Annotated in this window: 116 protein-coding genes and 2 tRNA genes (2 of these 118 cut by a window edge); 45 read left to right on the top strand and 73 right to left on the bottom strand. The window is 32.2% G+C overall.

Annotation, left to right across the window (positions count from 1 at the left end; translation table 11 throughout):
* A protein-coding gene (locus DMA14_RS12755) for an MFS transporter (protein WP_111425019.1) crosses the window boundary here: on the top strand, positions 1 to 1,135 show its 3' portion. 191 nt of this gene lie to the left of the window's left edge; 1,135 of the gene's 1,326 nt are visible here — the last part of the coding sequence; its start codon lies off the left edge, out of view; it ends in the stop codon at positions 1,133 to 1,135.
* Between the two features lie 91 nt (positions 1,136 to 1,226).
* Here DMA14_RS12755 and DMA14_RS12750 read toward each other — a convergent pair whose 3' ends face one another.
* The 4 genes from DMA14_RS12750 to DMA14_RS12735 are packed head-to-tail and all read right to left on the bottom strand — an operon-like array spanning position 1,227 to position 4,110.
* Positions 1,227 to 1,946 carry a head GIN domain-containing protein gene (locus tag DMA14_RS12750; RefSeq protein ID WP_111425018.1) on the bottom strand — a complete coding sequence of 240 codons (720 nt, stop codon included), beginning with the start codon at positions 1,944 to 1,946 and terminating at the stop codon, positions 1,227 to 1,229.
* A 19-nt stretch (positions 1,947 to 1,965) separates the two neighbouring features.
* A complete protein-coding gene (locus DMA14_RS12745; protein ID WP_111425017.1) occupies positions 1,966 to 3,024 on the bottom strand; it encodes a hypothetical protein in 1,059 nt (352 codons plus the stop codon).
* Positions 3,008 to 3,541, bottom strand: coding sequence for an anti-sigma factor (locus DMA14_RS12740; protein WP_111425016.1), 534 nt, complete (start codon positions 3,539 to 3,541; stop codon positions 3,008 to 3,010). The genes DMA14_RS12745 and DMA14_RS12740 overlap by 17 nt, the downstream gene beginning before the upstream one ends.
* Before the next feature lie 14 nt (positions 3,542 to 3,555).
* Positions 3,556 to 4,110, bottom strand: coding sequence for an RNA polymerase sigma factor (locus tag DMA14_RS12735; protein ID WP_111425015.1), 555 nt, complete (start codon positions 4,108 to 4,110; stop codon positions 3,556 to 3,558).
* Positions 4,111 to 4,384: 274 nt separating this feature from the next.
* Here DMA14_RS12735 and lon point away from each other — a divergent pair, with 274 nt between their 5' ends.
* From lon to DMA14_RS12700, 7 genes are all read left to right on the top strand, one after another.
* Positions 4,385 to 6,838 (top strand): endopeptidase La, encoded by a 2,454-nt coding sequence (gene lon / locus DMA14_RS12730; RefSeq protein WP_111425014.1) that lies wholly within the window; start codon positions 4,385 to 4,387, stop codon positions 6,836 to 6,838.
* Between the two features lie 142 nt (positions 6,839 to 6,980).
* The gene (porQ, locus tag DMA14_RS12725) at positions 6,981 to 8,000 is read left to right on the top strand and encodes a type IX secretion system protein PorQ (protein ID WP_111425049.1); all 1,020 of its coding nucleotides are present in this window, start codon (positions 6,981 to 6,983) and stop codon (positions 7,998 to 8,000) included.
* 106 nt (positions 8,001 to 8,106) lie between these two features.
* Positions 8,107 to 8,712 (top strand): murein L,D-transpeptidase catalytic domain-containing protein, encoded by a 606-nt coding sequence (locus DMA14_RS12720; RefSeq protein WP_111425013.1) that lies wholly within the window; start codon positions 8,107 to 8,109, stop codon positions 8,710 to 8,712.
* Positions 8,713 to 8,754: 42 nt separating this feature from the next.
* Entirely contained in the window at positions 8,755 to 9,447 is a 693-nt protein-coding gene (gene cmk, locus DMA14_RS12715; protein ID WP_111425012.1) for a (d)CMP kinase, read from the top strand.
* Between the two features lie 70 nt (positions 9,448 to 9,517).
* Complete coding sequence (locus DMA14_RS12710; RefSeq protein ID WP_111425011.1) at positions 9,518 to 10,894, top strand: nucleoside permease; 1,377 nt, start codon at positions 9,518 to 9,520, stop codon at positions 10,892 to 10,894.
* A gap of 417 nt (positions 10,895 to 11,311) precedes the next feature.
* Entirely contained in the window at positions 11,312 to 13,087 is a 1,776-nt protein-coding gene (gene rpsA, locus DMA14_RS12705) for a 30S ribosomal protein S1 (protein ID WP_109193527.1), read from the top strand.
* 125 nt (positions 13,088 to 13,212) lie between these two features.
* A complete protein-coding gene (locus tag DMA14_RS12700) occupies positions 13,213 to 16,032 on the top strand; it encodes a T9SS type A sorting domain-containing protein (protein ID WP_111425010.1) in 2,820 nt (939 codons plus the stop codon).
* A 95-nt stretch (positions 16,033 to 16,127) separates the two neighbouring features.
* Here DMA14_RS12700 and DMA14_RS12695 read toward each other — a convergent pair whose 3' ends face one another.
* The 3 genes from DMA14_RS12695 to DMA14_RS12685 are packed head-to-tail and all read right to left on the bottom strand — an operon-like array spanning position 16,128 to position 17,761.
* The gene (locus DMA14_RS12695) at positions 16,128 to 16,655 is read right to left on the bottom strand and encodes an ExbD/TolR family protein (protein ID WP_111425009.1); all 528 of its coding nucleotides are present in this window, start codon (positions 16,653 to 16,655) and stop codon (positions 16,128 to 16,130) included.
* Positions 16,656 to 16,666: 11 nt separating this feature from the next.
* A complete protein-coding gene (locus tag DMA14_RS12690; RefSeq protein ID WP_111425008.1) occupies positions 16,667 to 17,203 on the bottom strand; it encodes an ExbD/TolR family protein in 537 nt (178 codons plus the stop codon).
* Positions 17,204 to 17,236: 33 nt separating this feature from the next.
* Positions 17,237 to 17,761, bottom strand: coding sequence for an ExbD/TolR family protein (locus tag DMA14_RS12685; RefSeq protein WP_111425007.1), 525 nt, complete (start codon positions 17,759 to 17,761; stop codon positions 17,237 to 17,239).
* Positions 17,762 to 17,976: 215 nt separating this feature from the next.
* Here DMA14_RS12685 and DMA14_RS12680 point away from each other — a divergent pair, with 215 nt between their 5' ends.
* On the top strand, positions 17,977 to 18,531 hold the full coding sequence (locus DMA14_RS12680; protein WP_111425006.1) for a fasciclin domain-containing protein: 555 nt from the start codon (positions 17,977 to 17,979) through the stop codon (positions 18,529 to 18,531).
* Between the two features lie 79 nt (positions 18,532 to 18,610).
* On the opposite strand, the gene DMA14_RS12675 is transcribed toward DMA14_RS12680, so the two are convergent.
* The 7 genes from DMA14_RS12675 to DMA14_RS12645 all read right to left on the bottom strand — a co-directional run bounded on the left by DMA14_RS12675 (position 18,611) and on the right by DMA14_RS12645 (position 25,427).
* Entirely contained in the window at positions 18,611 to 19,456 is an 846-nt protein-coding gene (locus DMA14_RS12675; RefSeq protein ID WP_111425005.1) for an EamA family transporter, read from the bottom strand.
* Between the two features lie 63 nt (positions 19,457 to 19,519).
* Complete coding sequence (locus DMA14_RS12670; protein ID WP_111368963.1) at positions 19,520 to 19,663, bottom strand: SsrA-binding protein; 144 nt, start codon at positions 19,661 to 19,663, stop codon at positions 19,520 to 19,522.
* Positions 19,664 to 19,806: 143 nt separating this feature from the next.
* Entirely contained in the window at positions 19,807 to 21,657 is a 1,851-nt protein-coding gene (locus DMA14_RS12665) for a M56 family metallopeptidase (RefSeq protein WP_111425004.1), read from the bottom strand.
* 10 nt (positions 21,658 to 21,667) lie between these two features.
* Positions 21,668 to 22,036 (bottom strand): BlaI/MecI/CopY family transcriptional regulator, encoded by a 369-nt coding sequence (locus tag DMA14_RS12660; protein WP_111425003.1) that lies wholly within the window; start codon positions 22,034 to 22,036, stop codon positions 21,668 to 21,670.
* Between the two features lie 28 nt (positions 22,037 to 22,064).
* The gene (locus DMA14_RS12655) at positions 22,065 to 23,666 is read right to left on the bottom strand and encodes a M56 family metallopeptidase (protein WP_111425002.1); all 1,602 of its coding nucleotides are present in this window, start codon (positions 23,664 to 23,666) and stop codon (positions 22,065 to 22,067) included.
* An 8-nt stretch (positions 23,667 to 23,674) separates the two neighbouring features.
* Positions 23,675 to 24,043: a BlaI/MecI/CopY family transcriptional regulator gene (locus tag DMA14_RS12650; RefSeq protein ID WP_066034576.1), complete on the bottom strand. Its 369-nt coding sequence runs from the start codon at positions 24,041 to 24,043 to the stop codon at positions 23,675 to 23,677.
* A 166-nt stretch (positions 24,044 to 24,209) separates the two neighbouring features.
* Positions 24,210 to 25,427, bottom strand: a complete 1,218-nt coding sequence (locus tag DMA14_RS12645; RefSeq protein ID WP_111425001.1) for an MDR family MFS transporter — start codon at positions 25,425 to 25,427, stop codon at positions 24,210 to 24,212.
* A 99-nt stretch (positions 25,428 to 25,526) separates the two neighbouring features.
* On the opposite strand from DMA14_RS12645, the gene DMA14_RS12640 reads away from it, so the two are divergent.
* The 7 genes from DMA14_RS12640 to DMA14_RS12610 all read left to right on the top strand — a co-directional run bounded on the left by DMA14_RS12640 (position 25,527) and on the right by DMA14_RS12610 (position 30,418).
* Positions 25,527 to 26,126 (top strand): DUF1684 domain-containing protein, encoded by a 600-nt coding sequence (locus DMA14_RS12640; protein WP_111425000.1) that lies wholly within the window; start codon positions 25,527 to 25,529, stop codon positions 26,124 to 26,126.
* Positions 26,126 to 26,773: a TatD family hydrolase gene (locus DMA14_RS12635; RefSeq protein ID WP_111424999.1), complete on the top strand. Its 648-nt coding sequence runs from the start codon at positions 26,126 to 26,128 to the stop codon at positions 26,771 to 26,773. The genes DMA14_RS12640 and DMA14_RS12635 overlap by 1 nt, the downstream gene beginning before the upstream one ends.
* An 84-nt stretch (positions 26,774 to 26,857) precedes the next feature.
* Positions 26,858 to 27,571 (top strand): tRNA threonylcarbamoyladenosine dehydratase, encoded by a 714-nt coding sequence (locus DMA14_RS12630; protein ID WP_111424998.1) that lies wholly within the window; start codon positions 26,858 to 26,860, stop codon positions 27,569 to 27,571.
* 179 nt (positions 27,572 to 27,750) lie between these two features.
* Positions 27,751 to 28,413, top strand: coding sequence for an HAD family hydrolase (locus tag DMA14_RS12625; protein ID WP_111424997.1), 663 nt, complete (start codon positions 27,751 to 27,753; stop codon positions 28,411 to 28,413).
* Between the two features lie 69 nt (positions 28,414 to 28,482).
* Positions 28,483 to 29,325 carry a DUF2911 domain-containing protein gene (locus DMA14_RS12620; protein WP_111424996.1) on the top strand — a complete coding sequence of 281 codons (843 nt, stop codon included), beginning with the start codon at positions 28,483 to 28,485 and terminating at the stop codon, positions 29,323 to 29,325.
* 152 nt (positions 29,326 to 29,477) lie between these two features.
* On the top strand, positions 29,478 to 29,999 hold the full coding sequence (locus DMA14_RS12615; RefSeq protein ID WP_111424995.1) for a TetR/AcrR family transcriptional regulator: 522 nt from the start codon (positions 29,478 to 29,480) through the stop codon (positions 29,997 to 29,999).
* A gap of 5 nt (positions 30,000 to 30,004) precedes the next feature.
* The gene (locus DMA14_RS12610; RefSeq protein ID WP_111424994.1) at positions 30,005 to 30,418 is read left to right on the top strand and encodes a nuclear transport factor 2 family protein; all 414 of its coding nucleotides are present in this window, start codon (positions 30,005 to 30,007) and stop codon (positions 30,416 to 30,418) included.
* 10 nt (positions 30,419 to 30,428) lie between these two features.
* Here DMA14_RS12610 and DMA14_RS12605 read toward each other — a convergent pair whose 3' ends face one another.
* The 14 genes from DMA14_RS12605 to DMA14_RS12540 all read right to left on the bottom strand — a co-directional run bounded on the left by DMA14_RS12605 (position 30,429) and on the right by DMA14_RS12540 (position 46,006).
* Entirely contained in the window at positions 30,429 to 31,058 is a 630-nt protein-coding gene (locus DMA14_RS12605) for an MCP four helix bundle domain-containing protein (RefSeq protein WP_111424993.1), read from the bottom strand.
* Positions 31,059 to 31,095: 37 nt separating this feature from the next.
* Positions 31,096 to 31,698 (bottom strand): hypothetical protein, encoded by a 603-nt coding sequence (locus DMA14_RS12600; RefSeq protein WP_111424992.1) that lies wholly within the window; start codon positions 31,696 to 31,698, stop codon positions 31,096 to 31,098.
* A 213-nt stretch (positions 31,699 to 31,911) separates the two neighbouring features.
* Positions 31,912 to 32,352, bottom strand: a complete 441-nt coding sequence (locus tag DMA14_RS12595; RefSeq protein ID WP_111424991.1) for a hypothetical protein — start codon at positions 32,350 to 32,352, stop codon at positions 31,912 to 31,914.
* A 51-nt stretch (positions 32,353 to 32,403) separates the two neighbouring features.
* On the bottom strand, positions 32,404 to 34,128 hold the full coding sequence (locus DMA14_RS12590; RefSeq protein WP_111424990.1) for a sodium:solute symporter: 1,725 nt from the start codon (positions 34,126 to 34,128) through the stop codon (positions 32,404 to 32,406).
* Positions 34,129 to 34,243: 115 nt separating this feature from the next.
* Positions 34,244 to 36,775, bottom strand: coding sequence for a PIG-L family deacetylase (locus DMA14_RS12585; protein WP_111424989.1), 2,532 nt, complete (start codon positions 36,773 to 36,775; stop codon positions 34,244 to 34,246).
* A 170-nt stretch (positions 36,776 to 36,945) separates the two neighbouring features.
* The gene (locus tag DMA14_RS12580) at positions 36,946 to 38,571 is read right to left on the bottom strand and encodes an LVIVD repeat-containing protein (protein ID WP_111424988.1); all 1,626 of its coding nucleotides are present in this window, start codon (positions 38,569 to 38,571) and stop codon (positions 36,946 to 36,948) included.
* A gap of 207 nt (positions 38,572 to 38,778) precedes the next feature.
* The gene (locus tag DMA14_RS12575; protein WP_111424987.1) at positions 38,779 to 39,297 is read right to left on the bottom strand and encodes a hypothetical protein; all 519 of its coding nucleotides are present in this window, start codon (positions 39,295 to 39,297) and stop codon (positions 38,779 to 38,781) included.
* A gap of 189 nt (positions 39,298 to 39,486) precedes the next feature.
* Positions 39,487 to 41,319: a BamA/TamA family outer membrane protein gene (locus DMA14_RS12570; RefSeq protein WP_111424986.1), complete on the bottom strand. Its 1,833-nt coding sequence runs from the start codon at positions 41,317 to 41,319 to the stop codon at positions 39,487 to 39,489.
* An 80-nt stretch (positions 41,320 to 41,399) separates the two neighbouring features.
* Positions 41,400 to 42,500, bottom strand: a complete 1,101-nt coding sequence (locus DMA14_RS12565; protein ID WP_111424985.1) for an AI-2E family transporter — start codon at positions 42,498 to 42,500, stop codon at positions 41,400 to 41,402.
* Between the two features lie 102 nt (positions 42,501 to 42,602).
* A complete protein-coding gene (locus tag DMA14_RS12560; protein ID WP_111424984.1) occupies positions 42,603 to 43,133 on the bottom strand; it encodes a mechanosensitive ion channel domain-containing protein in 531 nt (176 codons plus the stop codon).
* 10 nt (positions 43,134 to 43,143) lie between these two features.
* A complete protein-coding gene (locus DMA14_RS12555) occupies positions 43,144 to 43,728 on the bottom strand; it encodes a Maf-like protein (RefSeq protein ID WP_111424983.1) in 585 nt (194 codons plus the stop codon).
* A complete protein-coding gene (locus DMA14_RS12550; RefSeq protein WP_111424982.1) occupies positions 43,721 to 44,647 on the bottom strand; it encodes a geranylgeranylglycerol-phosphate geranylgeranyltransferase in 927 nt (308 codons plus the stop codon). Before DMA14_RS12550 ends, DMA14_RS12555 begins: the two co-directional genes overlap by 8 nt.
* 86 nt (positions 44,648 to 44,733) lie before the next feature.
* A complete protein-coding gene (locus DMA14_RS12545) occupies positions 44,734 to 45,261 on the bottom strand; it encodes a KdsC family phosphatase (RefSeq protein ID WP_111424981.1) in 528 nt (175 codons plus the stop codon).
* A complete protein-coding gene (locus DMA14_RS12540) occupies positions 45,245 to 46,006 on the bottom strand; it encodes a Rossmann-like and DUF2520 domain-containing protein (RefSeq protein WP_111424980.1) in 762 nt (253 codons plus the stop codon). The genes DMA14_RS12545 and DMA14_RS12540 overlap by 17 nt, the downstream gene beginning before the upstream one ends.
* Positions 46,007 to 46,294: 288 nt before the next feature.
* On the opposite strand from DMA14_RS12540, the gene ccsA reads away from it, so the two are divergent.
* Entirely contained in the window at positions 46,295 to 49,513 is a 3,219-nt protein-coding gene (ccsA, locus tag DMA14_RS12535) for a cytochrome c biogenesis protein CcsA (RefSeq protein ID WP_111424979.1), read from the top strand.
* A gap of 67 nt (positions 49,514 to 49,580) precedes the next feature.
* Here ccsA and DMA14_RS12530 read toward each other — a convergent pair whose 3' ends face one another.
* From DMA14_RS12530 to DMA14_RS12515, 4 genes are all read right to left on the bottom strand, one after another.
* Complete coding sequence (locus DMA14_RS12530) at positions 49,581 to 50,309, bottom strand: DUF3667 domain-containing protein (RefSeq protein ID WP_111424978.1); 729 nt, start codon at positions 50,307 to 50,309, stop codon at positions 49,581 to 49,583.
* Positions 50,310 to 50,333: 24 nt separating this feature from the next.
* Positions 50,334 to 50,720, bottom strand: a complete 387-nt coding sequence (locus DMA14_RS12525) for a DoxX family protein (RefSeq protein WP_111425048.1) — start codon at positions 50,718 to 50,720, stop codon at positions 50,334 to 50,336.
* A gap of 85 nt (positions 50,721 to 50,805) precedes the next feature.
* Complete coding sequence (locus DMA14_RS12520) at positions 50,806 to 51,594, bottom strand: anti-sigma factor (RefSeq protein WP_111424977.1); 789 nt, start codon at positions 51,592 to 51,594, stop codon at positions 50,806 to 50,808.
* Complete coding sequence (locus tag DMA14_RS12515; RefSeq protein ID WP_111424976.1) at positions 51,594 to 52,124, bottom strand: RNA polymerase sigma factor; 531 nt, start codon at positions 52,122 to 52,124, stop codon at positions 51,594 to 51,596. Before DMA14_RS12515 ends, DMA14_RS12520 begins: the two co-directional genes overlap by 1 nt.
* A gap of 793 nt (positions 52,125 to 52,917) precedes the next feature.
* On the opposite strand from DMA14_RS12515, the gene DMA14_RS12510 reads away from it, so the two are divergent.
* Positions 52,918 to 53,505: a glutathione peroxidase gene (locus tag DMA14_RS12510; protein ID WP_111424975.1), complete on the top strand. Its 588-nt coding sequence runs from the start codon at positions 52,918 to 52,920 to the stop codon at positions 53,503 to 53,505.
* 111 nt (positions 53,506 to 53,616) lie between these two features.
* On the opposite strand, the gene DMA14_RS12505 is transcribed toward DMA14_RS12510, so the two are convergent.
* Together DMA14_RS12505 and DMA14_RS12500 are read right to left on the bottom strand one after the other, a co-directional pair.
* Positions 53,617 to 54,114, bottom strand: coding sequence for a GNAT family N-acetyltransferase (locus DMA14_RS12505; protein ID WP_111424974.1), 498 nt, complete (start codon positions 54,112 to 54,114; stop codon positions 53,617 to 53,619).
* Positions 54,115 to 54,130: 16 nt separating this feature from the next.
* Positions 54,131 to 55,306, bottom strand: coding sequence for a thioredoxin family protein (locus DMA14_RS12500; RefSeq protein ID WP_111424973.1), 1,176 nt, complete (start codon positions 55,304 to 55,306; stop codon positions 54,131 to 54,133).
* Positions 55,307 to 55,483: 177 nt separating this feature from the next.
* Here DMA14_RS12500 and menD point away from each other — a divergent pair, with 177 nt between their 5' ends.
* The 8 genes from menD to DMA14_RS12460 all read left to right on the top strand — a co-directional run bounded on the left by menD (position 55,484) and on the right by DMA14_RS12460 (position 64,520).
* Complete coding sequence (menD, locus tag DMA14_RS12495; RefSeq protein ID WP_111424972.1) at positions 55,484 to 57,145, top strand: 2-succinyl-5-enolpyruvyl-6-hydroxy-3-cyclohexene-1-carboxylic-acid synthase; 1,662 nt, start codon at positions 55,484 to 55,486, stop codon at positions 57,143 to 57,145.
* Positions 57,146 to 57,236: 91 nt separating this feature from the next.
* Positions 57,237 to 57,578: a DUF2853 family protein gene (locus DMA14_RS12490; protein ID WP_111424971.1), complete on the top strand. Its 342-nt coding sequence runs from the start codon at positions 57,237 to 57,239 to the stop codon at positions 57,576 to 57,578.
* 173 nt (positions 57,579 to 57,751) lie between these two features.
* Positions 57,752 to 58,606, top strand: a complete 855-nt coding sequence (locus DMA14_RS12485) for a CvfB family protein (RefSeq protein ID WP_111424970.1) — start codon at positions 57,752 to 57,754, stop codon at positions 58,604 to 58,606.
* 810 nt (positions 58,607 to 59,416) lie between these two features.
* Positions 59,417 to 60,250: a 1,4-dihydroxy-2-naphthoyl-CoA synthase gene (locus tag DMA14_RS12480; RefSeq protein ID WP_012024845.1), complete on the top strand. Its 834-nt coding sequence runs from the start codon at positions 59,417 to 59,419 to the stop codon at positions 60,248 to 60,250.
* Between the two features lie 85 nt (positions 60,251 to 60,335).
* On the top strand, positions 60,336 to 61,298 hold the full coding sequence (locus DMA14_RS12475) for a 1,4-dihydroxy-2-naphthoate polyprenyltransferase (protein WP_111424969.1): 963 nt from the start codon (positions 60,336 to 60,338) through the stop codon (positions 61,296 to 61,298).
* A gap of 30 nt (positions 61,299 to 61,328) precedes the next feature.
* Positions 61,329 to 62,006, top strand: a complete 678-nt coding sequence (locus DMA14_RS12470) for a metal-dependent hydrolase (RefSeq protein ID WP_111424968.1) — start codon at positions 61,329 to 61,331, stop codon at positions 62,004 to 62,006.
* Between the two features lie 160 nt (positions 62,007 to 62,166).
* Positions 62,167 to 63,405 carry a tetratricopeptide repeat protein gene (locus tag DMA14_RS12465; RefSeq protein ID WP_111424967.1) on the top strand — a complete coding sequence of 413 codons (1,239 nt, stop codon included), beginning with the start codon at positions 62,167 to 62,169 and terminating at the stop codon, positions 63,403 to 63,405.
* A gap of 77 nt (positions 63,406 to 63,482) precedes the next feature.
* Entirely contained in the window at positions 63,483 to 64,520 is a 1,038-nt protein-coding gene (locus DMA14_RS12460; RefSeq protein ID WP_111424966.1) for an o-succinylbenzoate synthase, read from the top strand.
* Between the two features lie 130 nt (positions 64,521 to 64,650).
* Here DMA14_RS12460 and DMA14_RS12455 read toward each other — a convergent pair whose 3' ends face one another.
* Positions 64,651 to 65,196 (bottom strand): hypothetical protein, encoded by a 546-nt coding sequence (locus DMA14_RS12455; RefSeq protein WP_111424965.1) that lies wholly within the window; start codon positions 65,194 to 65,196, stop codon positions 64,651 to 64,653.
* A gap of 16 nt (positions 65,197 to 65,212) precedes the next feature.
* Positions 65,213 to 66,001, bottom strand: coding sequence for an OmpA family protein (locus tag DMA14_RS12450; protein ID WP_238989967.1), 789 nt, complete (start codon positions 65,999 to 66,001; stop codon positions 65,213 to 65,215).
* A gap of 318 nt (positions 66,002 to 66,319) precedes the next feature.
* Between DMA14_RS12450 and DMA14_RS12445 the strand changes: the two genes are divergently transcribed.
* Both DMA14_RS12445 and DMA14_RS12440 read left to right on the top strand, forming a co-directional pair.
* The gene (locus DMA14_RS12445) at positions 66,320 to 66,793 is read left to right on the top strand and encodes a CYTH domain-containing protein (protein ID WP_111424963.1); all 474 of its coding nucleotides are present in this window, start codon (positions 66,320 to 66,322) and stop codon (positions 66,791 to 66,793) included.
* A 1-nt stretch (position 66,794) separates the two neighbouring features.
* Positions 66,795 to 67,763 (top strand): YpdA family putative bacillithiol disulfide reductase, encoded by a 969-nt coding sequence (locus DMA14_RS12440; protein ID WP_111424962.1) that lies wholly within the window; start codon positions 66,795 to 66,797, stop codon positions 67,761 to 67,763.
* A gap of 72 nt (positions 67,764 to 67,835) precedes the next feature.
* Here the strand turns inward: DMA14_RS12440 and DMA14_RS12435 are convergent, their stop codons facing one another.
* Together DMA14_RS12435 and msrA are read right to left on the bottom strand one after the other, a co-directional pair.
* Positions 67,836 to 69,404: a protein adenylyltransferase SelO gene (locus DMA14_RS12435; RefSeq protein ID WP_111424961.1), complete on the bottom strand. Its 1,569-nt coding sequence runs from the start codon at positions 69,402 to 69,404 to the stop codon at positions 67,836 to 67,838.
* 176 nt (positions 69,405 to 69,580) lie between these two features.
* Positions 69,581 to 70,114 carry a peptide-methionine (S)-S-oxide reductase MsrA gene (msrA, locus tag DMA14_RS12430; protein WP_111424960.1) on the bottom strand — a complete coding sequence of 178 codons (534 nt, stop codon included), beginning with the start codon at positions 70,112 to 70,114 and terminating at the stop codon, positions 69,581 to 69,583.
* 184 nt (positions 70,115 to 70,298) lie between these two features.
* Here msrA and DMA14_RS12425 point away from each other — a divergent pair, with 184 nt between their 5' ends.
* Complete coding sequence (locus tag DMA14_RS12425) at positions 70,299 to 71,786, top strand: aminotransferase class V-fold PLP-dependent enzyme (protein ID WP_111424959.1); 1,488 nt, start codon at positions 70,299 to 70,301, stop codon at positions 71,784 to 71,786.
* 352 nt (positions 71,787 to 72,138) lie between these two features.
* On the opposite strand, the gene DMA14_RS12420 is transcribed toward DMA14_RS12425, so the two are convergent.
* The 6 genes from DMA14_RS12420 to DMA14_RS12395 all read right to left on the bottom strand — a co-directional run bounded on the left by DMA14_RS12420 (position 72,139) and on the right by DMA14_RS12395 (position 76,878).
* Entirely contained in the window at positions 72,139 to 73,881 is a 1,743-nt protein-coding gene (locus DMA14_RS12420) for an APC family permease (RefSeq protein WP_111424958.1), read from the bottom strand.
* Positions 73,882 to 73,992: 111 nt separating this feature from the next.
* A complete protein-coding gene (locus DMA14_RS12415; protein WP_111424957.1) occupies positions 73,993 to 74,463 on the bottom strand; it encodes a nuclear transport factor 2 family protein in 471 nt (156 codons plus the stop codon).
* Positions 74,464 to 74,510: 47 nt separating this feature from the next.
* Entirely contained in the window at positions 74,511 to 75,035 is a 525-nt protein-coding gene (locus tag DMA14_RS12410) for a hypothetical protein (protein WP_111424956.1), read from the bottom strand.
* A 12-nt stretch (positions 75,036 to 75,047) separates the two neighbouring features.
* Entirely contained in the window at positions 75,048 to 75,524 is a 477-nt protein-coding gene (locus DMA14_RS12405; RefSeq protein WP_111424955.1) for a hypothetical protein, read from the bottom strand.
* 6 nt (positions 75,525 to 75,530) lie between these two features.
* Positions 75,531 to 76,208 (bottom strand): peptidoglycan DD-metalloendopeptidase family protein, encoded by a 678-nt coding sequence (locus DMA14_RS12400; RefSeq protein WP_111424954.1) that lies wholly within the window; start codon positions 76,206 to 76,208, stop codon positions 75,531 to 75,533.
* 4 nt (positions 76,209 to 76,212) lie between these two features.
* The gene (locus DMA14_RS12395) at positions 76,213 to 76,878 is read right to left on the bottom strand and encodes a spermidine synthase (protein ID WP_111424953.1); all 666 of its coding nucleotides are present in this window, start codon (positions 76,876 to 76,878) and stop codon (positions 76,213 to 76,215) included.
* A gap of 64 nt (positions 76,879 to 76,942) precedes the next feature.
* Here DMA14_RS12395 and DMA14_RS12390 point away from each other — a divergent pair, with 64 nt between their 5' ends.
* The gene (locus tag DMA14_RS12390; RefSeq protein WP_111424952.1) at positions 76,943 to 77,494 is read left to right on the top strand and encodes a 1-acyl-sn-glycerol-3-phosphate acyltransferase; all 552 of its coding nucleotides are present in this window, start codon (positions 76,943 to 76,945) and stop codon (positions 77,492 to 77,494) included.
* Positions 77,495 to 77,578: 84 nt separating this feature from the next.
* Here the strand turns inward: DMA14_RS12390 and DMA14_RS12385 are convergent, their stop codons facing one another.
* Positions 77,579 to 78,034 carry a helix-turn-helix domain-containing protein gene (locus DMA14_RS12385; protein ID WP_111424951.1) on the bottom strand — a complete coding sequence of 152 codons (456 nt, stop codon included), beginning with the start codon at positions 78,032 to 78,034 and terminating at the stop codon, positions 77,579 to 77,581.
* Positions 78,035 to 78,346: 312 nt separating this feature from the next.
* Here DMA14_RS12385 and DMA14_RS12380 point away from each other — a divergent pair, with 312 nt between their 5' ends.
* The 4 genes from DMA14_RS12380 (at position 78,347) to DMA14_RS12365 (ending at position 83,261) form a co-directional block, all read left to right on the top strand.
* The gene (locus tag DMA14_RS12380; RefSeq protein WP_111424950.1) at positions 78,347 to 79,501 is read left to right on the top strand and encodes a M14 family metallopeptidase; all 1,155 of its coding nucleotides are present in this window, start codon (positions 78,347 to 78,349) and stop codon (positions 79,499 to 79,501) included.
* 77 nt (positions 79,502 to 79,578) lie between these two features.
* The gene (locus DMA14_RS12375; protein WP_008468989.1) at positions 79,579 to 80,058 is read left to right on the top strand and encodes an Lrp/AsnC family transcriptional regulator; all 480 of its coding nucleotides are present in this window, start codon (positions 79,579 to 79,581) and stop codon (positions 80,056 to 80,058) included.
* 92 nt (positions 80,059 to 80,150) lie between these two features.
* Positions 80,151 to 82,736 carry a phosphoenolpyruvate carboxylase gene (locus tag DMA14_RS12370; RefSeq protein ID WP_111424949.1) on the top strand — a complete coding sequence of 862 codons (2,586 nt, stop codon included), beginning with the start codon at positions 80,151 to 80,153 and terminating at the stop codon, positions 82,734 to 82,736.
* Positions 82,737 to 82,745: 9 nt separating this feature from the next.
* Positions 82,746 to 83,261 (top strand): DinB family protein, encoded by a 516-nt coding sequence (locus tag DMA14_RS12365; protein ID WP_111424948.1) that lies wholly within the window; start codon positions 82,746 to 82,748, stop codon positions 83,259 to 83,261.
* A 210-nt stretch (positions 83,262 to 83,471) separates the two neighbouring features.
* Here the strand turns inward: DMA14_RS12365 and recQ are convergent, their stop codons facing one another.
* From recQ to aroB, 5 genes are all read right to left on the bottom strand, one after another.
* Positions 83,472 to 85,586 carry a DNA helicase RecQ gene (recQ, locus tag DMA14_RS12360; RefSeq protein WP_111425047.1) on the bottom strand — a complete coding sequence of 705 codons (2,115 nt, stop codon included), beginning with the start codon at positions 85,584 to 85,586 and terminating at the stop codon, positions 83,472 to 83,474.
* A gap of 140 nt (positions 85,587 to 85,726) precedes the next feature.
* Positions 85,727 to 86,137 carry a DNA primase gene (locus DMA14_RS12355; protein ID WP_111424947.1) on the bottom strand — a complete coding sequence of 137 codons (411 nt, stop codon included), beginning with the start codon at positions 86,135 to 86,137 and terminating at the stop codon, positions 85,727 to 85,729.
* An 8-nt stretch (positions 86,138 to 86,145) separates the two neighbouring features.
* A complete protein-coding gene (locus tag DMA14_RS12350; protein ID WP_057117936.1) occupies positions 86,146 to 87,114 on the bottom strand; it encodes a deoxyhypusine synthase family protein in 969 nt (322 codons plus the stop codon).
* 102 nt (positions 87,115 to 87,216) lie between these two features.
* Positions 87,217 to 88,620, bottom strand: coding sequence for a type III PLP-dependent enzyme domain-containing protein (locus DMA14_RS12345; RefSeq protein WP_111424946.1), 1,404 nt, complete (start codon positions 88,618 to 88,620; stop codon positions 87,217 to 87,219).
* Positions 88,621 to 88,924: 304 nt separating this feature from the next.
* Entirely contained in the window at positions 88,925 to 89,992 is a 1,068-nt protein-coding gene (gene aroB / locus DMA14_RS12340) for a 3-dehydroquinate synthase (RefSeq protein ID WP_111424945.1), read from the bottom strand.
* 247 nt (positions 89,993 to 90,239) lie between these two features.
* On the opposite strand from aroB, the gene DMA14_RS12335 reads away from it, so the two are divergent.
* Positions 90,240 to 91,409 (top strand): proline dehydrogenase family protein, encoded by a 1,170-nt coding sequence (locus DMA14_RS12335; protein ID WP_111424944.1) that lies wholly within the window; start codon positions 90,240 to 90,242, stop codon positions 91,407 to 91,409.
* 229 nt (positions 91,410 to 91,638) lie between these two features.
* On the opposite strand, the gene DMA14_RS12330 is transcribed toward DMA14_RS12335, so the two are convergent.
* Positions 91,639 to 93,423, bottom strand: a complete 1,785-nt coding sequence (locus DMA14_RS12330) for an ABC transporter ATP-binding protein (protein ID WP_111424943.1) — start codon at positions 93,421 to 93,423, stop codon at positions 91,639 to 91,641.
* Between the two features lie 450 nt (positions 93,424 to 93,873).
* On the opposite strand from DMA14_RS12330, the gene DMA14_RS22740 reads away from it, so the two are divergent.
* From DMA14_RS22740 to DMA14_RS12305, 4 genes are all read left to right on the top strand, one after another.
* On the top strand, positions 93,874 to 94,824 hold the full coding sequence (locus tag DMA14_RS22740) for a PD40 domain-containing protein (RefSeq protein ID WP_157957705.1): 951 nt from the start codon (positions 93,874 to 93,876) through the stop codon (positions 94,822 to 94,824).
* 231 nt (positions 94,825 to 95,055) lie between these two features.
* Positions 95,056 to 95,130: transfer RNA gene (locus DMA14_RS12315), tRNA-Val, on the top strand.
* Positions 95,131 to 95,207: 77 nt separating this feature from the next.
* Positions 95,208 to 95,288 (top strand) — tRNA-Tyr (locus tag DMA14_RS12310).
* A 176-nt stretch (positions 95,289 to 95,464) separates the two neighbouring features.
* Positions 95,465 to 95,872, top strand: coding sequence for a helix-turn-helix domain-containing protein (locus tag DMA14_RS12305; RefSeq protein WP_111424942.1), 408 nt, complete (start codon positions 95,465 to 95,467; stop codon positions 95,870 to 95,872).
* A gap of 103 nt (positions 95,873 to 95,975) precedes the next feature.
* On the opposite strand, the gene DMA14_RS12300 is transcribed toward DMA14_RS12305, so the two are convergent.
* Together DMA14_RS12300 and DMA14_RS12295 are read right to left on the bottom strand one after the other, a co-directional pair.
* Entirely contained in the window at positions 95,976 to 96,776 is an 801-nt protein-coding gene (locus DMA14_RS12300; RefSeq protein WP_111424941.1) for an MBL fold metallo-hydrolase, read from the bottom strand.
* A 73-nt stretch (positions 96,777 to 96,849) separates the two neighbouring features.
* A complete protein-coding gene (locus tag DMA14_RS12295) occupies positions 96,850 to 97,413 on the bottom strand; it encodes a Crp/Fnr family transcriptional regulator (protein WP_111424940.1) in 564 nt (187 codons plus the stop codon).
* Between the two features lie 138 nt (positions 97,414 to 97,551).
* On the opposite strand from DMA14_RS12295, the gene DMA14_RS12290 reads away from it, so the two are divergent.
* Both DMA14_RS12290 and DMA14_RS12285 read left to right on the top strand, forming a co-directional pair.
* A complete protein-coding gene (locus DMA14_RS12290) occupies positions 97,552 to 98,133 on the top strand; it encodes an HD domain-containing protein (RefSeq protein WP_111424939.1) in 582 nt (193 codons plus the stop codon).
* 184 nt (positions 98,134 to 98,317) lie between these two features.
* Positions 98,318 to 98,902: an RNA polymerase sigma factor gene (locus tag DMA14_RS12285; RefSeq protein WP_111424938.1), complete on the top strand. Its 585-nt coding sequence runs from the start codon at positions 98,318 to 98,320 to the stop codon at positions 98,900 to 98,902.
* Here the strand turns inward: DMA14_RS12285 and DMA14_RS12280 are convergent.
* Positions 98,899 to 99,402 (bottom strand): endonuclease V, encoded by a 504-nt coding sequence (locus DMA14_RS12280; RefSeq protein ID WP_111425045.1) that lies wholly within the window; start codon positions 99,400 to 99,402, stop codon positions 98,899 to 98,901. The genes DMA14_RS12285 and DMA14_RS12280 overlap by 4 nt on opposite strands.
* Positions 99,403 to 99,618: 216 nt before the next feature.
* Here DMA14_RS12280 and DMA14_RS12275 point away from each other — a divergent pair, with 216 nt between their 5' ends.
* The 3 genes from DMA14_RS12275 to DMA14_RS12265 all read left to right on the top strand — a co-directional run bounded on the left by DMA14_RS12275 (position 99,619) and on the right by DMA14_RS12265 (position 101,515).
* Positions 99,619 to 100,461, top strand: coding sequence for a chromate resistance protein ChrB domain-containing protein (locus DMA14_RS12275; RefSeq protein ID WP_111424937.1), 843 nt, complete (start codon positions 99,619 to 99,621; stop codon positions 100,459 to 100,461).
* Positions 100,462 to 100,544: 83 nt separating this feature from the next.
* A complete protein-coding gene (locus DMA14_RS12270; RefSeq protein ID WP_111424936.1) occupies positions 100,545 to 101,042 on the top strand; it encodes a hypothetical protein in 498 nt (165 codons plus the stop codon).
* Positions 101,043 to 101,119: 77 nt separating this feature from the next.
* The gene (locus tag DMA14_RS12265; protein ID WP_111424935.1) at positions 101,120 to 101,515 is read left to right on the top strand and encodes a VOC family protein; all 396 of its coding nucleotides are present in this window, start codon (positions 101,120 to 101,122) and stop codon (positions 101,513 to 101,515) included.
* A gap of 10 nt (positions 101,516 to 101,525) precedes the next feature.
* Here DMA14_RS12265 and DMA14_RS12260 read toward each other — a convergent pair whose 3' ends face one another.
* From DMA14_RS12260 to DMA14_RS12250, 3 genes are all read right to left on the bottom strand, one after another.
* Complete coding sequence (locus tag DMA14_RS12260; RefSeq protein WP_111424934.1) at positions 101,526 to 102,113, bottom strand: hypothetical protein; 588 nt, start codon at positions 102,111 to 102,113, stop codon at positions 101,526 to 101,528.
* A gap of 132 nt (positions 102,114 to 102,245) precedes the next feature.
* On the bottom strand, positions 102,246 to 102,656 hold the full coding sequence (locus tag DMA14_RS12255; RefSeq protein WP_238989966.1) for an LbetaH domain-containing protein: 411 nt from the start codon (positions 102,654 to 102,656) through the stop codon (positions 102,246 to 102,248).
* Between the two features lie 169 nt (positions 102,657 to 102,825).
* The gene (locus DMA14_RS12250; protein WP_111424932.1) at positions 102,826 to 103,224 is read right to left on the bottom strand and encodes a VOC family protein; all 399 of its coding nucleotides are present in this window, start codon (positions 103,222 to 103,224) and stop codon (positions 102,826 to 102,828) included.
* A gap of 121 nt (positions 103,225 to 103,345) precedes the next feature.
* Between DMA14_RS12250 and DMA14_RS12245 the strand changes: the two genes are divergently transcribed.
* Positions 103,346 to 103,696: a DUF2200 domain-containing protein gene (locus DMA14_RS12245; RefSeq protein ID WP_111424931.1), complete on the top strand. Its 351-nt coding sequence runs from the start codon at positions 103,346 to 103,348 to the stop codon at positions 103,694 to 103,696.
* Between the two features lie 332 nt (positions 103,697 to 104,028).
* On the opposite strand, the gene DMA14_RS12240 is transcribed toward DMA14_RS12245, so the two are convergent.
* The 16 genes from DMA14_RS12240 to DMA14_RS12165 form a co-directional block, all read right to left on the bottom strand.
* Positions 104,029 to 104,586 carry a DUF4256 domain-containing protein gene (locus tag DMA14_RS12240; protein WP_111424930.1) on the bottom strand — a complete coding sequence of 186 codons (558 nt, stop codon included), beginning with the start codon at positions 104,584 to 104,586 and terminating at the stop codon, positions 104,029 to 104,031.
* A gap of 12 nt (positions 104,587 to 104,598) precedes the next feature.
* On the bottom strand, positions 104,599 to 104,976 hold the full coding sequence (locus DMA14_RS12235) for a DoxX family protein (RefSeq protein ID WP_111424929.1): 378 nt from the start codon (positions 104,974 to 104,976) through the stop codon (positions 104,599 to 104,601).
* A 5-nt stretch (positions 104,977 to 104,981) separates the two neighbouring features.
* A complete protein-coding gene (locus DMA14_RS12230; RefSeq protein WP_111424928.1) occupies positions 104,982 to 105,449 on the bottom strand; it encodes an SRPBCC domain-containing protein in 468 nt (155 codons plus the stop codon).
* Between the two features lie 3 nt (positions 105,450 to 105,452).
* A complete protein-coding gene (locus DMA14_RS12225) occupies positions 105,453 to 105,770 on the bottom strand; it encodes an ArsR/SmtB family transcription factor (protein WP_111369098.1) in 318 nt (105 codons plus the stop codon).
* Positions 105,771 to 105,908: 138 nt separating this feature from the next.
* A complete protein-coding gene (locus DMA14_RS12220; protein ID WP_111425044.1) occupies positions 105,909 to 106,961 on the bottom strand; it encodes a linear amide C-N hydrolase in 1,053 nt (350 codons plus the stop codon).
* A 229-nt stretch (positions 106,962 to 107,190) separates the two neighbouring features.
* Positions 107,191 to 108,777: a ribosomal protection-like ABC-F family protein gene (gene abc-f / locus DMA14_RS12215; RefSeq protein WP_111424927.1), complete on the bottom strand. Its 1,587-nt coding sequence runs from the start codon at positions 108,775 to 108,777 to the stop codon at positions 107,191 to 107,193.
* Between the two features lie 207 nt (positions 108,778 to 108,984).
* Positions 108,985 to 109,350, bottom strand: coding sequence for a hypothetical protein (locus tag DMA14_RS12210; protein WP_238989965.1), 366 nt, complete (start codon positions 109,348 to 109,350; stop codon positions 108,985 to 108,987).
* A 216-nt stretch (positions 109,351 to 109,566) separates the two neighbouring features.
* Complete coding sequence (locus DMA14_RS12205) at positions 109,567 to 110,499, bottom strand: transglutaminase (protein WP_111424925.1); 933 nt, start codon at positions 110,497 to 110,499, stop codon at positions 109,567 to 109,569.
* 19 nt (positions 110,500 to 110,518) lie between these two features.
* Positions 110,519 to 111,370 carry a substrate-binding domain-containing protein gene (locus DMA14_RS12200; protein ID WP_111424924.1) on the bottom strand — a complete coding sequence of 284 codons (852 nt, stop codon included), beginning with the start codon at positions 111,368 to 111,370 and terminating at the stop codon, positions 110,519 to 110,521.
* Between the two features lie 67 nt (positions 111,371 to 111,437).
* Positions 111,438 to 111,914 carry a DUF4265 domain-containing protein gene (locus tag DMA14_RS12195; protein ID WP_111369106.1) on the bottom strand — a complete coding sequence of 159 codons (477 nt, stop codon included), beginning with the start codon at positions 111,912 to 111,914 and terminating at the stop codon, positions 111,438 to 111,440.
* Entirely contained in the window at positions 111,914 to 112,306 is a 393-nt protein-coding gene (locus DMA14_RS12190) for a VOC family protein (protein WP_111424923.1), read from the bottom strand. Before DMA14_RS12190 ends, DMA14_RS12195 begins: the two co-directional genes overlap by 1 nt.
* A gap of 3 nt (positions 112,307 to 112,309) precedes the next feature.
* Positions 112,310 to 112,750, bottom strand: a complete 441-nt coding sequence (locus DMA14_RS12185) for a DinB family protein (protein WP_111424922.1) — start codon at positions 112,748 to 112,750, stop codon at positions 112,310 to 112,312.
* A 17-nt stretch (positions 112,751 to 112,767) separates the two neighbouring features.
* Positions 112,768 to 113,019 (bottom strand): hypothetical protein, encoded by a 252-nt coding sequence (locus tag DMA14_RS12180; protein ID WP_111424921.1) that lies wholly within the window; start codon positions 113,017 to 113,019, stop codon positions 112,768 to 112,770.
* Complete coding sequence (locus tag DMA14_RS12175; protein WP_111424920.1) at positions 113,016 to 113,888, bottom strand: nucleoside phosphorylase; 873 nt, start codon at positions 113,886 to 113,888, stop codon at positions 113,016 to 113,018. The genes DMA14_RS12180 and DMA14_RS12175 overlap by 4 nt, the downstream gene beginning before the upstream one ends.
* Before the next feature lie 105 nt (positions 113,889 to 113,993).
* Entirely contained in the window at positions 113,994 to 114,326 is a 333-nt protein-coding gene (locus tag DMA14_RS12170; RefSeq protein WP_008464140.1) for a translation initiation factor, read from the bottom strand.
* A 113-nt stretch (positions 114,327 to 114,439) separates the two neighbouring features.
* Positions 114,440 to 115,343 carry the 3' portion of an isopenicillin N synthase family dioxygenase gene (locus DMA14_RS12165; protein WP_111424919.1) on the bottom strand. 47 nt of this gene lie beyond the right edge of the window, so the window shows 904 of its 951 coding nt (coding positions 48-951); its start codon lies off the right edge, out of view — the gene reads right to left on this strand; its stop codon occupies positions 114,440 to 114,442.

Below are 115,343 nucleotides of genomic sequence, written 5' to 3'. Positions count from 1 at the left end.
TATCACAGCGGCTGCCTTTTTGGTTGTTTCATTCATTTCTCCTTTGTTATCTGGAATTGCAGATTATGTAGGTAATAAAAAATCCTTCATGAAATTTTTCTGTTACATGGGAGCTTTGTCATGTATGGGTTTATATTGGTTTAATCTTGAGAATATATATGTCGGATTAGCATTTTATTTCCTTGGATTATTAGGATACTGGGGAAGTTTAGTTTTCTATAATTCTTATTTACCTGATATTGCTTTTGAAGAACAGCAAGATAGAATTAGTGCTAAAGGATATTCTTTAGGATATATAGGAAGTGTTATTTTGTTAATCATCAACTTAGGAATGATAATGAAGCCAAAAATCTTTGGAATATCAGGAACTGATGGAGAAGCAGCTATGAAAGCAATGCGTTATTCTTTTGTAATGGTTGGAGTTTGGTGGATTTTATTCAGTCAATATACGTATTACTATTTGCCAAAAGGAAGCAAAGAAACAGGGCAGAAGCTAACAAAATCTGTAATATTTAATGGATTTAAAGAACTAAAAAAGGTTTGGGGTTTATTACAGAATAATATCCCTTTGCGACGTTATTTAGGAGGTTTTTTTGTTTCTAGTATGGCTGTTCAGACTGTAATGCTTGTGGCAACTTATTTTGGAGCTCAGGAAATTCAATGGGAAACTAAAGAGCAAAGCACAATTGGTTTAATCATTTGTATTTTAATTATTCAATTAGTAGCTGTTGTGGGTGCAGTTTTAACTTCAAGAGCATCTGAAAAATTTGGTAACGTTCCAACTTTGATTTTTATAAATGCAATTTGGGCAGTATTTTGTGCTTTGGCTTATTTTATAATCTTACCAATGCATTTTTATGTAATGGCCACAGTAGCAGGATTTGTAATGGGAGGAATTCAAGCTTTATCACGATCTACATATTCAAAACTATTGCCAGAAACAGAAGATACTGCATCATTCTTTAGTTTTTATGATGTAGCAGAAAAGATTGGAATCGTAATCGGAATGTGTGTTTACGGAATTATTGACCAGATTACAGGAAGTCCGCGTGCGGCGATTGTGATTCTGGCGATATTCTTTGTAACTTCAATTTTCCTTTTAAGAAGAGTACATAAAAAAGACGTTTCAAATTAATTGAAACGTCTTCTGTAATAAATAATATCACGAATTGCAAGGATTGTTTGATTGATGATTTCTTTTGTAATTCGTGATATTTTTTAGAAAATTAACCTTTTGTAATAGTTCCAGATCCAGAAACTTTTACATCTCTTTTCTCAGGATTTCCTATATATTTTATATTCCCCGAACCAGCAACTCTTGCAGTTATGCTTTCGGCACAAGTTACTTTGCTATTTCCCGATCCAGAAACATTTGCTTCTACAACTTTAGATTTTAAGCTTGAAGCATCAATGTCACCAGAACCAGAAAGTTTGGTTGTAAGTTTATCTGCAGTTCCTTTTAAATTAATATTTCCAGATCCGCTTACGTGTAACTCTAAATTATTTGTGTCAACTGGCAGATTAAAATTTCCTGAACCAGATAATTTTACTGCAAGGTTATCATTTTTAATTACGTCTTTTGACTGTATGTCTCCTGAACCAGCTAAACTTAATTCTGAAATTTTCTCAAATGGAACGGTAACCTGAATTTTACCATTACTTGTACGTATTTGAGTTCCTTTTTCTACATAAATTTTTAGCGAATTATCTTCAACTTCAACTTTGATCACAGCTAGTAAATTTTCTTCTCCTTTAAGGGTGATTTTTCCCTCTTTTCCAGACACTAAGTCCACATCAAAAGAACCTGCTATTTTAATACCGTCGTAATCTCCAGTAGATCTTGTTTCAGTAACTATCTTTCCGTTACCTTGTACTTTGTTTTGCGCATTTACTACACTATTTGTAAAAAACGCAGTTAATGCTAATAGTAAAATTGATTTTTTCATTGTTTTGATTTTTAGATGATTATTTTTTTGTCAGTGAAATATTTCCGTAGTTTGAATTGATATTGATTTTGTTTTGGCCTTTTTTCTTGTAAAAGCCCGCAATTCTTTTGCTATTACTTTTGACTTCAGAAACTGAAACTTCTAGAGAACTATCATGTTTGATATTCGAATATCTCGCCGAAATGTCAAAGTCAAAAGCGTAGTTTGGGACGTAACCAATTGTAATGTCTGTATATCCTGAGTTTATACTAATATTTCCAGCTTTTTCAGTCACTGTTCCAATACTTATTTTACTGTAATTCGTATCGTAACTAAAGTTACTTGACATTTCTCCAATAATAAAAGTTAAATAATTTCCTGAACCGCTTAAAGAATTGATTTTTTGAAATTTAAATGTGCCATAACTACAATCAGCTTTAATGTTTTGACCGTCATTTAGATTGATATCTGTATAGTTTGCATTAATATTTAGGTTTCCAGAATCATTAATTTTAAGATTTGAATATCTAGCATCAATATTTCCTGCTTTTATATACTCTATACTTGAATTTTGGCAATATTGAATGGAAATCTGATTACTAGACCCGTTTAATTTTCCCAACACAACTTTTCCATATTTGCATTCAATATCTGTAGAAGATTCTGCATTTGGAATCGAAATATTTCCATATTTATTGGCAAGTTTAATTGTCCCATTTTTAGGAATTTTAATAATATAGTTGATTTCAAAACTGTTATTACTTCCTTTACTTTTAACATTAGAACTTCCTAACGATGTTACAGCAGTAACCATGTTTTTAAGAGCTGTGATATCCACATCAATGCTGTTTAAACGTTCATTAACCCAATTTTCGTTTGGTCCATTTACTTTTATGGTAATGTCAAGATCAATTTTATCTTCGTCCCAAGTCGTTACAGTAATGCTTCCGTATTTGTTATCAACATCGATTCCTGCGTTTGAGTTCACGATATACGTTTTTTTAATGTTTTTTTGTTTTGTTATAAAAGAGTCATCGTTTGAAAATCCTAAAAAAGGAATCAAAAGAAGTAAGATGAGTAAATTATAGTGTTTTTTCATTAGAGGTGTTTTTTAGTTTTTCGTTGTCTTCAATTCTTTTTAAAACGGTTTGTAAAAAAGAAATACGTGTTTGTAGATTACTTATCATTGCATAAATAATCTGTTTATTCTCGCCATTTTTCTGCAATTCGTTTATGATTTTTTGATAATCAGCATCGAAAGTTTTCATCTGCTTCATTGCATCATTAATAATCTGCTGATTTTCTGGCGAATTTTTCTCTTTCAACTTAACCAGTTCGTTATCAATTAGAATATTGAAAATAGAATCGGTACGTTTAGTTTCCTTAGAAGCAAATTTGAATTCTTTTGGTTTTTCATTTTTATAAAAAAGAGAGACTCCAAGCATCAATACAATGGAAGCGGCAATAGCTGTCACGTACCAATATCTTTTTTTAGGCTCTTTTTTGTTTAGTTTTTGAAGAAAATCCATCTGATGATCTGGATTTAACTCCTGAATATCCCATTGATTTTCAAATCTGTTGAATAATTCGTCTAAGTTGTCTTTTTCATTTTTCATAATTCCAATTCATTTTATATCTCTTCCAATTTTTTTCTCAAACTATCCTTGGCTCTGCTCAAAGTTGTTCTGCAATTTGCGTATGTGATGTTTAAAATTTCGCAGATTTCTTCTTGATCATAACCTTCTATATAAAAAAGCGTCAGTACCATTCTGTAATTGTCTTTCAGCTGCAGAATAGTATCTAAAACTTGTTTTACTTTTAAAGAGTTTAAGTCAATGTTTTCAGAAATAATTCCGTCGTTTTCTTCAATTTTATAAAGCTGTTTCGTTAAATCTTCTACGTGAAAAGAGTTGTTTTTCTTGTAAAAATCGATGCTATAATTGATGATTATTCTTTTTAACCATGCTCCAAAAGCCACTTCTTGTTTATAGTCATTGATTTTTGTAAAAGCTTTTAAGAAACCTTCCTGCATGACGTCTTGTGCAAAATGTTCGTCTTTTACAATACGAAAAGCCACATTATACATCGCTTTACAATAGCGATTGTATATTTCAAATTGCGCTTTCTGATTATTGTTTTTACAAAGCGCAATCAGTTCTTCGATATTTTGGTTGTTTATATTCAAGTAGTGGCTTTTGGTTTTTATTAATGACTTTACTTTTTTTTGTTTGTTACACTTTTATAAAATTAATTTTATTTTTTTTCAATTTCATTAGACCGAAAGTGAAAATATAATTTTTAGAACTGACTTCTTTTGCTTTTGGCATAATGATTGTCTATTTTTATGCCCTATCTTGTAATTGAAAGACGAAACTCGTTTTCAGTAAAAACTTCAATAAGGAATACTCCTTTTACAGGTAGCATAACAATTTTAATGACAAAACGACTTATATTTTATTATGTCAAACCATAAAATACTTACTATTGACAATCTGTCACTTCAAGAATTTGACTCAGAGGCAGAATTAATTCCATTATTGACGCCAGAAGACGAGGAGGAAATGAATAATGAGGAACTTCCTGTTTCGCTTCCAATTCTACCTTTACGTAATACTGTATTGTTTCCGGGAGTTGTTATTCCGATTTCTGCTGGAAGAGATAAATCTATTAAATTGATTAATGATGCAAATGCTGGTGGAAAAATCATAGGTGTTGTATCTCAAATTAATGAAGAAGACGAAGATCCGTCAAAAGATGATATTCATAAAGTAGGAACTGTAGCGCGTATTTTACGTGTGCTTAAAATGCCTGATGGAAATGTTACGGTTATTCTTCAGGGTAAAAAACGCTTTGAAATTGACGAAGTTGTTGCTGAAGAACCATATATGACAGCAACAATCAAAGAAGTTGCTGAAGAGCGTCCAGACGAAAATGATACTGAATTTACAGCCATTTTAGATTCTGTAAAAGAATTAGCGATTCAAATTATTAAAGAAAGTCCAAATATTCCTTCGGAAGCTACTTTTGCGATTAAAAACATTGAAAGCCAATCATTTTTAATCAATTTCGTATCTTCTAACATGAATTTATCAGTAAAAGAAAAACAAGGTCTTTTATCGATAAATGGATTAAAAGAGCGCGCTTTAGAGACTTTACGTTATATGAATGTTGAACTTCAAAAATTAGAATTGAAGAATGACATTCAATCAAAAGTTCGTTTTGATTTAGATCAGCAGCAAAGAGAATATTTCCTTCACCAGCAAATGAAAACCATTCAAGAAGAATTGGGCGGTGTTTCTCAGGAAGAGGAAATGGACGAAATGGGGCAGAAGGCGAAAACTAAAAAATGGGATGAGAAAACGCAGAAACATTTCGAAAAGGAATTGTCTAAAATGCGTCGTATGAATCCGCAATCTCCTGATTTCGGAATTCAACGTAATTATTTAGAGTTGTTTTTAGAATTGCCTTGGGGCGAATATTCTAAAGATAAATTCGATTTGAAACATGCTCAGAAGATATTAGATAAAGATCATTTCGGTCTTGACGAAGTAAAGAAGAGAATGATTGAGCATTTGGCAGTTTTAAAATTGCGAAATGACATGAAATCGCCAATTATATGCTTGACAGGGCCTCCAGGAGTTGGTAAAACTTCTATTGGTCGTTCTGTAGCAGAAGCTTTAGGTCGTGAATATGTTCGTATTTCTTTAGGAGGTTTACGAGATGAAGCAGAAATTCGCGGTCATAGAAAGACCTATATCGGAGCAATGCCAGGACGTATTATTCAGAGCTTGAAAAAAGCAGGAACATCAAATCCTGTATTTATTTTAGACGAGATTGATAAACTATCAAACGGAAATAGTGGTGATCCATCTTCTGCTTTATTAGAGGTTTTAGATCCAGAGCAAAACAATGCTTTCTACGATAATTTCCTAGAAATGGGATATGATTTGTCTAAAGTGATGTTTATTGCAACTTCTAATAATATGGCGGCTATTCAGCCTGCTTTGCGTGACAGAATGGAAGTAATCAAAATGTCAGGTTATACAATTGAAGAAAAAGTAGAAATTGCCAAAAGACATTTATTTCCAAAACAATTAGAAGCTCACGGATTAACTGCAAAAGATTTGACTATTGGCAAAAAGCAATTAGAAAAAATCATTGAAGGCTACACAAGAGAATCTGGTGTCCGTAACTTAGAAACTAAAATAGCTCAAGTTATTAGAAATGCAGCAAAATCTGTTGCAATGGAAGAAGAATACAACAAAAAAGTTACAGATGAAGATGTTGTAGCAATTTTAGGAGTACCAAGATTAGAGCGCGATAAATACGAAAATAATGATGTTGCTGGTGTTGTAACTGGTTTAGCTTGGACAAGTGTTGGAGGAGATATCCTTTTTATTGAATCTTTAATTTCTGAGGGAAAAGGATCATTGACTATTACAGGAAATCTTGGAACTGTAATGAAAGAATCTGCTACAATTGCTTTAGAGTATATTAAAGCAAATGCTAAGAAATTAGGTATTAGTACAGAACTGTTTCAGAAATATAACATTCATTTACACGTTCCAGAAGGAGCAACTCCAAAGGATGGACCAAGTGCTGGTATTGCAATGCTTACTTCATTAGTTTCTCTTTTAACTCAGAGAAAAGTGAAGAAAAGTCTGGCGATGACTGGAGAAATCACTTTAAGAGGAAAAGTACTTCCAGTTGGCGGAATCAAAGAAAAAATCTTAGCTGCCAAAAGAGCGGGAATTAAAGAAATTATTCTTTGCTACGAAAATAAAAGTGATATTGATGAAATTAAAGCGGAGTATTTAGAAGGTCTTTCTTTTCATTATGTAAAAGAAATGAGTGAAGTTCTAGCAATTGCTTTGACTGATCAAAAAGTTAAAAATGCTAAAGATTTGAAATAATAATTTTAAATCACAATATATAAAATCCAAATTCCAATTTTAATGATTGGAGTTTGGATTTTTTTTATTTCACATTATTTTAAGAGTTATATAATTTTATATTTGCAGTTGCGTTATTCACATATAGGTGCGCCAAAAACAAATGCTTAAAAAAGTTGTTTTATTTTTTATAATCTTAATTTGTTCGTATTCTTTCGGACAAGTTGGAGGGCGCTACACTTATCAATTTTTAAGTCTTACTACTTCACCAAGACAGGCCGCATTAGGAGGAAATGTTATTACAATATATGATGAAGACGTCAATCAAGCCATGTCAAACCCCGCTTTAATAAACGCAGACATGGACAATCATTTGGCATTAAATTACGGAAGTTATTACGGTGAGGCCTCATATGGTACAGCATCGTACGCATATACCTATGATAGGCATGTTCAGACTTTTTATGCAGGAGTTACTTATGTAAATTATGGCACTTTTGAAGGTTATGACGAAAATGGACAGGCTACTTCTAATTTTACAGGAAGTGAAGGCGCTTTATCATTTGGATACGCATACAATGTTCCGTACACAGATTTTTATATAGGAGCAACCGCTAAATTGATAACATCGTCTCTTGAAAGTTATAATTCAATTGGTGGCGCTGTTGACTTGGGTTTCTTGTATGTAAATGAAATGAATGATTTGAACTTCGCTCTTGTGTTTAGAAATATGGGAACACAGTTTACAACTTATTCAGGAATTAAAGAAAATCTTCCGTTTGAAATTGTAGCTGGTATTTCACAAGAATTGGAGCATGTGCCAATTCGCTGGCATCTTTCATTAGAAAACCTTCAGCAATGGAATATCTCTTTTTCTAATCCCAATCGTGGAGAAACCAATATTGATGGATCTACAAGTCCGGAAAAGGTTTCTTTTGTAAATAACGCTTTAAGACACGTTGCTTTTGGTGTGGAACTTTTTCCTAAAAAAGCATTCAATTTTCGTGTAGGATATAATTTTAGAAGAGGAGAGGAGTTACGAGTGGAGGAACAGCGTAATTTTTCGGGTGTCTCATTAGGTTTCGGTTTAAGAATGAATAAGTTAAAATTTAATTATTCATATTCTAGATATACATTGGCGGCTAATACAAGTCTTTTTGGTTTGACCTTGAATTTTCAGTAATTACATAAAACTATTCTATTTGGTCTTATTTATGGCGGTAAGTTTTTTTACAGAATAAAAACTTTCTTTTAAGTAAGAGGAAAATATTTCTATTAATGATCATTTAATGAAAAAAGTAATTATCATATGTCTTTTTGCTCTCGTGATTTTGGTTGGGTATTTTATAATTTTCGATAAAAATAATATTGATTTATCATCTTCTGAGTATAAAAGAATTGAAACTCATGTTACTGATATTAAAGAGCTAATTCGTAAGAATCCAAAATACAATGATAAAATTGCTTTTTTTATAGATATGAAGATTCCTTCGGGAAAGAATCGCTTTTTTGTTTATGATTTAAAAACAAATAAAATTATAGACAAAGGTTTGGTTGCGCATGGATCTGGTTCTGAAACCGGGAAAGGAGGAAAACTTCGCTTTAGCAATGTTCCAAATTCATTAAGCACTTCATTAGGAAGGTATTCTATCGGAAATCATTATTATGGAAAGTTTGGAAAGGCTTATAGATTGTATGGGTTAGATGAGACAAATAATAATGCTTTCAAACGGGATATTGTTTTTCATTATTATTATGATGTTCCATATGAAGAGAAAGATGGCTACATTTGCAATAGTTATGGCTGTCCTATGGTTAATAAAAAATACTTTGAAAGAATAGCACGATTAATTGATGATTCTAAATCAGATATTTTAATGAGTATTTATTATTAAAAACATAAAGCTTTAAAAGAATAAAAATTTAAAAATAAAAAATTGAAAAAAATTACCATTGCTATCGACGGATTTTCATCTACTGGAAAAAGTACTCTTGCAAAACAGTTAGCAAAAAAGCTAGAATATGTTTACGTAGATACAGGAGCGATGTATCGTGCGGTTGCGTATTTTGCTATGCAGCATAATTTGATTGGAGTTGATTTTTTTAAGAAAGAAGCCTTGATTGAAGCATTAGCTGATATTAAACTTGAATTCAAATTTAATGCTGATTTAGGTTTTGCGGAAATGTATTTAAATGGTGAAAACGTAGAGAAACAAATTAGAACTATTGAAGTTTCTAATTTCGTTAGCAAAGTGGCAGCGGTTTCTGAGGTTCGTGCCAAGTTAGTAGAGCAGCAGCAGGAAATGGGAACGAATAAAGCTATTGTTATGGATGGCCGTGACATTGGGACTGTAGTTTTTCCTAATGCTGAACTTAAAATCTTTATGACTGCAAGTGCTGAAACGCGTGCACAAAGACGTTTTGATGAGCTACAGCAAAAAGGTGATAATGTTTCTTATGAAGAAGTTTTGAAAAATGTTGTGGATAGAGATTATATGGACACACACCGTGAAGATTCTCCTTTGGTAATTGCTGATGATGCGATAGAGATTGATAATTCTTACTTAAATAAAGAGGAACAATTTGCAGCTGTTTTAGAATTAGTGAATGATGTTGTTAAAACAATATAATTTTTTGTAGATATTATTTTTAATGGTAGTTTTACCGCTTCATTTTTTACTTTAAAGACAATTTCACTATATGGGAATTAAAAACAGGTTAATCTTTATGAGCTTTCTTCAATTTTTTGTTTGGGGAGCTTGGCTTATAACAATTGGAAATTATTGGTTTGGAACCAAAATTTGGGAAGGAACACAATTTGGTTTAGTATTTGGAACCATGGGAATCGCTTCTTTATTTATGCCTACATTAACCGGAATTATTGCCGACAGATGGGTAAACGCTGAGAAATTGTATGGGATTCTTCATATTTTGTACGCAGCTGTTTTATTTGGAATTGCACAAGTTACAACGCCAGATACTTTTATTATAGTTATGCTTTTAGCAATGTGCTGTTATATGCCAACTATCGCTTTGAGTAATTCTATTTCTTATACTTCGCTTAAATTAAACAATAAAAACATTGTAAAAGATTTTCCGCCAATTCGTGTTTGGGGAACAATCGGTTTTATTGTAGCGATGTGGATTACTAATCTAAGCGGAAGTAAAGCAACCGAATATCAGTTTTATATTGCTGGAATAGGAGCTTTAATTCTTGGGATTTATGCATTTACGTTGCCAAAATGTGAACCACAGCGTTTGATTAAAGAAAATGCTACTTGGATTGAAACTTTTGGTTTAGAGTCTTTTAAATTATTTGCAAATTATAAAATGGCTTTGTTTTTTGTTTTTTCTATGTTTTTAGGAGGAGCATTGCAATTGACAAATGCTTATGGAGATGTGTTTTTAGATGAATTTAAACACTTTCCAAAATATGCTGATTCTTTTGTAATTAAATATTCGACTATTATTATGTCGATTTCTCAAGTTTCTGAGACATTATTTATTTTGGCAATTCCGTTTTTCTTAAGACGTTTCGGAATCAAACAAGTTATGTTGATTAGTATGTTGGCTTGGGTTTTACGTTTCGGATTGTTTGCTTTTGGAGATCCAGTTAATGGTTTGTGGATGATTATCCTTTCTTGTATTGTTTACGGAATGGCATTTGATTTCTTTAATATTTCAGGTTCGTTATTCGTAGAAAGTAATACAGATTCTAAAATTCGTTCTTCTGCACAAGGTTTATTTATGATGATGACCAATGGAGTAGGAGCAGTTTTAGGAAGTTTGACTTCAGGATGGGCAATTGATCGTTTTTTTACAAAATCATTTACTAATACAACAGAATTAGCTGGATTTTTACAAACGGATGCTTCAAATGAAAAGATGGTAGAATTTGTAAAAAGCCAAGGGAATTCAATTTCTGCGGATGGCATTTTTACAAATCCAGTTTTAATGAAGGACTGGCATACGATCTGGTTGTCTTTTGCGGCTTATGCATTGGTTATTGCAATTGCATTTGCTGTTTTGTTTAAACATAAACATGATCCGAAGGAAATAGAGAATTTGAGTCATTAAGATTGAAAATAATCTTTGATAAAATTTTGAATTTTGGCAAAGATAGTTACACATAGTAAACCCGACAGGTTTTTAAAACCTGTCGGGTTTCGTTTTTCAAGGTTCTTATGAAAACGAGACTTCCTAACCTAGCCCCGATAGGAGTGGAAATCCTTTTATGGCGGGGTTCGACATAAAAGATTGTAGCGGATAGCGGGACTAAACGTGATGAAAAAGCTAAAATGTTCTGCTTCATAAACAATTGGCTGATAATCATTTCGGTTTTGTTTTGTTAATTCAGAAAAATGTATTAATTTTGCAGTCCTTTTGGCAGAGAAGAGTTTCCATTAGGAATCAACCATTTATGTAAAACAACTTCTGTATTTTCTATCGCATAGAGAAACTCGAGAAAAACAGAATACAAATTTTTTTATCAGCATGTCTGAACAAACAAAATCACAAGAAGAGTTTTTAGCAAATTTTAACTGGCACAACTTCCAAGAAGGAATCGATGCAGTAGATGAAAAAAACTTACAAGAGTTTGAGGAACTAGTATCAAAAACTTTCATCGCTACAGACCAAGAAGAAGTAGTTGAAGGAGTTGTAGTTAGAATTACAGATAGAGACGTTATCGTTGATATCAATGCTAAATCTGAAGGTGTTATTTCTTTAAACGAATTTCGTTACAACCCAAATTTAAAAGTAGGTGACAAAGTAGAAGTATTAATCGACATCCGTGAGGATAAAACAGGTCAATTAGTATTATCTCACAGAAAAGCACGTACTATCAAATCTTGGGATAGAGTTATTGCAGCTAATGAAACTGGAGAAATCGTTAACGGTTTTGTTAAATGTAGAACTAAAGGAGGTATGATTGTTGACGTTTTCGGAATCGAAGCGTTCTTACCTGGATCTCAAATTGACGTTAAGCCAATTAGAGACTACGATGTATATGTAAACAAAATGATGGAATTCAAAGTGGTAAAAATCAACCACGAATTCAAAAACGTTGTTGTATCTCATAAAGCGCTTATCGAGGCTGATATTGAAGTACAGAAAAAAGAAATCATCGGTCAATTACAAAAAGGACAAGTATTAGAAGGTGTTGTTAAAAACATTACTTCTTATGGTGTGTTCATTGACTTAGGTGGTGTTGACGGATTAATTCACATTACTGACCTTTCTTGGAGTAGAATCAACCACCCAAGTGAAGTTCTTGAATTAGACCAAAAATTAAACGTTGTAATCCTTGATTTCGATGATGAGAAAACAAGAATTCAATTAGGATTGAAACAATTAAACGCTCACCCATGGGATGCTTTAGATGCTAACTTAACTGTTGGTGATAAAGTTAAAGGTAAAGTAGTTGTAATCGCTGATTACGGTGCATTTATCGAAGTTGCTGAAGGTGTTGAAGGTTTAATCCACGTTTCTGAAATGTCATGGTCAACTCACTTACGTTCTGCTCAGGACTTCGTGAAAGTTGGAGATGTTGTTGAAGCAGTTATCTTAACTCTTGACAGAGACGATCGTAAGATGTCATTAGGTATCAAACAATTGACTCAAGATCCATGGACTGACATTACTTCTAAATACCCAGTAGGTTCTAAACATACAGGTATCGTTAGAAACTTTACAAACTTTGGTATTTTCGTAGAATTAGAAGAAGGAATTGATGGATTAATCTACATCTCTGACTTATCTTGGACTAAGAAAATTAAACACCCATCTGAGTTTGTAAACGTTGGAGAAAAACTTGATGTTGTTGTATTAGAGTTAGATGTTGAAGGACGTAAATTATCTTTAGGTCACAAACAAACTACTGCTAATCCTTGGGATCAATACGAAGATTCTTTCGCTGTAGGAACTATCCACAACGGTGAGATTTCTGAAATCGTTGACAAAGGAGCTACTGTAGAATTCGGAGATGATATCGTTGCTTTCATTCCTACTCGTCACCTTGAAAAAGAAGACGGAAAGAAATTGAAAAAAGGTGATACAGCTGATTTCAAAGTAATTGAATTCAACAAAGAATTCAAAAGAGTAGTTGCTTCTCACACTGCTATCTTCAGAGAAGAAGAAGAGAAAAACGTGAAAGCTGCTGCTGAAACTACTACATCTGCATCTACAAACGCACCAGCTGCGACTTTAGGTGATAACAATGATGTATTAGCTGCTTTAAAAGCTAAAATGGAAAAAACTGAGAAAAAATAATTCTTAGCTTTTTTATAAATAGAAAGTCCCACAGCAATGTGGGACTTTTTTTTTGTTTTATGCTTTTTATTTTAAGAAGTTTTAACAAATAAAGTTGTGTTATTGTCTTAAAAAGTTATTTTTGTATGAAAATACCACATATGAAGAAACTCTACTTTTTAATTTTATTTTTTTGCTTTTTTAATTTAAATGCTCAGATAATTACAATTTCTGATGTTACCTTCAAACAGACTTTACTTAAAGCAGATACTGCTAATGCAATTGCTCAAGATAGTAATGGAAATTCTATCAAAATTGATTTGAATAACAATAAAGAAATTGAAGTTAGTGAAGCATTAAATGTATACAAACTTAATGTGTATATGCCTGTAAGAGAAGGGATTATTTTAAGTTTGTCAGGAATTGAAAATTTTATAAATTTGATAGATCTGAATTGTTCGGGTTTCTATAACCAAACGCTTGATCTTACTTTACTCAAAAATTTGGAGAAATTAACTTGTTCTGGAACGCATCAAATGAAAGAGTTAAAAATTTCCGGACTAACAAAGTTAAAATACCTCGATACAAATAACTGCGTCAACCTTACTTCCTTGGATGTTTCTGGATTAACAAATTTAGAGTATTTGGATTGCAGTCGATTAGGAATATCTTCTCTTAATTTATCGGGTTTAACAAAACTTATCGATTTAAGATGTTTTTCTACTGTTATAGCAAATTTAGACTTGACGGGATTAGTAAGCTTAAAAAAAGTTTATTGTAATGAGAGCCGTTTAACAGCTTTAACCCTCGGTACTTTAGATAATTTGGATTTTTTAGATTGTAGCAGCAACGGATTAAAAGCATTGAACTTATCAGGTTTGAAAAATTTAACTTATCTAAGATGCAGTTCTAATCTAATTACAAATCTTGATTTTTCACCATTAACAAAGTTAAAAACTCTTCTTGTTCAAATTAATTCGCTAACTAATTTAGATGTTCAAAAATGTTTAGATTTAGAATATTTGGACTGTTCGAGTAATTCTTTTACAAGTTTAAACATTTCTAATTTGCCAAAACTTATTACACTAATTTGTAAAGGTGATACGTTTAGACCTAAATTAAATAGTTTGACTGTTTCTCAATGCAATAGTTTAGCTTCTATAGATTGTAGTCAAAACAAATTGGAAAGTTTGAATCTCGGGGTTATACCTACCTTAAAAACATTTAGCTGTACTTATAATTCTTCAATGACTACTCTTGATACGTCGGGCTTCGAAAATTTAGAGTCATTAAATTATGAAGGCAGTGCATTACTAGCTTTAGATGTATCAAAGAGTGTTCATCTTAAATCTATTTATGGAGCTTCTGCTAAAATAGAGTTCTTAGATTTCTCTTCATTAAAGGAACTTGAGACCTTATATCTTTCTTACAATGATTCCTTACTTTATTTATTGTTAAAAAATGGAAAAACCTCTAGTAGTTATATTATAGGTGCTCCAAAGCTAAAATATTTATGCGTTGATGATGAAAATATAAAGTATTACCAGCAGTTATTAGGAAATCCGAAAAACTGTGAAATAAACACCTATTGTAATTTTGTTTCGGGTAAAGAGTATTATGTTATCAGCGGAGTTAATAAATATAATTTTGATAATAAAGGATGTGTGGCAAATAATTCAATATTTCCAAATTTAAAATATACAATTACTAACGGAACGAATTCTGGCAGTTTTTATCCTGCAAGTAATTCTTCTTATGCAATTCCTGTTCAGGCAGGTGTAACCACTATTAGACCAATTATAGAAAATCCGAATTACTTTACTGTTTCTCCAGCTTCTCTAACTGTGAATTTTCCAACTCAGACAAGTCCTTATATACAAGATTTTTGTATTTCATCAAATGGAAATCAGCCCGATTTAGAAATGGTTCTAATTCCGATAGATGTTGCGCGCCCAGGTTTCGACGCAAAGTATAAAATAGTGTATAGAAATAAAGGAAATGTTACTCAATCTGGCGTTGTTAATTTTACTTTTAATGATGATGTTTTAGATTTAATTGTTTCCAGTGCATCAGTAGAGAGTAGGACAAGAAATACTTTATCTTGGAATTTTACCGATTTTCCTCCATTTGCAACTAAAGAAATTATTTTAACTTTTAAAGTTAACAGACCAACAGATACTCCAGCGGTTAATAATGGAGATGTGTTAAAATATAAAGTATCTATAACTTCGCAAAATAATGATAAAACACCTTTAGATAACAATTTTACTTTAAATCAAACCGTTGTGGGGTCTTATGATCCAAACGATAAAACTTGTCTAGAAGGTGATATTATTACTCCTGACTTAATAGGAGAGTATGTGCATTATATGATTCGTTTTGAAAATACAGGTACATATCCGGCACAAAATATTGTAGTTAAAGATATGATAGATTTGACTAAGTTTGATATTTCAACTTTAATTCCAACGAGTTCAAGTCATTCATTTATAACTAAAATTTCTGGAGGAAATAAGGTAGAATTTATTTTTGAAAATATTAATCTTCCTTTTGATGATGCTAATAACGATGGATATATCGCTTTTAAAATAAAGACAAAACCAACATTACAAGTTGGAGATTCGTTTACAAATGATGCGAATATTTATTTCGATTATAATTTTCCAATTTTAACTAATAAAGCAACTTCGACTTTTAAAACTGTTTTATCAACTGAGGATTTTAATTTCTCTAAATATTTTAGTTTATATCCAAATCCTGCAAATCAGTTTTTAAATATTTCGCAGAACCAAAATATTGAAGTACAATCATATGAAATCTATGATGTTTTAGGACAATTAGTACTTGCAGTTCCAAATGCAAAAACAGCTTCAAATATTGATATTTCTAAACTTAGAGTAGGTAATTACTTTATACGAGTAAAATCAGATAAAGGAAGCTCAAGTATGAAATTTATTAAGAATTAAATAGAAAGTCCCACAGTAATGTGGGACTTTTTTTTGTTTCGTTTGTCAGTTTGAGCTGAGTCAAGAACCTCTTTTGAAAGTGATAATTATTGATATTAGTTTGAAGCTAATAATTTTGATTCCTCTGGGGTAAATTCTGGAACAATATAATATGATGTTATTCCGGTTATTTTCATTTCATCCAAAATATCTACCAAATTTCCATAATTTGATTTTTTAGTAGGTTTAATAACAACTACTAGATCTCGCATTAGTTTACTAGAATCAGAATAATAGCTTTTTAAGGATTCGATTCGAGCAGTAAGTTCTTTTCGAATTCCATTTTTACCATATGCAACAGTTTTAGGCTTTTTAATTGGACTTGCGATAACTCCGACATAACATATTAATTTGTTGTTTTCACCTAGTATTAATGTGATCGATCTATTTTCACCATCTTGACGGGGTGGACAGTCGCAACAACTTCTATCTTGACCAGTATCATATTTCATTTGCTTAGGTTTTGACAATTCACCAACAACCATAAAAAATATAATTAAAAGAAAGGAAACGCTAACCATTGCTGTTAAATCAACTCTTGAATTTAACTTTTTGCTTCTGACTTTTTGAGGTAGATTTTTCATAGGCTTTATATTTAATTTGAAGCTAGTAATTTAGATTCTTCCGGACTGAAATCATTTACTATTGCATAAGTATCAATTTTTGCAATTGCCATTTCATCTAAAATGTCAACTAGATTTTTAAAATTTGATTTTTTACTTGGTTTTATGATTACAATCGCACCATTTTTTGGTTTTCCAAGTGCCGCAGAGTATTCTATAATTTTACTGTTTTTTTCAAGTAACTCTTTACGAATTCCATTTTTGCTATAATCTAATATTTTTGGATTTTCTCTTGGTGCAGCTAAAAGACCTGAGTACGTAATTATTTTATTATTTTCATCTAATAAAATTGTAATAATGCGATTTGAGTCACCGCCGCAACTAATAACACAAGTAAATTCTTTATCAGAGTATTTTTCAGGTAAACTCAAATCCATTACTTTGGATTTTGACAATTCCCCAACAACCATAAAAAATATAATAAGTAAAAAAGAAACACTAACCATTGCAGTTAAATCCACTCTTGAATTTAATTTTCTGCTTCTGACTTTTTGAGGTAGATTCTTCATGTTTTTTTGATTTAGAGTTGTGACACAATTGGATTAATTTGAGGCCAATAATTTTGACTCTTCTTGAGTAAAATCATTAATTATTGAATAATTTTCAATATTGGCAATTTTCATTTCGTCTACTATATTTACTAAGCTTCCATAATTTGAATTTTTACTCGGTTTTATAATAACAACTACTTCACTCGTTGGTTTTCCTTCGGAGATCATATAATCATGAACTTCTTTCTTTTTACGGAAGATTTCTTGTCGTATCTCATTTTTTTCGAAATTAAACTCTTTTGGTTTCTCGATTGGAAATTCTAACAAACCTGAATAAGTTATTATTTTTCCATTTTTATCTAACAATATTGTATACAATCGATCAGTTTTGATACATCCAATATTTTCTAAATAGATATAGTTTTCTGGGAAAGAAAGATTTATGGTTTCAGACTTTAATAATTTTTTAGCAGCCATGAAAAATACAATCAATAAAAAACAAACGCTGACCATTGCGGTTAAATCTACTCTTGAACTTAACTTTCTGCTTCTGATTTTTTGATGCAAATTTTTCATGATTAGTAAGTTTTGATTTTAAATTTAATAATAAAATCAATACAAAAATTAGATGTATTTATAATTTTTCGAAAAAATATTAGAATACTTTAATGTCTAGTTTTGCAGGAAGTTTTTGGAAGAATTGGAGTTTTTTGGCGCGTAAATAATTTTCAAACGAAAACCAAAACTACTTTATAGCCGTAAATGACCTTATAACTTAAAAATCATTTAATATGAAAACTAGAAAATTTTTAGCCGTAGCAATTTTAGCTTTAGGATTTGCATTTACATCTAATGCACAAAAATCGGTAATGGTTGGTGGTGCAGCAATGTATCCAAATAAAAACATAATTGAAAATGCTGTCAATTCAAAAGACCATACGACTTTGGTTGCTGCAGTAAAAGCAGCTGATTTAGTTGCAACTTTAGAAGGAAAAGGTCCTTTTACCGTTTTTGCTCCAACAAACGAAGCTTTTAATAAATTGCCAAAAGGAACTGTTGAAACATTACTTAAACCAGAAAATAAAAAAATGCTTCAAAATATCCTAACTTATCATGTTGTTTCAGGAAAATGGAATGCTTCGGATATTGCAAAAGCAATAAAAGATGGCAAAGGAAAAGCAACTATAAAAGCGGTAAATGGAGGAACATTAACAGCTTGGATGAAAGGAAAGGACTTATATATTAGCGACGAGAGCGGAAATAAAGCTAAAGTTACTATTGCCGATGTAAATCAGTCAAATGGTGTTATTCACGTTGTAGATGCTGTTTTGCTTCCTAAAAAATAATAAGCTTAAATTCCAATTTGAAAATTCCAAATTCCAAGCATATTGGGATTTGGAATTTTAATTTTAAGATTTTTTGAGTTTATTTTTTTGCGGTCAAAGTACTTCCTACAGAAGCGATTATAACGCAGATTACAGCGAGAATCTCGTAAAAGTTTAAACTCTCCTTGAGAAAAATAAAAGCACAGATAGAAGCTACTGCTGGTTCTAAACTCATTAAAATACTAAAAGTACGAGGAGGAAGTTTTCCTAAAGCTTTCATTTCTAGTGTAAATGGAATAGCACTTGATAAAAGGGCAAGAGCAATACCCATTCCGAATAGTTTTGGTGTAAGGTTGTTTAGTCCATTTTCTAGAAAACCGAACGGTAGAACTAGGAGAGCTGCACATAACATTCCTATAGTTACAGCATCGCCATCATTCATTATTTTTGAAACTTTGCCTCCTAAAACGATGTAAGCGCTCCAAAAAGCTCCAGCCAAAAGAGCACATAAGATTCCAAAAGAATCTAAACGACTATTTGTCCAAGGTGCAATTAGCAAGATGCCAATTGCTGCAAGCAATACCCAGCAATAATCAACCAAACGTTTAGAACCTATTATTGCAAGTATTAACGGGCCAACAAATTCTAAGGTTACCGCTAGGCCAATTGGAATTCTTTCAATAGCGAGGTAATAAATTAAATTCATAGCACCCAATGATAAACCATAAGGAATTACAATTTTCCATTGTTTTGGTGTTATGACTTTTAAATTTGGTCTGTAAGCTAATAATAAAATTAATGCTGAAATGCCAATACGCATTGATGCAGTGCCTGCTGAGCCAATTGTTGGAAAAAGTGTCTTTGCGATGGCCGCACCGAATTGCACACTGATAATTGCTAATAATACTGCTGGAACAGGAGACAGGCTGATTTCTCTGTTTTTCATAAAAAAATAAGACAGAATAATAAAAAGCTTATTTCTGTCGGATAAATAAAAATGTATTCTAAATTAATTGCCCAATGCTTTCTTTGTAACATAGGCGCGATAACCAATAATTGCCATTTGCCATTTCTTTGCTTTTGAAATATCCAGACCTTGTTTGGTAAAGCTTGGCAAAAGTAGTTTATTTAGTTTAGCTAATAATTTATACATGGTAGATTTGTTTCGGCAAAGATATAAAAAAAAAAGACTTTGTATTTGAAACAAAGTCTTTTAGCAGTAAAATGTAAAGTATTTAAATTCTGTAAAACCAGTGTTTTTAGCACTGGTTTTTTCTATGTTTCAAAATAATGCAATTACGCTTTTTTGTTTTGTTTTTCCATTTCTTTCATGTCTTTTTCATGCTGCTTCATATCTTTTTCATGCTGTTTCATGTCTTTTGCATGTTGCTTCATGTCTTTTGCATGCTGTTTCATATCAAGCTCATACTGTTTCATATCTTGTTCGTATTGCTTCATGCTATTTTCGTAGTCTTTAGAATCATCTCCGAAGTTAAATTTAAAGTCATAGCTGAATTTTTCCATTTGAGTATTAAATTTTTCCATTGCGATTTCATACTTCGCCATTTCTTTTTCATAGATGGCTTCACGTTGAGACATAACAGTTTCAATTTGTTTCTCATATGCATCCATCTGAGGTTCCCATGCTTCCATTTGTTTTTCAAAAGCTTCCATGTCTTTTTCAAATTTAGCCATAGCAATTTTATCTTTTGGATTTTTAGGAGCGACTGGAGGTTTTGGCATTTTTGACATGTCAACTGCAGGAGCAGGAGGCAGTGGTCCTGAAGGAAACGAAGGTGGAGTTGGAGGTGTTGGAGGAACTATATCACCATTACGAACTATAACTTTTTCGTTTCTGATAATTATCGGTGTTCTGAAGTTTTTATCAGTATTGATAACAATAGCTTTTGCTCCGTTTTCATCTGTTCCAATTGCCAGTTCACAATCTTTAATAGCTTCGTCTCCGTCAATTTTGATAGTTTGTTTTTTACCAGAGTCCGATTTTACTTTGATCTGAATTGCAGTCAGTTCTTCTTTGGTATTTCTTTTTACATCAGAAATCTCAACATCAAGATTATGATTTGTTTTTAATTTTCCAGGAAGTTCGTTTAATTCCTTGTCGGTTGTATTTTTTGTTATTTTGATTGTTTCATCAGAATCTTTGATAGTATCTCTTTGAACAACAGCTTCATTTTGTTTTTTTTCCTGTGCGATGGTCTTTATCTGAAATAAAAGAACAAATGCACCAAGAGCAGGAATTACTGCCGAATATTTCCAGTAGTTTCTTTTCTTTGATTGATTTTTGTTTAACATGACAATTCGTTTTTTGATTAATGATTGGTAAAAATGATTGGTGATTGCAACACAAGTTTCATGTGTTGTGATTTTTAAAAGTGTGTATTGATAAGCTTTTTTGTCTGCAATTTTTTTTGAAGCTTCGCTATCAGCAATAAATTCTAGGTTTTGCAAAATTGCTTTTTTATAAAGCCAAACAATTGGATTGAACCAAAATAGGATGCAGAAGATTCTCGAAATCAAAACATCAACTGTGTGTTTCTGATCGCTATGCACTTTTTCATGTTCCAAAATATTCTCCAATTCTGCAGCTGTATATAGTGATGAGTTATATACAATGTAATCGAAATAGGAGAAGGGAGCAATGTTTTCATCGACATCAATGAATTTAAAATCATTTTGCTGTTCAATTTTCTTTCCTTTCAAAACAGCGTTTAAGCTGTAAAAATCAAGAGCAAATTTGATCATGAAAGCCAAGAAACCAATTCCATAAACTATCGCTAGGACTAAACTCCAATTGATTTCAAAATTTTCCTCCTCAACAACCGTAACCGTTGTTGGTTTGTATTGAGGTGTGTAAGCAATGACATCTTGACTTGAAGTCGGTATGTTTTTTATATCATTTTCCGTAGTTGTTATAATTGGAGCAGGAGCAAGCACAGGCGGTGCTTCAACCCAAATCACTTTGGTGTAAACTACAAAAGGCAGTATAACAGAAGTAATTAGACCAGCAATTAAAAACCATCGGCTGCTGTTGAAAAAAGTCTCTTTGCGAAGTAGAAAAATGTAAGCAAAATAAAACGTTGCTAATAACCCGCTAGATTTTAAGATAAAAATGAAAAGTGCTTCCATAATATTCTGATTATTTGCCTTCTTTTGGATTTTCGATCATATCTAAGATTTCACGTAGTTCATCTGCTGAAATTTTCTCTTCTTTAGCAAAAAAAGAAACCATGCTTTTATATGAACTATTAAAATAATTATCAATTGCAGTACTCATAAAGCCTTTTCGATAATCTTCAATGCTTACAGCCGGGTAATACTGATGTGTATTTCCGAAAGCATTATGCTTCACATAACCTTTCTCTTCCAGATTACGAACAATGGTAGACAAAGTGTTGTAATGCGGCTGATCTTCTAAAATCTCTGCTTGGATTTCTTTTACAAAAGCCTTTTTCAGCTTCCATAAAATATGCATGATTTCTTCTTCTTTGTTGGTTAGTTTTTGCATTTCTTTTTATTTAAAAATTAGAAATGAATTATTTCTTAGTTACAATTTCGATTACTCCGTTTGAAGCTTTATCACCATATTGTTCAGTCGCATTAACTCCATTTAAAACATTTACAGATTCAATATCTTTTGGTTTAATGCTATTATAATCAAAACTAGAAGGCATTTCTTCTCCATCAACAATTACAAGTGGGCTAGATGCTTTAACATTCGTTTTCGTGCCGTTTGAAACAGCAACAGTTGTGCCTCCAGTTGTAATAACTTTAGTGTTATTATCTTTATTTATAATTACAGTAGTGCTAATATTTGAATTAGTATCACTGTCAGTTTTTGTACTAGTAATAGAATTAGTGTTAACATGGGTTTCTGTATTAGTAATTGTATTTTTAACTTCTGAATGGTTTGCTTTTTCATTTGAAGCAACTTTTTGGCTTACAGCACTTTTTTCATCATAGGTTTTGATGCCAGTTCTTTTTGTGCCATTTTTTCCAGAAACAACAACTATCCCGAAATCTTTAATGGCAACTTTTCCGCCTGTTTGGATAGATTGAGATTTTTGGTTTTCATAAGCTATTTCAACTTTAAGAGAAGTTAGCTGATTCGCTGAGTTTCTTTTGATTCTAGAAGCTTCAAATTCAACATTGTGCAACATTTTTAATTGCGTTTTGATTCTTTTTAATTCTAGATCTGTAGTGTTCTTTTGAATTTTGTAAATATCTACGGCTTCAATTTCGTTTGAAACTGATTTTACTGTTAGAGGTCTTTCCTTTGCAATTACTTCAATTTGAAATAATAATACAAAAGCTACAAGAGCTGGGATTACAGCGTAATACTTCCAAGAATTTCTTTTGTTTGATTGATTTTTGTTTAACATAACGATTCGTTTTTTGATTAATGATTGATAAAAATGATTAGTGATTGCAACACAATTATCGTGTGTTGTTATTTTTAAAAGCGTGTATTGATAGGCTTTCTTGTCTTGCAGTTTTTTAGCAGCTTCATTATCAGCAATAAATTCTAAATTTTGCATTATTGCTTTTTTGTAAAACCATATTATAGGATTGAACCAGAAAATGATTGTGAATACTCTCGAAATCAAAACATCTACCGTATGATTTTGATCACTATGCACTTTTTCGTGTTCAATAATATTCTCTAATTCTGAAGCTGTATACAGTGATGAATTGTAAACGATATACTCAAAATAGGAGAAAGGCGCAATGTTTTCGTTTGTATCGATAAATTTAAAATCGGCTTGCTGTTGAATTTTTTTTCCTTTAATTACTGCTTTTAGGCTATAAAAATCGATTGCTAATTTTATAAGGAAAATTAATAAACCAATAGAATAAAGTCCCAAGATTAGATATGTCCAGTTAAAGTCTACTGATTCTTCCTGAGGAACGTTTTGTATAGTGTTTTGAAAATTGATGTTTAAATCGGGTGAAGCATTTATCCATATCTCCTTTGTATAAGTCAGCAGTGGTAAAATTGCCGATACAATTAAGCCAGATAATAAAAACCATCTGTTGCTATTAAAAAATGTTTCTTTGCGCAGTAAGAAATAATATGCGCAATAAAATAAAAACATTAAGCCGCTTGATTTGATAATGTAGATGAAAAGTGCTTCCATAATCTGAATTATTTATCTTCTTTTTTATTTTCGATCATTGATAAAATTTCACGCAATTCATCAGCAGAAATTTTTTCTTCTTTGGCAAAAAAGGAAACCATGCTTTTGTAAGAACTATTAAAGTAATTATCGATTGCGGTTTTCATAAATCCTTTTCTGTAATCTTCAATCGGTACAATTGGAAAGTATTGATGTGTATTTCCGAAGGCATTGTGCCCAACATATCCTTTTTCTTCCAGATTACGTACAATAGTAGATAATGTATTGTAATGTGGCTGGTCTTCAGTTATTTCAGCTTGGATTTCTTTTACAAAAGCCTTTTTCAGCTTCCATAAAATCATCATAATTTCTTCTTCTTTGTTTGTTAACTTCTGCATCTTCTTTAATTTTAATTCAAACCTACAACTATTTTTTTAGTTACGCAACTATAAAAATAGTTATTTAACTAAAAATTAAGTTTGATTTCGTTTTGGAGCGCAAAAAAGTTATTCAAATTTAATTGTAATAAATTGAATAATAATGTTTTAAGAAGTTAAAATTTGTTTAGGAAGCTTTTGGGTTATATAAAGCATTTTTAATCCAGATACAGCATCCGGTTGCAAGAACTCCAATGCAGGCCATAAAAAGCCAATTGGTTTGGTAGCCAAATCGAGTAATAATCTCAAAACCAAGTTTAGAACTTACAATATGGGCAAGGCTAAAACTCATAGTATAGAGTGCCATGTAACGGCCTTCTTGTCCGCGAGGTGCTCGGCTTAGTGCAAATGCATTAGAAAACGGAAAAGTAAGAACTTCACCAATAGAAATGCAAATCATGCTGACAACCAATATTCCTGCCCAGAAATTAATAAGAAGCAAAAAGAAACTCGATGCCATTACAAAAGAACCTACTATTATAATTCGAATTTTAGGAAAAGCTTTTCGCTCTAAAAATCCAACAGTTGGCATTTCTAGAGAAAAGATTAAGAGGCCGTTTAAAGTCATTAAAAGACCTGTTTGGAATTCGCTTAAGCCAAATTTTTCATTATGATATAATGGGAGAGTGGTAAAAAGCTGAAAGAAAATCATTGCTGTGATAAAACTTACGAATAAGAAAACCCAGAAGATTTTATCATGAAAAACCGATTTTACATCAGTAGCGCTCTCTGCTTTATCGTCGTGAGTAGCTTTTTTCTTTTCTTTTACTAGCAGAGCAAAAATAGAGATTGAAATAATACAAGAAGCTCCGTCAACCCAGAATAATCCTGAGTATCCCATTCCCATAATAATTAGACCTCCAAGAGCAGGCCCTGCAGCAAAACCTAAATTTACGGCAAGACGCACAAGTGTTAGGGCGCGAGTTCTATTTTCTGGTTTAGCATAAGCTCCAAGAGAAACAAACATTGCAGGTCTAAACATATCGGCAATGGTCATAAGAACAAACATTGCTGCGCAAAGTGCCCAAAAAGTAGTAATATATTGTACAAAGAAAAGAGAAACACCGCTTGTAAATAAGCTAAATATCATAATCTTATAAAACCCTATTTTATCTGATAGTTTACCTCCAAGCCAAGAACCCAACATTGACCCAAAACCAAATGCAACCATAATCCATCCCACTTGATTGTATGAAAAGTGAAGATCTTCTTTTAAATATTTTGATAAAAAAGGAAGAACCATTGTTCCAGCGCGGTTGATAAAAGTGACGATGGCAAGAATCCAAACTTCTCTGGTAAAACCTCGAAAGTTGTTGATGTAGTGGGTTAGGGCGTTTTTAAGCATTTTGAGTGATAGATTATCGTCACAAAGTTAGCAAACTTTGTCTCGTTAAGTGGTTGTTGTTTTGTTACTTTTGAACTATTTTTGCAGAAAATTTCTAAAATGAAAACTATAAACGCCATAGCTTTATTGTTGGTTTTTAATTTTGCTTTTGCACAAAAAAAGTTTAATAAAGCTGATGCACAAAAGTTCCAAAAGAAAATCAATTCGGAATTTGCTGATCCTAAGACAAGTCCGTTAATGGCTGAAGATCTAAAAACTTTTAAAAGCTTAGATTTTTTTCCTATTTCTGAAACTTATTTTGTGAATGCAACTTTGGTAAAAGCCAAAGGGGGAAAAGTTTTTGAAATGAAAACTTCAGGAAAATATACTCCAAAGTACATTAAATATGGAACTTTAAACTTCAAAATAAACGGAAAAACATTTCAACTTGCTGTTTACCAAAGTTTAGAACTTATCGTTCAGGAAAAATATAAAAATCACTTGTTCTTGCCTTTTTCAGATTTAACAACTGGTAAAGAAAGTTACATTGGCGGCCGTTATATTGATTTAGAAATTCCTAAAGGAAATACTATAGCCGTCGATTTCAATCAAGCTTACAATCCGTATTGCGCTTATAACTACAAGTATTCTTGTCCTCTTGTGCCGCAGGAAAACGATTTGAAAATTGAAATTAAAGCTGGTGTAAAGACCTTTCATTAATGGAATATTTTAATTTTCATACGCATCAATTTACCAATCAATCAGATGTTTTAGAATTGGTTAATCAATATCCAAAAGATTTTGATGAGTCAATTCCATTTTATTCGATGGGAATTCATCCATGGTATATTGATGAAAATCGGCTTGATGAAGATTTGAAAATTATAGAAGAAAAATTGCAAACCAAAAACTGTCTAGCAATAGGGGAATGCGGTTTGGATAAAAGAATAGAAGTTCCGTTTGAGTTACAGGTTTCTGTTTTTGAAAAACAATTGGAACTAGCAGAAAAATATAAGAAGCCTGTAGTAATTCATTGCGTTGCTGCTTTCCAAGAAGTAATGGCAATTAAGAAAAAAATGAAGATAAATGTTCCAATGATTATTCATGGTTTTTCAAAAAATAATCAATTGGCAGAACAATTAATTGCGGCAGGATTTTATTTTTCGTTTGGAAAATATTTATTGAAAAATCCAGATTTGAAATCGGTTTTTCAAAATGTTCCAAATGATCGTTTTTTCTTAGAAACTGATACTATTGAAGAATCAATTAAAGAAGTTTATGAATTAGCTTCTGAATATAAAAGACTAAATTTAAAAGAATTAAAAGATATTATTTCAAGTAATTATAGAGCTGTGTTTGAATTGTAAAACATGATTTGTCAGGCTGACAACAAGAAAAACTTGAAACATTAAACTTGAAACAAAAAGAATAAAAACAACAAAAAAGAATATATGGCAGAATGGACAGAAAGAGCTGAGCTTTTGTTTACTAAAGAAGGATTAGAAAATTTACAGAAATCTAATATTTTAGTCGTTGGACTTGGAGGAGTTGGATCTTTTGCAGCTGAATTTTTGGCAAGAGCAGGAGTAGGAAACATGACAATTGTAGACGGAGACGTTGTGGATATTACCAATATTAACCGTCAATTACCAGCTTTGCATTCAACAGTTGGTCAGCCAAAAATTAAAATTGTAGGTGATCGCTTAATGGATATTAACCCAGAATTAAATCTAACTCGTGTTCAGGAATTTCTTTCTCCAGAACGTGCTTTTGAGATTGTTTCTCCAGAATTCGATTATGTTTTGGATTGCATTGACAGTATTACTCCAAAATTAAATCTGATTATTGCTGCAAAGCGCAAAAGAGTTAAGATCATAAGTAGTATGGGAGCTGGAGGAAAAATGTTAGCTTCAAAAGTTAAAGTGAGCGATATTTCAAAAACGATTAACTGCTATTTCTCAAAAACAATTCGTAAGCGTTTGAAAGAAGCAAAAATCAATAAATTGAAGGTAGTTTTCTCTTCTGAAATTCAAGACGAAAAAAGCTTAAAATTAACAGACGGTAAAAACTTTAAAAAGTCATTCTACGGAACAAACAGCTATATGCCGGGATTATTTGGCTTGCACGCTGCAGAAACGGTGATTAGATATTTGCTTAAAAAATAAGGTGCTAAGATGCTAAGGTTCTAAGCTGCTAAGGTTTTTGCAGCTGATAAACAGAATCCTAATTTCTTGAACTTATAATAAAATATAAAACAACTTTGTGAAAGTTTTAAACTTTGACAAAATTAAGCGCACAAAAATAGAAACCTTAGTCCCTCAGAACCTCAGTACCTTAAAAAAAAATGATTAAAACAGTAATTTTTGATATGGATGGCGTTATCGTAGACACGGAACCCGTTCATCGTTATGCCTACTATTTACAATTTTCAGAATTAAATATCGAAGTTCCTGAAGAAATGTATACCACATTTACAGGATTTTCAACTCGAAATACATTTCAGACTTTAAAAAGTTATTTTCCATCAGTAGAGCAGGAAGTAGAAGATCTGATTCAGAGAAAAAGAACAATTTTTAATGATGCTTTTGATACTAAAGAAGATTTATACCTTTTAGAAGGTGTAGAAGATTTGATTAAAGATTTATACAACAATGGAATTCAATTGATTTTAGCTTCATCAGCTTCAAAAGTTACTATCGACCGCGTTTTTACAAGATTTAATCTGCATCAATATTTCACGCATATTGTGAGCGGTGAAGATTTTCCGCAATCAAAACCAAATCCAGCCATATTTATTCATGCGGCTTCACTATCGATTGCACCAAAAGAAGAATGCATTATTATTGAAGACAGTACAAATGGTGTAAAGGCGGCAAAAGGTGCCGGAATTTATTGTGTAGGATACAAAAGTGAACATTCTCATCTTCAAGATTTGTCTGAAGCTGATTTAGTTATAGAACATTTTAGCGAATTAAATGCTGAAAAAATATCACAGCTTAAACCTTGAATTATATAAAATTTAACATTTTAAAGCTGATTGAATTTGTAAATTTGAATAAAATAAAAACGTAAAATAATGAAGAAACTACTTATTGCTTTAGCTCTGATTATAGCTCCATTAGCATCAGAAGCGCAAGTAAAAACTCCACAAGCAAGCCCAAAAGGATATATTAAACAGACTGTTGGTTTAACCGATGTTGAAGTTACCTATTCAAGACCTGGAGCAAGAGGAAGAGCCGTGTTCGGAAATTTAGTTCCATTTGGGAAACTATGGAGAACAGGTGCTAATGAAAATACAATCATTAACTTTAGCGACGACGTTATAATTGACGGAAAAACGCTAAAGAAAGGAAAATATGCCATCTATACAGTTCCTAGAATAGAAAGCTGGGATATCATTTTTTATCTTTCTACAGACAACTGGGGATTGCCAGAAAACTGGAGTGACGCTTATGTAGCTTTAAAAACTACTGTAAAAGAAGAAGCTTTGCCAACTCCTGTTGAAACATTTACAATCGGAATTAACGGTTTAGATCCAAATTTTGGTTATATCGACATTGCTTGGGAAAATTCTCATGTGGCTTTAAAATTTGAAGTTCCAACTGCTAAAATTGCTACAGCAAGTATCGACAAAGCTTTGGCTGGTCCGACTTGGAATGATTATTTTGCTGCATCTCAATATTTATTCCAATCAAACGGAAATATTGAAACGGCTAGAAATTATGTAGACAAAGCTCTTGATATGAGTTCAGATAAACCATATTATGTGTCACGATTAAAATCATTGATTCAAGCAAAACAAGGTGATAAAAAAGGAGCTATAGAAACTGCAAAGGCTTCTCTAGCATCTGCAGAAGCGGCAAACAATGCTGATTACGTAAAATTAAACAAAGATAGTATCGCTGAGTGGAGTAGATAAAAATTCTTTTGAATTATTAAATTCCAATTTTTAAAATATCAAAATCCAAAACTGACGAGTTTTGGATTTTTTTTTGCATTAGAAATGATACAGACAGACTTGTCTGTTTGTTTAAATAAAAAATTATCTTTGCAGATATAATTCAAGATGCTATGCTGCCAAAAGAAAGAATACTAGAAAAAACATTTACTTTATTTCATACGCAAGGTTATAATGCTACAGGCATCAATCAGATTATTGAAGAGGCAAAAGTGGCTAAAGCTAGTTTTTATCAGCACTTTAAATCTAAAGAAGATTTGTGTGTGGCCTTTTTGGATAAGCGCCATTTCTTTTGGTTTGAAGAATTACAAAAGTTTACATCAAAGGAAGAGGATACGAAACTAAAAATTTTGGCTTCTTTTGAATTCTTAATTTATATGAATAAAAAGGAAAATTTTAGAGGTTGCAGTTTTCTAAATATTCTATCAGAGATTCAATCAGATAATGTTAAAATTTTAGACGTCATTCAAAATCATAAAGCTGATCTACGTGTCTATTTTAAAGATATTTTACAAGATGATTTCTTATCAGATCACATCTATTTATTATTTGAAAGCTGTATAATAGAAAGTCAGTTATTTAAATCAAACGAATTAATAGAGAAATCAAAAAAAATTATTCAAACTTTAATCTAATTATTATGGAACAGAAATTGCCATTGCCACCTTTCTCGTATGAAAAGGCAATAGAAAAAATTCAGTTAGCAGAAGATGCATGGAATAGCCAAGATCCTGAAAGGGTTTCAAAAGCGTACACTATAGACAGCGAATGGAGAAACAGAGATAAGTTTATAAATGGTCGTGATGAAATTATTCTTTTTTTAACCGAAAAATGGAAGAAAGAGAAAAACTACAAATTAAAAAAGGAGTATTGGGCTCATAACGAAAACAGAATTGCTGTTCGATTTGAGTATGAATATCAGGATATTGATGGAAACTGGTTTAGAGCTTACGGAAACGAAAACTGGGAGTTTGATGCAAATGGATTAATGCAGAAAAGATTTGCCAGCATAAATGATCTTTCGATCTCAGAAGAAACCAGAAAATTTAAATAAGAAACTAAAACTAATTCATGCTAGGCGGTTCCGGAATCTTAATTTTTTGCTTGATTTTTTTTACAATCAAAAGATAAAACGTAATTCCTCCTAAAATAATAAGAAGCGCAATCTGGAGCTGGCCTAGTACATTGTTTCTGTTATACATTGCATTTGCAGTTGCAAGTTTTGCTTTTCCTTCTTCAATTTGAATTTCTGAAAGGGATTCAAGAGTTTTTAAAGCTTTCTCGCTAGAAATGGCAATTTTTCCCCAGTCTTTGTTTTCAACTTGCTCATTTATTTCTTTGCAGGAAAGCAAAAAAATATCAAAATACTGTTTTTCTTTGTTTGTTAAAACTGTTTTAGCGTACAAATCGTCAATATCATGAATAATATCAAGAGTATGAATAATTTCATTTTTCTTGATATTGTCACTCAAATTCAATTTTTCAGCTTCAGCTTTTATAAAATGAAGTTCTTTTGAGTATTGAAAAATATAGTGTGCTACAACTAATCGGTCTTTGTAAATAGCATTAATATTGTCATTTACGTTTTTTGAGTTTCGGAGCGTGTTAAAGTTCCCAAGCAGAATTATAAGCATTACTATTAACAGAATAAAAGCAGCTTTCGTTTTATTGCTGTATTTTTTTGAATCTTTCATAAAGCTTATTTTTAGGAGTAACTTACTTATTTCAGTTTTATCGATTTGCTGTTTTATACATCAGCTCAACATTTTTAATCGAGCTTATTGGGGCGATTTTAATATGTTTTTGCCCAATTGCAACATAAAAGTAATACAAGCTATTTGTGCCAAGGAGACTAACTTTTTGCGGCTCTTCGTCATTAAAATTAATTTTATAATTATAATCTAAAGTCTGCTTGTCTATACGTTTTGAAGTATAATAACCGTCGGCTATACCAGTTCCTAAAAAGAAAGACAAAAGCACAACTGCCAATGTTCGTAATGCAATACCATTATAATAACTTGTTTTCTCTTCTAAAGAAAATCCTTCTACAGATTTTAATTCAAACATTTTTTGTACAAAAGGTTTTTGATTATTCTTTAAAAGAAATTTTGGAAGATAATAATGGCTGACGAATAATGAAATTACAGCAAACAAAACTATCGGATTTGAACTTAAATACGCAATCGGACTCATTAAAATATCTGTAATTGTAGAGAATTTCAAGATATTTATTCCTAATTGATAATAGTAAATACTGTCTTTAAGTATTCCCATCATGATAAGAAATACGTAGCCTAATGGAAGTAACTTTTCAATATCGCTCGAAATTTTCATTTAATATCTCCAATTTTAAATTAGTTAGTGGTCCGTTTTACAACTTACTAAAATAATATTTTTTACTTACAAAAAAAGAAGAATTGTATTGGTACGAAATTGTTTTCCTATTTTATAAATTTTAAGTAGCTGTTTCCCGCTGTCCGCTATATCTTTTGTGGTGAACCCCACCACAAAAGGATGTCGCTTCCATCAGGGCTAGGGCATTAGGATTTATTTGGAAGATTCTTGTTTAATTAATGAAAGTGTCTGTTTATTTATAATATCTGCCGCTCTAGATAAAAATTTAGGACTAATACATTCTCCATAACTAATGTAAACAATATGATTGTCATCATTTAAATTTTCATTCTTTTTTTTTGCTTCTATAGAACTATCTAAACCGCTAACTAAATAAACAGGATTACCTTCTTTATATAATTGAGTAGCAATACCTATTAATCTTTGTTCGCCAGCTATTTGCAAATCAGCTTCTTTATAAGACAAGAGAAAAGAACAACTAATTAAAGAACAAAATGTGGAACTTTTAAATTCTGGGTATTTTATGAATACTTCATTTCCTTGATTTAAATTTTCAAAAGATTTTGTGTACAATTGAGCAGAAATTGAAGTGTCTTTAACTGTATTAGAATCTTCAAGATTTTGACTTTCCATCTGAAATAATGAAAAAAACGATATTACCCAAAACAGTTTTCTAATCATCCTTTACTCAACTATTAACTCATTATCACTCGATTTTCCTCTGAAAAACAAAAACTGCAATAATAAAGAGAGTACAATTGTCAAAATAGCTCCAATAAAATTAAGCCATAAATAGCCCAATTTTTCTTGACGGTAAATCATGAAATAGTAAATCACAAAAATGGTTAACTGGCTTATAATGGCGCTAATAAACATTGGTTTTGCCTGAACTTTTTTAGTATAAAAACCAACAAGAAAGATTCCTAAAACGGTTCCGTAGAAGATAGATCCGATAATGTTTACAAGCTGAATTAAATTTTCAAACAATGTTCCAACGCAAGCAAAAAGTATTGCTATAACTCCCCAAAAAAGAGTAAAAAACTTAGTAACATGCAAATAGTGTTTCTCTGATTTTTCTTCTTTCTGATTTCTTTTGTAAATATCAATTGCTGTCGTAGAAGCCAAAGCTGTTAATCCTGAAGCGGTAGAAGACATAGCTGCTGAAAGAATAACGGCCAATAGCAATCCGATTAGACCTTTTGGCAAATAATGCAGAATGAAGTGGAAGAACACATAATCTTTATCATTCGTTTCTGAATTGCTGTCGGCTCTTGAAATGATTTCTTTAGCTTTATCACGAAGATCTTTTTCTTTATTTGATAATGCAACCAATTCTTTACGCAAAATTGGATTGTCATAATCTTGATTCAACTGATCAATATATAATAAGTTTATTACTTTTTTATCTTCTGAAAGTTTGACTAATTTTTCCTCTAAAGCATGATATTCATTCTTAAAAGCTGATTTTTCAATAGCAATTTTATTATTCGGATTAAAATTTAGCGGTACTGGATTGAATTGAAAAAAGACAAAAACCATAACTCCTGTAAGAAGAATAAAGAACTGCATTGGCACTTTAAGCAATCCATTCATAATTAATCCCATTTGGCTTTCACGAACTGATTTGCCAGATAAATAACGTCCTACTTGAGATTGGTCTGTACCAAAATAGGCTAGGGCTAGGAAGAAACCTCCTGTAATACCACTCCAAAAAGTATATTTTTCTTCGGGATCAAAAGAAAAATCTACAATATTCATTTTGTCATTTGCGCCTGCGATATGTAGTGCGCTGTTGAAAGTCATATCGTTTGGAAGATAATGCAGTATCAAGAAGAATGTGATAAACATTCCAGACATGATGACAAACATCTGCTGTTTTTGCGTAACGTTAACTGCTTTTGTACCACCAGAAAAAGTATAGATAATTACCATAACTCCAATAATGATGTTCATTCCTGTTAAGTTCCATCCTAGAAGTGCAGACAAAATAATAGCTGGAGCATAAATGGTTAAACCAGTTCCTAAACCTCTTTGAACTAAGAATAAAATAGCGGCTAGCGAACGTGTTTTGACATCAAATCTTCGTTCTAAAAATTCGTATGCAGTAAAAACTTTACTTTTATGATAAAGTGGGATAAAAGTCAAACAAATGACAATCATGGCAATTGGCAGTCCAAAATAAAACTGAACAAAACCCATTCCGTCGTGATATGCTTGTCCAGGTGTAGATAAGAAGGTAATCGCACTGGCTTGCGTCGCCATTACAGAAAGCCCTACAGTATACCAAGGTGTTTCGTTGTTTCCTAAAATGAAATCTTCAACGTTTTTACTTCCTCGGGTTTTCCAAGAGCCATATCCAACAATAAATAATAGTGTTACAATAAGTACGATCCAGTCAAATAGCTGCATAGGTTATGAGTATAATTGCATGATTAAAAGAAAAATAGCTATGTAAATCGCATTAACGATTAAGACGTAAGTGTAGCTTTTTTTCCATTTTTTTGTTTTTTTGGCTTCCATATTTTTACTGCTTTATATCTTGTTTTGGAGCTTCAATTGGCTGTTTTAGAGAAATAATATTAGATAATAATCTATATGCTCCAGAAACACCTTCTGGCAATTCTCTAAAGAAACTCAAACCAGTGTAAATATAATATCCTTTTCCGTATGGAGCGACCAATAAAGCGCCATCTTTTGCAGATTCTCCCTTGTCATGTGATGAAATAATAGGAGTGAAGGCAGGATCATATTCATTTGGATAATATAAACCTTGCTCTTGTGTCCAACCTTGAAAATCTTTTTCAGAGATTTTATTTGGCGTATTTAAAACAGGGTGATTTGGCGCTAAGAATGTAATTTTAGCATTTTCTTCTGTCACACGATCATTTGATAATTTTAGCGAATATGGTGCAATTTTATCCGTAACCAGTTTTCCGTTTGTATTGTATTGAACAATCATGTTTTTACCGCTTTTTACAAAATTGAAAAGTATATTTTGTTTGTTTGCTAAAGCATTGACAGTATTATAGGCACGGATTCCTGTAATTACAGTGTTGAAAGAATCTAGTTTTTGAGGTGTAATCTCTTCTGGTTTCAGAATCGAAACTTTATATCCCATTTGAGTTAAACTTTCTGGAACTTCATCTCCAGCACCCATAATGTAAGCTATGGCATCTCCAGAAATTTTCAAATCAATTCTAATACATTTTGATTCCGCCGGTTTCAGAACCATTTGTTTGGTAATATGAGGAAAATCAATGATGGTTTGATCTTTGTCAAAACGTTTGTTGTCAACAATTGCTACGCTTTTAGCAGTAACTTCTTCTGGATTTACAGGAGGAGTTACTTCAAAATAAAAGATTTGTTCTGTACCTTTTTTATCCAAAGCAAACGGAATTTCTTTTGGTGAAACATTCCAGCTTTTTGGTAATTCTAATTGTAGGTTTCCTTTCACATCGTCTTTTCCAGCACGAACTTTTACTGGAATCATTTTGCTTTTAGTATTTCCAAAAATCAAAACTCTTTCTAGTATTGAAGTAGTTACTTCTGGCACAATATCAAGGAAATTATACATTTCGCCTTTCACGCCATCATTGTATTTATACACAACTGTACGCTCAAACGGAATTTCGACATCGTTGATTTTTACATTAAAAATCACTTTTGTGTCTCGTATAATATCTGGAACACCAATGTTTTCTTGATTAGAAACCGTGTACATTCCAACAGTAGCTTTTTCTTTTAGCCAATAAGGCTGCGTATATTCGATATCGTTAGGAAGCTGTAATTGCAGATTAATTTTGTTATCATTGTTATTTTTTAAAACGATGTTTTGAGTTACTGTTTTATGATCTGGAAGCGTGGTTACACTCATTAATTCCATTCCTACAGCACATCTGTTAATTGCTTCAAGGCTTAATTTAATAGTGCTTCCTGGTGTAGCTTCCTGATCATTGGCAACTGCTTCAAGATATAAACCAGAACAAGATGCGATAATGTTTTTTATGGATGCCGATTTAATTTCTTTCCAATGTGTATCGTCCAAAGCTTGGATCATTGCATACGCTTTAACTAAATCTGGAATACTGGCAGAAGGATGGCTGAAATCGTATTTAGAAATGATTGAAGAAATTAAATCGCCAACTGGTTTTCCGTTTTTAACACGGTTCCAGCTTGTGTCTATTCCGTCAAATAAATTATCGCGTTCTTTTGGAGTTTCACCATTTATAAGTTCCAAATATTCAGTTTCTTCACCTCGAACACCTGTACTTCCAAAACCTTGCGATTGGTGACGGCTTCGGCTTAAAGCTGCAATTTCTTGGTTTGATTTTCCGATTCCTGTGTAATAAACACCTGTTTCTAGCTTTGTAAATTTAGATTTGTTTGCAGCATCAAATTTTTCTTGGCTCCCGTAAAACCACCAAGATGGATTAAAGAATTGGCGTTTTACCTGCCAAGGTGAAACATATTTTAATTGTTCAGGATAAACTTTAGGATCGTTTGTAAGTTTGAAACTTTCAACGCTAAGCATTGCGGATGAAGTATGATGTCCGTGTGTTGTGCCTGGCGAACGGTGATCAAAACGATTGATAATAATATCTGGTTGGAATTTTCTGATTGTCCAAACCACATCGGCAAGGACTTTATCTTTGTCCCAAATATCTAAAGTTTCGTCAGGATTTTTAGAAAAGCCAAAATCATTTGCTCTAGAAAAGAATTGCTCTCCTCCGTCAATTTTTCGAGCTTCAATCAATTCTTGTGTTCTTATTACACCTAAAAGTTCACGCAATTGCGGGCCGATTAAGTTTTGCCCTCCATCACCGCGCGTCAATGACAAATAGCCAGTTCTAGCATTCATATCATTGGCTAAATAAGAAATCATTCTCGTATTTTCGTCATCAGGATGTGCGGCAACATACAATACAGAACCTAAAAAGTTTAACTTTTTGATTTGATTGTAAATTTCAACTGAATTTGGTTTTTGTGGCTGCTGTGCAAATGAAACCTGAAAACCGATAAAAAATAAAAGAAAGATCTGAATCTGTATTTTTCGCATGGTAAATGTTAGGTGTTTTTTGAAATCATTCCAAAAATAGTAATTATTTCATGTAAGATTATTTAAATGAATTGTTAACGCTCAATAATTATACCTTTCTTTTAATAGAAACAACAAAAAAAGCTGTTAGAAATTAATCTAACAGCTTTTCTATAAGGGTTTTGAAATGTTTATTTCAATTTGTTTTCGGTGTCTTTGTAAGTTCCTGTAATGGTTACATTACTTCCTTTGGTAACTTTTCCGTAAATGGTGATAGAAGAATTGTTTCCAATGAAATTAATTTTTGCACCGCTGTTTAATCTTAAATCTCCCCAGATTACAACAGAACCTTCAATTTGCAAAAGAGCATTATTATTGATAATTAACTCTGTTGGATTCGATTGCTGATATTTTCCTTGAGACAAACTTCCTGTCATGTTGAAAATACCACCGCTGTTTAAAATTAAGTTATTAAGAATTGCAATTGAACCACAATGTGTTAAAACAGCACTAGAATTAATAATGGCAGAATTAATAGCAGTTGCTCCTTGGTATGATTTTATGTCGTTAGAATTTAAAATCAAATCTTTGCCTTGATTATAGACAATATAAGAAGTGCAATTTGCAAAAGTTGTATTTGGTTTTTCCATTTTAATGATTTTCAAACCACCAGTTCCGCTTGCAACATAGATATAATTACCGCTTGATTTCACATAGTTTGATGAGCCAGCAATTCCCACAGAACCTAATAAATTAAGCTGTGTTGATGATTGATAAACGTTTAAGCCAAGAGCTCCATTTGCTACAAAAGCATAACCGTCATTAAAAGAAACTGCATTTGTTACATTATCTTCTCCAGCTGTTGCAATTGCAATACTCTGCAATTTAGATCCGCTGTTAATGTCGTATACACCAAGACCATTTGCCCCTTCAGAAACGAAAAGTTTTGATCCGTCAATATCCATTGTTCTTTTTGCACCACTAACATCGGTAGATGTTGTAAAGCTTTTTTGCAAAGCAAGTGTTGACTGATTGTAAACATTAACACCTTTCGTTCCGCTTAACGTTACCACTTTGTCACCTGTTAGAGCAATCGAACGTAAATCGGCTATAGCTGTTTTTCCTGTAATTTCTTTAGTAGAACTGCTTAGTTTAAATAAACTTCCATTGTCTCCAGTTACAGCAAAATAATTAGAAGTATTTGCCGCCACATCTGTTGTAACTCTATTTTCTAAATAATTGGTTTTGAATTTATCTGTAAGTAATCCAGAGCTCAATTCCATGTTAAGAACAATAGCAGGATTTGTAGAAAGAAGCGGATCTTTGTCTACATCTTTAGCAGCTCCGATAATTAAATTAGATCCAGAAAAAGTAAGAGACGTAATATCGGTGTTTGGAATTAAAGCAGAGGTAACCAATTTTGGTTTGTAAGGATCTGAAACATCAATCACATCAATTGCTCCAGAATACGCATCACCTCTCATAATATAAGAAACATAAGCATAATTTCCGTTTACTGTAACGTGGCTGGCTTGTAGCGTTCTTCCGTTGGCATCAACAGGAGGTTTAACTTCGGCAATTTGAACTAAAGGAAAAGAAGTATTGGCTACTTCTGCTAATTTTCCTGTAAGAGAACCATTTTCGATCGAAATTACCCCTGAATTAGTTAAGTCAAGTCTTTGGTTTAAAGCAGATTGATCTGAGGTAATAGTAATGTTATTTGACGATTGTCCATCGTTTTTGTTGTCATTGTTATCGTCACAACCTATTAACAGTGACATTGCTAAAAATGAAAGCAAATAAACATTCTTTTCCATAAATTTCTTTTTTGGATTTTAAAATTCGGCGCAAATATATATCATAATCACATTAAACAAAGGTTAATTTTAGTAAAACAATTTGTTTTTCAATGATTTATATACAAATTACAGTTTTTTAACAAAAGTTCAAAATTAAATTGCCACAAAAAAAGAGAGTATCATTTATTTGATACTCTCTTTCGTTGATTGCTAATAATTTAGTATTTATCTTCTACCATGTCCGTGACCGTGACCGTGATCGTGATCGTCATCGTGGTCATCACGATCATGTTTGTTATGGTGCTTATCATAGTGTTTGTCATAACGTTTGTAATCTCTTCTATCATCATAACCATATACTGGTCTTGGTCTGTATGGTCTTTGTGGTGCTCCATAATAACCTTTGTAGTATTTTACTTTATGACGATCAAAGTATACATAAGGAGTTCTACCATGATAATCTGTCAAAACTACTTTGTAACCTCCATACAAATCATAGTTTCTATATTGTCTAGGTAAGTAAGTTGTTCTTACCCATCTTCCTCCTCCGAAATAGATAAATTGAGCAGCACGAACATCGTAATAAGCTTCAATATCTGGAAGATAATAATATTCCATTTCTGAATATCCTACTGGCCCCCAAGCAGGTGGAGTTCCTATATTCACGTTTACCGATACTTGGGCTTGTGTGGCGTTTGCAACCATTAGAAATAATCCGGCGATTGCTAATTTTATCGTTTTCATCTCTTTTGTTTTTTTTAAATGTTAATCTTGAATAAGGATATTCATATACTGTGCCAAAAAAAATGTTATGATGTATTTTGTCGGATAAAAATGCATTTCGTCGAATAAATTAAAATTAAAATTCATTTAATTTATTGGTTTTTAGTGATTTATGATTTTTTTAATTTTCTTAAAAAAAATAAAAAAAAATTACTTGTAATTAACCACTCTCGGTTTTGCTAACTCAAAACTTTGCAATCCATAATCGGTAGTTTCAAAAGTATTTGTCTTGAAAACATTATCTCCCTGCTGCGGAATACTCGGATAATAAGAAAGTGAAAGCTGAAATGAACTGAAAACCAGATAGTCATTGCTAATTAATAATCCTACGGTAAGTTTAGAATAAGGTTTGCTTTTTGTCATTGCCATTTCGGGACTTCCTAGTACTGCAATTGAATAATTGAAAAATGGATTCAAACGAAATCCAAGTAAAGAGTGCGGTGAATATGTTTGTGTCTGCAATGATAAAACTGCTTTACTTGTTCCGTACAAATAACTGTTGAATCCAGGAATTCCGTTTTCTTCATTTATATTTAACTGATCTCCAATAATATCATCCCGATTTATTCCAATTACAAGTTTTGGATTTACGAATTGTCTAATTTTCCAATTTCCGATGCTGTATAACTTCGTAAAATAATTAGACTCAAACAAAAATGAGGTTTGATAGGTTTTGGATTGATGAAAAAAAGTTCCTGCTTCAAAATTCATGCTCAGAAAACCTAAGCGATAATAATTTCCAAAGGAAAACTGCGCTCCAACATAAGGCCTCCAAAAAGTATTTTTATACTGATAACCGAAAGTTACACCGTATATTCGTCCTATAGGAACGTCTTCTGTCTGTCCATTTCGAAAAATATAACTGTCTTTGATAAATTTTCGCGTATTCAATCCAATTCCGCTGAGAATTAGTTTTTCTGAAGAATAAAAATGATTCGGATCGTAAATCTCAGAAGGCGATTCGCTATAATTTACATTTAGAAATCGTGCTGTTGTAATCAAATTGGTTATGGCATGATTGCTGTCTTCATACATTTTAAAAGCACGTCCAGCCCAAACGTCTTGCGAAGTGTACTTTTTAGGCTGATAAGCAAATGTAGAATCGGGCGCTTGTAATGTATCCTTTCTAAAACTTTCATCAATATAAAATCCACCAGCCCATTTAGTCAAAGGAGAGTAGAAGTCTCGCTCAATATCTATACTTTTAATATAGTTATTATCCAAATCCATATTGTAATGAAACACAGTACCGATGTAAGTATTTTTAATATTTGGGATCGTGTATGTTGCCTCATTGGCATTTCGCCCATCATCAAAACGATTGGTAAAACGATATTCTAATTGCTGTCCAGTTCCAAAAAAATCCTTTTCCTTAAAACCAATCGACATCTGGCTGCTAGAAATCGAAAATCTCGGAATGGTACTCCAAGAATCTAAAACTCGTATGGTAACATCTACAGAATCTGAAGCTTGTCCCACTGATTGATTCGAAATTCTAACCGCCGTAACATATCGTTGAGCACGAATTAAACGCTCAGATTCCAGTACTTTATAAGTATTATAAGGTGTATTTTTCTTAAAAAGCAATAAATTATAGATAGCTATTTTTTTTGTTTTTAAGTGAAGCCTGTTACCCATTCGTTCTCCCCAGTTTTTAGGAATCTGAGTGGTATCGGCAACAGAATGACCAAACGGATCTAAAGTAACAATATTGATTTTTCGAATAATTTTTCCATCGTAATTTGTAGAATCAAGCGGTACAAGCAGTTCGTCTTTTTTCTTTGGCTTTTTAGATCTAAAAAACAATTTATGCATTGTCTGCGTAAACTTATTTTTCTTAGAATAATTTCTAATTTTAGTATAGATTTCCGTGGTATCTTTCTCTTTTTTGGGCTCTTTTTTATTTTGATCTACCTGAGCATATCCGCTTTGTAAAAAAAAGCAAAACAAAATAAAAAACAGTATTTTGTAGTTTAAAGACATTCGGTAGTTTTCTTCTAATATTTTTTTAAGTTTTATGAATTTAAGGAATAAATAAATACTATGCTAGCATAACGCTTTTTTTAATTTTCTGTTGTAATTTTTCTCTTTCTCCATACAAATTTTCTTGGAACGTGATTTCCCATGAGATAACCCCATGCGGAGAGTGAATCAATTCTGTCAAAAATAATTTTTAAAATAGCAAGAAGCGGAATGGCTAGAAACATTCCGGCAATTCCCGCTGCAGCACCTCCAACAATAATTCCCATTATTGAAACAAAGGCATTTATTTCTACTTTTGAATTTATAATTAATGGCACAAGCAAATTATTATCAATAAATTGAACAATAATATTTACAATAAGAATTCCGAGAATTACAGATATTTCTCCAGATCCTGTTAGCGATGCTAAAACCGTAATTACTCCAGCAATAAAAATTCCGATATAAGGAATCAGATTCAAAATTCCTGTTATTAATCCGAGAAGGATAAAATATTTTACCCCAATAATCCACAAACCCAGACTAGTCAATACGGAAACGACAATCATTTCGATAATCAAGCTTACTATATAATTATTGATCGAAACTTTTATTTGAGATAATATATCTTGGAGAACCGCATGATTTTCCTGTTTGATTAGTTTAGCAAAAAACAATTTAAAATGCTCTTTATAGATTAGAAACAGAAATGTATAAATAATCATAATGGTACTATCTAAAAGAACATCGCTTATTGAAATTATAAACGAGCCTAATTTGGCTTGACCCGTTTTAACCGAATCTTTTGTAACCGAATCTAGATATTTTTTTTGTTCTCCAATACTTACCTGAAAATTTTCTCTTATAAATTTATGGATTTCAATAATAAAGGAGTTGGCATTTTTCTTTATAGTTTCAAAATCATTTGCTATGTAAGTGACTTGGTACGAGATAAAAACTAAGATTCCAACAATACAAGATATAAAAAGGACGAGACAAACAATTGCAGCGAGATGTCTTGGGAACTTACATTTTGTATTTAGAAAAGTAAAAATCGGAAGCAATAAAACAGCAAACAAGAATGCCATTAAAACGGGTGTAAGTATATCTTTTCCGATACAAAAAATGAATGCAAAACAGATTAAAGTGACAAGAATAAAGGAAAGTTTTGCGTAGAATGGTAATGTTACAGGCCGAGTCATTTATATTTTTATTTAGCTGAATTTATATAACAAATATTACACTTTATTTGTCTTTTTTCGTTCCAGCTTTTTGACTGCCCGTTATAAAATTCCCATCATATTTTAGTCAAAAAATTCACGTTCTTCATACTTCGCAGGTATAATTGAAATTCCTTTTTGAAGCAATAAATTATTTGGGAAAATTATTTTCTCGCCTTCTTTTGTTTTTAAACTTACATGAAAGGTGTTAATGTCTTCAATTTCGGCTTCGATAGGAAAATCTTTGTCATGAATTTTGATAGTATCTCCAATTCTAAAAGGAAAAGAAAAGAATAGAACCATTCCAGAAGTAATATTACTTAAAATAGACCATTGGGCAAACATTGCAACCCCAATTACAGTTGCAATAGAAGAAATTGTAATAAAAATATCTTCTGTTTGAACTCCCCAAATTAAAATCAAAGTTGTAACCACAAGTATATTCATTAAAATATTAATATACTTAATAACCAAATTGGTACGATGTTCAAATAATTGGCTTGTAGCAGCAAAACGTCGTATTAATTTTGCAATTACGATACGAAGCACAATCAAAATACCAATAAGAATGATTGTGGCTATTATTTCTCGGCTATACTCTTTAAAAGAAAACATAAATAAATTTTTACACTAATGTAGTCAAAAATTCATAAACTTTAGCTGTCGGAAGCCCCATTACATTGGTATAAGAGCCTTCTACTTTTGCAACTGCCATAAAACCAAACCATTCCTGAATACCATAAGCACCAGCTTTATCATAAGGTTTGTAGTTTTCGATATAATATAAAATAGCTTCATCTGATAAATCATTAAAAGTTACTTTAGTAATATCGTGTAAAAGGGTAGAAGAGTCTTTCGTTTTAAAACAAACTGAAGTAATTACCTCATGTGTTGCATTTGACATTGATTTTATCATAGAAAAAGCTTCCTCTGCATTTTTGGGTTTCCCTAAAGCTTTATTCTGATGCCAAACAATAGTATCACTTGTGACTAGAATTTCATTTTCGTTCAACTCACCTTCAAATGCATTAGCTTTTAATTCAGCCAAATAATCAGTGATTTCCACCGCTTTCAGTTCTGGTGGATAAATTTCTTCAACGTCTTCTAAACGAATTTCAAAATCAAGATCTAGATCCTTAAAAAACTGCTGTCTGCGCGGAGAACCCGAAGCTAAAATGATTTTATATTTTTTTAATTTATCTTTAAGCATTGTATTTGATGTTTAAGGCAATAACCAAGATTGATAAAATTCCGAAGAACAAAATAAGTTTTAAAATACTGCTTAAATGATGAAATTCCTTTTGAGATTTTGCGCTAAATATTTTTACAATAAAATATAGTAAAGGAGCTAAAACCGTTGCAAAAGCATAAAATACAGCGATATAAAGCTTGTTTTGCATGAAATAAGTATTGCAATACAATCCAGATAGAATAAATGCAATAACGGCAAAACCTAAAGTTATTTTTGCAGCTCTATTAACGCCAATCGCAACTGGTAATGTGTTCATTCCCATATTATAATCGCCATTTACATCTTCAATATCTTTTACAATTTCGCGAATGAAATTAATCATAAAAGCAAATAAAGCATAATCTATTAGAATAGAAAAAAGACTTGCCATTTGTGCCTGGTTTTCGCCTGTTGTAGCAGGGAAAAGGTCAAAAACTCCAATAATTAAAACGCTCACAGCCAAAAGCAATGCCACAACAAAATTGCCTAAAATCATGATTTGTTTTAGCGTTGTTGCATAAAAATACAGTAACGATGCAATTAAAATAAAAAGCGAAGCAAAGGTTGGTCTCATGATAATATTCGACAGAATAAAACCAATTGCAACTCCAGAAATATTCAGACCAATATAAATATTGTAGGCCATAGTTTCTGAAATTCCTTTTCCGACAACTACATCATTTGGTTTGTTGATGCTGTCGGTTCCTACATCGTAAATGTTATTGATAACATAACCTGCAGCTGCCAATAATACAGTGCTTAAAACAAGTAATCCGTATTGCCAATCAGATAATGCCAGCGGAATCTCCTGCTGTTTTAAAAAGGCATAACGAAAAAGCAGCTGCATAAAAGCAAGCATTAAAAGGTTTTTATAACGAATGAGTTTGAGGAATTTCATTTTTTTTTTCTTAGGTACAAAGGTTCTGAGGAACTTAGGTTCAAAGGTTTTTAACTAACTGAAAACTGCGACTGCGACTGAAAACTTTAATCGTGTTTTCCGTTAAAGTATTCCATCCATTTTCCTTGTACTTTCATTACTTGCTCGATAACGTCTCTTGCAGCGCCACGTCCGCCTTTTACATGTGAAATATATCGGCAAATATTCTTAATTTCTGGACTTGCGTCTTGAGGACAAGTAGGAAGTCCAACTAATTTCATCACATGAAAATCTGGAATATCGTCTCCCATATATAACACATTTTCTGGTTTTATATTATGGGTTTCAGTGTATGCTTTAAAAGTTTTCACTTTATCTGGAGTTCCTAAATGAATGTCATTAATGCCTAGATTTTGAAGACGAATGCGAACGCCTTCATTGCTTCCGCCAGAAATAATGCAAACATGATAGCCACTTTCTATTGCCGCTTTCATTGCAAAACCATCACGAATATTCATTGTTCTTAGCATTTCACCTTCATTGGTAACAAAAACTGAGCTGTCTGTAAGTACGCCGTCTACATCAAAAACAAAGGTTGTGATGTCATTCATTAATTCTTTATAACTTTTTGCCATTATGCTGTATAGATTGTGTTAGGATTTTATAGATATTTTTTTTGTTTTCGTCTTGTAAAAAAGCCAGATGCGAGGCAATTGTATTTGAATCATGGCGAATGGCCGGACCTGTTTGTGCATCAATAGGATCGAGTGTGTTGATTTTATCAGCAGTTTCCTGAATCAATGGTCGTAAAACAGCAAAAGGAACTTGATTTTCTTCACAGACTTCTTGTCCTATTTGGTACAAGTGATTTGTAAAATTGCTGACAAATACAGCAGCTACATGAAGTGCTTTTCGCTGTTCTGAACTGATAGAATAAACTGCTGTTGAAACACTTTTTGCAATGGTTTCCAAAAGTTTAAAATCGGCTGTATTTTCTGCTTCTAAGCAAAATGGAACTACAGAATAATCAATTTCTTTATTCTTAGAAAATGTCTGAAGCGGATAAAAAACACCACGTCGATTTTTAGGATTTAAAAGCTCAATTGAAGATGTTCCAGAAGTATGAACCACTAGTTGATTGTTAAACGGAAGCTGTTCTGAAACTTCTGAAATAGCATTGTCAGAAACGGAAATAATATGCAAATCAGCAGGTTCTAATGCTTCAAAATCGGTTACAATCTTTTCAGAATCAATTAAATGGATCAAGGCTTCTTTCTTTCTCGAAAAAACCTGTTTAATTTCAACAATTTTGCTGGCAGAAAAAGCCTTTATCAAATGCTGTGCAACATTGCCGGAACCGATTATTGTTATCTGAATCATGAAAGCAAAATTAGTATTATTTTTTTAATGCAGGGAGCCAATTCAATATTGATAATGCTTTTTTGAAGTTTTTATTGTCTTCTGTTTTCTGTTAGAATTCTAACACTTTTTTTATAAAAGCAATTAATAAAAAAACTCATGTTGGTTTTGTAGGTTTAAACTTTCTATATTATCAATTTGTTTAAAAAATAGTCCTTATTTTTGGTTTTTATTAACAAAAGGCAAAGCCTGCTAATCAACATTTTTAAGTACTTTTGTCGCACTTTTATACAATGTAATCCCTAAGAAATGGATAAAAAAATATTCTCTTTTTTGTTTTCTACACGATTAATGGCCGTTCTTTTTTTAACATTTGCAATTGCAATGGGTGTTGGAACTTTTATCGAAAGTAAATACAACACTGATACAGCCAGAATACTAATTTACAATACTTGGTGGTTTGAAGCTATTATGGCCATCTTTGTGCTTAATTTCTTCGGAAATATCAAAAAATATCAACTGCATAAAAAAGAAAAATGGGCAAGTCTTCTATTGCACCTTTCTTTTATTTTTATCCTTTTAGGAGCTTTTATTACAAGATATATTAGTTATGAAGGAATGATGCCAATTCGCGAAGGCGCGGCTGAAAACCAAGTTTATTCAGATAAAACCTTTTTAACCATTTTTGCTGATGGTGAATATAAAGGGGAAATGAAAAGAAGAGTTTTTGAAAAAAGTCTTCTACTTTCTCCTGTAACGAATAATGATTTTAGTATTTCAGGAAAATTTGACGAGACTCCTTTTGAAGTTACCTATTCGAACTATATCATGGGAGCTAAAGAAGTGGTTAAACCAGATCCAAAAGGGACTTTATACTTAAAATTAGTTGAAGCTGGAGCAGGCGGACGTGAAGAACATTATTTGAAAGAAGGTGAAGTTCAAAATATTCACAATGTTTTATTTGCTTTAAATAAGCAGACAGACGGTGCAATAAACATCAATACAACTGGAAAAGAATACACAATCCAGACTCCATTTGAAGGTGAATTTATGCGAATGGCAGATCAATTTAAAGGAAAAGTTACAAAAGATAATGTACAGCCTTTAATGATGCGTTCTTTATACAGCATTGGAGATATTAGAATTGTATTTCCAGAACCTCCAATGAGAGGAAAAGTAGATTATGAATCTAATAATGACTTTAAAGCAAAATCTCATAGAGATGCTTTGGTAGTAAAAGTAAAAGCTGAAGGACAGGAAGAAGAAGTAATGCTTTTTGGTAATAAAGGGCAAGTCGGGGAAGCTAAAACAGTTAAAATTGGCAATATAGAATATTCTTTATTCTTCGGAAGTAAAGCTTATGTTTTGCCATTTAAAATTCGTTTAAATGACTTTATTGCAGAGAAATATCCAGGAACAGAGAAAAGCTATTCTTCATACAAAAGTAAAGTAACTGTTCAAGACTCTACAGAAACTTTTGATGCAGATATTTTTATGAACCACGTTTTGGATCACAAAGGATATCGTTTCTTCCAATCTTCATTTGATCCAGACGAAAAAGGAACTGTTTTATCGGTAAATCACGATTTCTGGGGAACTAATATTACTTATTTTGGTTATTATCTATTATACATCGGTTTAATGGCAATTATGTTTACTAAACATTCTCGTTTTGGTGATTTGAAACGTAAGCTAGACGCTATTCAGAAGAAAAAAGAAAAATTGATAATGCTTCTGATTTTGATGATCAGTTTTACTGGTTTTGCACAGCAGACCCCTCATGTTCATTCTCATGACCACGATCATGCACACTCTGCAGATCCAAATGATCATGCAAATCATGTGACGGCACCACCGAGCCAAAAACAATTAGATTCGTTATTGACTATATATAAAGCACCGGAATCTCATGCAGCAAAATTCGGTCGTTTGATTATTCAGGATGCTGGAGGTAGAATGAAGCCAATTAATACGTTTTCATCTGAATTGCTTAGAAAAGTAAGCCATAATGATACGTATAACGGAATGAATTCAGATCAGGTATTTTTATCTATGACGCAATATGCTCAAGTTTGGATTCAGATTCCATTGATTTATATTAAATCTGGAAATGATAGTATTCGTAAGATTATAGGTATCGATTCTAAAGATCAATATGCTCCTTTTGTAAAATTCTTTGACGAACAAGGAAACTATAAATTATCTCCTTATTTAGATGCTGCTTATAAAGCCGCTAATCCAAATAATTTTGAGAAAGATTTTGTTGAAACCGATAAGAAAGTGAACTTAATGGAATCGGCATTAAGTGGAAGCATTTTAAGAATTTTCCCTATTCCCAATGATCCAAATCACAAATGGGTTTCTTATTTAGAGCGTGAAAGTGCTGGTTTTAAAGGAATGGATTCTACTTATGTAAAGCAAATTCTTCCATTATATTTTAGTGCATTAAACAATGGTTCTATTCAGAAAAACTTTGATACAGCAGATAATTTAGTGGAAAGTATCAATGGTTTCCAAAAGAAATTTGGAGCTAAAGTAAGGCCAAGCGAAGATAAAATTGATGCTGAAATTGCTTATAACAAATATGATGTTTTCAAAGTATTGCCATATTGGTACATAACTGCATCTATAATTATGCTGATGTTTACTATTCTTAATATTTTCTTTGAGAAGAAATGGCTAAGATTTACTGTAAACGCTTTCCATATTATCATCGGATTATTATTTGCACTTCATACCGTTGGATTAATTGCACGTTGGTATATTTCAGGTCACGCACCTTGGAGTAACGCATACGAATCTATTGTATATGTAGCTTGGTCTACGATGTTCTTTGGTTTGGCTTTTGATAGAAAATCAAAATTAACCGTTGCTTCATCTGCATTCGTTACAGCAATGATTTTAATGGCGGCATATATGAACTGGATCGATCCAGAAATTGCAAACTTACAACCAGTTCTTAATTCGTATTGGTTAATGATTCACGTAGCGGTTATCGTAGCAAGTTATGGTCCAACTGCATTAGGAATGATTTTAGGTTTTGTTGCTTTACTATTGATTTTCTTTACAAATGATAAAAATAAAGCCAAAATGGATTTACATATTAAAGAAGTAAGTTATATTAACGAAATGGCTTTAACCATTGGTCTGATCATGCTAACGATTGGAAATTTTTTAGGTGGACAATGGGCAAACGAAAGCTGGGGACGTTACTGGGGATGGGATCCAAAGGAAACTTGGGCATTAATCTCGATTATGGTTTATGCGTTTGTAATTCATGCTCGTTTTGTTCCAGCTTTAAGAGGAAAATGGTTCTTTAACTTAATGAGTATGTATGCTTTTGTATCTATCTTGTTTACCTATTATGGAGTAAACTTCCATTTAGTAGGTTTACACTCTTATGCAAGTGGTGAAGCACATTCATTAAACTGGATTTATTACTGCTTGATTACGATTTCTATAATTGGTGCTGTTACATATCCTAAGTATCGTAAATACTATAAAACGAAAAAAGTAAAGAATAAATAATTCACTATAATTGTTAATTCATAAAAAAAGGTTCAACACAATGTTGAACCTTTTTTTATTATCAGATTTAAAGTTTGCCAAAGAGCAGAAGTGCAATAGCGGCTATAAGGAAAAAGCAAATCAGAAAAATAAGATGACTTAATAGGGTCAAGAAAAACGCTTTTATTTTAGATATTTTATTGAAAAATTGAATGTTTGTCCAAAAGATTAAAATAATACCAATAATATACATTGTATTGTTGTACTGCTGTATATATGAGGTATGATTTAGAAAAATCAATATTGGCATTGTTAGTAACTGTACAGAGATTCTTTGAGCCGCTTTAAAAGTATTAAGCACAAAAAATTCAACAAAATTATACCCCTGATTTTTAAAAACAAGATAAGTGCCAATAGTATAAATAGGAATAGAACCAACTGTTACCCATGAAAAATGTGTTGCAAACCATTCATTTAAGTGCTCAAAATCAATGTCTGAATTCTTTGCACCATCAAAGGTATTAATATGAAAATAATGATAAAGCAGTCCATATAAAGTAGCAAGTACTACAACTAAAGATAAGGGTTTAAAATGACGAACTCTTTTACCTTCAATAAATTCGCGGATAGAATGTCCGGGTCTGGTAAACAATTGTTTTAAAGAATACAATACTCCTTTGTCAAAATGCAATAAACCATGCTGGATATCGTGCCATAAAAAATGCGCATTTATTTTATGCGTTTCTGCAGATTGTCCGCAATTGTTACAATAATGGCCTCTAAAGACCTGATGGCAATTTTTGCACATTATTTCCATTAAACTTGATATTTGATTTATGAATTACTTTTTTGTTTTTTTTATGATGCCGTCAGGATACATAATTGCCAAGAGAACTATAATTAGAAGAAAATTATATTCGACACCATTTCTTCCGCCGCCTACAACAAACCAGCCTTCTTGAAAGTGCACTAAAGCAATGCCCATTATAAGAACAAAAATGGTAACAAAACCAGCAAGTTTAATGTATTTATTTGCTAATAAAAGTATTGCTGCGGCAACATGAGATAATTTGATACTCCAGGCAAGAAATACGCCATAAGGAGCAAAACCAATTTGGTTGAGGAAAAGATTTCCAAAATCATTAATACCATTATTAAACATTCCGAAAACGGAATGGGTTAGGAGAATAATGGCTATAGCAATTCTCAAAAGTAAATTTGCATTCATAAAATTGGTTTTTGGTGAATTAAAAATAATAAAAAAACGCATATTACACTGAATATGCGTTTTAGCTTTTTATAAAAGATTAATTTTAAACTTTTCCTAAAGTATAAAGCTGTTCCATTGTTGGAGTAGGGCTTCCGCCAGCTGGTTCCAAAGTAATTCCAAAAGCTTCTGCAGAATCGGTTTGATTTACAGCAAAGATTTTTTGTTTATTACCTTCAAAATTATCCAGCAAACCAATGCTTGTCGGAGTGAGTACTGGACTTAATTTCAAAGACCATACTTGATACACCATTCCTTTTGGCGGTGCAGGCAAACCTGCCGCGTCAATATAAGTAGTTTTAGTTTGCTTATTCCAATATACTTTTGCAAAAGAAGTTGGCGAAACTGTTTGACCACCAAGTGTTACTCCTGTATTTTTAATATCTCTTACAATACCTAGGTTTTTCTCGGTTTCTTTATTCTGCTGATCTAAAAAGGCATATTCTCTTTGTATTTTATTCTTCTCATTTCCAACAGTAGAAATGGCTTCTTTGGTTTTGGTTAATTCTAAAGTCTGATAGCCTAAACCTAGCAATAATAATACTGCTGCTGCCCAGCCAACATATTGAGACCAGTTTGAAGCTGGTTTGATATCGACAACTTTTCCATGTTTAAGTTCAAGACGAGCTTTGATTTTTTCAAAATTTTCCACAGAATGGAAAGGAGAGAAACTCGAAGAAAGCGCAATTACAGCCTTTTCTATCGAAATAATTTCCTGATCCATTTCGGGACTCTTTTTTGCCATTTCGGCAATTTCTAAATTTTCTTTTTCACTTAATAGGCCATAAACGTATAGCTCTAAAATTCCTGATTCTATATATTCTTGTGCTTCCATTATATCTTCAAATAATTACGTAAATCGTTAATACAGTTTCTGTTTTGCGTTTTGATAGTTCCCAGTGGCATTGCCAATTCTTCTGAAGCTTCTTGCTGGGTATATCCTTTAAAGAACAATAAATTGATTATTTCAATACATTTTGGTTTTAGTTTTTTTACAAATTCCTGAATTCCAATTGCATCAATTTTATGACTCAATTTATTACTCTCATCTAAGAGATTTACGAAATTATCTGATGAAAGGTTTTTTTGGCTGTTGCTATAGTCTTTAGAACGAAGTTTATCGATCGAGGTGTTTCGGGCGATGTTAAGGATCCAAGTATAAAATCGTCCTTTGCTCTCGTTGTAGGAATCGATGTTTTTCCAGATTTTGACAAAAACATCCTGAAGCACATCTTCTGCTTCTTCTCGATTTTTAATTAGGACGTGAATGACAGAAAATAAACTTTTAGAGTACATGTCGTACAAATGTGTAAAAGCTTTTTCGTCTTTTTTGTAAATTAAAACTAGCAGTTCTTCTTGACTCATAGATTTGGATTTTTAAGTTTAAACATTAAAAGCTAAGGTATTATATGCTAACCTGTTATAAAGTTAATTTATTTTTTCTTCATTTTTATATTTTTTTTAGTAATCCAAAACCTAAGAAAATAAGGGGTTCCGAAAAAAAGTGCATTTTTTTTTATTTTTTTTAAAACCAAAAACAATCCAATTACGTACATGAAATTAATAAGGTGAGAAAGATCTTATTTACAGTTATAAAAGTTAAGAATAAAACTGTTGTTAGAACATTATTAAAGACTTATGGATAGCAAAATAATAGTTAGAATATTGATAGTTGGATTAACAACAGTTTTATCGTTAACCGTTTTTACTGAAAGAGATTTTATGAAAGAAGCTTTGTCAGGTTGCACAGATATGAATCATTCAGGAATTTGTGTTTAAACAAGATTTGATTATAAAAAATAACAAAATAAAAATATTGTATAGTTGATGTACTCGGACTTCCAGATTGAAGATTTCTTTAATATGTCTCGACTATTAGGATTTAATTTTACATCAATACAAGCCATTTAAAGATTTTTCAAAAAGACGTTTGACATATGGGGGATAAAGGAATTTTCGACATAACCGAGTCATCAACTATAATTTATAAAAGATTGCATAATAATTAATTCATGGTTTGATTTGTTTGTATGGGGGGAAGCCTAACGTCTGATTAACGTTAGGCTTCATTTTTTATTTAACTTTTGATTGGCAAAAATTAAAGACCGAAAATGGTTTTTGAAAATGGATTTTAGCTAATTTTATAAAAAATTATCAGATGAAAAAAATACTTTTAATGCTATTTGGAGCAGCTGTTTTGTCAGTAATAGGAGTAAATGCTCAAACTAATACAAACAAATTATCTAAAAAGGATAAAGCCATGGCTAAAGAAACAATTTATCAGTTTAAAGTAGAAGACTTGTCAGGAGATACCTTTGACTTTGCATCTTTAAAAGGCAAAAAAATCATGATTGTCAACACTGCATCAAAATGCGGTTTAACTCCACAATATAAAGATTTAGAAGCAGTTTACAAAGAATACAAAGATAAAGGGTTTGTAATTGTTGGTTTCCCTGCAAATAATTTTGCTTCACAAGAACCAGGAACTGCTAAAGAAATTGAAACTTTCTGCCAGCAGAATTACGGTGTAACTTTCCCGATGATGAACAAAGTTTCTGTTAAAGGCAGTGATATGTGCGATGTCTATAAGTTCTTAACTGAAAAATCAAGAAACGGTCTACAGGATTCTGAAGTAGAATGGAACTTTCAAAAATACTTAATCAATGAAAAAGGAGAATTGGTAAAAGTAATTAAACCAAAAACTCTAGTAACAGAACCTGAAGTTATTAATTGGATTAAGAGTTAAAAAAGTTTAAGCATACTCATATAAATCAAACCCGACAGGTTTTTAAAACCTGTCGGGTTTTGTTTTAAAATAACATCGCGAACTTTGCGTAATTCTTCGCGTCCTTTGCGGTTAAACTAATATTAGCTGCATAAAAACCAAATCTAACCAGTGGTCGAATTTGTAGCCAACTTCACGAATTGTACCCGTAGAAACAAATCCAAATTTTTCATGAAAAGCAATACTTCCTGCATTATCGGCATCAATGGCACCAATCATAACATGATAACCTTGCTCTTTTGCCAAACGGATTAATTCCGTCAAAAGTTTTGAACCAATTCCTTTTCCTATAATGTTGTCAACTACATAAACAGAATGCTCGACAGTATATTGATAGCCAATCTTTTCTCTAAACTGGCCATAACTTCCAAAACCCACTACTTCGCCATCTAAATCGGCTACAATTATAGGGAGATTTTTCGCCATTTTATCTTCAAACCATTTGGTCTGGACTTCCAAAGTCTGGATTTCGTAGCTATAATTGGCAGTAGTATGTAGAATGGAATGGTTTACAATTTCTAAAATCTTTTGTAAATCGTTTGTTGTTGCTGGTCTTAGTGTAATGCTCATTGGTTATTTATTGCAGTTATTTGGTATTTAATTCAGCTAATAATGTGTCTACTTCTTTAGAATTCCAGTCCATTTCCTTGGCTATTGCTTTGGCATTTTTGGCATATTCTAAAGCTTTCTTTTTATCTTTTATTTTGTTGTAAAGCTTCGCTTCAAGCAGATTTCCATCATACGAATCATTTAATTCTAAAGAACGATCTACCCAGAAAATAGCCTTTTTTAAACTCTCTTTATCATTAATATGTTTAAAGTAAGTATTCCCGATATCTTTTAAAAAACTCGCATCGTTCCAAACTAATTTCTGAGTGTCTTCAAGAGTAACTTTTTTATAGAAATTCCATTTTTCAGTTCTTTCGGCTAAAGTTAGATCATATTTAAAAACTAAAGAATCTGTTTTTTGCAATCGGATTGATTTTGCAACTTCTCTTTGTTTATAGTAGTTTACAGTATCTAAATTATCAACCAAAGGACGAAGCAACTCGTTCACAATGCTTTCGATTTTACGGTCAATTCGGTTTTGAGAAGCAACAGCAGCAAATTCTTTCTGATGATTTAAAACATATTGGAACTCTCTAGATTTAATATCAGTTACCCCATTTGCTATAACGCGCCAGTTTAACTCACTAACTAACTGTTTATCAGATTGTGTGTTTAGGTAAATATGTGTTGGTATTGACAATTCAGTTCTGTCTTTTCCCTTTTTTAAAGTATTTAAATAGGTAAAGAATTTATCTGAATTGCTTGGTTCAGCAAGAAATTCTTTTTCTAAATAAGGCAGTTGCATTTTCGGATTTAAAGCAATATTTAATTCATTCTGAAATTCTGGCTTTTTCATTTCGCCCTTCAATGCATAAATCAACGTTTCATTGCTGTCAAGAAATAAGAAAGTAGGAAGCGATTTGGTATTGAATTTATTCTTTAAAGCAATTCCTTCTTCCTTTTCTATATTTTTATAAGTACAGACAAAATTTTTATTTAAAAAACCCATAACAGCAGGATCACTCAAAACTTCCGTTTTCATTAAGTTGCAATGTGGACACCAATCTGCATAAAGCATAATAAAAAGTGGTTTTCCTTCTTTTTTTGCATTTTCTAAAGCTGTTTTATATGGAACATCAACAGGCACAAACTGATTTTGAGCAATGATAGTTTGAAAAGTAACAGATAAAAAAAGTATAAATAAGAAACGCATATTGTGTCAGGCTTTTATTAATTATTCGATTTTACAAATATATTTCCTTTTTCTAGAAAGAGCCTTAATATATTCCTAATTATAATATAAATCAAATGCGAAGTTTGTAACTTTGTAAGCAAGATGAAGAAAAATCAAGCGAAAGACTTTCTTCGAAAAAAGTAATACACGACCAGAATGATTTACCCCAAAATAGCGCTTGCACAAAGCATTATCGAAATTTTATCTGCCAAAGGCATTGTCAATATTATAATTTCTCCAGGATCTAGAAATGCACCGTTAACCATCGGATTTGCTCAAAATCCAAACTTCACCTGTTATAGCATTGCAGATGAGCGTTGTGCCGCTTTTTTTGCTTTGGGAATTGCTCAGCAAACCAAACAGCCAACAGCGATAGTCTGTACTTCAGGATCAGCTTTGTTAAATTATTACCCTGCTTTCGCGGAAGCGTTTTACAGCCAAATCCCTTTAATTGTAATTTCTGCTGACCGTCCACAGAGTAAAATTGATATTGGTGATGGACAAACTATTCGTCAGGAAAATGTTTTCTCTAATCATTCTGTTTTCAATGCAAATTTGACCGAAGAAGCATCTGAAGAGAATGACTTAAAAATCAATTTGGCAATTGAAACGGCTATTCTTAAAAAAGGTCCAGTTCATATTAATGCACCTTTTGAAGAACCTTTATACGAAACAACAGAAGAGCTTTCTGTACAGCCCATAATTACAAATCCAGAGCCAGAAGTTTTTCCTTTAACAATAGAAAATAGTGAAGAAGTAGTTTCTGTTTGGAATACTGCCAAGCGAAAATTAATCTTAGTTGGAGTTAACGAAGCAAATGCAATTGATAAAGAAGTTATAGAAAATTTAGCTTCAGATCCTTCAGTGGTAGTGCTTACAGAAACAACTTCAAATCTTCATCATCCTAGTTTTATTAATTCAATAGATACTTTAATTACTCCTTTTGATGATTTTGATTTTAAGAAGTTTAACCCGGTTGTTTTAATAACTTTTGGAGGAATGGTTGTCTCAAAAAGAATTAAAGGATTTTTACGAAAATACAAACCAGAACAGCATTGGCATATTGATACTTTACGTGCTTATGATACATTTGGAGCATTGACAAAACATTTTGAAATGAAGCCGAATGATTTCTTTAAAGACCTGCTTTCAAAAACTTCTTTTGTAAAAAGTAATTATTTTAATAATGTAGATACTGTTTATCAAACAAGATTAGAGAGAAGAAAAGAATATTTAAGCAAAATAGGATTTTCAGACTTCAAAGTTTTCGAAAAAGTAATCGGATCATTGCCTAAAAACAGTATGTTGCAAATTAGTAATAGTTCTGCTATTCGTTATGCACAACTTATTGATATTGATAATACAATTGAAGTTTTCTGTAATCGCGGAACAAGCGGTATCGATGGGAGTACTTCTACGGCAATTGGTGCGGCAGTTGGAAACGAAAAACAAACCGTTTTTGTCACTGGCGATATAAGCTTTCTATACGACAGCAATGCTTTATGGAATTCTTATATTCCTAAAAACTTCAAAATTATTTTGATTAATAATGGAGGAGGAGGAATTTTTAGAATTTTGCCAGGACATCAGGAAAAACCCGTTTTCAATACTTATTTTGAAACCTCTCATCATCTTACAGCCGAGCATTTGGCTAAGATGTATAGTTTTGATTATTATACTGCAAAAGACAATGATTCTTTAGAAAACGGAATACAATCATTATATAGTTCGGATGAAGCTCCAGCAATTTTGGAAGTCTTTACACCTACATTTGAGAATGATCAGATTCTGAAACAGTATTTCAAATACTTGTACTAAAATTTGAAAGAAAATATTTGTTAAAATTATTGTTTACTTCTTGCTTTAGCTATAACTTTGGTGTATTATTCACCAATTAATTATATAGTTTATGAGCAAGAGAGAAGAATTAATTAAAAAGTACGCTTCAGATTTGAAGGAAAAATGTGGAGTAACTCCAAACATGGATTTGTTGACTAAAGTTACAATTGGTTGTGGTCCTTCCATATATAATGACGATGCATCTGTTGTGGCAGGATCTCAAGAATCTGAATTAGAAACAGTAAAAAACAACTTTTTAGTTAAAAAGCTTGGCTTAAAAGATAGTCCAGAATTGTTCGGAGCAATTCACGCTGTATTAGAAAAGTATGGAAAATCTAATAAGCACAAATACAGAGCAGTAGTATATTATTTACTGACTGTACACTTTAAAAAAGAGAGCATCTTCAAATAATCTCCAATTTATAAAAGATTCAAAATCCCTTTATAACATCTGTTTATAAAGGGATTTTCTGTTTTTTACGTGCAAATTAAGTTTTGTTAAAATTAATTTCTTTGTACGGTGTCAAACTTCGTACCTTTGCGCCTCAGAAACTTAGCAGTTCGACTGCTTAGAAACTTATAAAAATGCTAGAAATAGGAAAATACAATACGCTAACTATATTACGTGATACCAAAGTTGGTTTGTTTTTAGGAGATCCAGAAAATGATCCAGAAGGTGTTCACGACGTTTTGCTTCCAAATAAATATGTGCCAAAAGTTTTTGAAATTGGCGAAGAATTAATCGTTTTTGTTTATTTAGACCACGAGCAGCGACCAGTTGCTACGACTTTGGTTCCGTACATTTTACTGAATGAATTTGCTCTTTTGAGAGTGAACTACATCAATAATGTAGGCGCTTTCATGGATTGGGGAATGGAAAAAGATATCCTTGTTCCTTTCAAAGAGCAGGCTCGTCCAATGGAAAAAGGAAAACGCTACTTGGTTTATTTATACATGGATAAACAAACTAATCGTTTAGTTGCTTCAAGTAAAACTAATCAGTTTTTGAGCAATGATAATTTGACAGTTGAAAAAGGTGAAGAAGTAGATTTAATTGTTTCTCATATTACCGATATGGGAATTAACGTAATTATCAACGAACGTCACAAAGGTCTTCTGTATAAAGATGAAGTTTATGATGACGCAATAAGAACAGGAGACAGAATGCGCGGTTATATCAAAAGCATTCGTCCAGATAATAAAATTGATGTAGCGCTTCAGGCACAAGGTTTTGAGAGTATAGAGCCAAATGCAGAAAAAATATTAAGTGAGCTAAGAGCTAGTAGAGGCTTTCTTAGATTGAATGATAATTCTCATCCTGAAGACATTAAAACAGTTTTGAAAATGAGTAAGAAATCATTTAAGAAAGCAATTGGTGCTTTGTACAAAGAAAAACTGATTGAAATAAAAGAAGACGGAATTTATCTTGTAAAAGAATAAAAAGCTAAAAATCCCAATATTTTAAATTCCAAATTCCAAGACTGATTTAACGAAAAACATTGGAATTTGGAATTTTTATTTTTTGGAATTTATTGTGCGAAAGCAAAATAATGGTAATACAAAAGGCTGCTCATTACAAGCAGCCTTTCGCTTTTTATTCAGTTTTAAAAAAAATTGTAATTAAAAAAAAACAGAAATAAAATAATTCGAGTCCATCTCAGAACAATAGCTTTACGAATTTTAGAAATTATTCCATTGATGGGTATGTCTTTTAAATGATTTGATGTACCTATCTCAAAAGCAAAAAAAGAATTTCACGGCTCATCCATTGGTTTTATAAAATAACTTTTAGAAAGTGCGAATTAGTACTTTTTCCTCTTTTCGTTATCATTTCTATACTAATTATAGATACAATTCTAACATTTAACCTTAGGTGTTACTTTTTTCTTTTTGAAGTTTCGACAAACACATAAATCATTTGCTCTTTTAATTGAGGTTTGTTCGTGAAAACCCTAAAAAAATGAGCGACAAATTTTTTAAATTTTCTCAAAAAAATCATTTTTTAGGTTAATAAATCAGTGAAAGAAAATCAATCCGAAATCTTTAAAATATTTTGTATCTTATTGATTTCTAGGTTGTAAAATTAATTATTAATTTTCTAAACTAATGTTAAAAAATGTTATTTTTTGTAAGTAAATACCAATTGTTAACATTGCGTGTCAATTTAGTAAAGACTTAAGACGGATTGAGTAGGTAAAATAGTAAAAATGCTTTATTTTTACCGTATAATTATTAAAACAAAAAATCAAAATGGATTGGATTACAGCCAGAGAATTTGAAGATATAACTTATAAAAAATGCAATGGAGTAGCGAGAATAGCGTTTAACAGACCAAATGTTAGAAATGCATTCCGTCCTAAAACTACTTCAGAATTATACCAAGCTTTTTACGATGCACAGGAAGATACTTCAATTGGAGTTGTTTTACTTTCTGCCGAAGGACCTTCAACAAAGGATGGAGTTTACTCTTTTTGCAGTGGTGGAGACCAAAATGCACGCGGACATCAAGGATATGTTGGAGATGATGGACAGCACCGTTTGAATATTTTAGAAGTACAGCGTTTAATTCGTTTTATGCCAAAAGTTGTTATTGCTGTTGTTCCAGGCTGGGCTGTAGGTGGCGGACACAGTTTGCATGTTGTATGCGATATGACTCTTGCAAGTAAAGAACATGCTATTTTCAAACAAACTGATGCAGACGTAACAAGTTTCGATGGCGGTTACGGATCAGCATATTTGGCTAAAATGGTGGGACAGAAAAAAGCTCGTGAAATCTTCTTTTTAGGTAGAAATTATTCTGCTCAAGAAGCTTTTGAGATGGGAATGGTAAATGCTGTAATTCCGCACGACGAACTTGAAGCTACAGCTTACGAATGGGCTCAGGAAATCCTTCAGAAATCACCAACTTCTATAAAAATGCTAAAATTTGCAATGAACCTGACAGATGACGGAATGGTTGGACAACAGGTTTTTGCCGGTGAAGCAACTCGTTTAGCTTACATGACTGAAGAAGCTAAAGAAGGAAGAAATGCTTTCTTAGAAAAAAGAAAACCAAACTTTGGTGAAAATAAGTGGTTACCATAAATAAGTTATAAAATAGTTTCAAGTTTCAGGTTTCAAGATAGGAACCTGAAACTTGAAACCTGAAACTAAACAAACAAAACAAATAATGAAACATTGGATTGAAGCCGCAAGATTGCGCACATTACCTTTATCAGTTTCTGGAATTATAGTTGGAAGTATTTATGCTTTGTCAAATCCAACAGAAACTATTAATACTCCAACAGAAGTATTCAGTTGGAAAGTTTTTGGTTTTGCTCTATTGACAACGTTAGGATTACAAGTTTTATCCAATTTTGCGAATGATTATGGTGACGGTGTAAAAGGTACGGATAACGCAGATCGAGTTGGTCCTCAGCGTGCTATTCAGAGTGGCGTTATTACGCCTCAAGCAATGAAAAAAGCTATTATTATTACTTCTTTTTTGACTTTATTGTCTGCTATCATATTAATTTATTTTGCTTTCGGAAAAGACAATTTTGGGTATTCAATTTTTTTCCTGTTGTTAGGGATTGCGGCTATTGTGGCTGCAATTAAATACACTGTAGGTAATTCAGCTTACGGCTATAGAGGATTGGGAGATTTATTCGTTTTCATTTTTTTCGGATTAGTAAGTACTTTGGGAGTAAACTTTTTATACGCAAAAGAAGTAGATCCGCTTTTAATTCTTCCAGCAGTAGCAATCGGATTGTTGAGTGTTGGAGTTTTAAACCTAAACAATATGCGAGATCAAGAATCTGATAAAAAATCTGGAAAGAATACGATTGTGGTACAGATTGGAGCTCAAAAGGCTAAAAATTATCACTTTTTCTTGATTATTACGGCAATGATTTTGGTGGTTATTTTTGCTATTTTAAGCGATTATAACTTTGATCAATACTTATTTTTATTGGCTTATATTCCGTTGACAAAACATTTGATCACGGTTTACAAGAACCAAGATCCAAAATTATTGGACCCAGAATTGAAAAAACTGGCATTAAGCACATTTTTGCTTTCTATATTACTTACAGTTTGTATGATCTCATTGATTTCGGACATTATTGTAAATCTCTTTTTAGGGGGAAGATAAATAACATGTTTAATTTAAAAAGGTAACAAAATGAAAATTACATACTACGGACACGCTTCATTAGGAATTGAAGTAGGAGGAAAATACATTATTGTGGATCCATTTATTACCGGAAACCCACAAGCAGCATCAATCAATCTTAGCACAATAAAAGCTGATTATATTTTACTGACGCATGCACACGCTGATCACGTCTTGGACGTTGAAGCGATTGCTAAAAACACCAATGCAGTTATTGTTTCTAACGCGGAAATTGCAAGTTACTACGCAAAAAAAGGATTCAATTCGCACCCAATGAATCACGGCGGAAGCTGGAAATTTGATTTTGGGAAAGTAAAATACGTAAATGCAATTCACTCAAGCAGTTTTCCTGATGGTTCTTACGGAGGAAATCCTGGAGGTTTTGTAATCGAAGGTGAGCATAAAAATATCTACATTGCTGGCGATACTGCGTTGACATACGATATGAAATTGATTCCGCTTCGAACAAAACTAGATTTAGTGATTCTTCCAATCGGAAACAACTTTACAATGGATGTTGAAGACGCTATTATTGCTTCAGATTTTGTAGAATGCGATAAAGTTTTAGGTTATCACTATGACACTTTTGGTTATATCGAAATCAATCATGAAGAAGCAATTCGTAAATTCTTCGATAAAGGAAAAGATTTAATGCTTTTACCAATCGGAGATTCGATTGAATTATAAGAAGCCAATCCCGCTATCCGCTATATCTTTTGTGGCGAACCCCGCCACAAAAGGATATCGCTGCTATCGGGGCTAGGGCACTCAATTCCATAAGAAAGTTATTTGGCATAATCTATGTTAATTGAATTAAAGTTTTTTAAAGTAAAAATCATTTTAATCTGTGAAATCAGTGGCAATTAAAGCATCATTACAAAATACAACTTTCAAACAAATCCTTTTATTACTATTTATCGCAACTTCCTATAATGCTTTTGCACAAAAAGATGGTTATTGGGATAAAGAACGTGCAACAACCAAAGAAATTATGGTTCCTGCACGTGATAGAATTTCTATACCAACTGAAGATTTACCGGTTGGAACTACAGAAATTGTATATAGAATCACACTTTTAGATAAAAATCAGGAAATGGCCAATAGTTTGGTTTCCTTATTAAAAGCAATTCCAGATCCGACAGGCGTTAGTCAAGGTTCTGCGGGCGCTGTTTTCTTGATGTCAAAAATTTCAGGCGATGACGAATGTACGTACTCGATTTTTACTTCTAATGAAAATGCGAAAAAGTATGTTGAAGATGGTAAAATTGATAAAGCTTGTTATTCTCAAGCAGAACCTGTCAGCAAAGATGCTAAACGCTTATCTGTAAATAAATCATCTTGTCTAAAGGAAAATATCAGTACAATCTGGTTTGGTTTTGAAAGCAAAAACTGGATCTTAAGCCAAAAAGTAGTTTTAGAAGTAGTGCCGTGGGTAGATACAAAATTAAACCGCGGTTGGAATCAGGACAACAAAAACGAAATCATAAGTCTGTGTAAAACGTCTACAATAGCACAAAAAATGGCCAATTCAGATGATTTTTGTGTTTGCATATTAAATAAGATTATGAAGCAATATCGTTATGATGAGTTTCAGAAATTATTGGCGGTGGAAAAAACTAAAGTCTATAAAGATTTTGGAAACAGCTGTTACAAAGATGCTGATATTTCTAAAAATGTATTCAACGATTTAAGAATACAAGTTGCTTCTTTAATTAAAGCTCAAAAGTATAACGAAGCAATTCCGAAATTAAATACAATTGTAAATGAAGGTAAAGCAACTGCTTTAGATTACGGTTCGTTAGGATATTGCTATATTTTGACCAAACAATATGCAAAAGCATTAAAAGTGCTTCAAGAAGGTGAAAAGTTGGATGACACAGAATTAGTAGTCAAATTAAATTTAGCACACACTTATTTAGTAAGCGATGATTACAGTGCTGCAAAAGCGATTTACAAAAAATATCAGACTCAGAATGTAACGGACAGCTTAAGTTGGATTGCAAAAACAAAACTTGATTTTCAAGCTTTTGAAAAAGCAGGTTTACCTTCAAAAGATTTTGAAAAAATCTTAAAGTTATACAATTAAGCCTCTTAGATATAAAGTATTTTTTCGAGTCTTTTTTAGGCTTAGAAGCTTATTTAGTGTCTTAGCACTTTAAAAAAATGAACGCATCTTATCAAAAATATTTACTAGAATTTAAACGTCCTTCTGGAACTTCTAGAGGAATTATGACCGAGAAAGAAACTTGGTTTATAATCTTAGAAGAAAACGGCAAAAAAGGAATAGGAGAGTGTGGTATACTTCGTGGTCTAAGTGCAGACGACCGTCCAGATTACGAAGAAAAACTAAAATGGGTTTGTGACAATATTCACTTAGGCGAAACAGCTCTTTGGAATGCCTTATTAGAATTTCCTTCTATACAATTCGGAATAGAAATGGCTTTTTTATCTCTTAGAAGCGAAAATCCATATCTTTTATTTCCATCCAATTTTACCAATAATTCAAGTTCAATTGCCATAAATGGATTAGTTTGGATGGGCGAATCAGCCTTTATGAAACAGCAGATTGAAGAAAAATTAGCTGACGGTTTTAGCTGTATAAAACTTAAAATTGGAGCTATTGATTTTGCTAAAGAATTAGAATTACTGCAATTTATCAGAAGCCATTTTTCTGAAGAACAAATAGAAATTAGAGTAGATGCGAATGGTGCTTTTCCTTCAATAGAGGCTTTAGATAAACTGAATCAATTAAATCAATTTCAGCTTCATAGCATTGAACAACCGATTAGAAAAGGACAAATTGCTGAAATGGCTGAATTGTGCAAACAAACACCGTTTCCAATAGCATTAGACGAAGAGCTAATAGGTGTATTTTCATTAGAAGAAAAAGAAAAATTACTTCAGGAAATTAAGCCTCAATACATCATTTTAAAACCAAGTTTTATTGGTGGTTTCCGTGGTACTCAAGAATGGATTACGTTAGCTGAAAAATATAATATTGGCTGGTGGATCACTTCTGCATTGGAGAGTAATATCGGACTAAATGCCATTGCGCAATGGGCATTTACATTAAATTCAAACATGCCACAAGGTTTAGGAACAGGAGCATTATATACTAATAATATAGATTGTCCTCTCGAAGTTAAAAATGGGAAACTTTGGCACAATTCTACATTACAATGGCAATCAGATTTTTTTTAAGAAAACATTTAAACTGATAAAATAAAAAAAGGCGTAAAGTATAAGAACTTTACGTCTTTTTTGTGAGTTCATCTAAACAGAGATTGAAAAACTTTTGTTCCTTTGCAACTATGCACCTTTGAACCTTCTTTTACTCTTTTCCGCCCAAAAGACTGTCTTGCCAATCTTTTAACTCTTTCCATTTTCCTTGATAAGCCATTAACGCTTGTCTAGCCCAAGTACTTGGATTGTGCATCGCATAGTTTTCTCCTCCTGCATCTAAAATTGACTGTAGTTTTTCTGTAGAAGCTTGTGAAAGATCGTACCACGTATTGATTCCTGCGGCGTTAAATAAAGCTTCTATTTTTGGGCCTATTCCTTCTACAATTTTCAGATCATTTTCTTTTATTTTTTTTCCTAGCACATTGGCTGCCAAAGCAGCATCAAAAGGAATTGTTACTGGAGCAGTAGCCGCAAATGATTGGACTGAAGATTTTGCTTTTGCCGCTAGATCAGCTTCTAGAGTCGTGATTCTTGCATTCAAATTTTTTGTATTGGCTTTACACGCATCTAAATCAGCTTGAAGTGAAGCAGAAAGTGAATCGTCATTTTTTGAATTCATTTTTCCTAGTAAATAACCTAAGATTCCACAGATTAAACCCACTAGAATAGGTATTAAGACACAAGGTATATTCATGATCGTATATTTTTAATTATTTAATGGTAATTACAGTTCTTCTATTTGCAGCCTTTCCTTCCGCCGTATTGTTATCGCCAATAGGTTCGTCAGGTCCTTTAGATTGCGTTTCAATTCTTGTATTATCAATTCCGTTTTTAGAAAGATAATCCTTTGAAAAATCGGCTCTTTTTTGTGCTAAAACAATGTTTGAGTCACGATTTCCAACATTGTCAGAATGTCCGATTACCACAATCACAGCATCTTTTACATTCTCTGCATATTTAGCAATATCAGTAACTTTTTGTTTTTCGGTAACACTTAATTTCTCGCTAGATTTATTTGTATTGAAATGGAGAATTAATGGATCTGCATTTATTTTAGATTTCAAAATGCTCCATTCATCATTTGCTGTTGAATTTGCTGTAGAAGTAGAGTCAATTGCCTCAAATTTATAGTCAGCAGGTCCAAGAAGAGTATCAGCATTCATTTTCCATTTATCTAAAATTACACCTTTTGTATTAAGCTGATTTTCTAGTATTCCCTTTGATGCAAAAAAGTTTTTAATATCATTTGCCCTTGCTAGACCCAAATTATCAAAAGTTGTATTGTTTGTTTCATCAGATAGTGCATAACCTGTAATTGTAATTTTCTGTTTTGGATTTGTTTCTAAGAGCATCTTTAAGTTTTCGATACCAGTCGTTACAGAATCTTCAATAGGCATAATTAATTTTGCGCTGTTTTTAAGAAATTTGAGATTATCGTTTGTACGATAATTAATTCCAGGACCATTTAAGACAAACGGAACAAAACCAGTCTCTACCATAGAAGAAGAGGCTGTCTTGAGAGTAGTATCCGTTGTAGTTTTTTCACAGCAGTTGCAACAAAATTTTGAGTAAAAAAAAGCACCCAAAATTATAGTTATTGCAATGCCTAACAAGTAAAGTGCTTTTTTAGACATAGGTGACGGATTAAGATTCTATCAAATTTAATCAAAATAATCATATTAACGTGTTAATTATCAGTTGTTTTGATGTTTCTAATTTGTGATGAAATAAAAGAAATTAACTTAATTTTCATTTTTTATAAACTACAAGGCTTAGTTAAAATGAGTAACTTGCATAAAAAATAATCTAGAATTAAGATGGTTGAAATAGAAAGAAAGTTTCTTGTAAAATCTGACGCATACAAGAATCAAGCTTTTACCCAGAATAAAATTGCTCAAGGCTATTTGAGTTCTGCTCCTGAACGTACTGTAAGGGTAAGGATTAAAGGGCATAAAGGCTTTATAACTATAAAAGGGATAAGCCATAGTGGCGGTATGTCTCGCTTTGAATGGGAAAATGAAATTCCGCTTGAAGAAGCTCAGGAATTACTAAAACTATGCGAAAAAGGGAAAATTGAAAAAACTCGTTATGAAATACAATTTGGTGAGCATATTTATGAAGTTGATGAATTTTATGGCGAAAATGAAGGCTTAGTAATGGCTGAAATCGAGTTAAATTCGGAAGATGAAGTTTTTGAAAAACCAGAATGGCTCGGAGAAGAAGTAACAAACGATGAAAGATATTATAATGCTTATTTAAGCAAGAATCCTTATAAAGACTGGCAAAAATAAAATGACAGAATCAATATATGACCTTATTATTGTCGGTGGAGGACCAATTGGACTTGCGTGTGCAATAGAAGCCGAAAAGAAAAAATTAAAATATGTAATTATAGAAAAGGGAGCGATCGTTAATAGTATTTTTAATTATCCGCTTTATATGACTTTTTTCTCTACCGCAGAAAGATTAGAAATAGGTGAGATTCCGTTTAACTGCTTAGCACCAAAACCAGGACGTCAGGAAGCTTTGGAATATTATCGAAATATTCACCGCTATTTCAAATTTAATATTAATTTATTCGAGAAAGTACTTGATGTACAGAAAAACCAAGGCATTTTTAAAATTGCAACTAATAAACAAAACTACGAATCGAAGAATGTTATAATCGCAACTGGTTTCTATGATATTCCAATTGAAATGAATGTTTCAGGCGAAAACCTTCCAAAAGTCCGTCATTATTATAAAGAAGCACACGAATACGCTTTTAGAAAGGTTTTGGTTGTAGGTGCTAATAATTCTTCTGTAGATGCCGCGCTGGAGTGCTGGAGAAAAGGAGCAGAGGTGACTATGGTAATTCGTAAAAACGAAATTAATAATCGTGTAAAATATTGGGTTAAACCAGATATTGAAAATCGTATTGCTGAAGGAAGTATTAAAGCTTACTTTGAATCAAATATTACCGAAATTAAGGAAGATGAAGTAGAGATTCTAACTCCAAATGGTAAAATTACAATTGAAAATGATTTTGTTTTGGCATTGACTGGCTATAAACCCGATTTGAATTTTCTGGAAAAAATGGGAATCCAGCTTTCTAATGACGAACTGAAAATCCCTGTTTACAATCCAGAAACGATGGAAACTAATGTAGAAGGTTTATTTCTTGCCGGAGTAGTTTGTGGCGGAATGCAGACTCATAAATGGTTTATTGAAAATTCAAGAATTCACGCTAATCTAATTATGGATTATATTAGCGCTAAATAAAAAAAGTTTGCCACAGATTAAAGGATTCAAAAGGATTAATCATTGAAATCTTTTTAATCTGTGGCAAAAAAATTAAGAACTACAAGAAAGCATTGAACAGCCAACTTTCGTTCTTGCCCAATCTGGACGTTTTGCAAACCATTTTTCAGATTCTGGTTGCTCGTCATACGGATTTTTCAGAAGCTGAAACAATTCATCAACCAAAGAATAATCCTCTTTATCTGCGGCATCAATAGCCAATTGTGCCATATAATTTCGCAGTACATACTTCGGATTAATTTCATTCATTTTTTCTGAACGCTCATTGTCCGAAAGTTCTTCAGCGTTTAATCTTTTCAAATAAACAGTAAACCACTTTTGCCAAGCATCTAGAATATTTTCTCTTATTTCTTCTGGAATATAAAATGCATATTCTATTTTTTCGAATGCTTGTTCTACAGAATCATCTTTTTTAATTTTACTAAGATTTCTAAAAAAGATGGTCATATCGGTTTCTGATAACTGCAAAATTTCTTCTAAACCTTTGATTATTTTATCGTCAGTTTCACTTGAAGTAAATATTCCTAATTTACTTAAAAACATTGTTTTGTAGTTACTTTCAAAATCAGTTATAAACGTGTCTAATATTTTTTCTAAAGGCGCTGCTTCATTGATTAATGGATAAAGTGCATTTGCCAATTGAAACAAATTCCATTGTGCTACTTGAGGCTGATTTCCGAAACGGTATCTTCTGTTTTGACTGTCTGTTGTATTTGGAGTCCAATCTGGATCGTAATTTTCTAGCCATCCATACGGACCATAATCAATCGTGATTCCATGAATAGACATATTATCGGTATTCATTACACCATGCACAAATCCAACACGTTGCCAATGCAAGATCATTTCACGGGTTGTATCAGCAACCTTTTGGAAGAACTGTAAATATTGTTCTTTTGGCTCACCAGTAATTTCTGGAAAATAGTGCTTAATTGTAAATTCTACAAATTGCTTCAAGTTTTTTAACTCATTTCTCGCTGTAAGCATTTCATAGCTTCCAAAACGAATAAACGACGGAGCAACACGACAAACTATGGCGCCTTTTTCATAAGCTGGATTTCCGTTGTACAAAACATCCCTTAAAACCTGATCTCCTGAGAGAGCAAACGAAAGCGATCGAGTAGTGGGAACACCCAAATGATTCATCGCCTCTGCACATAAATATTCTCTTATTGAAGAACGCAAAACAGCCAAACCATCTGCAGTTCTAGAATATGGAGTTTTTCCTGCTCCTTTTAACTGTAATGTATAAAACTGATTATTGTTTTCAACCTCTGTCAAATTGATTGCACGACCATCGCCCAATTGTCCAGCCCAATTTCCGAATTGATGTCCCGCATAGCACATAGCAAACGGTTTTGTTTCTGGAAGAATATCTTTTCCAGAAAAAACATTCAAGAATTCTTCTGATTGAATTTCGTCTTTAGAAATTCCAACTAATTCAGCCACTTCCTCAGAAGCGTGAATTAATTTTGGGTTTGAGGGTTTTGTCGGATTTACGTATGAAAACAGCGTATTTTTAACCTGACGAATTTCATTTGTCAAATCTGGATCTGCTGGTAGTTCGGCAGTAAATCGATTATTTATTTTTAAATTTTTCATTTTGTTGATTTTCTTTTGCCACAGATTATATAGATTAAAAGGATTTTTTTGTTTGCCACGAATTACACAAATTTCCACTAATTTTAGGTTTAGTTAGAATAACATTCGTGAGAATTCGTGGCAAATAGAGAATAAATAAAATCTTTTCAATCTCATAATCTGTGGTAAACTTAAAATTAGCCAATTAGCATGTCGGCATACATCTTTTTAAGTTTTTGAATTTTAGGATCAATTACCACTTGACAATATCCAGCTTCTTGATTCTCATTATAATAGTTTTGATGATAATCTTCGGCTTCATAAAAAACTTCAAAAGGTTTTAATTGCGTTACAATTGGATCTGCATAAGCAGGTTGCACTTCTTCAAAAACTTTTTCGACAATTTCTTTTTGAACGTCATCGTGATATAAAATTATAGAACGATATTGAGTTCCGCTATCGCCACCTTGACGATTTAAAGTTGTTGGATCATGACTTGTCATGAATATGAAAATTAAGTCATGATATGAAATTATGTCAGGGTTAAAAGTCACTTGAATTACTTCTGCATGTCCGGTTCTCCCTGTACAAACTTCACGATAAGCAGGATTCTTTATAAATCCGTCTGAATAACCCGATTTTATTGATTCTATACCTTTTAAACGCTGAATTACAGCTTCGATACACCAAAAACATCCGCCACCAAAGGTAGCTACAGATAAATTTCCCATAAATAATACTTTCTTTAAATTTAATGCCTATTAATTCGATAGGATATTATGATAATTTATTAAAAAAAAGTTCTTTTAACTAAAAATACTAAACGGTAATGTAGTGTTTGAAGTTTGCTATTGATAAATTCGCAATTTTATAAAAAAACTATATATATTTGCAGTCAAACACAAGGCACAACTAATGAATAGCAAAAATAGTACCATGACACTGGAAACTTATTTTCAGGAATTTAGAAAGAATATTGTCGGTATAAATCAAGAATTTACTTCGCCTTATGGCAGAAAATCAATAATTTACACAGATTGGACTGCCAGCGGAAGGTTATATCGTCCGATTGAAGAAAAACTTCTAAATGCATTTGGCCCTTTTGTAGCCAATACTCATACTGAAACTACTGTATCTGGTACAGCTATGACAAAAGCATACCATCATGCAAGACATATTATTAAACGTCATGCAAATGCTAATAATGACGATGTTTTAATTACAGATGGCACTGGAATGACGGGAGTTATCAATAAATTCCAGCGTATTTTGGGATTGAAAATTCCTGAAAACTTAAAGAGCTTTACAACTGTTCCAGCCGAGAAAAAGCCTATTGTTTTTATTTCGCACATGGAGCACCATTCTAATCAAACTTCTTGGCTAGAAACTATTGCAGATGTTGAGATTATTCCATCTTGTGAAAAAGGTCTTTTTAATTTAGAAAACCTTGAGACTTTATTGGAAAAATATAAAGATAGAACTATCAAAATTGCTTCTATTACTGCATGTTCGAATGTTACGGGTTTAAGAACTCCTTTTCATGAAGCTGCAAAATTAATGCATCAATATAATGGTGTTTGTTTTGTTGATTTTGCTTGTTCTGGGCCTTATGTTGAGATTGACATGCATCCTGCAGATCCAGAAGCTTATTTGGACGCTGTTTTTATGTCACCTCATAAATTCTTAGGAGGTCCTGGAACTTCTGGAGTTTTGATTTTCAACAAGAAATTATACAAAAATATGATTCCTGATTGTCCAGGTGGAGGAACTGTAAGCTGGACAAATCCGTGGGGAGAACATAAATATATTGATAATATCGAGGATCGTGAAGATGGAGGAACTCCAGGTTTTCTTCAAGTTATCAAGACGGCACTGGCAATTGAGCTAAAAGAGGAAATGGGGATTGAAAACATTATGGAGCGTGAGCATGAAATTGTTGATTATGTTTTCTCTGAATTGGAACCGATTTCGAATATTAAAATTTTAGCTGGACAGCATAAAGAACGTCTTGGCGTAATTTCGTTTTTTATTGATGATCTTCATTTTAATTTAGGTGTTAAAATCTTAAATGATCGTTTTGGCATTCAGACTAGAGGAGGATGCAGCTGTGCAGGAACTTATGGTCATTATTTATTACATGTTGATCAGGAAACTTCTAATAAATTGGTTAATGAGATTACAATTGGCGACTTAATCAAAAAACCGGGATGGATTAGAATGTCAATTCACCCAACGACAACTGATGAAGAAATTGCTTTTGTATGTAATAGTATAAAAGAATTGGCCGCAAATCATAAAACTTGGGCTTTAGATTATTCTTATGAAAAGAATCGAAATGAGTTTATTCATAAAGATGCGAATTCTTTTGAAGATGAATTGGTAGAAAGCTGGTTTAAGTCTTAACTTTTGGTCGTTTTTTAACGCAGAGTTCGCAAAGGATTTTCGCAGAGTTTTTGAAGTTTTTTTTGAGCTGAACATCTGGTTGCTATCAAAATCGCAAAGCTAGCTTTTAAAGATTTTTTCAAAGCTTAAAATCTTGACAAAGATAAACTGAACATATTAGACCCGACAGGCTTTGAAAACCTGTCGGGTTTGTTTTTATAGTATTCGGTTTTATGTTCTTATGAAAATGAAACTTCTAATTTAGCCCCGATAGAAGTGGAAATCCTTTTGTGGTGGGGTTCACCACAAAAGAATTGAAGCGGATAGCGGGACAAGGTTTCTTGAAAACACCAATTCTTCTGCTTTTAAAAAATTACATAATCAATCGTACACCGCCAAGATCGGCAACTCGATATGAAAATTTATTTCCAGGAGAACCAATAAACATGAAGTTCTTTGGAATTTTCCATTTTTCGGAAAGTTCGTCAATAATTTCTGGACCAAATACGCCTTCAATTTCTATAAATTCAATGTCTAGATTGTCATAAGCACGATCCAAAACTTCTAAATCTTTTTTAAGTGCTTCGTTATCTACAGTGTCTTTTTTTACATGAACAATTTTAAGTTTCTTAGTAGTTTCGTTGTCTTCTACATATTGCAAAACTTTATTCAAAATTGTAATGTCGTCTCCTTTTGTAAAGAAAACGAACTCTTGAGAATTGATTTTTGAACTTAAACTTTCTAAGTAACGATTGCTGAGAATAACCATTTTACGTAATGGCTGATAAAAATATTCTAGAGCTTCTATTAACAATCGTATCAAAGTAACACGATTCAGCATAATTCCGATAAAGATTAATGCAGGAATCATGTACTGCAAAAATGTATAAAACGAATTGATATTTAAGGACATGTTTCCTAAAAATGCTGCAATAACAAAGAATACGGCAGTAACGACAGCAATACCTCTGGCACGTTCTGGTCTAGGAAGTTTTCTTCTTTTGTATTTTAAAAGCAAGTTTCCGATTCCGAAAAGTGCCATAACAGCCAAGAAAGAAAAAGTATAAACTCCTGCTAGAGATTCTAAATGTCCATTTGTAGCAAAAAGGACTGATAAACATAGAATCAAGAAACTTATGACGATTCGATAATGAGAGCCTCTTTTATTCTGTTTTAGGAAATAATTTGGCAAAATTCTATCTAATGTCATTCTGTTTAGAAGCCCGGAAACACCAACAAATGAAGTTAGAACGGCTCCACAAAGTACCATAACTGCATCTATAGAAATAAGCCAAGCTAGCCAAGCTCCTCCTGTGGTATCTCCTAAATGCGCGAGAAGTGATTCTTTATTCTCCCCAACTTCTGTTAACGGAATTACGCTAATTAATAAAATTGCAATTACAGGATTGAAGAAACTTACAATTCCCCACATGTTACGAAGTGTTTTAGGAAAAACACCTTGTTCCTGTTCTTCAACGAAGTTGGCTGAACTTTCGAAACCTGAAATTCCTAACATTGCAGCAGAAAACCCAAGAAAAAGGGCAGTTTTAATGCTTCCCGAAGCAATTGGTGTCTGCCAATTGATATGAAAAGTATCTAAACCATGTGACAAAACAAACCAAGCTGATGCCAGGACCAACAAAGTCAAAGTTCCAATATGTGTCATGAAAATAATAACGGCAACAAATGCAGATTCTCCGATTCCTAAAATAGCCAATCCTGTAAATAAAACAAGAACAACTACTGTCGCTATGGTAACATTAAGTCCTTCAAAAATTCCATGTAGATAATGCATTCCCTCTGAAGCCGAAATTACGGCGGTTGCCATGTATGACAAAACGGTTAATGTTGCGGCAACAGATGCCAAACGTTTTGTTGAAGTATTTAGTAAAACATTGTAAGCACCACCATTTAAAGGAATTGCTCCGACAACTTCTGCATAAATTTTTCTAAAAAGAAATAATACAACAGCGACAATCAGAAGTGAGATCCAAGCATATTGCCCTGCATACAAAATAGTTAAAGCTGAAACATAAAGGCAAGAAGAACTAATATCATTTCCGCAAATTGAAGTTGCCTGTAATTGATTTAATTTTTTGTGTACGATTTCTTTCATCAGTATTTTGAGTTAACACTTTTAGTAAAATAATAAGTAACAAAATAATTATAATCGTGCGATCAAGGCAGATATTAAACTAAATCAGATACAGACTAATGCTATTCAGATTTATATAGCATTCTGAAACTGTTTCAGAGCAGATAAGGCTTGGGATTGTACTTTTTTCTGGAAAAATCCAGTCCAACCAAGTAAATAACCAGTAAGGCCAAAAGCTTGTTTAGACCATTTCCAGACATCGAAATTATCGGTATGCTTGATAATTAATCCATCTTGGAATATGAATTCGGCTGAAATTTTATTGATAACCTTTCTGTTTGTTTTGCTAAAATTGTAAGTAGCTATCCAATTTGCTGAACCGGTAGAATCGTCTGCTATTACATTTGAAAATTCAATTTTTAAATTGCCTTTACTTTTTAAAAGCAGCATTTCCCACATTTTAGAAACCTCTTCTTCTTTCAATAAACCAAAAGCAGGATCAATAAAATGAACTTTCGGATGATAGCATTCGCTCATTGTTTTGGCGTCAGCATTCGCGAAAGCGGTATAAAATTTTGTAATCAAGGCTTCATTTGAGTTCATAAAAAAATATTTATGTTAAATATAAGATTTATTATATTAAAAAATCACTATAAAACACTAATTTCTTTAGCTGTATCAAATGTTTTTTTAGATTTATCAAATGCTGTTGAGAAATATTTCACTTTACTATAAGCTGTAAAATGACCTGTTAGATTTCCTGAAATATCTGGTCCGCCAGCAATTATAAATCTAACAGCATAAATATCAGTTTTTTTAAGCTTTAGCCATTCTGCAGGAGTGAAATAATAGTAAGCAGTTGTTTTTCCATCTGAAGATTCCTTTACATTTTTGTCTGTACATGCAATTACATCAGCATTTGTCAAATCGACATAAACACCACCGGCAATTTTTGCTTTGTCATTTGCAGTAGAAACAGTTAGTTTTAAAATACCTCCTTTTTCCGTTTTAGCTATTTGAACATTAATTTCACCAGAGTAAGCATATTTGTCGCAGATGAAAGTATATTCTTGTGTTGCGGGATAGGGTGCAGACCCTTTTACACTGATAGTTTGCTGTGCTGAAGCAAATGTTGAAACAAATAGCAAAAGAAGAAGCGGTAGTTTAAAATTCATAAGTATCGTAATTTATTGATCGGCTAATTTGGCATCAAATTTTTCATCCCAATCCATAGATTTTATGGCAGAAATGAGATTATCTTCATTTACAAAGATGCGTAACTCTTTATTGGCAACTTTTTTTGTGTACAAAGCATGATAGCGATAAATGACTTCATGTTTGGTTTTGTAAACTCCATCTAATTTTAAATCTATAAAACTTCCATAGTATTGTCTAAATCTTTGGCAGGTTTTGGTTAAACGTTCTTCCGTTGTGTTTTCCATAACCGTTTTAGTTACTTCAGTTTCATTAAAAGGTTTAAATTTTGAAGTATTACAAGTTTCCAAGACTCTCTTTCCTAAATCATACGCTTTACGCTGCTGATTTGCATTTACATCTGCTCCGGAAACTTTTTTAATCTTTAAATCTTCTGTATCTCTACTAACACTTTTAGATTTACATCCGATTAATAACAACAAACATATAATCAATCCTGCTTTCTTCATAACTATTTAAGTAATTTTTAATAATAAGTTAGGATCGGGACAATTTTCGATATAGAAGTTTAGGTCTTTTGTATTGCAGACTCCTGGATAATCTCCCCAATAATCTCCAATGTTATGAATGATCTGAAAATGGACATGAGGTGCATAATCGCCATTTACAGAGGCATTTCCTAAAGTCGCAATTTTTTCGCCTTTCTTAAAATTGTCTCCGACATTTAAATTTTCTATACTTTCTAACGATAAATGTCCGTATAAAGTATAAAATTTCTCATTTTCTATTTCGTGCTCCAATATAATAGTAGGACCGTAGTCGCCTAAGCCAATATTATTTTTAAAACTATGTACTGTTCCATCAAGGGCGGCAAGTACAGCAGTTCCAGCTTCTGCCCATAAATCTAATCCGATATGAATATTGCGTTCGGGTTTTGAGGCATCTAAGAAAATGGGGCTTCTTTGATATAAAAATCTGCCTTCAATATAACCTCCAAATGCAACTTTGGCATTCTTTTCTTTTAAGAAATTTGAAATGTATTTTTCAAAATCTTCCGAAGTATCTAATTTCTGATTTACCAATTCTTGATTTGAAACCGACAGATTTAATGGCGTATATTCGGAAATATTAATTGAGGCATCTATAACTTTAGCAGGCGGTAGGGTATTTAAGATTGAGGCAAGCGGTTTCATAAAATTAAGCTACTTTATTTATAATTATTAATTCGTTATGTACTTCAATGCGGGGCAGCATCTTTGTTTTAAACATTTTCGGATTTACTTCTGCAACATATTTTCTATTTCGAACATTATGAGCTTCGTCTAATATCATGGTGTTGAATAAAACAAAACCATTATCTCTTAAAATAGTGCAGACTCTATCAACAAAAAACTTTTCGAACAAAAAATTGGGCATATGCGTGTCTTCGAAAATATCGATAATTATGAGATCATATTTTTCTTTTGTTTTAAGGACAAACTCAAAAGCATCGTCAATAACAACTTCTAACTGTTTAATTTGATTAAGGTTAAAATATTCATTGGCAATCTGAATCATATCAGGGTCAATTTCAACTCCTGTTATTTTTTCTTTGTATGCTATCTCATCCACTAAAGTTTTTACTACGCTTCCGCCAGCAACTCCCAAAAGTAGAATATGCTCCATTTCTAAAATTTTATCATATCCAATATTTCGAAGTCCGTACCTTAATATACGCTGCAAACTTCCGTATGAATAATTTGTGTTTTCAGTGTCCAATACTAATTCGCCATTTGCCCATGTAACTTCGATCATTTTGCTTCTTGCTGATTTTTTCTTAAATATTTTTATTGGAATTATATAACTGAAAAATTTTCGAATCATTTTTTATGCTTTTACTCAAATTTACCATTAAATCTTTTATTTTGCACCAAATATTGAATCTTTCATGAAAAAACTGTTGTACAAATTCATCTTTTACAAGCTAATGGGCTGGAAAATAGTGGGAATGGAGAATGCTGAAGTAAAAAAATGTGTATTAGTAGTGATGCCACATACGAGTAATCATGACTTTTATATAGGCCTTTTGACTCGTGGCATATCTGGATTGCAGATGAATTTTGTAGCAAAGAAGGAATTATTTAGATTTCCCTTTGGTTTTTATTTTAGAAATGTCGGCGGAGAGCCATTAGATCGTTCGGGCGGATTGAATAAAGTAGATGCCATTGCTTCTATTTTTGATAGAAAAGAAATCTTTCGTTTGGCCGTCGCTCCAGAAGGAACCAGAAAAAAAGTAAATGAGCTAAAAACTGGATTTTATTTTATTGCGCTTAAAGCGAATGTGCCAATTGTTCCTGTTGCTTTTGATTGGGGTAAAAAAGAAGTTAATATCGGTAAAGCAATTTATCCAACTGGAAATTACGAAGCTGATTATGAAATTTTGAAAAAACACTATGAAGGAGTTTTAGGTAAAATTCCTGAAAACGGTATCAAATTGTAATTTTTGAAGATTTTTTCAAACGCGTGAGAATCGCATATTTAAAAAATTTCTGGACAAGGAGTCAAATACGCGCTAATTTTTGCATTATGGAGAATAGGCTTTAAAAGTGCCGTTTTTATAAAATAGGACGATTTTTTCGATTTCTTCATCTTCTAAATTGAAATTTTCATTATTTAGAACAGGAGATTTTCTTGTTTCTCTTTTTTCTTCTTCTGACTTTATTTCTATAGCCGAAAATAAATCATTTCCCATATTCTGATTTGGCAGAATAGGAGATGAGTACTTTTGAGTTTCATCCGCTTCTTCAGTATTGCTTCTTGGAAAACTTCCTTTTCCTGTCAGAATCCAATATAGATCAACATCTGGAAAAACTTCCAAAATTTTCATTACAAAATCTAAACTAGGCTTATTTCTGCCTGATAAAAGATGGGACATGCTAGAACGTTGTACTCCAATTTTATCAGCAAAAGCAGATGCGTTTAATCCATAATATTCTAATACGGATTCTAGCCTTTTTACAAAATCATCTATGTTTACCATTGTAAATTATTGCTTTAAATTTCCCTATTTACAAATGTAAACAAAAAGAAACAGTATTCGAATATTATTGTTGCAATTTTAATTTGAGTTCATTTTTATGTTAAATTTAAAATTTAAATAAACATTTATAATTAGCTGAAATTTATTATTTTATGTTCGTTTGTCCAAATTAAAAAGCTCAATTAAAACAAGTTATATCTACTATTGCTAAAATTCTTCAAGAACTGTTTACAATTCTAAATTATTAAATTTTTGTCCAGTTTACAATTGTAAAAATAAAGATGTTTACTTTTGTAAACTAATCGAAACACAATGAATTTAGAACAGCTTTTTACGCAATACAAAGAACAATCCATTTCTGGCAGATATCTAACTTTAGACCATATTAAACCGCTTTTAGATAAGTTAAATACAAATGGTCAGGTGAAGATTATTGGTACATCTGTTTTAGGTGAACCTATATATAGTTATCAAATTGGAACAGGAAAAACACGCGCTTATCTATGGTCTCAAATGCACGGAAACGAAAGCACAACAACAAAAGCTTTATTTGATTTCATAAATTTATTAAATGATGATACCGACTTTGCAAAGCAAATGTTGAATACTTTTACGTTTTATTGCATCCCAATGCTTAATCCGGATGGAGCAAGATTATATACAAGGGTAAATGCAAACGAAATTGATCTAAATCGTGATTCGCAAGATTTAACGCAGCCAGAAAGTAAAGTGCTTCGACAAGTATTTGAAGAATTTAAACCTGATTTCTGTTTTAATTTACATGACCAGCGTACCATATTTGGGGCAGGTACAACTGGTAAACCCGCTACGGTATCTTTTTTAGCTCCATCTTATAACGAGGAAAGAGAAGTAAACGAGAACAGATTAAAAGCTATAAACATCATCGCTGGAATCAATGAAGAGCTTCAAAAATATATACCAGGACAAGTTGGACGTTTTGATGACTCCTTCAATATTAATTGTATAGGAGACACTTTTCAATATTTAGGTGTTCCAACTATCTTATTTGAGGCGGGGCATTTTCCAGAGGATTACGAACGAGAGATTACAAGGAAATTCATATTTTTCGCGTTAATTTTAAGCTTCAAACAGATATCCGAAAACGATTTAGTTAGCAATAGATTTTCCGAATATTTGAATATTTCACAAAATAATGTGGTTTTTTATGATTTTATGTATAAAAATGTCAAAATAAATTATGATGGTATCGAAATTATTACGAATTTTGTCGCTCAATACAAAGAAGAATTAATCGAAAATAAGATTCATTTTAACGCTTACATTGTTGAAGTAGGCGAGTTGGAAAATTATTTTGGACATTATGAATACGACGCAAAAGGCGCTGAATATTCGGACGATTTCCAAAACTTTCCTAAAACGGGTCAAAAAGCAAATTTTTATTTAAATAAAAATGTTAAATTTGTTAACGGATTAATAAAAAGTTAATTTTTATGTGAATTTGTTGTTTTTTATATATAATTTTATACTTTGTAATAGCAATTAGTAATATTAATTAAACAATTATGAGTAAATTTCGTTTAGATGAAGTAGATCACCAGATTTTAGATATGTTAATAGACAATACGAGAGTTCCGTTTACTGACATTGCAAAAAAACTTTTGATATCTGCTGGTACAGTACACGTTAGAGTTAAAAAGATGGAAGATGCCGGTATCATCATGGGATCTTCATTAGCCTTAGATTACGATAAATTAGGTTATTCATTTATTGCTTATGTAGGGGTTTTTCTTAATAATACATCTCAGACTAAATTTGTATTAGAGCGAATCAATCAAATTCCATTCGTAACTGTAGCTTCTGTAACTACAGGAAAATTTAACATCTTTTGCAAAATTAGAGCAAAAGACACTAAGCACGCAAAAGAAGTAATCTTTATGATTGACGATATTGATGGTGTTTACAGAACAGAAACAATGATTTCATTAGAGGAAAGTATAAACGATAAGAAGCGTTTGATGCATACTATTTTCAAAAATATGTAAGAACTTTTCTTGAATGCTATATTAAAATATAACCTCAAGTTTATTCTTGGGGTTTTTTTATGACTAATTAACCAACCAACTATAACACGATTATGTATACGTTGCCAAAAATTGAACGTTTTAACCAAGACGTTCTCTCAAAATACCACATTTATAATAGTGTTTTTATAACATTACCCTTTGATTCTATAGATAACACGGGAGTTTTACTTCCTTTATTTACAGAAACTTGCGAAACAGGCTTTAAAAAACAGGAAACTCCTAAAGAAATTGTGGATTTCTTCTCAAATAAATTCTTAAGTAACGCTTCTGAAGAGGAAAAAATCGATCTTATGTTTCGATTTATTCAATATATAGAGCGTCAAATTGTATTGTTTGATGCTATTGAAGACGCTGCTTTTCCGGAGGTTAACAATATGGAAGGGCGTGGATCTCTTCGTGACATCAAAGAAAAATCGGATGCCAAAGAGAAAGATGATGAATTAAGTGAATTTTTAGAAAGTTTCAATGTTCGTACTGTTTTAACAGCACACCCAACACAGTTTTATCCTGGTCCAGTTTTAGGAATTATAAATGATTTGACAGAAGCAATTCGTCAAAATGATTTGCTACAAATTAAACAATTGCTGGCTCAGCTTGGAAAAACGCCATTCATTCAGAAAGAAAAACCAAATCCTTATGATGAAGCGGTAAGTTTGATTTGGTACTTAGAAAATGTATTTTATGCTACTGCAGGAGAAATTGTGCATTACCTGCAAAAAAATATATTAGAAGGAAATCCAATTCACAACCAATTAATCAAACTTGGTTTCTGGCCAGGGGGAGATCGTGACGGAAATCCTTTTGTTACTACAGACATTACGCTTAAAGTTGCAGATCGTTTGCGTACTTCTATTTTAAAGTGTTATTATGTAGAAATGAGAAACTTAAAACGTAAGCTAACTTTCTCAGGAGTAGATGCTTTAGTTGCTGAACTTGAACATAAACTTTATCGTTCTGTATTTTATTCTAAAGGAGATATTTTTATCACTTTAGAGGAATTATTAACGCAATTAAACAAAATTCGAGCTATAATTATTGAGAAGCATCAATCTTTATATTTAGATGAATTAGATGCGCTTCTAGTAAAAATTAATTTGTTCGGATTCCACTTTGCAACTTTAGATATTCGTCAGAATAGTAAAATTCATAATGCAGTTTTCAAAGATGTTGTGAATTATTATTTGAATTCTGGTTCTGATGTTTTTCCGAAAAATTATTACGAATTGACGGAAGATCAAAAAATTGATGTTTTATCAAAGGTTAAAGGAAATCTGAATCCATCTGATTTTGAAAATGAAATCACTAGATATACTTTAGAATCTGTTCAAGCTATTAAAACGATTCAGCAAAATAATGGCGAAGAAGGAGCAAACCGTTATATTATTAGTAATAATGAAAGCGCTCTGAATGTTATGGAAACTTTTGCCATGATTCGTTTGAATAATTGGGAAAAACCATCAGTAGATATTATTCCGCTTTTTGAATCTGTAGACGATTTGCAAAATGCGCATACTATTATGGAGCAATTGTACACGAATCCAGAATATGCTAAACATTTGAAATCGAGAGGAAACAAACAAACTATCATGCTTGGATTCTCTGACGGAACGAAAGATGGTGGATATTTAATGGCAAACTGGAGTATTTATCAAGCTAAGATTTCGCTGACTAAAATCTCTAGAGAATACGGAATTAAAGCGATCTTCTTTGATGGACGTGGCGGACCTCCAGCTCGTGGCGGTGGAAAAACACATAAATTCTATGCATCTCTTGGGCCAAAAATTGAAAACAACGAAATTCAGATTACAGTTCAAGGTCAAACGATTAGCTCTAATTTTGGAACTTTAGATTCTTGCCGTTATAATATTGAAAATTTATTGAGTGCTGGTGTAACTAATCAGGTATTTAGTAAAGAGAAAAATGAATTGACTGCAGAAGAAACTCAAATTTTGACTGATTTGGCTAATTTAGGTTATGACAAATATTTAAGTTTCAAAAATCATCCAAAGTTTATTCCGTACTTAGAGAAAATGAGTACGCTGAAATATTACTCAAAAACGAACATTGGTAGCCGTCCTTCTAAAAGAAGCAAATCTGAATCATTAGATTTTGCTGATTTAAGAGCAATTCCTTTTGTGGGTTCATGGAGTCAATTAAAACAAAACGTTCCAGGATTCTTTGGAGTAGGTTCAGCTTTAAGACATTTTGAAGAAACTGGACAATGGGACAAAGTAAGTAATTTGTATCATAATTCATTATTTTTCAAAACGTTGCTTGAAAACAGTATGATGTCATTAGCAAAATCTTTCTTGCCATTGACAGCTTATATGAAAAATGATCCTGAGTTTGGTGAATTCTGGCAGATTATCTACGATGAATTCTCAGAAACAAAAAGACTTTTACTGAAAATTGCTGGTCATAAAACATTAATGGAAAATTACCCTGATGGTATAGCCTCAATTCAGATTAGAGAGCGTATTGTCTTGCCATTATTAACTATTCAGCAATATGCTTTATTAAGAATCAATGAGTTAAACAAAGCAGAAAAACCAAATGAAGAATTAATTAAAGTTTATGAAAAGATCGTAACGAGATCATTATTTGGAAATACTAACGCAAGTAGAAACTCAGCTTAAAATATAAAAATGAGAGCATCAGAATTATTAGACAGTGAATATTCAGGTCATTTTGGTACTTACATCAAAGCGGCTGGTGATGGAATTTTGATTGAAGAATTAGAAATTTCGCTTCATGAGTTTATCCGATTTGTACAAAATATTCCAATGGATAAATTTGATTATCGTTATGCTGAAGGAAAATGGACGATAAAAGACATTATTCAGCATGTTATTGATACAGAACGAATTTTTGCCTATCGCGCTTTGCGTTTTTCAAGAAATGATAAAACGCCTTTGCCAAGTTTTGAAGAAAACGATTACGCAGATAATACAGATTCAAACAAGAGAAGTATTCAAGATTTGCTAACCGAATTTTCGGCTGTAAGACATTCAACTTTATTATTTTACAAAAGCTTATCTGATGAACAGCTTAAGCGAATTGGAACAGCATCTAATAATCCTATTTCTGTTCGTGCTTTAGGTTTTGTTATGATTGGACATCAGAAACATCATCAGAAAGTTTTTGAGGAAAGATATTTGTAAGAAGATGAATATTTGAAAAATTAAAATCCCAAATTCCAATTTCGTTGGAGTTTGGGATTTTTTTAATGATTTTAAATTTAGCAACCATACACAATCTTGTCATTTCGACGAAGGAGAAATCTTCGCGAGAAGCTCGCCAAAGATTATATTTTCGTCATGGAGCCACTTACGAAGATTTCTCCTTCGTCGAAATGACAAACAAATGTTTATTTACACTTTTTGATTCTTTTTCTCCAAAAAAGCTAGACCGAATCGAATTTTATCGTACGACATTTTTTCTTCAAAATAATCAAAGTAAGGTCTTAATGCATTTGGGTTTTCTAATTCAAGCTGAGCTTTTTCTATTTGAAGGATTTCATCTTCAGAAACAAACTGGCTTAAATCTAAATCATGACCATCAACATATAATTTTGCTAAATGCGAAATAATTGTAGTTGGACTCAAATCTCGCTGCTCTGCTATTTCTTCCACCGAAACTCCATTCTGAAATAATTCAAGCGTTTTTTTATAGGTATTGTCTTTTTTCTCTTTTTTGACAACAGATTTATTTCTTTCAAATTCAATAATTGCTTTAATGAAATCTGCTCCATATTTTTCCAGTTTTGCTTTTCCGACACCTTCAACAGCAAGAAACTCTTCATCACTCATAGGTCTTAAGATTTCCATTTGGCGTAGAGAAGCATCACTAAAAATAACATAAGCTGGAACTTCTTCTTCATGTGCAATTTGATAACGCAACTTGCGAAGTGTTTCAAATAATGAATTTTTAGAAGCTTTTGGTTTCGCTTCTTTAGTTTCACTTTTATCAATTGTTTTCTTAACAACTGTCGTCAGTTTTACTTTTTCACCTTCAAACAAAACTTTCTTTGCAAAAGAAGTAAGCAGGATTTTATTATGCTGATGAAATGCAATTTCGCAATAACCTAAATTGATAAGTTGAATAAGGTATTGATTCCAATCATACCAAGAAACATCGGCTCCAATTCCGTACGTTTTTAGCTCTTGATAATTTTTTTCGTAGATATACGCGTTTCTCGAGCCTCTCAAAAAATCGACAATTACAGCCAAAGGTTCTGATTCCTTCAAACGCACAATAGCAGACAAAGCTTTTTGCGCGAGAATTGTGCCATCGAAAAAAGTTGGCGGATTTTTGCAAATATCGCAGTTTCCGCAATTTTCAGTAACCAATTCACCAAAATAAGAAAGAAGAATTTTTCTACGACAGCTTACGGCATCGGCGTATTGTTTCATACGATCTAATTTTGCTAGCTGAATATCAGAATTAAGTCCTTCAGAAGCAAATTTCTGTAATTGAATTACGTCTGCATAACTTTCAAACAAAACCGTTTCAGCTGGAAGGCCATCACGCCCGGCACGTCCAATTTCCTGATAATATCCTTCTATATTTTTTGGAAGATTGTAATGAATTACCCAACGAACATTCGATTTGTCAATTCCCATCCCGAAAGCAATTGTTGCACAAACCACCTGACAATCATCATTTATGAACTGGTCCTGAGTTTTAGCACGAGTTTCATTATCTAAACCAGCATGATATGCTTTTGCTTCAATGCCGTTTTTTCGCAATTTTTCAGCAAGTTCTTCTGTTGCTTTACGGCTTAAACAATAAATGATTCCCGATTCATTCGGTTTGTTTTCAATAAAATCTATTATTTGTTTCACACGATCCAAAGCTGGACGAACTTCAAGACTTAGATTTTTACGGTCAAAAGAAGCTATGAATGTCTTTGGATTCTTTAGATTCAATTGTTTAGATATATCTGTTCGGGTTGCTTTATCAGCAGTAGCAGTCAATGCTAAGATTGGAGTAGAAGGGAAGCGACTTTTTAGATATCCTAAATTAGTATAGGCAGGTCTAAAATCATGTCCCCAAGACGAGATACAGTGCGCTTCATCTATTGCTATTAAACTGATATTCAATTCGCTAAAAGCCATATCCAGGTAAGAAAGGCTTTCCGGAGCGATGTAAACCAGTTTAAAATGATTTGATTTTAAGTTGTCTATATAATATTGCTGTTCTTGCGATGATTGCGTACTATTAATATAGCATGCAGAAATTCCGTTTGTTTTCAAACCATCAACCTGATCTTTCATTAAAGCAATCAGTGGCGATATCACAATTGTGATTCCTGGCAAAATTAAAGCGGGCAGCTGAAAACAAATTGATTTTCCTCCACCTGTTGGCATAATTGCCAGTGCATCTTGTCCAGATAATACGGTATTAATTATAGTTTCTTGATTGGGTCTGAATTTTTCAAAACCAAAATTTTCTTTTAATGTAGCATGTAAAATTTCTGAAGTCATAGGCATGTACTTTTTGTTTAAGATCTAAATGTAAAAATAATCCTATAAATACAAAAATATAAGTTTAATAATTTGCAACTCTTGTTATAAAAAAAGGAACTCTAAACAGAGTTCCTTTTTTATATTAGAAAGAAAATGAATTAATCTTCATCATCTTCGTCTTCTTCATCATAGTCAGTATCAGCTTTGTCGTCATCGTCGTCATCATCGTCACCACCATCAGTATCTGGCTTGTCGTGATTATCATCTTCATCATCGTCGTCACTAATATCATCATCAAGATCCATACCTTTAACTGGCGCAATTGCATCTACATCAACATCTAAATCGTCATCTTCATCGTAGTTTTCAATTCTGTCAGCAAGTTTAGTACTAATTTTAACCAAGTAAATTGTATCTTCAGTACGAACTTCAACAGCTTCAACCAATTCGTTTTTAGCATTTCTAAAACGGATTACATCCGAATCATCATAACCATCAGGAAATTTCTCAACCAAAAGGTTCAAAATTTCATTGGTAAGTTTGGCGTAGTCTACTATAACTCTTTTCATAAATTATCTTATAAATCTAATAAGTATGCAAAAATTAACGGAGCAACAATTGTAGCATCCGATTCAATAATAAATTTAGGGGTTTTGATGTCTAATTTACCCCAAGTGATTTTTTCATTTGGAACTGCCCCAGAGTAAGAACCATAACTAGTTGTTGAATCTGAGATTTGGCAGAAATAGCTCCAAAATGGAACATCATGCATTTCCATATCTTGGTATAACATAGGTACTACACAGATAGGGAAGTCACCCGCGATACCACCACCAATTTGGAAGAATCCAATTCCGTTTGAACTGTTTTTAGAATACCAATCCGCAAGGAAAGTCATGTATTCAATTCCAGATTTCATGGTAGATGCTTTTAAATCTCCTTTAATTACGTATGAAGCAAAGATGTTACCCATTGTGCTATCTTCCCATCCTGGAACGATGATCGGTAAATTTTTCTCTGCAGCTGCATACATCCAGCTATCTTTTAGATCAATTTCGTAATATTCTTCTAAAACGCCAGATAATAACATTTTATACATAAACTCGTGTGGAAAGTAACGCTCACCTTTGTCATCAGCATCTTTCCAAATTTTGTAAATATGTTTTTGTAAACGACGGAAAGCTTCATGTTCAGGAATACAAGTGTCTGTAACACGGTTTAATCCTCTTTCTAATAAAGCCCATTCGTCTTCTGGTGTCAAATCACGGTAATTAGGAACTCTCTCGTAGTGAGAATGAGCCACTAAATTCATGATGTCTTCTTCTAAATTTGCTCCAGTACATGAAATAATATGCACTTTGTCTTGTCTGATTACTTCGGCAAAAATTTTTCCAATTTCTGCTGTACTCATTGCGCCAGCCATACTTACCAGCATCTTAGCACCATCAGCTAATTGCTGCTCGTATGCTTTTGCTGCATCTACTAATGAAGCAGAATTAAAATGCAAATAGTGTTTTTCAATAAACTGACTGATTGGTCCTTTCATTTTTTTTTGTTTTTTTTTTGAATTAAAAAGTTTAACCTTTTTGGATGTTAATGCAAATTAAGAATTTTTTAAGAAAAATTATAACTTAATCGGCCGTTTTTTTTACACCTTTTTTTTGTATCCTAAAATCTTTAAAACATCGTCTGAAGTCTGTTGTTCTGAGAAAACTTCTGTTGCCAGAATTCCATTTTCATCACGATCAATTAAAATGTGTTTAGGTTGCGGAATCAGACAGTGGTGCAGACCTCCGTATCCTCCAATTGTCTCTTGATAAGCGCCAGTATTAAAGAATCCGATATATAACGGTTTCTCTTTGTTGTATTTAGGCAAATAAATGGCATTCATGTTTTGTTCAGAATTGTAATAATCGTCACTATCACAAGTAAGACCTCCTAACAGAACCCGTTCGTAAGTATCATTCCAGCGATTTACTGCCAGCATGATAAAACGTTTGTTTATAGCCCAAGTATCTGGTAAAGTGGTGATGAAAGATGAATCAATCATATTCCATTTTTCTCTATCATTTTGTTGTTTTTGATACAAAATCTGATAGATTGCACCACCGCTTTCGCCTACAGTAAACGATCCAAATTCCGTAAAAATATTTGGAACATCAACTTCAGCTTCATCACAAGCAATTTTAATCTGATTGATAATTTCATCAATCATATATTGATAATCATATTCAAAGGCAAGTGAATTTTTAATTGGAAAACCACCACCAATGTTCAAACCGTCAAGAGTAGGGCACTCTTTCTTAAGAGCAATGTATACTTTAATACATTTTACAAGCTCATTCCAGTAATATGAAGTATCATTTATACCAGTATTGATGAAAAAGTGAAGCATTTTCAGCTCTAATTTATCATTCTCCTGGATTTGTTTTTTATAGAAAGAAACAATGTTTTTGTAACCAATACCTAATCTAGAAGTATAAAACTCAAATTTAGGTTCTTCTTCAGCAGCAATACGGATTCCGATTTTGAACTTTCCTTTAATTTCTGCCTGAAGCAAATCTAATTCTTCGTAGTTGTCAATAATCGGAATAGTATTTTTATGTCCGTTATTAATTAATCTACCAATATTAGTAATGTATTCGTCTCTTTTAAAACCATTACAAATTACATACGTACTTTTGTTGATTTTACCATTTTCTAATAAATTCTCCACAATATTTACATCAAAAGCAGATGATGTTTCGATGTGAATGTTATTCTTGAAAGCTTCATTCATAATATATTCAAAATGAGAGCTTTTTGTACAATAACAATAGTAATATTTTGCTTCGTATTTATTTTTTTCCATTGATTTTCTGAACCATGCTTTTGCTTTGTTGATGTTTTCAGAAATTTGAGGTAAATAAGTAAACTTTAATGGCGTACCATATTGTTCAACCAATTTCATCAAATCGATGTTGTGAAATAATAGATTGTCTTTGTTTAGTTTAAATTCCTCTTGTGGAAAGTAGTATGTTTGGTTTATTAGATCAGAATATTTTGTATTCATTTATTTATCAATGTTTAGAGATTGTAATTATAATTTAATTTTAGGTTTTTGGGGACTTAATCTTAAATTCAAACTCTAATATTGGCAAATATAATAGGCAGTTTTTCATGCTCTGCTTTTGTACATTGGAATACATCAAAACAGAAAGGACTTTTACTATTATAGAAACGGTTCAACATTCTTAATAAAGAACTGCTGAGTCTGTTTCTGTAAGAGCTGAAGTGCCTTTGCTGATTGTTTGTTTTCATGGCGCAAATGTAAAAAATAATATATACCAAATGCAATGCTTTTGATTAAAAAAAGTTTAAGATTTATAATCCTCAAACGCTTCTAGAATCAATTTATTTTCAACGGATTGGTTAATTTTTATTTTTCCGATTCCTTCAATCAATGCAAATTGAATTAAACCGTATTCATTTTTTTTGTCGTGAATTAGCAATTCTAAGATCGGATCAATGTCATTTTCTTTAAAAATTACATCATCATATATATCTTTAATTACCGCTTTTATTTCTCTGTATTCTTGTTCAGAAATTAATCCTTTTTGAAGTGAAATATAACTTTCCAAAATCATTCCAACCGCAATCGCTTCTCCATGTAATAAAGTAGTTTTTTCTTCGCTTTCTAGAAAGTATCCCTCAATAGCGTGACCTAACGTATGTCCGAAGTTTAGAGCTTTACGGATATTTTTCTCTGTTGGATCTTGAATAACGATTTCATTCTTAATTTCTACAGAACGATAAATTAACTGATCTAACTCATCAAAAACAATCGATTTTAAATCTGAAAACTGTCTCCAATAAGGCGCATCATATATTAAACCATGTTTAAGCATTTCTGCTAGACCAGAACGCATTTCGCTTTGTGGTAAAGTTTCTAAATATTGTGTATCAATCAAAACCATTTGCGGCACGTTGATAACGCCGATTTGATTTTTAAGATTTCCTAAATCAACTCCTGTTTTTCCTCCAACAGATGCATCAACCATAGATAATAAAGTAGTAGGAATATTAATGAAATCTACGCCTCTTTTAAAAGTAGAAGCAACAAAACCACCTAAGTCTGTAACAACACCACCTCCTAAATTAATAATAAGCGATTTTCTATCAGCTCCAAGTTCTGTCAAAATATTCCAGATCTCAATACAAGTTTCGATATTTTTATTTGCTTCTCCGGCTTCAAATTCAATGATTTCGATTGCCAAATCTGTTTCCAAAACTGGAATAAATTTAGATAGGCAATGCTCATTGGTTTGATCATCAACAATTATAAATATATTAGAATATTTACTTTCTTTTAAATGTTTATTTAAAGCTTCGTAAGCATTCTCATTAAAATGCACGAGATAATTATTGGCTTGAATAGATTGCATAATTCTTTTGTTGTTTTGAAAGCGCAAAATAAGGCATTTTAAACGTAATAATATTCAAACTTTCGGGCTAATTTGTTTAAAATGCGGGTTTGCATTTTTAAAATTAAGATAAAATTATTCAAGAAATAAATATTTACTTCACAAATTTACATTTGAGATGTTCTTGTTAAGAATATTGAAAAATATGATACTGTTTAGTGAAAAATATTCAAAACACTCTCTATATTTGCATAAAAAATAAATTTTAATGGAAAAGATATTCGATAACACACAGGTTGCATTTTCACTAAAGAGTGATACGGAACTTGATAGAGCTTATTTTCTTTTCAAAATGATTGACAGCGAGCCTTTAGTAAGAATTGGAACTGCTGTTACTAATTTTGCAATTAAAGCTCATTTACCAGTAGAGGGATTAATTCGCGCAACTGTTTTTGATCACTTTTGTGGTGGTGTAAACGAAAACGACTGTCTTACTGTTGTGGACAAAATGTTTACAAAAGGCGTTTCTTCTGTTTTGGATTATTCTGTTGAAGGAAAAGAAGAAGAAGAGCAGTTTGACGCAGCTTTAGAGATGACTTTAAGAACTGTAGATTTTGCTAAAGAACGTTTGGCAATTCCGTTTGCTGTTTTTAAACCGACAGGTTTAGGGCGTTTTGAATTGTATGAAAAATTAGGTGAGAAACAAACTTTAAATCCAACTGAACAAGCAGAATGGGATAGAGTAGTAGCTCGTTTTGATAAAATATGCAGTGAAGCTCATAAGAAAGATGTTGCATTATTAATTGATGGTGAAGAAAGCTGGATGCAAGATGCTGCTGATGAGTTGGTGACAAATATGATGCGTAAATACAATAAAGAAAAAGCAATTGTATTTAACACTTTACAAATGTATCGTTGGGATCGTTTAGATTATCTTAAAAAACTTCATGAAATTGCTAAGACTGAAGGTTTTTATATCGGAATGAAATTGGTTCGTGGTGCTTATATGGAAAAAGAAAACAAAAGAGCGGAAGAAAAAGGGTATGTTTCTCCAATCTGCGTTTCTAAAGAAGCTACCGATGTAAATTATGATAATGCTGTACAATATATGTTAGAGCATCTTGATAAAATGGCCATTTTTGCGGGAACTCATAACGAATTGAGTTCATACAAATTAATGGAAATGATGGCTCAGAAAGGAATTGCTAAAAACGACTCTAGAATCTGGTTTGGGCAATTGTACGGAATGAGTGATAATATCAGCTACAACTTAGCTGAAAACGGATATAATGTTGCTAAATACTTGCCATTTGGGCCTGTAAAAGATGTTATGCCATACTTGATTCGTCGTGCTGAAGAAAATACTTCTGTAGCAGGTCAAACAAGCCGCGAATTATCTATGATTAAAGCTGAACGTAAACGTAGAAAAGGGAAATAATTTATTAGTGTTCAGTATTCAGTTTTGAGTATCCAGTTTACAGTTTATATAGAAAAAGCTTCAATTTTTATTGAAGCTTTTTTGTTTGCGATCAGTCAGTATTATTTAAACCCGACAGGTTTTAAAACCTGTCGGGTTTGCTATATGAGATAAAAAAAAACTCCATTTGATTTATCAAATTGAGTTTTTTTTTATTGGAATTTGGATTTTATAAAATTGGAATTTTCTTCTAAGAGTTACTAAACTGCAAGTTGCTTAAATTTTTATAAATTCCATTTTCTAAGTTTATTAATTCCTGATGAGTTCCTTCTTCAGAAATTTTTCCGTTATCTAAAACTAGTATTTTGTCTGCGTTTCTAATAGTAGAAAGACGATGGGCGATGATAATACTTGTTCTTCCTTCCATTAACACTTCTAGAGCCTCTTGTACCAGTTTCTCGCTTTCGCTGTCTAAAGATGATGTTGCTTCGTCTAAAATCAAAATACTTGGATTTTTAAGCAACGCTCTCGCAATTGCAATACGCTGACGCTGGCCTCCAGAAAGTTTAACACCGCGTTCTCCAACCAAAGTTTCGAATTTTTCAGGGAAACCATCCACAAAATTAAATGCATTAGCTTGTTTTGCAGCTTGCATAATTTCTTCATCTGTTGCATCTGGTTTTCCGTACGCTATGTTTTCTCTAATGGTTCCTCCAAACAAAATTACATCCTGAGGAACAATGCTCATATTACCACGAAGACTTTCTAAGTCATAATCGTAGATGTTTTTTCCGTCAACAGTAATTTCTCCAGAAGTAATATCGTAAAAACGAAGCAGAAGAGAAGAGATAGTCGATTTTCCGGCGCCACTTGGACCAACAATTGCAATTTTCTGACCAAATTCTGCTGAAAAGTTAACATCTTTTAAAACTTGTACTTCTTGACGCGTAGGATAACTAAATGCTACATTCTTGAAAGTAACATTTCCTTTAATTTTTTCTTGATTTTGACTTGAATCTGAGTTGATTTTCTCTGGACTTTCGTCTAGCAATTCAAAAACACGTTCTGTTGCACCAATTGCTTTTTGAATCTGTGCATATAATTCGGCAATTCCTCCAAAAGAAGCTCCAACAAAAGTAGAGTATAATACGAATGAAATTAATTGTCCAACACTCATTTCACCGGCAATGCTCAAACGAACACCATACCAAACAACGGCTACGATTGCTCCAAACAAGCAGAAAATGATGAACGAAGCAAAGTAACCGCGATATTTACCGCCTTTAATTGCTAGTTTTACCACTTCGCTAATTTTTCCTTTATAACGTGCTATTTCATACCATTCGTTAGCAAAAGCCTTCACGATACTAATTCCTTGCATAGTTTCTTCTACAATTACCTGGCTTTCGGCAACCTGATCTTGTACTTTTTTAGAATACTTTCTAATAAATCGACCAAATACAACCGCAGCAATTGCTACTAGTGGAACTACAGAAAGCATTAACAGTGTCAATTTGAAACTTTCGGTTGCTAAAAGAATAACACCGCCAATAATTAAAATAAACTGACGTAAGAACTCTGCAATTGTCGTTGTTAATGTATCTTGAATCTGGGTAATATCGGCACTAATTCTACTGTTTAATTCACCAACTCTTTTTTGAGAGAAGAAAGTCATTGGCAACTTAACCAGATTGGTATATAAAGCCAAACGCAAGTTTGCCAGTGTATTTTCGGTAAAGTTTACAAACAATGAAAGTCTGAAGAATGAGAAGAAAGATTGTAAAAACAAAATAACAACCAATCCTAAAGCGATTGTATTTGCTTCATCGTTGTTTTTGTTTTTAACGCAATCTACTAGCATTCCCATTAATTTAGGAAAAGCTAGCGCAGTTGCACCAGTAAGCAAAAGAAAAATCAAACCAATAAAGAATTTCCATTTGTGATGTCCTGCGTATGTAAAAATTGTTTTTGCTTTGTTTAGTGAGGTAGCCGTTATTTTTGATTTTGGTAAATCATTTTCTTTAAATCGTGCCATTTGAGTTAATTGTTTTTAGGTATACAAATGTATGACTAAGTCGAATTACTACAAAGGAATATTAAGAATTAGAGATCTCAATTTGACTTTTTAACGAAATTATAAGATAAAGAGTGGAAGAGTCTTATTTTTTAGGTTCAAAAAGTATGCTTGTTTTTTTAAGGCTTACAAATTTAAAGTCTAGCCACATACTTTCGTTTGTGTTTATTAAAAACAAGTATATTTACGCATAGTTTTAGATTAAAAAAAGCGCTAGCTTTGAGGGTTTTACAACTTTTTTCAAAACTGTATTAGCCTTATCTCAAATATAATAGTCCGTAGACTATTTTGAATCGAATGCAAAGCATTTCTATTTTGCAAATTTTCTAACTTTTATTTAGCCAACAGGAAAACTTTAAGCAGTAATCAGAATGGAAGCTGATTATTTAATCTATAAAAACGAATCAAATTATGGGCAATTATCTTAAACCAAACTGGATTACATTAAATGGAAATATAAATAACTTTTATAATGATTATCGTCCAGCAATTGGTCCAGACGGAAAAGCTATAGTATTTGAACGAATGTCATACAATCCTGAATTGAGAGCTTTAACCACCAAACTTTTTATTGTTGATGACTTAAATACGCCTTCTCCACATCTTTTTCTTAGCGATTGCGATTCTCTGCAACAAACTAGACCCGCTTGGACTGGCGATAATATAGCTTTAAATTTAGCATATGAAGGCAGTACTTCTGTTTGGATAGTTGATGCTAATGGAAATAATCTAAAACAGATCGAGAATACAGATGACTGTATTTATCCACAATGGGACATTAATCTTCCATTTGAAGGTTTAGTTGTAATGAATCTAAAGCAATCAACACAACCCAAGAGTACATTATTTGATCTTAACGGAACTATTATTATCGATAATATGAACGGCGTAGATACCAATGGCGATAAAATGTTCGGTGGTATGCCTGCGGTTTCCCCAAACAATGCGACATCAATCGCATTTGCTGGACAGCCTCCATTTGTAGACGATCCCAATTATAATCAGGACAAAAACTATATTTTTATTAATATTGAAACAGAAGAAGGGGTTATATCTGTACCCATGGAAAGTTCAGCAAATTTGATTTCTTTCGATAAATCTTTTCAAGGTCGAGCGCCTGCCGTTTCTCCAGATGGAAACTATATTGCTTTTGAAAGTAATCGAGATGGCTGTTACGCTCTCTATCTTTATAATTTTAATAATCCTGAAAATGGTTCTATTTGTCTAACAGATCCGACTGGAAAACTCAATTCACAACACCCAAAATTTTTCCCAGATGGCAAACGACTCATTTTTAGCGCGGTACCTTCTGGGTATGCTCATAATTGTATTGCTTGGATTGATATCTCTGATTATCTATAATATTTTCTCTTGAATTCATTAGATATAATGAGATAATAACTATCAGAAAAAAAACAAACTATTGAAAACATAGATCTATCGAGGGTTCAAAGTTTTTAATTAACTTTTAGAAGTTTGATAAACAACAAAGTAAAAAATATTTCGTTTTTTTTTATTGAAAAGGCTTGCAAATGCAAAATCTAGCTGTATATTTGCACTCGCAATCACAAACGATAGCAACCTAGTAAAATAGGGCGATTAGCTCAGCTGGTTCAGAGCACCTCGTTTACACCGAGGGGGTCGGGGGTTCGAACCCCTCATCGCCCACAAAACTCCTTAAGCAATTAAGGATTTTTTTTTTTGAATTTCCTGAATGTAAAAAATATAATTTACACTCAGTTTTTGGGGAGATACTCAAGCGGCCAACGAGGGCAGACTGTAAATCTGCTGTGTGAACTTCGCAGGTTCGAATCCTGCTCTCCCCACGAAAAAGCAAAAAGCCTGCAAATCGAAAGATATGCAGGCTTTCTACTTTCTAGTAAGTTTGTAGATATAATACCTGACAAAAACGATATTTTGTAAGATGTTTTTTTATCTTTGAATTTCAGATTTTTAATACAGATAACTTTATTTTTGAAACTTCAGAAAATTAACATTCATTATGGTACAGAAAATTCATCAGGGAAGAAACGTTAAGCGTTTCAGAGAAATGCTAGGCATAAAACAAGAAGCATTGGCTTATGATTTAGGAGAAGACTGGAACCAGAAGAAAATTTCTATGCTAGAGCAAAAAGACGTAATTGAAGACAGTCTGTTGAAACAAATTTCTAATTCTTTGAGAATTCCTGTAGAAGCTTTTCAAAATTTTGATGAAGAACAAGTTATAAATATTATATCTAATACATTTAACGACCAATCTAACGGTTATAATTATTATCCAACTTTTAATGTGAACCCGATAGATAAATGGATTGAAGCTTTAGAAGAAATTAAACGTTTAAATACAGAACTTTTAAAAGCTAAAGACGAACATATTAAAGCTTTAGAAAAACTAATTAAAGACAAATAATCTTTTCAGATATTTTTAAAACAGAAAAAGACTTTCACGGTCTCTTTCTGTTTTAATGTATGTTTTCAGATATTCTAATTTTAGAGCCAAATTTACTAAGACTTCATTTGAGGAGAGTTGCCTCAACACCACTTTTCAGCCACAAAAATTTCTTTTTTACCTCAGACTTTTCAATTTCGTTTTTTAAAGATTTTGCTGATTGTTTAAAGTGCCACCAACCTTCATAATGTATCGGAATTACAACGCTCGGTTTCAAAAGTTGGGCTGTTGCAATTGCTTCCGTGCCATTCATTGTCACTCGTAAATTTCTTTTTAAATAAGGAAATGCACCAGCGCCTAAATGCAAAATAGCTATATCTACATTTTTCTTTTGCTCCAGTTCGTGTAATCCTTCAAAAAGCACAGTATCTCCTGAGATATACAAACAGCCGTTTTGCTGACCTTCCCATTCTAAAGTAAAACCGATAACCTTGCCCATAACTCTGTTCAATCTTTTAATATTGGTATGCTGAGCCGGTACTGCTGTGATTTTTAGATTTTTTACTTTTTCAGTTTCAATATTATATTCTTGCCAGTTGTCAAGTCCTATTGTATTGGTGTTTTTTAAACGCTTTACAGCATCTTTTGTTGAGAGAACAGTTGGAACGGTTTGAATAAAAAGACGCCCTTTTTTATCTAAATTATCACTGTGATGATCGTGACTTAATAAAACTAAATCTACTTTTCCAATTTCTTCAGTAGATAGGGAAGGACTGCAATATTTTTTGGAAAATGCCATAGGACTGCTGACATATTGAGGAAAAAATCCATCTTTTTTGTCTAAAGTAGGATCTGTCAAAATTTTAAAACCATTTATATTTATCAGCACGCAAGCCGTGTCGATGTGTGTAATTGTAACTCCCATTTGTACTCGATTTTAATTGTTAAAATGTTCATACAAATCTGAGCTTAATAAATGGTCTGCAAATTGACTTTGGTCAAGAAATGCGTTTTCTTATACGACTTAAAGTTTCTGGTACGACTCCAATGTAAGACGCAAGATATTTCAGCGGAATCTGTTGAATGTATTTCGGCTGTTCAAATAGCAATCTTTCATATCTTTCTTGAGGCGTTTTGGTTAAAAGATCTAATTCCCTTTTTACCTTCTTATCGAGAAGATATTCAGTTGCGATACGTCCGAGTTTTTTTGCTGTTTCGCATTTTTGGTAAAGATATTGTAAGCTTTCGTGTGATATAGAGTATAATTGACAATCAGTCAATGCCTGAACATAGATTTCGGTTTTAGCTCTATTATAAAAAGAATCGTATGCGCAATAAAAGGAGTTTTTAAACGCAAAATCAAATGTAATTTCTTTATCGTTTGCAACAACATAATATCTGACAACTCCAGTATCTATAAAAGATAAATAGTTTTCTAATTGCCCATGAACTAGAATTAACTCATTTGCAGAGAATTGTCTGGTTTTAATACAGCTTAAAAATTCAGCTAAAGTATGTTCTGGAAAGCCTAGCTTTTCAAAATATTCTATTATTGATATCATTTCAAACGATTCAGTATTTATTTTACGCTAATATACAATCATTCCAACAATTTAAAATAGTGAGTAAGCTATTGAATTGTTGCAAATCTTTAGAAAAAGTTCTAAATTACATTCAATCTAAAAAATAAAAACATAAAGATGAAGCAGCAAAAAGATTGGTCAATAGACGAAATTCAAAATACTTGGCAATTAGTCTCAAAACTTCATGACGGACAAAAATACGGTGGGAGTGATGAAGGCGAAAGAGTAGAATACATCAATCATATCGGAAGTGTCGTTTTTGAAGTTTTAAATGCCGTGCGGTTAACAGAGAATATGAATTCCGATTTGGCAGTAAAATGTGCCATGCTTCATGATACTATCGAAGACACGGCATTTACTTATGAAAAAGTTGTCGATTTGTTTGGATCTCAAGTTGCATCTGGGGTTTTGGCATTAACCAAAAATGAAGAAATTGAGGATTCATTTGAAAAAATGCGTGATAGTTTAAACAGAATTAAAAAACAGCCAATAGAAGTTTGGGCTGTGAAAATGGCCGACAGAATATGCAATTTATACGAGCCTCCATATTATTGGAACGACGAGAAAAAGTTAAAATATATCGAAGAAGCCGAAATTATATATAATGAACTTAAAGATGGAAATGTCTATTTAGCAGACAGGTTAAAAAATAAAATTCGAGAATATAATCGTTTTCTTAGCACTGCTAATCAATTGTAATAGCAAAAACTCCTTAAGAAATTAAAGACTTTAGCAATTTCTATAATGTATTTGCGTCATAGCTAAATGCAAGAAAGATTTAAACCATTAAAAAACTTATTTTAATGGTTTAAAGTCTTCTAAAGGCAAAAGGACATTCAAGCCAATACTATTTTTGCATCATGAAAATTAAAATTTTGATGCTATGATTGATTTGAATATTCCTGACTCTGTACTAATAAAGAAATATCTAGAAGGCAATGAAGAGGCTCTCTCTACATTAATCAAAAGACATGAATCTAGAATATATAGTTTTATAAATTCTAAGATTAAAGATAAAGATATTTCAAATGATATTTTTCAGGACACTTTTATTAAAGTAATCAAAACTTTAAAAGGTGATCTCTATAAAGAGGAAGAAAAATTCCTTTCTTGGGTATTAAGAATTTCCCACAACTTAATTATTGATCACTTTCGAAAAGTAAATCGTATGCCAATGCAAAGGGAAACTGAAGATTTTTCTATTTTTTCTATCATGCAGAGTGACTCTCAAAATATTGAAGATCAAACAATCACAAATCAAATTCAAACTGACATCAAGAAACTTATAGAAGAACTTGCAGATGATCAAAAAGAAATAGTGATAATGCGGATTTATCAGAATATGAGTTTTAAGGAAATATCTGAAGAGAAAGAAATTAGCATAAACACAGCATTAGGAAGAATGCGTTATGCTATGAATAATCTGAGAAAAATCATAGAAAAAAATAAGATGATTTTAGATTATTAATTTTCTTTTGTCAATCTATCCAGTTCTTTTAATAAAGTTGGCATTCTAAATTCTCCATGCATACTTTCAACTTTTTTAAAAGCTTCGTCCAAATCGATTCCGATAGAAGTAATATATAGCGGTTTCTTGCTGTCGCCTCTAAAAAGTGCTTTTTTGTTCTTTTCTATAGAGGCAAAATTTGTTTTGGCAACACCAATAATCGGAATTTTTTTATTCAGTTTTTCATACAAATAACCACCCAAACCATATTTCTGTTCATCATTTAAGTACACAAAGCCATCAACAACGATTACTTCAACATTAGACAAATCAGTTTGATTTAATAAACTCAAAATGCATGGCAATTCTCTTTTATAAAATTCTCCAGGAATATATTCCGCTACATTGTCTATTATTTCAGAATAAATTTTAAAGTTTTTATCTTCATTCCATTCTGCAAATTCTAGACAGATTGTTTTTGCTTTTTGGTCAAAGTAATAAGTATCAAAAGCTAAGATCATATATTGTTTTATAAGGCATAATAAGAGTTTAAAATTAGAAAAATCATTTAGAAACAGCTCTTTATTGGAGATAATTAATTTAAAAGTTTTCTTTAGCTCCAATTCGGGATCAATCAAAAATCCCAAAACTTTATAATTCAAGTTTTTGAAAAACTCGTAAATAGATGTAGTTTAGCTAAAACTTTAAAAAAAATCCCTTTCCAATTACATTTGAATATGAAATGGATCACTAGAGAAAGACCAAAAATAGATCGAATTGCCTGTCCGTGGCTGATTCGAAAATTTGTTGATCCTGAATCTGAATTTATCTATGTCCCTTTTGATGATGTTATGGCAAAATCGAGAGAACTTGATGCTATTCCGTTTGATGTTCCAAATGTTGAATTTACGCATTATAATGAAGAATGCACCTTTGATTATATCATAAAGAAATATGATATAAAAGATCCAGCGGTTAAAATTATCGCAGGAATTGTGCGTGGCGCAGATACTGATAGACATGAAATTGCAAAAGAATCAGCTGGGCTTTGGGCTATTTCTGCTGGACTAGCTTATAATATCACTGATGATTACGAGCTGCTAGAAAAAGGAATGCTTTTGTATGACGCCTTATACAGCTGGGCTACACACTTATATCAGCAAAATCATCTGCAAAATAGTCCGTTTGAGAAACTGCTGCATGAAGTCTATAACAAATTTCTAAAAGACAAAAAAGCATTAGGAAAAACACCTTCTTGGGTAAAGGATTTAAAGAACTTAATTCAAGATCAGGTTGATGCTCAATTTGCTTTTGATTTAAAGAAAATTTCAAGCGAATTAGATTTAAATCCGTCCTATTTATCACGAGAATTTTCTAAACATTTTGAAGATTTAAATTTTGGCGAATATGTTAGAAAACTTCGCATTGAAAAAGCAATCAATCTTATCGAAAATTCCTCTCATAATTTAACTGAAATAGCTTACATGACCGGCTTTTCAGACCAAAGTCATTTTACCAGAATTTTTAAGCTCCATACAGGGAAAAATCCTTCTGCTTATAGAAAAAAGTCAAAAAAGTAAACCAGATACAAAAGGTAAATTGGGTTCTATTTTTTGATCGCAGATGCTTCTAGCTTTGTTTTTATAACCAAAATTATAAAACAATGTCTTCTAAGTACACTTTCTTTTTTGCCTTATTATTTGTTGGTTTTAAGGCTTTCTCGCAAACTACATATCCAAAAATAACAGGATACTTTGGTATTATGCATCCTATTGTCACTATAAATAAAGATGAAACTACTGTAAACTTTAGAGATTATTATGCTGTTGGTTTCCCTACAGGCATTAATATCTGGAAAAATGAAAAAATCGGATTTTCTTTTGAAATGGTTCCAAACATAAAAGACGATCAGGGAACAAGCAAAGTGACCAATCTACTGTTTCATCCAGGAGTTTTGGTTGCTTTAGGAAAGGGGTATACATTTGCTGGTAGAGCTGCTTTTGAAACTAGTGGAAGATATGGTTTTACCCCTATTTTTAATAAAATAATTATAAAGAATAGCAGTTGCAGTTATTATGTTGCTGTGCCTTTACCTGTTCGTTTTGGCAACGATCATCCAGCTAGTTTTACGGTAGGCTTTCAGTTTGGAATTGCTTTTTAATCATTTAAGATTAAAAATTTTCTATAAATTTAATTGATTATCATTAACTTAGTTATAATCAATTAAAACTAAAGTTTATGAAAACTAAAATGATATGGGCCAACTTGGTTTCAAACGATTTGCAGAAAACAATTCAATTCTATACTGATTTAGGCTTTAAACAAAATGGACAAAACACAGACGAAATTGTAAGCTTTTCTATTGCAGAGAATAGTTTTATTATCAACTTTTTTACAACCGATAGATTTAAAACTGCTTTAAAAGGCAGTTTAGTAAATGCTAAAAATGAGAATGAAATTATCTTTTCGCTTTCTGCAGAGAGCAGGGAAGAAGTAGATCTTTGGTATGATAAAGTTAAAAAAGTTGGTGGAACTATTTTCTCTGAACCAGAAAACTACCAATTGGGGTATACTTTTGGTTTTTCTGATCCAGACGGCCATAAATTCAATTTTTTATATTGGCCTGGAATGTAGTTTTAACACATTACTCGTCATCAGAACCACAATATTCATTATAAAAGAAGACCATATCTTTAATGTTCTTTTTAGTGAATTTCTTATTATTGATTCTTTCTATCACTTTTTTACAATCTCCAAAGTATTTTTTGGCTCTCAAATTAAAACTGAACTTAATATCTGTGACATATAATTCCGTTTTACGTTTTACATAAAATGCTTCAGACATTTCCCAACTACCATCAGTATTTGTTGGGAGGTTGTTTGCGTCAAAATTTGTATTTCCTCCTTTAAAATATATTTTAGCATCTCGATAAAGATTTACATATCCTTCTTCAACAACCTGAAGTAATTTTGGTTTTGAATGTTCAAATTCAACATATTCATATTTTTCAGAATATCCATACGCTGCAAAAATTAAACCTTTTACAATATCGTAACTCCATTTATCAGCTTTGTCTTCTTGTTTTATTTTAAAATAAATAACATTATTTTTAATTTCGGCAAAACCTTGAATAGAACTGCTGTCATTAAAAATTATTGATGCTTCCCTATAATTCTGACTACATGCAAAATTGATAAAAAATAAGAATAGAAGCTGTTGAATTAATTTCATTTGGTTTAATTTCTTTTTGCTAATATAAATACATCTACAGTTTTTTTTACCATATCGCAAATTTTCAATAAAAACTTGCACCTAAATTTCGTACATGAAAGAATTAGTAAATTATATATTGCAGTTTAGCAATCAGTTCCCGTGATTAAAATTAACCACTAATTTTTTATTTGCATGTATTATTTGCTGAGGATTAATCATGTTTGGACTAAATATCAAATCATAGTTTTTATCCTTTGGCTTAAATTGATTCACGCCATAAGCCACACTATTTGCAGGTATATTTTTGGTTATGATAGCTCCCGCGCCAATAACTGAATTTTCGCCAATAACTATTGGACCTAAAATTTTGGCGCCATCAGCAATAATGACATTTTTAGCAATAATTGGATTTCCGACGTTCTCCCATTCGTTATTGATTTTATTGTACTTCAAATTGGCTCCAATGGATACGTTTTGAAAAATAACCACATTCGCACAGATTTTAGATGCCACGATTGTACATCCGCGTCCGTGATGCGCAAACAAAATGGTTTTATCCATTTCTGCACAGTTTATTTCGCAACAATATAATTTCTCTAATAAATTGCCAGCAAAGAGTTTTAAAAACTTACTTTTTGAATGACAATTTATTTTAACTAATGTATTAAACATATTATTTTCAAATGTTTAGCAATAACTCATAACTCATAACTCATAATTTATAACTAAATCAAGGTTCCCAAAGCTCAATTTTATTACCTTCTGTATCCATAATGTGTACAAACTTGCCATATTCATAGGTTTCGATATCATCAAGAATCGTAACTCCGTTTGCTTTCAGTTTTTCTACAAGACCTTCAATATTCTGAACTCGATAGTTTACCATGAATTCTTTTTTAGAAGGAGCAAAATATTCATCCCCTTTCTTAAAAGGACACCATTGTGTAGATTCTATCTCTTCTGGATTTTCTAGATTTCTAGATTCAAAACTTGCAGAACCCCATTCGTTGATTTCTAATCCTAAATTCTTAGCATACCATTCTTTGGTTTCTTTCGGATTATCCATAAAAAAGAAAATACCGCCAAGGCCAGTCACTTTTGGTGTTGTATCGTTTGAATTATTTTCCATTTCAGTAATTTTTAAGATTGTTTTTCAAAATCTAAGTTATAAATAATTCTTGTATTCAGGTTTTTAAAGTTTTGAATTATATTTACATTAAAATTAAAAATTCTTTCTAAAAAAATGCTTTATGAAAACCGAACGAGTATATAAGTTATTATTTTCTAGCGTATATCCTTTATATATTCAAAAAGTAGAAAAAAAGGGACGTACTAAAGAAGAACTAGACATCGTAATAAAATGGTTAACAGGATATAGTGACAAGCAACTTCAAGAACAAATTGATAAAAAAGTTGACTTTCAAACTTTCTTTGCCGAAGCTCCAGAACTAAATCCGAACGCTTCTAAAATTACAGGAGTAATCTGCGGCTATCGTGTAGAAGAGATTGAAGATCCCTTAATTCAAAAAATGCGATATCTCGACAAATTAATTGATGAAATCGCCAAAGGAAGAAAAATGGAAAAGATTTTAAGAGAATAAAAAAGAGGCTTTTAAAAAGCCTCTTTTTTAATGATTTTTTCTGAAATATAGCCTGTGGTTTCAACCACGGGAACACAATCAAAAAAAAACAATTCGTGTCCTGTGGTTGAAACCACAGGCTATGTTTTCAAAACATTTATTAAGCTTGTAATCTAATTCCCTGCAATTATCTTAAACTCTAGCCTCTCGCAGCATAATTAGTAAAATATATTCCGTAGGATATCTCGTCGGTAGAAAGAGAAAATCAGTCTGTATGTGTCCTGTAGGGACACTTGATTTTTATGACAATACATATAAAAAAATAATCAAACGTTCCTACGAAATGAATTATCTTAAACTCTCAGCAAACCACGAAAGCCTCTCGCTGCATAATACGATTCTGCACCATTATGGTAAACAAAAACCGTATTATATCTAAAATCTGAGAAAATTGCACCGCCCAGCTTTCTTATTTCTGGCGGAGTTAAAATCCAGCTTGACGTTTTGGCATCAAATTTTCCTAATTTTTGAAGTTCTTTGTATTGCTGTTCATTTAAGATTTCAATTCTCATTTGTTCCGCCATATTTATAGCGCTGTCAGCTGGTTTATGTTCTTTTCTCTTTTCGAGCGCTTCATGATCGTAACAGATACTTCTACGACCTTTTGGGCTCTCGGCTGAGCAATCTACAAAAAGATATTCTTCAGTTTTTGAATCGTATCCAATTACATCTGGCTCGCCTTCAGTCCTTTCCATTTCATCAAGTGACCATAGTTTTGATGGATTAGCTTTCAGTTTGGCTTCAATTTTTGACCAATCTAGATTCTCGTGACGGTTTTTATTCTTTTCAAAACGCTTTTCTAGTATGCTCAATAATTCGTCTTGTTCGTTTACGGTAAGTTCCTTTTTCATTTTTCTAAGTTTTTAATTAGAACTGCATCTTCTAGTTTCTGGTCTGAAATACCAAGAAACTACAGTTAAAACAATCAATAATATTGGTCCAAAAAGTGCTGATACGTCATCTTTTACAGCTAAATGTGAAACTACAGCTCCCGACATTGCAAAAAAGAAACCTGCATAAGCCCATTCTTTCAGTAAACCAAATTTCGGAATTAAAATTGCAATTACTCCTAAAAGCTTCCAAACACCTAAAAGCGTTAAAAAATAAAGCGGATAGCCTAGCTTCTGTATCATTTCTGCTTCTTCTTTTACAGGTATCAGTTGTACAATTCCTGTTGCCGTCATTCCCAAAGCCAACCATAAAGTGGCAATCCAGTAGATAATTTTATTTCTTTTGCTCATGATTTTTATTTTAGTTTAGTTACAATTTCTTCCAATCTGTTGTGTGCCATATTTAATCCTTGTGCGAATGGCAGTTTTAACTGTGTCATTCTATGCTCGATAGATTTATAAATGATCTGCATAGTCAATTTGCTAGTGTCAGCTGTTAGTTTTTCAAACTCCAAAAATTCTAATTGAGGCGCAAAATTGACGTTATCCATTTCAAAAGTGCGCACTATTTTTTCATTCGGAACAAAATCATGAAAAACACCATTTGCCTTAAAAACTATATTTCCATTAGGATCGCTGGTTTCATACTCCCATCCACCATATTTTTTGCTTTCCAGCTTCAAGACTTTGGTACCCATCCATTGCGCTACAATTTCAGATTCGGTGTGAGCTTTAAATAATAATTCAACTGGCAGATTAAATTCTCTGGTAATCACAAGATCTAGTCTGTCATCTTTGGCGTGAATTTTTGTTTTCTTTTCCATGGTTTATTTTTTATAGTTTTTCATAATTGCTTCTAACTTATTAAAACGATCATCCCACATTTTTCTAAATGGCTCGATGAACTTGTCAATTTCTTTCATTTTTTCTGGGTTTAAATGATAATAAATTTCTCTTCCGTTTTGAGTTTGGTGTAATAGTTCACATTCGTTCAAAATCTGAATATGTTTTGAAATAGTCTGTCTTGACGAATTAAAATTCTCTGCAATTGCCCCAGGTGTCATAGCCTGAATGGCAACTAAACTTAAAATAGCTCTTCGGGTAGGATCGGCTATTGCTTGAAAAACATCTCTTCTAATTTCCATTGTGCAGTTATTTGACTGCAAATATAATGAAGTCATTTGACTGCACAATATTTTTTTTGATTTTTTTTTCAAAAGAAAACCTTCAAACTTTTCAATTTGAAGGTTTTATAGTGTTTAATTAATTTAGAAAAGACATTTCTAATCAAGTCCAGCGAACTGAAAAGCCTTTGTTTCCTTGAAATTACTCAAAGATTCACCAGAATAATTCTCATTATTTGCTAAGCTCAATTTTTTGATTTTCCCTTTTTCACTAAAATCAATTTTACTGAATTCAACCCAAATAACATTTGGATTCAAAACGTTATCAAAATAGTAAACAAGATTTTTTTGATCTGCAACTGTTCTCCAGCGGGTAGAGGAGATGTTAGGTTCTGTTTCTGATGAAATCCCTAAAGGAACAGAACAATTTCTAATAACGCCAAAGACACTTGCCAATGCCGTTCTGGTATTATCTGTTTTCGGAATGGCATCAATATAATAAGAAGCTCTTACGAAGCGATCTGCGGCACGATTGGTTCCTGGAAGCATAATTGTGCCCGGTATCCCTTTCCAATACGCATTAATGGCTAATTGCTGGTCAAAAATAGGAGAATTGGTCATTGCTACATATTTTCTATCATGATGAATAACCAATTTGCCGTTTATATATTCGAAAATGGCATTATCGCCACTGGCATCAGAAATAGACAAATGAACCGTAGCGAAAATATTGGTTCCGGGAATATGAGAAGATGTAATCACAAAATCGTTTTTTTCTAACGCAGAAACCGTTTCTGAAACGGTCGAAAAATTATCCAAAACATACTGAAGCCATAAGGAAACGGCCAAACCTTTTACTTTTCCATTTTTCTCAAATGCAGGATATTGCGACTCTACAAGCCATAAAAGATTGCCTACAAGTCCTTTTTCATTCATACCATCAGAAGAAGCAATGTCCCACGAACTTGTAATAACGCTTCCGTATTTAGATTTCCATTTTATTGAACTTGTACCAACTTCTCCAGCTCGTTCAATTCCGCGAGGAAAAATCCATAGATTGGCAGGAATCTCTCCGCGCCAATCCATCGAACGGGCAGTAATGATTGTTCCGTTTAGGCCTTCGTAGACTATTCTCGTACAAGGCAAAACTGTTTCGGTTATCAATAATGTAAAAGCAAGTAGGGCAGGAAGAATTCTGTTTTTGGATTTCATAATATAAAACATTTAATTAAACGTTAAGTTCTGATTTTCAAAAGTATACTTGTAGAATAAATAGCTTAAAAGATAAGCGTCTCTGCAATTTACAGATTATTTCGTAAAAAATTAGCTATAAAATAATAGTTTTTTCACCCCAAAAAAGTAGTTGTTGCTTAATGTTTCAAGAGTTTTATTTGATGTGCAATTAAAAAAGCGCCAGAATTATTCTGACGCCTTTTTTCTTTTAAAGCGAGATCGTTTTTTCAATATCGATTTGATCTAAAAAAGACTGATCGTGCGAAATCACAATTAAAGTTCCTCGATATTCATTGATTGCAGTGGTTAATATTTCAATATTTTGAATATCCAGATTATTTGTAGGCTCGTCTAGAATGATAATCTCAGGCGATTCGTTGCTAATGGTTAGACAGCAAAGTATTAAGCGCATTCTTTCGCCTCCGCTTAATGCGTTACAAGGTTTATCCCAGTCATTTCTAGAAAATAGAAAGCGGTTTAACCTCATTTTTATTTCGTGCTCTTCTAAACCGCAGTCATTAAAAACTTGAGCCTGTTCATAAACTTTAAGGCTTTGATTTAGCAATGAATAATCTTGATCAATATAAATTGCTTTTTTTGCCAATGAAGTGGCTTGTCCTTGCATTGGAATCAATTCTCCAAGAATAATTTTGATTAAAGTTGTTTTCCCAGAACCATTCAGACCTTTTATGGCAAGTCGTTCTCCAGAAAGAATTTCAAAATTGAGATTTTCTTTCCAAAGAATTTTATTTTCATAAGCATAATTTATATCAGAAGCTTTAAAAAGTGTTTTTCCTTTGAGGAAAGAAGTAGTATCAAATCCGAATTTCATTTGATCTATAGCCGGAAGTGACGAACGCAACTGTCTCAAATCTTCAGAAATACCACTGATTTTCTCGGCATGAACATCTTTGAGTTTAGAACTGCTGTTTTCTGCTTTATTACGAAGCGTATTCATCATAATTCTGGCAGCACCAGACTTCTCCTGTTTCTTTTTGCCTCTAGAATCCAGTTTGTTTTGGCGTTCAATGGTTTCTCTTTCTTTTTCTTTGGCTTTTCGCAAAGCCTTTTCTTTGCTCTGAACATCTTGTTCTAAAGCATTATTTTCAATTTTCTTCTGTTCATTATAAAAATCATAACCTCCGCCATAGACTGAAATTTCATTTTTTGACATTTCTAAAGTCTTATTTAAAAGATTAAGAAGTGTTCTATCGTGACTAACAACTAAAAGTGTACTTGATGTAGATTTTATAAAATTATACAATAATTTTCTGCCTGAAAAATCTAAGTGATTACTAGGTTCATCCAGTAAAACTAAAGCGGGTTCATGAATCATAATTCCAGCCAAAAAGACTTTGGTTTTCTGTCCTCCGCTTAAAGTTTCCATTTTCTTATTCAGATCCAAATCATGGAGTTGCCAATAGGTCAAAGCTTCATTACAACGCTCTTCGATTGTCCAATCGTCATTTAGAAGTTGAAGATTTTCTTCGGTTACCACACCTTCAAGTATTTCTTTAAGTGAAGTTAGCTTTTCCTTTATTTGTAAAGCTTCAGCGATTGTAAAATCATTAAACTGACCAAATAATTGAGGCACAAAATAAGCTTTTGAATTCTGAATAATCTGTCCCGAAAATGGTTGTAATTCACCAGAAATGATTTTTAATAATGTAGATTTTCCAACACCATTATTTCCGACTAAAGCGGTTTTATCGTGATGATTTAGAGTAAAACTAATGTTTTGAAACAGCATGTCTTTATTCTCATGCTGATATGAGATATTTTGAAGAATAAGCATAATTCCTTTCTTTTATAGATAAATAATTAAGTAATCACAAAACTGTGATTACTCGCTAAATTTTCTGAAAGAAATTATTTTTCACATACCGTAATACTTATTTTAAGAAGAGCAAAGATATTTATTTTAGTTCTAAAAATCAAAAAACCATTCTTAACGATTGAAAAGAATGGTTTTTTAGCATTGAATTACGCTGTAATTCTATATTTAAATTTTACTAAATGTCAGTTTGGCTTCTTTGGTATCTAGAATTAATTGATCATCTGTTATTGTGCTCACACATTCATAAGGTGTACCAACTTCATCTTTTATAACAAGTTTTTTACCTTTTTGTGTTAACGCGTAAGTTCCGTCGGTGATTTCACGAAGCAAGTATCCAGTAACGTGCCCATCTTCTGTAAAAGTAAGCATACCGTTGGCCAAAATCGCGTTTTTTGTAGAATCAGAAACACTTTCTTTGGGTTCTACTGCAGTAACTTTCCATGAATTCACAAGCTTGTCTCTTTTAAGATGGCATGAAACTATTACGACAGCAATTGCAATTACGAGGGTAAATAATTTAGAGTTTTTCATGATTTTGTGATTAAAAGTTAAACAGGAAAAAGTTACAAAAAAAAACGACATTAAGATATTCGAAATCAAATATTTATAAAGATTTTTTTTACTTCTTAAAATAAATTGCTTTTACTACACAAAACCTCTGTTTACGGGACTTTTACTGATAACCAATTGTTTATAAATTAACTCTAACTGAAGTTAGAATTAGTCTGATTGGCTTTTTGAGGTATATTAATTTAAGGTTAAAGCTCCTAAAATTTCTTCATACATAAACGGGCCTCCCGGATAAGTTGCCGTATAATCCAAGTTCATCCATACTTGACCACGCTCATCTATGTGATAATGCAGTTTTTTCCCGTAACTTTCTTTTACAAAAAGCACGTTTTTAATTAAATAATTGACTTTTTCCAAATCAATCATAGAACCAATTAAGATCTCAGGATAAATATGCCCTTTCGTATGAATAAGGCGAGGAGTGCCACCGATAGAACGTACAGCGGCAGCCATTAAAATGGAGTGATCATCGCAATCGCCAGAGAAATATTCTAAAGATTCGCTGGCGGTTGCGATATAATCACCGTCTTTTGGATCGTTTACATAGTTCCATCTGCCGTTTATTTCTTTAAAAACAGCAAAGCATTGAATTATGGTTCGATAATCTGAATAACCTCTTATCCCTTTAAAATGCTTTGTAGTCGCCATAATGGCAAAATTTCGCACTTTCGGATTCTGGTATTCTATGGCATTGATAATTTTTGTCTTATTGGGAAACGGAAGCAGTTTTGCTACAATAATATCCTGCGGATAGGGATTGTCAGACATGGTGTAAATCATAGAATTATAATCTTCTGAGATTTCGTTAAAACCATAATTTCCAATTACAGATCCATAGAATAGAATTAATAAATAAACAGCAACACACAGAATAATAATTGTTCTGAGATACATCAGAAGAAAAAATACAGCTGCAAAAACAAAAATAAAGATGAATATACGATCTAGATTGAATGCCCATTCCAAATCTATTAAATTTTGATGCAGTATGATGAAAATTGGAATTGTAATTAAAAGACTTAGAATCGAGATAATAATCCTGTCCCACGGTGATTTCACCTGTAGTTTAGATTTTAATCGCGGTAAGTCAATTTTAGGGAATTTCATCATACGAATCAAAAAGCAGTATTTACAATGCTTTTACGGTTTCTACAAAAATACTTTTTTTATCAATAATTCCCAGATCAAATAATTGATTTTGAATTTTATTAAAAGATTTTTCTGTCAAATTTTTCTGTGACCATTGTGTCAGTTTCAGCCATTCTTTAATATCTTCTGCTTTTTGATTAAACAGTTTAGATAATTTTTTGTCGATTTCTGGAATCTCTTTAAAATCAACTGTTGTTTTGTTGATTATTTTAAGAATCGTTTCTACCGTTTTAGGATTCTTTTTCAAGAATTCATCACGTCCTACAATAATAAATGAAGGCCATGGAGTAGGACAGTCGTCAATACGTCTGAAAACACCTTTATCTACAAGAGGCTTTGTCATAAAACGCTCCCACATAAAATAATCTGCTTTTTTATTAGTCAGAGCATCCACGGCGCCATCAATTGTATTTACAATCTCAAATTCTAGATCATCCATTTCCCAGCCTTGTTCATTTGCATTTACATAAGCCATTAATTGTGATCCCGAACCTATTCTAGAAATCGCCGCTTTTTTGTTCTTAAGATCTTTCAGCGTTTGAAAATCTGATTTTGCATCAACATGAATTCCCCAAATTAAGGGAGATTGCACATAAACTTGAACAATTTTACTCGGATTACCAGCTGCAATATCTTTAAGAATTCCTTCGGTTAGAATAACAGCCAAATCTGTTTCTCCGTCACGAAGCATTTGACACATTTTCCCGGTTCCTTCGGGAACATTTGTCCATTTTAAGTCGATGTTCTCTTCTTCAAATTCGCCGTTTTCAATACATAGATGCCACGGCAAATTGAAGTGTTCTGGAACACCCGCAATTTTGACAGTTTTCATTTATTTTAAGTTTAAGTTAAGTTGCTTGGTATGCGTATGCGTAATCTTATGGTTAAATTTGGTTAGTTTAGTTCTTTAATAAATCTGCCCTATGTTTTTCTGAAAGGCAAGGTTCTGCAAATTCTATAATTTCTTTAGATTCATATTCATTGAGAAGACTTCTTACTAACGAATAATCAATATCTTTAGCTATTTCTGCCGCAAAAAAAGTTTCGTTTAATCCTTCAGACAGACAATTGAGCGCTTTTAATTTTTCTCTAATGATTTCCTTATCAAAACCTTTTTCTAAAACAGCCACCTGAATAATTGAATTTCCAGAATTCTGAATCGTTTTTCTATGCATAAAACGTTCTTCTGTTTCATCGTACTCAGCATAAAAAATGTCATCAGTAGCAATTAAAGGCCCAAAAAAAGGAATATTATCCAGTTTAAAAAGACCTTTTTCTAGATCAATAATTTCTGCCCACATAGTTTCAGATACTACTTCATCTAGATAATCACTATAATATTTAAATAGTATTTTCTTATGAGTTTCTTGTTCCATTATTCAATTTCGCTAATTACAGCTTTTAAGGGAGATATCACGATTCTATAGCCATCTGGATCCTGAATCATTTTTCCGTTTTCATTCCAAAAAGGATTCAGCGATGGAATAACTGCAATATTGTGCTGTGTTAATTTATTTACTAATTTGTCGTAATCTGCAATAGTTTTTGGGTATAAGACCATAACATCATCTTCATCAAAAGTATGTTTTGCAGCAATTTGAGATTGAGTAAACTCAAAATGCCAGTCTAAACCTGGTTTTCCGATAAAAACACCATCATAATTGTTATGATGTTCAAATCCGCCCAATCGTTCAAATCCGAGTACATCAACATAAAAATTTTCAATTCTTTCTAAATCATTCGTATGTCTGGCTACTCTCAAAAACATAATTTATGCTCTTATTTGATTAATATGATGTTCTAAATGATCTACATAATCAGTCATTAAAAACCTTAAATCTATTTCAGATTCATCGGCCAAAATGATTTTGTAATCTAAAGCTTTTTCATCAACAGACTTCATCAATCTCACCATCTGTTTGTTTATGGTAAACCATAGCTGAGTAAGTTCCTGAATATCTATTTTCTGATATTGATTTAAATTTACCAAATCCATTTGATTGTATGGCCTGTGACGATATGGTTTTTCGGCATAATTAATCTCAGTAAAACGAACCAAATTATGAATTGCAGAATCTACCAAATGTCCTAAAATCTCTTTTTTAGACCATTTACCAGGATTTTTAGCTTCTAAAACTTCGTTCTGTATTATTGGAATGTAATTTACATTTTCATCCAATAACTGTTCAAATTTAAGAATAGCGTTTTGCATATATTTTATTAAATTTCTTACTCAATTTTTCCTATAAAAAGTATAAATAATATCCAAAAAAGCATTCCGACAAATCCATTTTTTTCGGCTGTTGTAAAACCATTTTTGTCTATAATTTTATTTCTTTGATCTAAATAGTATTCTAAATCTTTAGGATACTTATCTTCAATGGCTGCATTTAAAAATCGAAAAAACAACCATCTGGATAAGCCACCAATACCTAATGTAAACCGTTTTACAGGTTCCATTATGATATGACCAATCATCATTTGTTTATTGCTAATTTATTCAACGTATAAGCTATCAATTCGTCAACCGCTTTGTATGGATCGGAACTAAATGTACCAGAAGCACGATTGGCAATAATTGCATTTAATGATAAAGCATTATGGCCTAAAAGAGCAGAAAGTCCATAGATTGCTGCTGTTTCCATTTCTAAATTAGTGATTTTAGTTTCATTAAAACTAAAATTATCCATTTTATTGTTTAATTCTTCGTCTTGAATATTCAGACGCAAAACTCTTCCTTGTGGTCCGTAGAACCCTCCAGCAGTTGCTGTAATTCCTTTAAAAATTCGGTCAGATTCTATTAATTTCTCCAGTTTTTCAGAACATTGTGTCACGTAAGGCTTTCCTTTTTTAGGATCCCAATTGGTATGTTTTACAAATGCATCTTCAATTTCTGTAATCGAAACGTCGTCGATCATGTAAGAGCGAAGCATATTGTCTAATCCTAAACCAAATTTTGACATTACGAAACTATCTACTGGAATATCTTCCTGCAATGAACCCGAAGTTCCAATTCTGATAATATTCAAAGAAGTTAATTTCTCTTTTGGCTGACGTGTTTTAAGATCGATATTTACTAAAGCATCTAATTCGTTTAGTACAATATCAATATTATCAGGACCAATTCCTGTAGAAACCACAGAAATTCTTTTTCCTTTATAAATTCCGGTTTGAGTTTTGAATTCTCTTTTTTGAGCAGAATGTTCGATTGAATCGAAAAATTGAGTTATTTTTTCTACTCTGTTTTGGTCACCAACAAAAATAATGTCGTGTGCTATATGTTCTGGACGAAGGTTTAAATGGTAAACGCTTCCGTCTGGATTTAATATCAATTCTGAAGATTGTATCATATTTTTTTTAAGTTGCTAAGGTTCTGAAATTTTGTTTTTTTGTTTCATGTTTCAAGTTATTTATAGAAACCTGAAACCTTAAACTTGAAACTTTTTAAACATTAATTATCCTCCTACACGTTTGGTTTTGAATCCTTTTTCTTTTAAGATTGCCATTATTTTATCTCGGTAATCGCCTTGAATTATAATAGAATCGTCTTTAAAAGTTCCGCCAACGCTTAATTTGGTTTTGATTTCTTTGGCTAAGATTTTAAAATCTTCATCAGAACCTTCATAACCTTCAATAATAGTGGTTGGTTTTCCTTTTCTTTTTTCAAATTTACAAATCATAGGTTCCTTCTGAACATAGAGAACGTGTTCTTGTTCCTCAACTTGTTCAGGCTCATTTGATTCAACATGATCTGGAAACAGATTCTTTAATTGATCTTTTAAGTCCATATTTTTTTTATTCTAAAAATAAATTTTCAAGCATAAAGATATCTAAAAATTAAATTCCAAACCCCAAGAAAAACTTGGAATTTGGAATTTTTATATCTGGAAATTATTTAAGTTTATTTTTTGATTAAACCTAATTCTACTAAACGTTCATACAAGAACTCTCCAGCTGTAATATCTTCGTATTTCTTTGGGTTTTCTTCATCAATACAATTCTCAAGGCAATCCAAACGCATATCGCTTACTGGATGCATAAAAAATGGAATTGAGTAACGTGAAGTTCCCCACAACTCTCTTGGCGGATTTACCACTTGATGAATTGTAGATTTTAATTTGTTGTTAGTATGTCTAGACAACATATCACCAACGTTGATTACTAATTCATCATCCTCAGCGATAGCATCAATCCAATCGCCGTTGTGGTTTTGAACCTGTAATCCTTTACCTTGAGCTCCCATCAATAATGTAATTAAGTTGATATCACCGTGAGCCGCTGCACGAATTGCGTTTTCTGGCTCAGAAGTAATAGGAGGGTAGTGGATTGGTCTTAAAATTGAGTTTCCTTCTTTTGCATAGTTATCAAAATAAAACTCATCTAGACCTAAATGTAAAGCCAAAGCTCTTAAAACATAAACACCCGTTTTTTCCAATTTTTGGTATGCCTCTTTACCAACAACATTAAAACGTGGTAATTCAGTAACTTCAACATTGTCCGGGTATTCAGAAGCCCATCTTGAATCTTTGTCAACGTATTGACCAAAATGCCAAAATTCTTTTAAATCTCCTTCTTTGCGTCCTTTAGCATGTTCTTTTCCAAAAGAAACATAACCTCTTTGTCCGCCGATTCCAGGAATTTCATAATTATGCTTAGTTTCTATTGGCAAGGCGAAAAAATTTCTAATTTCACCATAAAGTTCGTTAACCAATTGATCATCAAGAAAATGACCTTTTAAGGCTACGAAGCCAATGTTTTCAAATGCACTGCCGATTTCATTTACAAATTTTTGTTTACGTTTCGGG

Source organism: Flavobacterium sharifuzzamanii (assembly GCF_003254585.1).
Classification (GTDB): domain Bacteria; phylum Bacteroidota; class Bacteroidia; order Flavobacteriales; family Flavobacteriaceae; genus Flavobacterium; species Flavobacterium sharifuzzamanii.
The sequence above is the reverse complement of the archived record's forward strand: the minus strand, read 5'-3'. Positions and strand labels throughout refer to the sequence as shown.

Bases quoted from the DNA above. Each gene is read 5' to 3' on its own strand.
- DMA14_RS12750 (WP_111425018.1), bottom strand. From the start codon at position 1,946: ATGAAAAAATCAATTTTACTATTAGCATTAACTGCGTTTTTTACAAAT.
- DMA14_RS12745 (WP_111425017.1), bottom strand. From the start codon at position 3,024: ATGAAAAAACACTATAATTTACTCATCTTACTTCTTTTGATTCCTTTT.
- DMA14_RS12740 (WP_111425016.1), bottom strand. From the start codon at position 3,541: ATGAAAAATGAAAAAGACAACTTAGACGAATTATTCAACAGATTTGAA.
- lon (WP_111425014.1), top strand. From the start codon at position 4,385: ATGTCAAACCATAAAATACTTACTATTGACAATCTGTCACTTCAAGAA.
- porQ (WP_111425049.1), top strand. From the start codon at position 6,981: ATGCTTAAAAAAGTTGTTTTATTTTTTATAATCTTAATTTGTTCGTAT.
- DMA14_RS12720 (WP_111425013.1), top strand. From the start codon at position 8,107: ATGAAAAAAGTAATTATCATATGTCTTTTTGCTCTCGTGATTTTGGTT.
- DMA14_RS12710 (WP_111425011.1), top strand. From the start codon at position 9,518: ATGGGAATTAAAAACAGGTTAATCTTTATGAGCTTTCTTCAATTTTTT.
- rpsA (WP_109193527.1), top strand. From the start codon at position 11,312: ATGTCTGAACAAACAAAATCACAAGAAGAGTTTTTAGCAAATTTTAAC.
- DMA14_RS12700 (WP_111425010.1), top strand. From the start codon at position 13,213: ATGAAAATACCACATATGAAGAAACTCTACTTTTTAATTTTATTTTTT.
- DMA14_RS12695 (WP_111425009.1), bottom strand. From the start codon at position 16,655: ATGAAAAATCTACCTCAAAAAGTCAGAAGCAAAAAGTTAAATTCAAGA.
- DMA14_RS12690 (WP_111425008.1), bottom strand. From the start codon at position 17,203: ATGAAGAATCTACCTCAAAAAGTCAGAAGCAGAAAATTAAATTCAAGA.
- DMA14_RS12685 (WP_111425007.1), bottom strand. From the start codon at position 17,761: ATGAAAAATTTGCATCAAAAAATCAGAAGCAGAAAGTTAAGTTCAAGA.
- DMA14_RS12680 (WP_111425006.1), top strand. From the start codon at position 17,977: ATGAAAACTAGAAAATTTTTAGCCGTAGCAATTTTAGCTTTAGGATTT.
- DMA14_RS12675 (WP_111425005.1), bottom strand. From the start codon at position 19,456: ATGAAAAACAGAGAAATCAGCCTGTCTCCTGTTCCAGCAGTATTATTA.
- DMA14_RS12670 (WP_111368963.1), bottom strand. From the start codon at position 19,663: ATGTATAAATTATTAGCTAAACTAAATAAACTACTTTTGCCAAGCTTT.
- DMA14_RS12665 (WP_111425004.1), bottom strand. From the start codon at position 21,657: ATGGAAGCACTTTTCATTTTTATCTTAAAATCTAGCGGGTTATTAGCA.
- DMA14_RS12660 (WP_111425003.1), bottom strand. From the start codon at position 22,036: ATGCAAAAACTAACCAACAAAGAAGAAGAAATCATGCATATTTTATGG.
- DMA14_RS12655 (WP_111425002.1), bottom strand. From the start codon at position 23,666: ATGGAAGCACTTTTCATCTACATTATCAAATCAAGCGGCTTAATGTTT.
- DMA14_RS12650 (WP_066034576.1), bottom strand. From the start codon at position 24,043: ATGCAGAAGTTAACAAACAAAGAAGAAGAAATTATGATGATTTTATGG.
- DMA14_RS12645 (WP_111425001.1), bottom strand. From the start codon at position 25,427: ATGCTTAAAAACGCCCTAACCCACTACATCAACAACTTTCGAGGTTTT.
- DMA14_RS12640 (WP_111425000.1), top strand. From the start codon at position 25,527: ATGAAAACTATAAACGCCATAGCTTTATTGTTGGTTTTTAATTTTGCT.
- DMA14_RS12635 (WP_111424999.1), top strand. From the start codon at position 26,126: ATGGAATATTTTAATTTTCATACGCATCAATTTACCAATCAATCAGAT.
- DMA14_RS12630 (WP_111424998.1), top strand. From the start codon at position 26,858: ATGGCAGAATGGACAGAAAGAGCTGAGCTTTTGTTTACTAAAGAAGGA.
- DMA14_RS12625 (WP_111424997.1), top strand. From the start codon at position 27,751: ATGATTAAAACAGTAATTTTTGATATGGATGGCGTTATCGTAGACACG.
- DMA14_RS12620 (WP_111424996.1), top strand. From the start codon at position 28,483: ATGAAGAAACTACTTATTGCTTTAGCTCTGATTATAGCTCCATTAGCA.
- DMA14_RS12615 (WP_111424995.1), top strand. From the start codon at position 29,478: ATGCTGCCAAAAGAAAGAATACTAGAAAAAACATTTACTTTATTTCAT.
- DMA14_RS12610 (WP_111424994.1), top strand. From the start codon at position 30,005: ATGGAACAGAAATTGCCATTGCCACCTTTCTCGTATGAAAAGGCAATA.
- DMA14_RS12605 (WP_111424993.1), bottom strand. From the start codon at position 31,058: ATGAAAGATTCAAAAAAATACAGCAATAAAACGAAAGCTGCTTTTATT.
- DMA14_RS12600 (WP_111424992.1), bottom strand. From the start codon at position 31,698: ATGAAAATTTCGAGCGATATTGAAAAGTTACTTCCATTAGGCTACGTA.
- DMA14_RS12595 (WP_111424991.1), bottom strand. From the start codon at position 32,352: ATGGAAAGTCAAAATCTTGAAGATTCTAATACAGTTAAAGACACTTCA.
- DMA14_RS12590 (WP_111424990.1), bottom strand. From the start codon at position 34,128: ATGCAGCTATTTGACTGGATCGTACTTATTGTAACACTATTATTTATT.
- DMA14_RS12585 (WP_111424989.1), bottom strand. From the start codon at position 36,775: ATGCGAAAAATACAGATTCAGATCTTTCTTTTATTTTTTATCGGTTTT.
- DMA14_RS12580 (WP_111424988.1), bottom strand. From the start codon at position 38,571: ATGGAAAAGAATGTTTATTTGCTTTCATTTTTAGCAATGTCACTGTTA.
- DMA14_RS12575 (WP_111424987.1), bottom strand. From the start codon at position 39,297: ATGAAAACGATAAAATTAGCAATCGCCGGATTATTTCTAATGGTTGCA.
- DMA14_RS12570 (WP_111424986.1), bottom strand. From the start codon at position 41,319: ATGTCTTTAAACTACAAAATACTGTTTTTTATTTTGTTTTGCTTTTTT.
- DMA14_RS12565 (WP_111424985.1), bottom strand. From the start codon at position 42,500: ATGACTCGGCCTGTAACATTACCATTCTACGCAAAACTTTCCTTTATT.
- DMA14_RS12560 (WP_111424984.1), bottom strand. From the start codon at position 43,133: ATGTTTTCTTTTAAAGAGTATAGCCGAGAAATAATAGCCACAATCATT.
- DMA14_RS12555 (WP_111424983.1), bottom strand. From the start codon at position 43,728: ATGCTTAAAGATAAATTAAAAAAATATAAAATCATTTTAGCTTCGGGT.
- DMA14_RS12550 (WP_111424982.1), bottom strand. From the start codon at position 44,647: ATGAAATTCCTCAAACTCATTCGTTATAAAAACCTTTTAATGCTTGCT.
- DMA14_RS12545 (WP_111424981.1), bottom strand. From the start codon at position 45,261: ATGGCAAAAAGTTATAAAGAATTAATGAATGACATCACAACCTTTGTT.
- DMA14_RS12540 (WP_111424980.1), bottom strand. From the start codon at position 46,006: ATGATTCAGATAACAATAATCGGTTCCGGCAATGTTGCACAGCATTTG.
- ccsA (WP_111424979.1), top strand. From the start codon at position 46,295: ATGGATAAAAAAATATTCTCTTTTTTGTTTTCTACACGATTAATGGCC.
- DMA14_RS12530 (WP_111424978.1), bottom strand. From the start codon at position 50,309: ATGGAAATAATGTGCAAAAATTGCCATCAGGTCTTTAGAGGCCATTAT.
- DMA14_RS12525 (WP_111425048.1), bottom strand. From the start codon at position 50,720: ATGAATGCAAATTTACTTTTGAGAATTGCTATAGCCATTATTCTCCTA.
- DMA14_RS12520 (WP_111424977.1), bottom strand. From the start codon at position 51,594: ATGGAAGCACAAGAATATATAGAATCAGGAATTTTAGAGCTATACGTT.
- DMA14_RS12515 (WP_111424976.1), bottom strand. From the start codon at position 52,124: ATGAGTCAAGAAGAACTGCTAGTTTTAATTTACAAAAAAGACGAAAAA.
- DMA14_RS12510 (WP_111424975.1), top strand. From the start codon at position 52,918: ATGAAAAAAATACTTTTAATGCTATTTGGAGCAGCTGTTTTGTCAGTA.
- DMA14_RS12505 (WP_111424974.1), bottom strand. From the start codon at position 54,114: ATGAGCATTACACTAAGACCAGCAACAACAAACGATTTACAAAAGATT.
- DMA14_RS12500 (WP_111424973.1), bottom strand. From the start codon at position 55,306: ATGCGTTTCTTATTTATACTTTTTTTATCTGTTACTTTTCAAACTATC.
- menD (WP_111424972.1), top strand. From the start codon at position 55,484: ATGATTTACCCCAAAATAGCGCTTGCACAAAGCATTATCGAAATTTTA.
- DMA14_RS12490 (WP_111424971.1), top strand. From the start codon at position 57,237: ATGAGCAAGAGAGAAGAATTAATTAAAAAGTACGCTTCAGATTTGAAG.
- DMA14_RS12485 (WP_111424970.1), top strand. From the start codon at position 57,752: ATGCTAGAAATAGGAAAATACAATACGCTAACTATATTACGTGATACC.
- DMA14_RS12480 (WP_012024845.1), top strand. From the start codon at position 59,417: ATGGATTGGATTACAGCCAGAGAATTTGAAGATATAACTTATAAAAAA.
- DMA14_RS12475 (WP_111424969.1), top strand. From the start codon at position 60,336: ATGAAACATTGGATTGAAGCCGCAAGATTGCGCACATTACCTTTATCA.
- DMA14_RS12470 (WP_111424968.1), top strand. From the start codon at position 61,329: ATGAAAATTACATACTACGGACACGCTTCATTAGGAATTGAAGTAGGA.
- DMA14_RS12460 (WP_111424966.1), top strand. From the start codon at position 63,483: ATGAACGCATCTTATCAAAAATATTTACTAGAATTTAAACGTCCTTCT.
- DMA14_RS12455 (WP_111424965.1), bottom strand. From the start codon at position 65,196: ATGAATATACCTTGTGTCTTAATACCTATTCTAGTGGGTTTAATCTGT.
- DMA14_RS12450 (WP_238989967.1), bottom strand. From the start codon at position 66,001: ATGGTAGAGACTGGTTTTGTTCCGTTTGTCTTAAATGGTCCTGGAATT.
- DMA14_RS12445 (WP_111424963.1), top strand. From the start codon at position 66,320: ATGGTTGAAATAGAAAGAAAGTTTCTTGTAAAATCTGACGCATACAAG.
- DMA14_RS12440 (WP_111424962.1), top strand. From the start codon at position 66,795: ATGACAGAATCAATATATGACCTTATTATTGTCGGTGGAGGACCAATT.
- DMA14_RS12435 (WP_111424961.1), bottom strand. From the start codon at position 69,404: ATGAAAAATTTAAAAATAAATAATCGATTTACTGCCGAACTACCAGCA.
- msrA (WP_111424960.1), bottom strand. From the start codon at position 70,114: ATGGGAAATTTATCTGTAGCTACCTTTGGTGGCGGATGTTTTTGGTGT.
- DMA14_RS12425 (WP_111424959.1), top strand. From the start codon at position 70,299: ATGAATAGCAAAAATAGTACCATGACACTGGAAACTTATTTTCAGGAA.
- DMA14_RS12420 (WP_111424958.1), bottom strand. From the start codon at position 73,881: ATGAAAGAAATCGTACACAAAAAATTAAATCAATTACAGGCAACTTCA.
- DMA14_RS12415 (WP_111424957.1), bottom strand. From the start codon at position 74,463: ATGAACTCAAATGAAGCCTTGATTACAAAATTTTATACCGCTTTCGCG.
- DMA14_RS12410 (WP_111424956.1), bottom strand. From the start codon at position 75,035: ATGAATTTTAAACTACCGCTTCTTCTTTTGCTATTTGTTTCAACATTT.
- DMA14_RS12405 (WP_111424955.1), bottom strand. From the start codon at position 75,524: ATGAAGAAAGCAGGATTGATTATATGTTTGTTGTTATTAATCGGATGT.
- DMA14_RS12400 (WP_111424954.1), bottom strand. From the start codon at position 76,208: ATGAAACCGCTTGCCTCAATCTTAAATACCCTACCGCCTGCTAAAGTT.
- DMA14_RS12395 (WP_111424953.1), bottom strand. From the start codon at position 76,878: ATGATTCGAAAATTTTTCAGTTATATAATTCCAATAAAAATATTTAAG.
- DMA14_RS12390 (WP_111424952.1), top strand. From the start codon at position 76,943: ATGAAAAAACTGTTGTACAAATTCATCTTTTACAAGCTAATGGGCTGG.
- DMA14_RS12385 (WP_111424951.1), bottom strand. From the start codon at position 78,034: ATGGTAAACATAGATGATTTTGTAAAAAGGCTAGAATCCGTATTAGAA.
- DMA14_RS12380 (WP_111424950.1), top strand. From the start codon at position 78,347: ATGAATTTAGAACAGCTTTTTACGCAATACAAAGAACAATCCATTTCT.
- DMA14_RS12375 (WP_008468989.1), top strand. From the start codon at position 79,579: ATGAGTAAATTTCGTTTAGATGAAGTAGATCACCAGATTTTAGATATG.
- DMA14_RS12370 (WP_111424949.1), top strand. From the start codon at position 80,151: ATGTATACGTTGCCAAAAATTGAACGTTTTAACCAAGACGTTCTCTCA.
- DMA14_RS12365 (WP_111424948.1), top strand. From the start codon at position 82,746: ATGAGAGCATCAGAATTATTAGACAGTGAATATTCAGGTCATTTTGGT.
- recQ (WP_111425047.1), bottom strand. From the start codon at position 85,586: ATGACTTCAGAAATTTTACATGCTACATTAAAAGAAAATTTTGGTTTT.
- DMA14_RS12355 (WP_111424947.1), bottom strand. From the start codon at position 86,137: ATGAAAAGAGTTATAGTAGACTACGCCAAACTTACCAATGAAATTTTG.
- DMA14_RS12350 (WP_057117936.1), bottom strand. From the start codon at position 87,114: ATGAAAGGACCAATCAGTCAGTTTATTGAAAAACACTATTTGCATTTT.
- DMA14_RS12345 (WP_111424946.1), bottom strand. From the start codon at position 88,620: ATGAATACAAAATATTCTGATCTAATAAACCAAACATACTACTTTCCA.
- aroB (WP_111424945.1), bottom strand. From the start codon at position 89,992: ATGCAATCTATTCAAGCCAATAATTATCTCGTGCATTTTAATGAGAAT.
- DMA14_RS12335 (WP_111424944.1), top strand. From the start codon at position 90,240: ATGGAAAAGATATTCGATAACACACAGGTTGCATTTTCACTAAAGAGT.
- DMA14_RS12330 (WP_111424943.1), bottom strand. From the start codon at position 93,423: ATGGCACGATTTAAAGAAAATGATTTACCAAAATCAAAAATAACGGCT.
- DMA14_RS22740 (WP_157957705.1), top strand. From the start codon at position 93,874: ATGGGCAATTATCTTAAACCAAACTGGATTACATTAAATGGAAATATA.
- DMA14_RS12305 (WP_111424942.1), top strand. From the start codon at position 95,465: ATGGTACAGAAAATTCATCAGGGAAGAAACGTTAAGCGTTTCAGAGAA.
- DMA14_RS12300 (WP_111424941.1), bottom strand. From the start codon at position 96,776: ATGGGAGTTACAATTACACACATCGACACGGCTTGCGTGCTGATAAAT.
- DMA14_RS12295 (WP_111424940.1), bottom strand. From the start codon at position 97,413: ATGATATCAATAATAGAATATTTTGAAAAGCTAGGCTTTCCAGAACAT.
- DMA14_RS12290 (WP_111424939.1), top strand. From the start codon at position 97,552: ATGAAGCAGCAAAAAGATTGGTCAATAGACGAAATTCAAAATACTTGG.
- DMA14_RS12285 (WP_111424938.1), top strand. From the start codon at position 98,318: ATGATTGATTTGAATATTCCTGACTCTGTACTAATAAAGAAATATCTA.
- DMA14_RS12280 (WP_111425045.1), bottom strand. From the start codon at position 99,402: ATGATCTTAGCTTTTGATACTTATTACTTTGACCAAAAAGCAAAAACA.
- DMA14_RS12275 (WP_111424937.1), top strand. From the start codon at position 99,619: ATGAAATGGATCACTAGAGAAAGACCAAAAATAGATCGAATTGCCTGT.
- DMA14_RS12270 (WP_111424936.1), top strand. From the start codon at position 100,545: ATGTCTTCTAAGTACACTTTCTTTTTTGCCTTATTATTTGTTGGTTTT.
- DMA14_RS12265 (WP_111424935.1), top strand. From the start codon at position 101,120: ATGAAAACTAAAATGATATGGGCCAACTTGGTTTCAAACGATTTGCAG.
- DMA14_RS12260 (WP_111424934.1), bottom strand. From the start codon at position 102,113: ATGAAATTAATTCAACAGCTTCTATTCTTATTTTTTATCAATTTTGCA.
- DMA14_RS12255 (WP_238989966.1), bottom strand. From the start codon at position 102,656: ATGGATAAAACCATTTTGTTTGCGCATCACGGACGCGGATGTACAATC.
- DMA14_RS12250 (WP_111424932.1), bottom strand. From the start codon at position 103,224: ATGGAAAATAATTCAAACGATACAACACCAAAAGTGACTGGCCTTGGC.
- DMA14_RS12245 (WP_111424931.1), top strand. From the start codon at position 103,346: ATGAAAACCGAACGAGTATATAAGTTATTATTTTCTAGCGTATATCCT.
- DMA14_RS12240 (WP_111424930.1), bottom strand. From the start codon at position 104,586: ATGAAAAAGGAACTTACCGTAAACGAACAAGACGAATTATTGAGCATA.
- DMA14_RS12235 (WP_111424929.1), bottom strand. From the start codon at position 104,976: ATGAGCAAAAGAAATAAAATTATCTACTGGATTGCCACTTTATGGTTG.
- DMA14_RS12230 (WP_111424928.1), bottom strand. From the start codon at position 105,449: ATGGAAAAGAAAACAAAAATTCACGCCAAAGATGACAGACTAGATCTT.
- DMA14_RS12225 (WP_111369098.1), bottom strand. From the start codon at position 105,770: ATGGAAATTAGAAGAGATGTTTTTCAAGCAATAGCCGATCCTACCCGA.
- DMA14_RS12220 (WP_111425044.1), bottom strand. From the start codon at position 106,961: ATGAAATCCAAAAACAGAATTCTTCCTGCCCTACTTGCTTTTACATTA.
- abc-f (WP_111424927.1), bottom strand. From the start codon at position 108,777: ATGCTTATTCTTCAAAATATCTCATATCAGCATGAGAATAAAGACATG.
- DMA14_RS12210 (WP_238989965.1), bottom strand. From the start codon at position 109,350: ATGAAAAACTCTAAATTATTTACCCTCGTAATTGCAATTGCTGTCGTA.
- DMA14_RS12205 (WP_111424925.1), bottom strand. From the start codon at position 110,499: ATGATGAAATTCCCTAAAATTGACTTACCGCGATTAAAATCTAAACTA.
- DMA14_RS12200 (WP_111424924.1), bottom strand. From the start codon at position 111,370: ATGAAAACTGTCAAAATTGCGGGTGTTCCAGAACACTTCAATTTGCCG.
- DMA14_RS12195 (WP_111369106.1), bottom strand. From the start codon at position 111,914: ATGGAACAAGAAACTCATAAGAAAATACTATTTAAATATTATAGTGAT.
- DMA14_RS12190 (WP_111424923.1), bottom strand. From the start codon at position 112,306: ATGTTTTTGAGAGTAGCCAGACATACGAATGATTTAGAAAGAATTGAA.
- DMA14_RS12185 (WP_111424922.1), bottom strand. From the start codon at position 112,750: ATGCAAAACGCTATTCTTAAATTTGAACAGTTATTGGATGAAAATGTA.
- DMA14_RS12180 (WP_111424921.1), bottom strand. From the start codon at position 113,019: ATGATGATTGGTCATATCATAATGGAACCTGTAAAACGGTTTACATTA.
- DMA14_RS12175 (WP_111424920.1), bottom strand. From the start codon at position 113,888: ATGATACAATCTTCAGAATTGATATTAAATCCAGACGGAAGCGTTTAC.
- DMA14_RS12170 (WP_008464140.1), bottom strand. From the start codon at position 114,326: ATGGACTTAAAAGATCAATTAAAGAATCTGTTTCCAGATCATGTTGAA.